Source organism: Pirellulaceae bacterium (assembly GCA_029243025.1).
Lineage (GTDB): Bacteria > Planctomycetota > Planctomycetia > Pirellulales > Pirellulaceae.
Genome location: JAQWSU010000056.1, coordinates 1 through 115343, shown reverse-complemented (window position 1 = coordinate 115343; position 115343 = coordinate 1). Strand labels below are relative to the sequence as shown.

The following is a 115343-nucleotide window of genomic DNA, read 5'->3' as shown; positions in this document are numbered from 1 at the left end:
AAGAGGAAAATCTCAAAAAGGTTGAAGAGACTCTCAAGAAAACGAATGAAGAGTTAACGAAAAAGCAGGAGGCAGCTACCAAGGGCGAAGAGGCAAAGAAGGCTGCTGAAAAAGAACATCAGACCGCGGTCGATCAGCAAACAGAAATGCAAAAAGCGGTCGAAGCTGCGAAAGCCACCGAAGCAGAAGAGGATGACAAGGAAGCGGCTGCGAATCTGGCGAAGTCAACAAAAGCAGTGGAAGAGTCTAAAAAGAAACTCGATGAAGCGACGAAAAATGCCAAGAAAACGGCTGATGAACTTGTGACCGCTCAACGTAGCTTGGAATCTTCAAAGCGATCTTTGGAACGAGCGAAAACAGCTTTGACGAATGCCGGTCAAGCACTGGAACCGTTGAAAATCGCAGTGACTGGATCGGAAGAGTTTGTGAAAACAAAGGAAGCTGAATTCAAGGCAGCTGAAAAGTCCGATCAAGAGTTCCAGTTGCAAGCCAACTGTTTGGTGATGACGGCCGATGGATCACATTTTGCCGTTGGATCGACCGACGGAAGTCTGTTCGTCTGTCAGGCAGATGATGGCAGCCTCCAGCAGCAAATTAAAATGGGTGAAGTGGCACCATTGGCACTCCACTCTGTCGATGCAACAAATCTCTTTTCGATCAATGCGAACGGGGCCAAGCAAGCGTGGAGTTTGCTGCCACGTTGGGAACTCAGTCAGGTCATCGGTTCCCCCGAGGGAGACTCGCCTTTTCAGGATCGTGTTACCGCCTTGGCCTTCAGTCCCGACGGTAACCATCTGGCTGTGGGAGGAGGAGAACCTTCGCGTATTGGTGAACTAAAGATTGTGAGCGTCAAGGATGGGGCGATCGTCAAGGAATTGGTGGATGCCCACAGCGATACTGTTTTCGGTGTCGCGTTTTCACCAGATGGTCAACGCTTGGCTAGCTGCGGAGCTGACCGATTTATGAAAGTATTTGACGTTGAGACCGGGGAGCTTGCAAAAACGTTTGAGGGGCATACACATCACGTTCTCGATGTCGCTTGGCAAGCCGATGGACGGGTGCTGGCGACAGCCGGAGCCGATAAAGTGGTCAAGGTTTGGGATTTCAATAACGGATCGCAAATCAAGACGATCCAAGGCTTTGGTAAAGAAGTGACGGCGCTAGACTTTTCAGGATCGACCAATCGCTTCTTTGCTGCTTGTGGTGATCAATCTCTCTATCGATGTAACACCGAAGGAGCCCGTGACGGAATCGGAAAGGCTCAGGATTTTCTCTATGCGGTGAGCAGTAATCGTACAGGTGATACGGTCGTCTTTGCCGGGCACGACAGCGTGGTGCGGATGGTGGATTCCGACGGTAAAGAACCGATTGAGCACGCTGCTCCCTGATCACTCCCCATGCGCGCTAGATCGCTGCCGCGACTCTGACGCAAGGCCGCGGTCATCAGGACTACCACGATCACGATCACGTACGCTGATCGGCGAACGTTTTCTGGTGCATCCTCTCCAAACGATGCGGTCGCGAGAAAGTGACACAAGACAAACGTCAGCAAGACCGAGGTGCCGAGTGAACTCGTCGCAAATAAATTGTCCCCCAGCAGACGGTTCTGCTGTAGTGGTTCTGTTTTGACGAGTAGCCAAGTGCCAACAATAATTTGAAATAGTGTCGCGGCTAACGCGATGCGGGCGGAACCTTGTCGAATCCGGTTGCGTTCCGAGAGGGTGGTTCCTGCTTGATCAGCATTATTTCCAAGGGTCTGGCACATGACGTAGACTCCCGTTACGGCGATCGATGCGAACAAGAAATGGACGGTCATTGGCAAGACGTCATTGGAATAGGCGATTCGGCGGAATTCACCGGTGCTGATGGAATCCCCAAACCGCGCATGGTTCCGAGCCACGTAGGTCATCGCACCGAACAAAGACGGGAAGTGGTACAGAAGATTGGTCGATGCCAGAATCGCAAGGCTGCGATGAAGGAATACTGATTTTCGATGGACCGCACTCCGATCCCACATGCGGATGTAGATCGCCATGCAGGCTAACGAGAAAAAGATTTCTGCGATCCCCCAGGAGATTTTCCACGTGAATCGAGGCAAGATGCTGACGAATTGGCCGTCGGAAAATCCCCAGGAAAGAAACCCGAGTAGCAAGCCCACGATGATTCCGCTGATTAAGGTGATGATTGAGGCAATCGCCAATCTTCTACCCAAATACAAAGCTGCTCGGTTTTCAACTTGCCGCTCAAGGTAAATGCAGAACAGAGGCGCTGCCGAGGCAATATTCACTAATAGCAAGTGGATTGACAGCAATAAAATGGCTAGTATTTCCAAGATCATTTTCGACTCGTCCTTTTGATCCAATCATAGCACAGTGACTGCCGGTTGCAGATCAGGTGTGTGCTCGGACTGCTAGGTCGCTGATCGAGATTTTGAGTGATCCGTATGTTGGTAAATAACGCTAACGACAGTTTTCGTTACGAGTCTTTACCTGATTCGACAAGCAGGCTATCCTCCAAACATGGATGCTAATTTAATCAAAGTACTTGTGATTGCTGGTGCCGGTGGCCTGATCGGTTCGTTGGTTGGAGGCCTTTTAGCAATTTTTGGTAAGGGTAATACCAACATGCGAGTTGAAAATACCACCGCGATTGGTTTTTTGGTTGGTGCTTCACTCGGTGCCCTGTTGGGGATCTTTGCGACGATGTTGGACCGCGTTTAAGTCGTGGGTGGCGGGACTCTTGGGTTGCAAACATCTCTGCAGCTTTGTTTCGTACTCCAGAACAGGGTTCTTGCGACCATGATGGGATGCCGCGGGCACGCTGCACCGCGACGGGCACTTGTTGCGCATCGCCGACCTCTCTCTTCGCTGCCACCGGGTCGTTGGGTTTGACGTTGGGTTTGACGTTGGGTTCCGATAGCTTTCCAGACTTTCCCACCTCGTCCGATTCTCGGTTTTTGAGTTTTCGCTCGGAAACGACTCTGAGCCGTAAGAACAAAGAGCATCCGAGTACAATTACCGAGTTGCTCTGGTATGATTTGCCCGCTTGAGCCAGGATAGGACGTTGACACAAACATCCGGTTGTGGATTTCGTAAGCGAGTTCAAGGAATGAGTGGTAAATCGAAACGGGATCAGGCGTCGACTGAGTCAGGTTCCAAGCGCAGGTGGCTGCACGAGATTATTTTTGAGGCAGACACACCGTTGGGAAAGTTGTTCGATGAGGCCTTGCTAGTCGCCATTCTGTTCAGTGTTGCCCTGGTGCTGCTCGAAAGCATCAAGCCCGTTCGTGATCGATGGGGTACTCAGCTTGATATCGCGAGTGTGGGTATTACCCTTCTATTTACGATTGAATACATTTTGCGAGTTTCGTGTGTCCGCCGACCCTTGCGATATGTTTATAGTTTTTTTGGCATTGTTGATTTGTTGGCGATCGTGCCTGGCTACTTCGCGCTGTTCGTGCACGGTCCCGAGTATTGGATGGTGCTGAGGTCACTACGTCTATTGCGGGTGTTTCACGTATTTAAGATGGGACCCTACGTTGCAGAAACTAAAGTTCTTGTCGCCGCGATTCTTGAGACTCGGGTGAAAATTATTGTGTTCTTGATGGTCGTCGTTACGATGGTCTTAATCTTGGGAACTGCGATTTACGTTGTCGAAAATCCGGATCCCGACAATCCTGACCCCGGGAATAAGTTTACCAACATCCCGATCAGTGTTTATTGGGCCATTGTGACGGTAACGACGGTCGGCTACGGAGATATGGCACCGCAAACGGTTTTGGGGCAATTCATGGCTGCGTTGGCGATGCTGATTGGTTACAGCATGATCATTGTTCCAGTCGCGATTTTTTCGGTTGAGGTGATCCGAGGCCAGACCCTTAATGTTTCGACGCAGGCCTGTCGCTCCTGCTCTGGAAGCGGGCATGATTACAATGCTCGTTTCTGTAAGTATTGTGGGGAAAGTTTGGCGTGAATGGGCTGAAACTATTCTTGCATTTTCTGGCTTGCGGAAGACTGTAATGGCATTTCAAAACAGGCTATCTCTTCGCCGTTACGAACGTAGAGTCGGTTTCCAATAAGTACTGGATGGTTCCATGTTTTGCTGTTCAAGACTTGGATTTGACTCAGTTCTTCCAGTTGCTCCGGATTGGTCCTGAGCAGCACAAGCTCTCCGCTTTCACTTAATACGAGTAACTGCTCTGCATTGGGCAATAGGAGCACTTGGCCGTGACCGTATCTTCCCTTTTTCCAACGCCGTTCGCCCGTTTTAAGATCGACACAAGCGAAGATGTTCTTATCGAAGCCATAAAGATATCCGTCATGGGCGACGAAGTCGTTGTAGTCAGGCTTTATGTCTCGTGTTGTCCAACGTTCTGAAGCTTGGAAATTGCCCTCATCGTCCTGAATCAAGTCGATACGACGCGTGCCGGTTCCCATGCCCGTGCCAAGTAGCACGCTGCTTTTATCCACTACTAAAGGCTGGAGTACGCGGTAACCCTCATAAGGCCATTCATGTTTCCAGACTACTTCTCCGTCGGTTGGATCATAGGCTGTCAAACCTTCATTACAGAGCATTAGCAGTTGAGTATTCCCACCGACTGACATGAGTTGGGGCGAACTATAGCTGTGGTCACCACTGGGCGCCGACCAACGTTGTTGACCTGATTCAATATCGAATGCGACAATCCCCTGACCGCTTGGTCCGCCGGCATGGACAATCACCAAATCCTCAAAGATCAGCGGAGATGATGAAAAACCCCACGTCGGTGGTTTCGGGCGGATATCGCGAAGATCCGTTTGCCACTCGACAGTGCCGTTCATGGCATCCATTCGGTGAACTATCCCTTCAGCGCCTAACGCATAAACTTTACCTTCATGAAATGTTGGTGTGGCGCGTGGCCCCGGTCCTGCAACGGCTTCCCAGAAACGCGACGGGTATTCCGTGGCCCATATTTCCCGACCGGTTTCGGTATCGTAGCAAACAACGACTTCATTGGTGCCTCGCTGCTCCTGTGTGAATAATTGATTGCCCGCTACGCTGAAGGAGGACCAACCTGGGCCGCATTGCGATCGCCAGCGTTCACGAGGCGGAGTCGATTTCCAGTTTTCTGCCAAGCTGACTTCCGGCTGCACTCCATTACGTTCAGCTCCTCGAAATGATGGCCATGGCGAAATGCTGGTTCCCAGTGCAGGCCCACGGGCATCGGTTGAGATCTTCCTCGATTTGAGACTCGCGAGGAAAAGATCTTCTGACGTAGGAGTCCAACGCCAACTGCGACTTGATCGAAAATCCCCCCAAACGCCATCGTTGCGAACCAGGTCCCAAGTACCAAAGCCGATCAGAGCAGCAAGGATGACCAGTGTCGTTCTGGCTGTAGAAGAAAGTTTTCGGCCGAGAATCATGCTGAGCGTCACCGTTGTCATCCCTCCAGGAACGACGTACATCAGAACTCCGAAGCCCTGCATGGACTTATCGGCGATGGCGATCGCCGTTGCGGCGATTAGGGCCGTTGCTGTGATTCCGACTGCTTTTTCCTTGGCTGTTGCTCGGCTGAATGCGGCCCACCAAACGAGAATCAAAACGGAGCAGATGAGCGGAACGAAAACGCTTGCCATGAAGACGGTCGTATCGACATCCATCATCGATGGCAACGTCCGCACGAACCAGAGGCTCGAAAGGAGTAGCACAGCGGGCCAAATACGTAGTGGGATCGACGTTACTTGATCGGCGAGTTTTGTATTCATGCAAGACGAGTGTACTGAAAATGCGACGAATGAGAAGGTGCAATCGAAAGCCACCGGACAGAGGTTTTCTTCTTCTTCCCGTTGCGTGCAGTCGCGAGACAGATGCCGCACTGAGTCGATTACTCGAGATTCGCGACCAGGAGAATGACCGACCGTGGATGGACGAGATATTCTTCGTCTCGAACGGAGGGTGCTTGTCTTGGGTCACAGAAATCATCGGGCGACGGAAGGAAAGTATCGATCACTCGAGACCAGTTTGTAAATCGATTGGGAGGGGAGGGCAATTGGAAACTAAGGGGTTCCCAGTAGCTATTCAGAATCAAATGAAACCACTCGCGAGAACCTTCGACAGTAAAGGAAAGCGTACGCGACGCCTCGCCCCAATCGGGTTGCCCGAGACGCACTCCGTGCCATTGGATGGTGGTTTTTTGTAAGAGTTCCGCGAGTGATCGTCTTGGTCCTTGTCGCATCGGCAGGCTCAGCCGAAACTGAATCAGGCTTCGGACGAATCGGTGAAGATCGGCATTGGTTTCCAGCAAGCTCCAATCGAACCAATTCAACTCATTGTTGTGGCAATAGGTATTGTTGTTACCATTTTTTGTACGCCCCGCCTCGTCTCCCATCAGCAACATGGGAACTCCCAACGCCAGCAAATTAATCGTGAAGAGATTTTTTACTTGTCGTTGACGTCGTCGAATGATTTCTGGATCGTCAGTTGGTCCTTCGACACCGCAATTCCAGCTGATGTTGTCATTGTGACCGTCTTGATTGTTTTCATGGTTGGCTAAGTTGTGCTTCACGTTGTAGGACACCAGGTCCTGCATGGTGAAGCCGTCGTGGCAGGTGACAAAATTGATGCTTCGCTCGGGTTCCCGCGGTTGGTGAGCATAAATATCGGGGCTAGCAAGGAATCGTGCGGCCAGTTTCCCTGAATATCCGGGATCGCTTTTGACGAAGTGTCGAACGTCGTCGCGGAATTGTCCGTTCCATTCTTTCCAGTGGTCTCCAAAGAAGCTGCCTACTTGATACAGGCCCGCGGCATCCCATGCTTCGGCGATCAATTTCGTTCCACTCAGAATCGGGTCGGTTTCAATGTCCCACAAGATTGGCGGGTTGGCGACCGGCTTTCCTTTGATATTTCGAGAAAGTACGGATGCAAGATCGAAACGGAAACCGTCTACGTGCATCTCGGTGACCCAGTAACGCAAGCTGTCCAGAATTAGACGTCGCACGATCGAATGGTTCGCATTTAACGAATTGCCCGTGCCGCTATAGTTCATGTAGGTGTCACGTGTTTGAGACAGAATGTAGTAGGCGTCGTTTTCAAAACCTCGGAAACAAAAGGTGGGTCCGAATTCATTGCCCTCTGCGGTGTGGTTGTAGACGACGTCCAGGATGACTTCGATTCCGGATCGATGTAGAGCTTTGACCATGTCGCGAAACTCGTTAATCGCGCGTAAAGGATGGTTGGAGCTGCTGTAGCCCGCATGCGGAGCAAAAAATGAAACCGGGTTATAACCCCAGTAGTTGACCAGCCCATCCGGGGCTTCCTGTGGGTCGAATTGAAAGATGGGCAACAGTTCGACAGCCGTTACTCCTAATTGTTGTAGGTAGGGGATCTTTTCGATCAATCCGGCATAAGTACCACGTCGATTGGCTGCCACGCCGGAATTGGGGTGGGCGGTGAAGGCAGCGACATGCATTTCGTAAATCACTGTTTTTGCAAATCGAGTGTTCAGTGGTTGGTCGCCTTCCCAATCATAGGCAGACGGATCCGTAACCACGCTCTTCATGGCGGTCGCCGTGTTTTCTTCGGCCCTCGTGGCCGCTAATCGATCGTAGTTGTCAGGGACTGCAACACCGCGTCCATAGGGGTCGAGAAGCAGTTTTGTGTTGTCGAATCGAAGGCCTTCTTCTGGGGCGAAAGGTCCATCGACTCGATAGGCATAGATTTGTCCTGCCGTAATTCCTGGTACGAAAACGTGCCAATAATGAAATGTCTGGTGATGTCGATTAGGGAGAAGCTGGATGCGACGTGACGGTTTCGCATCATCGGCCTGATCGAAGAATAGCAGTTCAAGTGAGTTGGCATTCTTGGAGTAGACCGAGAAATTGGCGCCCGTGGGATAAACCGTCGCTCCCAGGGGGAAACTGCGACCGGGTAGGAATTCATTGCTCATAGCTGTGGTTAGCGGCAAGGGTCAGGGAATCGTGCTCGAATGGGTCGTGGAGCATCGCGCAACGCTCCCGTGCGAATCTCAAACGACATCTGCCGGACCCGTGGTCCAGAATAACATCCGTAACTTCCGATTGACGATCTATTCAGGAAATTTGCGTCGACGATGCGAGATCGTCGGTCGGTGTTTCAACTTAGAAGCAGATGACATCACGAACCGAATTTCGTGGCGTGCACTGTGAGACATCATTGACAACTCGCCGCTTTTTGCAGCGACGCGTCAAGTCGATGGTACGTTGCAACGACCTCCCGATTCTATCGCCAAGCCGAATGGTTTGATGAGCGAATCAAGTGAGATGGCGATTCGGGTGGATTTCCCAGTCAGGAGGCTGTTGTTTGTCGCAGGCTGGACGGTCAGCAGCGACTAATAACCTTGATTCAAGTTTACACTCACAAATCGTGGAGCTACGCGAGCGATCTCTGCACCCGCCGAATCGTGAATCACTGCAACGACGTTGTAGGTTCCTGGGGCGGCGAAGTCAGCCGGCCATTGAGCCAGCTGCCGAACAAAGTTTCCCTCGGTTTGCATCGTTTCGGTTTCTTCCGCGCTGAATTCTCCCAGCAGCTTTCCCTGCAAATTGAACAATTGGAAGCTTACTTTTCCGATGTCCTGCATGTGATTGGGAGGCATGGCAATGCGAGCTTGGACCTGAGGTTTTTGTGGCTGTGACCAAGCCGTATCAATGCGAATGGGCATCATTACTGCGGCGCAAGTTTTCCAGTCCTCAGCACGGAATTCATCAATCAGTCGGACGCGGGCAAGGTTTCCTGGTTGCTGTACAGAAAGTGGACTGCCGAAGACGAAGCTTCGGTAGGAACGCGGCCCGCCATCGCTGTATGAGAGTTCGGCGTCAATGCCAATGACTTCGCCAGTTTTGGCCGCGAATTTGGGAAAGTTAACCCAGGGGAGCTTGAACTCGACTTCCAGTCCATGTTTCCAAGTTCGAGCCGCGACTTCGATCCCCGTTTTTGGGATTGCATCAAGGTAGCCAGGACGAAGACAAAAACGTGGGTTGAGCTGATCTTGTTTCATGGGAGTCCAGAAGCAATGCACCGAGCCCTTACCCCATTTTTGATTCAAGAACGAATCGTCTCGCCGGGTGTCGAAATACCACTCGACCGCATCGCCCTCCCAGAGTGGGGCAACGGGTGAAAACATCTTTTCATCCAATGTACGGAGGCCCACGTAGAAGGCTTCGTCATCCCAAAGATAAAGAAATTGAGCTGCTCGATTTTTAAAATCGGGATGGAAAAATTCGACAGGAGTGCAGATCGCGTGCTTGAATTCCTTCAAATTGCCGTCGACGGTGATGCTGGATTTGGCTCGAGTGACGACGGCTCGGATTGGGCCTGCGTCGGGCTTTTCTGCCGGTGAAACGGCCGGAAACATCCAGGTTAGACCGATGGCAAACAACATGGCTCGTATCGGTATGGAGGGAATAGCCTGCATTCTTTTTCTCTTTCGTGAGTGCGATCAGACCCGACGCAAGGGTTGTTTAGCACAGTGGGTTGTTTCATGCCGTGCTTGCGGTGATCCGACTTCGATGGAAAATAAGAGAAGTATGATATCAAAAGTAGACGTCCCCGACTGATTTTTCAGCGAAACCTGGCAACTCGTCCTGACAACAGGATCGGTGGCCCGGCCCATTCAATCACCGGTAAGCGAGAGCATCGTTCCCGGGTGGGATTTTGAGAAATGGCGAAAAACGGTTGGGTAAGATTTCGGTAGAGAATCGGTAGGGAACTAGTGGAAATGCAGACCGTCGACCTGATTGCAACTTGTGCCTTTGGATTAGAGGCAATCGTCAAGCGAGAATTAAAACAGCTCGGTTACGATCCCCGGACATTGCATCCCGGTCGTATTCAGTTTTCCGGTGATTTCCAGGCGATCTGCCGCGCCAATTTGTTTTTGAGATGTGCCGAGCGAATTTTGATTTGTCTCGGTCGCTTTGAGGCGAATGACTTTGGAGAGCTGTTTGATCAGACGAATGCCTTACCCTGGCATGAGTGGATATCCAAAGACGGGGCTTTCCCTGTAAACGGCAAGTCAGTTAAGTCACAGCTGTCGAGTGTTCCTGCTTGCCAGAGGATGGTGAAGAAGGCGATTGTAAATAAGCTATTAGCGGCCCACCAACTGTCGACATTGCCAGAAACGGGGCCTACCTATGCCGTGGAAGTTGCGTTACTAGATAACATGGCGACTTTGTCGATTGATACGACGGGCTCTGGTTTACACAAACGTGGATACCGTCCGTCGACTGGGCCTGCCCCGTTACGTGAAACGCTTGCGGCAGCGCTGGTGAATTTAAGTTTCTGGAAGCCGGATCGACCGTTGATTGATCCCTTTTGTGGGACAGGGACGATTCCCATCGAAGCCGCCATGATTGGTCGCCGGATAGCGCCTGGGCTGAAACGTTCTTTTGTGTCGGAATCATGGCCGATGGTAAGTAGTGATGTTTGGAAGGCAGCTCGCGATGAAGCCCAAGATCAGATTCTACCGAAACTTGAGGAACGAATTCTGGGAACTGACGCCAGTTGGCGAGACCTGAAACTGGCTCGTAACCATGCGGCGGCGGCAGGGGTGGAAGACGATATTCACTTCCAGCAGATCAAGTTTGAAGATTTGACCAGTAAACGAAAGTATGGTTGTACGATCTGTAATCCGCCTTACGGACGTCGGCTTGGTGATCGTAAAGAAGTGCTTCCGCTCTATAAGACTTTTCCCCTGGTGCTTCGGCGTTTACCGACTTGGTCGCATTTTGTGCTCACGTCGTTGGTCGATTTCGAACGCGTTATTGGTCAGCAGGCGGATCGTCGTCGAAAACTTTACAATGGTCGCATCGAATGTCAGTACTACCAATTTCATGGTCCGGATCCGACGGGCCATTCGACGGGCCATTCGACGGAAATGGACCAGCCCCAAAAGCCAAAGTCTGCGATCGAGCCTGTTTTCGGTGGCGTCGATCAAACCGCAATGCGGCAGGCAACTGAGTTTCGGAATCGTTTAATGAAACGAGCCCGCCACCTTCGACGTTGGCCAGGTCGAGGGATCACTTGCTATCGTCTTTACGAACGTGATGTTCCAGAGGTTCCATTGGTTGTCGACCGCTATGAGGACAATTTGCATATTGCAGAATTTGCCAGGCCACATGAACGAACGGTTGCCCAGCACGCGGATTGGCTTGATTTGATGGTCAAGACGGCTGCCGAAGTGACCGACGTTGATTTGTCGAATGTCCACATGAAATATCATGATCGTCAACGTGGTCGTTCGCAGTACGAGCGGAGCAGTTCGGAAGGTCGAACACTAGTCGTAAATGAAGGCGGGTTGAAGTTTCGCGTGAATCTTTCTGATTATCTGGACACGGGCCTCTTCTTGGATCATCGGCAGACACGAGAGTTGGTGCGGCAATGCGCGGGAAATTGCCGTTTCCTGAATTTGTTTGGCTATACGGGCAGTTTCACCGCTTACGCGATCGCGGGTGGAGCCAACTCGAGCGTCACCGTTGACTCATCCAATACCTATCTGAAATGGGCAGAAGAAAATCTAAGGTTGAACAATCTGATGGGACCGAAGCAGCGATTTGTACGCTCAGACGCAATTGATTACTTGCGGTGTTTACCTGGCGATAGTCAGTTCGATTTGGCCGTTGTGGATCCTCCCACTTTTTCCAATAGCAAAGATCATCAACAAGATTGGGAAGTGCAACGTGACCATATCTCGCTTCTGCACGAGGTCAAACGCCGCATGTCTCCGCAAGGTGTGATCTTCTTTTCGACTAACTTTCGACGTTTTAAGTTGGCTGATACGGAACTTGCGGATTTCCAGATACGTGAGATTACCAAGCAAACGATTCCACCCGACTTTCGCAATCAACGAATTCATCGCTGTTGGAAAATGACGCTTGTCTCTTAGGCTGTACGACTTGTTGCATCCTAAGCAATGGGGATTTTTAACATGTTGAGCGACGCGCTAGGTTTCCGATGCTGATTTTTGGTAGTCCCAAGCGCCGAAGTAAACGTCTTGGTAAATACAGCGGCTGAGAGATAGGCCGGCCTGTTTCGTTTCGGTTTGCATCCAGCCTTCGCTTTCCGGGAAATCGGACGCGTTTACGTGATCGACCGCCTGACGATTTTGCTCGGGAGTTAATGCGGTCCAATCGGTACGGATGTGATTGCAAAGACGGTGCAAATAGGTGTCTCGATCTTCCTGGTCTTGTCTGAATAGATCGATCCAGAGCAAATGTCCATCCTGACGAAGAACGCGATGGGCGCTGTGAAAGACCTGTCGTTTTTGTTCACTGCTGAGATGGTGGAGTGAATAACTCATCAAGATGATCGAACATGATTCGGTTGCGGCTTCTGATAAGAAAGTATTGATGTCACCACAGGTGAATTGGGTTCGACCGCGCCAAGCTGCTAACTGACTGTCTGCTTTATTTAAGGCGGCTTCTGAAAGGTCGATTCCGTGGTAATGGTGGACCATTTCCGAGGGGAAAATATGTTCCGAGATCCAGCTGTCGCCGCAGCCCAGATCGAGAATGTCGAATGGTTTGGGTAGGTCATTGACGGACTGCTTTAACCGATCCACCAATTCAGCGTGTCGCATGTAGTTGTGTTGAATGATCGCGTCGTAAAGCGACCACTGTTCGAAGACTTGCTTAACTTGATCAAGCGATGGGGTATTCATAGGATCACTTCGTTTTGTAACGACGCTGGATGTTGTGCGCTGGGATCGCGACCGTGTAGTGAGCGCCGTCCGGTTCGACAGACAACTTGATGTAATGGCCTTGGCAATTTTTGCTGTCTTGATGATTGGCGATAAAGTCATCGGGTACGTTGTTCACGACACCGTCGGGGCGCAAGTTCTTATGGACCTGATAAATGGCTTCAATGGAAGGGGTGGCTTTCAAATTTGCAAACACTTCGGGCATACATCCCTTGGTGTGTCCATTATTCATGATAGCCACCCGCGGCTTCAGTGATGAAAGTAGAATTGGATTGTTGCTACTGTCTAATCCGTGGTGGGTGACTTGATAGACATCAACCTCTCCCGGAAGATTGAAGGGATAAACAATTTGTTTTTCCTGGTTCCAGGTGACATCCCCCCCGTCAAAGAATTCAAATGGCCCAAAGCGAACTAGCATGACGATACTGTTGGCATTGTCCGAGCCGTCTCGGTCTTTATCACGATGGAGTTTCTTCATCTTTTCATTGCGGGCGGCGTCGACTTTTGTCGGATCGACGAATGACTTGCGAGCGCCCAAGCACACCATTTCCACTTTCGGTGCGGTCGTCTTGGTAGCGGCTTGCTTCAGGTCGATTGCCTCGCCCGGTTGAATGACATGTCGTTCGTCACAGCGGAAATTGAAATAAGCTTTTCCCGGATTATCCGGCATGCCGGCAAATACGCCGTTGTCATAAACCTTTTTGATGGGCAGCATCGACGAAAGCACTTCAGCTCCGCCGTAATGATCACGATGGTAATGAGTGACGATTAAATGATCGATTGCTTGGAGGCCGGCGATTTTACCCACGACCTTCGAAACTCTTGTGGAATCTCTCAGGCCCGGGTTGCCTGTGTCGATCAATACGCATTCGTCCTGAGGTGTTACGATAAGCGTGGCGGCACCGCCTTCGACATCAACCCAGTAGAGGTCGAGATGACCGTCCGACTTGCCTGCAACCGCAACGGAAACGAAACTGACAGTCAGAACAAGCAAAACAAGGGTGGGGGGAAGCTTTCGCATCTCGTGCCTCCAGTGGAATGGCTTGGGGTGTGCCCCGAGTATACAAGGAGCAAAGGAAAACGCTATGACTGAATCAAGATATCTTGCCGTCAAAGTCGTGATGATGCCTCGAGATACGAATCCCTACGGGACGATCTTTGGTGGCGTGATTATGAGTTACATCGATCAAGCCGGGGCGGTGGGGGCTCGCGACGTAATTCAGAAAAAAGAGTATCCACCTCAGACTCTCGTTACAGTAGCGATGGAAGGTGTCGAATTTCATGAGCCTGTGTTAGTGGGGGATACGGTAAGTTTTTGGACGAAGCTGCGCCGTATCGGACGAACCTCCATCACCATGCACGTCACGGTCGAAACAAAACGTCTGCAGGGTACGCGACTAGTGACACAGGCTGAAGTTACCTATGTGACGATTCAAGGAGAAGGCGAACATCGACGTCCTGTTCCCGTGAAGGGACTGACGTAATTCTACGGATTCCTTTTTCTTCCGTTTTCCGCCTGCCGAAACGCAAGCGTTCCCAGCATGCCCATAAGGACGATGGCGCCGCTGGCAGGCTCTGGGACGATTAATAGATAGGGGCCGTTACCGCGAGATTGCAGGTCGCCGCCTCCAAGAAAGGAGCCATCAATCAGCAGATCGTCAATGACCTGTCGGGGGCCTAAGTCAGGAGGCATGACTTGTCCAAACTCGATTTCCGTGATCCCATCGACGCGCAGACGAAATAGCTTTTCTGGCAACGCAAGATCAAAGGGGGACATGGCCGGCGTGCTACCCGCGGGAATGAATTGAGCACTTAAGGAGTGCAACTCGAGCGTCGTGAAATCGGCTCCTGCTGATCGAGCTCGTAAATATCCGTTGCTCGGGTCGTAAAATAAAGTGGCGCCGATTGCTAGGGGATGGGATGAGACGCTTAAGGTGACGGGAGTCCCCTCGGCGGTTGGAGTCTTCAACCACCCGCACATTGCAATGGCGATCCCGAAGTAACGCAGAAACAAGAAGTCGATTCTAGGATTCAGAAATGCTTGCATGCGACTCAATCCTCAAGCTGCTTTCTGACTTGATGTTTGGCAGGTGCATCACGATCGGTCTAATCCACGATAACCAAGCGTAGGAATGAAGGCAAATAACGTCGGCTTTTTGTGCTCGCGTCAATTCATTTGTACCGCTTGTTCTAGCAACGATGGAACCCCTCGCAGCATTGCAAAAAGGCATTCGTACCTGCGAATCGTCGTTGCAACGGTGTGTTGGATTACTTTCACTGCAGCTTTGGAAAACGGGATTCTCCAGCGATCAGTTGTTCAATGCTGGCAGCTTGTTGCGTGATCTTCGGCACCTTGGCGTCGTCGGTAAGAAAAAACTCGCAATTCGGATATGAGTTTGCTAGAACATTTTCGTCAGATGCTATTTGCCGGTCACGTGAGATTTTAATTCAAGGAAACATCAAATGGATAGCGGACGCCGTTGTGTTTTGCTTTTGTCAATTTTGTGCTGTTGTGGTCAGGCATCCTATGCTGAGGTTTTTGATATCTTTGATTTCGATGAGTCAGAAGAGGGGGCATGGTCCGATATTGACTTGACGACTTTAACGGTCCCTTTAGTTGCTGATGGATCGATCCAGTTGGACGGATCCTCTTCGTCTGCTGAGTATGGATCTTTTGAAGGTCGAACCGTCTCTCCTGGTTCGCCTGATGGAAGCGTTGGAAATGCGTGGATCCTGGGTTATGCCATCAATAAGGATTGGCAAGGTGCAGATGACAGTGAGTTTACTTTTTACTTGGCACACGACACGGACTTCCTCTACGTCGGTGTGGAAGTGAAAGACGACGCCGTTTACAGCGATAACGAAAATGGTCAGTTTTGGAAGGACGACGCGATCGAGATTGTTGTCGATGCGAATAACAGTCGAGCGAATGTCAACACAGACAAGAGGACCGAGTTCTTCAACGATTACGGTGGACACAACTATGTGAATTACGAAGGTCGATTCTCGCGCTGGGATGATGACCTCGAAGAATCTTCACCTGGTTGGGCGAATGAGGTTGATTGGGAATGGGGACCGGATGGCCAGATTTACGGCTTCGGTGAAGAAACGGATACGGGTTGGGCGATGGAAACGAAATTTCACAAAAGCCAATTTGAGGACCCCGACGGGGGCGGTCCTATCGAGATCGGGGATCGAATTGGTTTCAATATTGGTATGGATGACGATGATGGTGAAGACCTCGAGATCCAGTATTGGTGGGCCAATCGAGCTCGACCGCTTGAATTCGACGCATTTGCACTCGAAGACGGCGATACCATTGCGGACTATTCACCGGATGATTACGACTACGTGATCGATGGGGCCGGCCGCTTGGCACATGGTGGAACGGGTGAGATTATTTTCGGCGGGCCCAATGACCCCAAGGAAGTCATCGATGGGATCACGGATCCACAAGCCCGCCTTGACTATATCCACAACGAAATGAATACCTGGGTGGGAGATTCCAACTGCGACGGGGTCTTCAATTCCAGCGATTTTGTTTCCGTATTCACAGCCGGTGAATATGAAGATGCGGTCGTCGGGAATTCCACATGGGTCAGTGGAGATTGGAATGGTGACAAAGAGTTCAATTCTAGTGATTTTGTCTTTGCCTTCACCGATGGCGGATACGAGCAGGGAAAACGACCCGCTGCGGCCGTTCCAGAACCTTCCAGTTCGCTACTCATGCTGTGGGGTGTTGTCGCACTTTTCGCTCGTCGAAAGCTGAATTAGATCTGTTTGATTCGCAGCCTCATTTGCAATCGATAAGAAGCCAGGCGGAATTTTTCCTGGCTCCTTTTTTTTAAAAGCCGCTTTTCGCTTTTCTGTCGATTGTAGGCCAGGTTGGTGCTTGCGTGGCGTGACAGCCTGCCGCAGCGTACGTCGTCGATACGTCGTCGATACGTCGGATAGCTTATCATGTCTCATTCGACTTAATTCCTGCGCACCCGTTGAACTTGGCTGATTGAGGTTGAAGCCGCGAAAAAAAGCTGGCTCGAACAAATACTCTGAATTCTGACGAGTACGGAAGAAAGAGAGCTAACCGCTGAAAAATTCTTTATTCGTGCCGTAAGGCTTCGATGGGATCCATATAGGCCGCTTGGCGTGCGGGATAGACACCGAAGAGGATGCCGACACCGATCGAGATTAGGAAAGCCAGTGCCACGGACCAGGGAGCGATGCGAGGTTCCAGAGACTGCACAATCGGAGGCAGAGCATCTGGGGCAAAAGAATTGGTGATCCATTTGACGGCGTCAAAGATTACGCCACACATCAATCCAAAGAATACGCCGAGGAGTCCACCGACGCTTGTCAGCACAATGGTTTCCGTAAGAAACTGTTGGATGATGTGTTGTCTTTTGGCTCCTAAGGCACGGCGCACGCCGATTTCTCGGGTACGTTCCGTTACCGTGGCCAGCATGATGTTCATGATGCCAATGCCGCCGACGGCGAGGGAGATCCCGGCAATCACAACCAAGAGTACGTTGAACATCGCACGTGTACGCTCGGCTTGTCGCAAGAGTTCTTTGGGAACAATTACCGCATAGTCTTCCTGCTCGTGATATTTCTTCAACAGCGACTCAACAATCCGAGCCGTGACATCGACCTTGCTAATGTCGTTGACGGTGAGCGTGATCTGGCTCAATTCGACGATTTCTCCGGTAAAGCTACCCGGGCGACGTTCCATGATGAAGTCGCCAACTCGGCGGCGAAGCGTCTCGAGCGGAATATAAGCATCCAGATTGTAATCTCGCGATTCGAGGCTGCCGCCAATCGCAGCGGATGCCAAGCGAGCTTTGGTTTGTCCGATTACGACGTACAGATCCTCGCCAACCCAGACGGGTTTACCGATAGGGTCTTGAAACGGGAACAACGCTTTTGCAGTCCCATCGGCCAGCACGATTACATTCTCGCTATTGTCACGACTGCTGAACCACCGCCCCCTCGCTACTGCAAGTTGGTTCAGTTCCAGGTAATCCTTTGAGCAGCCGACCAGTTTGGCATCGGCATTGTGGTCCTTGACGCGGATTTCACGTCTTAACTCTCTCATCGGCACGGAGCGTTGAATGCTGGGAATATTCGTCAGCATGCGATCGTAATCAGCCCGCAATAAGCCATATCGAGTGACGCGATCATTGTCACCGGTCTGGTCGTTCGAATTTGGCTTGACACTTCGAACGATGATATTGGTTGCCCCGAGTTCCTTGATTTGTTGTTGCGCCTGGTGACTGACCCCTTCCCCCATCGCGACCAGCCAGATGACGGTTGTTGTACCAATGAAGATTCCCAGTGCAGCGAGACCTGCTCGCAGTTTTTGCAGCATCAGGCTCTTGGTGCCTAATTTCAGCATTTGATAATAGGAAACCTTCAAACGTCGTCACCTTGCACTTTTCTCAAGCGGTAGATCAAAATGGATCCGGCTCGCTGAATTCTCTACTTCGTTCCAGCGCCCTGGCTTGCTCGTTTGAGACTCGCATCGATTTCGGCTGCATTCACCTCACCGTTGCTATCGGTGTCGATCGACTCAAAATAGGGTTTGGTTTTTTCGTCGAATTCGTCTTTGGTGAGCACACCGTCACCGTTCTTATCACCCATTTTGAGCAGCTCCGCACCTTTTGATAGCTTGGCTTTAGGGGGAGCGGACTTTTTTGCAGCGGCTTTTTTTCCCGTTGGTCGATCAGCCGCTTTCGAATTGGGTGTCGGTGGGGTGTTTTGATCGGAACGGTTCTGATTCGAGGGTTGTAACGCTTTGGTTTGGGCTTCAGTCACAAAGTCAATCGGATTCAGGACGACTCGATCGCCCTCCTGTAAGCCGCTTTCGACAACAATAAATCGTTCATTGCTGTCGCCAAGCTGCAATTTGCGTTCGACAATACCGTTCTGCGTTTCTACCCAACAACTGAACTCTCGATTGTGTTGGATCACGGCAGCGACAGGCACCGTCAAGACGTCCCGATATTCTGCCAGAAAAACTTCCACCGCAACGCTCATGCCGGGCTTCAGTCCATCTTGGTTGTTAAGCTGGATTACGGTGTCGTACTTAACTACATTTCCATTCCACCAGCCCGTTGGTTTTGTGATTGAAGCGATCGAGGCAATTTCTCCAGCGATGGTTCGATCTTGCATACTGATCTGCGACCTCATGCCGATTTTCAATCGATCAACCTTTGACTCGTGGATCCCGACTTTGACTTGCATTTGTTTTAAGTCGGGCATGATCAATAAAATTTGATCTTCACGAACCGTGGCGCCTTCTTCGATATCAGGCTGTTCTTTCCATTCGGCAGCCGATGGGTAGATGACCATCCCATCGGACTCTGCCCGAATCACACAGTTCTTCAATTGGTCTTTGGCTCGCTTAAGTCTGGCCTCTTCGAGTTTGAGCGCCTCCGTGTCTGACGCATATCGTGCTTCCGTGGCTTTCAGCACGCTGCGAAGACCGATCAGCGTCTTTGATTTCGTGTAATTATCAAGCACATCCAATTTTTTGCGTGAAAGTTCAAGATCCTTTCTCGCTGCATTCACGCTAAATGCTTCACCCTGCAGTTGCAGTTGCGAGACCAGGCCTCGGGCGACAGAACGCTTGATTGACTGAAAGGATAATTCTGCACGTTTTAAGTCTTGTTCCTTCGTGTAAATCTCATTTTCAATCGTTTTACGATCCTGCTCGTAAACCCCTTCTAAGTATTCGGTGATGCCGATCTTGGCAACTTCCACATCACTCTCAGTTGTCGTTTTGTTGGCGAGTGAATTTTCGTAGAGGATCTGTTGAGAGCTGATGTTGTCTTCGATGGCCGAAGTGTCCATTCTGACAAGTTCGTCACCCGCTTTGACAAGGGTTCCACTTTCCACCACCGATAAGACAGTGCTTCCGCCTTTGACCTTACATTTGATTTCTTTATTGTTGGAACTCTCCAAAGTTCCATCTTCCGTCACGCTGACGACCAAATCGCCGCGTGTGATCTTGTGGGTTAGCACTTGCTTCGAACTCTTGCGACTTCCTGAATTAAGGGCGATCAGGCCGATGAGAGAGAGCAAAGCCAAGCCGCCTAGGGTCAGAAGAAATTTGGATGGCTTGGAACTGGTTTTTCCTGCTTGTCGACTTGTTTTACGATCGCTCCGATGAAAGGGATGGTCTTCAGCCGCCCGTGTTGTTTCCTTGTCTGGTCGGATCTCAGTCGACATAAACGTTGCTCGCTATCCATTTCATGCCTGGAATCGAAAATTTTCAGATGACCTCATGATTCGACAATTCTAGTCGGATGTCTGGAAATAATCTGTGATGTTTTTACCTGATTTTGTAACGTTTTGTAACACGCGTCGTCCTGGATCGATCTTTGTGTCCCATTTTCGACCGGCGGAGCTTAGGTTCGGCGGCTGGAAAGGTTGTGGTTCGTGGGACCGGTTCACTCGATAATGACGACGTCTCGGTGGTCACGAAGCGCGCGAAGCTGATGGAAAATATCCATGCGGATAGTTCCCGACTTGTCGAATAGCAATCGCGGGGATCGGGGGGGGGGGTTGTGACGGTTGCTTGCCATCGCGAGATGAGTTCATTCATGACGCGATCTCGTTGGCGATTAGGATGCATGTGATCGTATTGTAACGATTCATAGCCGGGGATTTGCTTGAGGGATCGTGATGCGATGTAACGAATCGCGTCGTAATCGTCAAACATGAGGTCAGCGAGGTAAAAGATCATCCAGTTCGATCCGGAAATTGCGCGGGCTTGGTCCCAGCCCATGCTCCAAGCCATCAGGGCCCGCTGTCCGGCGTCGCCCTTTAGAGTCCATAAGACCGAGGCTGCAAGGACTTGCTCTGATTGCTTGAGTGGAGGGATTTCATGCCCGTACCATTTGTTGAGTTGTTCCGCTGCCCACTTTGATGTCTGATCGAGGTGGCATTGATTACAGGCATTGGGACGTCCCGTGGCGAGGCTTGTTGCAATCGAAGGGCTGGTGATTGTATGGCTGCGAACCGCCTTTAACAATCCATAACTCGTGTGTGGCATGTGGCAGTTATAGCAAAGACTGCCACTTGAGTCCGGGAGGTGATGGGTATGGTCAGTTAGCTGGTTGCGGTAATTTTCGTGGCACTGAAAGCAGGCTTCATTTCCATTCATCCCAGTTGCTAATTGATCATTGGCCCAATCTTTCGAAGGGGCAGTGGTGGCCGCATGGAGGTCGTGGCAAGATAAGCAGGTCATCGCTTGATGATCGCTTTTCGCTTTCGAAAAACAGGGGGAGGCCAGTAAGCCGTTGTACTCACGACCGGCTACGCGAATTTCACCGTCTGACCAGAAACTGTCTTCAGCGTGGACTTGTTTCCAGCGTTGTTTATCTTGGATTCCCAGCAAATAATGTCGCGTTGTTGCTAAGTCATCCCCTGGCCGAAAGCGGTGTCCCGTTTGTGACCAATGTCCTCCCGGCTTCATGACCCAGGCTCCATGGCACTGGCCACAGACATCAGCAGATTTGCTGGCGGAAAGTGTTCTGGGGTTCACGATTGAGTCGGTCGATGGGTTGTTTTCAGCTGCAAATTCGTTTTGTTGCCGTGCGTGGACGTGCTGTTGTCCGGGGCCGTGGCACGCTTCGCAGGAAATACCAAACTCGGCAACTTGAGTGTCGATGTTGTTCGGACCTAACAGACGAGGCTGTGAGCCGGTCGCATGGCACTGATTGCAGCCCTTGTTCCAATCCCCCTCGCGAATCGGAAGGCCCGCCTTGCTGGGGCGTAGAAAGGCGGTCTGTTCGGGAACCCAAATGCCCGCCTCAATTAAAAAAACTAACGGTGACATTCCAAGTTCGCGTGTGTTACCGGTCGAGTACCAGTATTTTTGCATGTGATGGCTGCCGGTAGTCATCACGAATTTTCGCTCGAAATGGAGGGTGTCGTCGCTGCCTCGTATCTCCATGCAAAAGTCCTCACCCTGGCGTTCAGGTTTGAACTTCCATCCGTAAAAACTGAGCTGTTGCCCCTCGAAGCGACCTGAGACGGTTTCTGGACTCACGACTTGCGTCATCGTGCGATGGTAGGAAGCTTGCCAAGATGCATGTTCATCAAGATGACATTCGAGGCAGGCATCTGACCCAACGTATCCGGTGTGCACCACTTCAATCGGGCGATTCTTTATGGATGAGATAGGCAGCGGGAGGGCGCTCGGAACTTCCTTGCTGGTCTCGAACGCTGTTGCGATGGGCTTTGGCGCCTGCGGTTCTTCCGATTGGCAACCAAAAACCAACAAGAGCCCGCTGGCGCAAGCGGCCGAAATCCTTGATCTTATTAGCGAACAGGGTCGTGGCACGAAAAGTTTCCCTTCGGCTACCCGTCTGCTGAAAAGCCAAACAACGGGTGATAATAGCCTGTTTGGCCGCAAACAGTTGATTGCGGTCGGTAGTCTAGCATGTTTCACAATCGTCGTTCGTCAAGCAATTGCCTCGCTGAGCGATCGATGTTTCCGTGGAAGCGACCCGCCTTTCGGTTTTTGACGGGGGATTGGCCTTTCAACGGCTTCGCTTCGCCTGGGGCGCTTGTTCCGTGAGTTTCGTCCTCGAATGGAGGCAAGTCGTCCTGGAAAGTCGGGGCAATCACCCATACTTTCGCGTAGGTTGTGGTAGGCAGATTCGTTATATTTGACCAATCCTCTCCGCGATTGACTGTGGTTTCATGACTGTGGTTTCATGAATGGCCGCAATCCATCATTCAGCTTTCTTTCAATCACGTTGACGAAGGTGAAGCATGCCACGCGTCTTGATCTCTACGGAAATTTTGCGTGACCAGACAGGTCCGCACACTGAAATCTTGAGTCAAGCTGGATTTGAGATTGTCTTTCCGAAAAACCATAAGCTCGGTCGAGGCGTCTGTGGATACGAGGAAACTATTGAGGAATTGCACGGTGTCCATGCGGTGCTTGCGGGTGCCGAATACATGACCGCCGAAACGTTTTCAGCGGTTCCAAGCTTGCGTGTGATTGCGCGGACAGGTGTCGGGTACGACCGAATTGATGTCGCTGCTGCCACTCGGCACGATGTCTTACTGACAATCACTCCTACGGCGAATCACGCAGCCGTTGCGGAACATGCTTTTGCGCTGTTGTTCGCAATTTCAAAACGAGTCGTCACGGGGGATCGTGACACGCGGGCGGGGCAATGGCCACGCGAACTGACGCAGCCCATTCGCGGAAAGACGATTGGACTCCTTGGGATGGGCCGAACAGGAAAAAGCATGGCAAATCGAGCCCAAGCATTTGGCATGACGGTGATCGCACACGATCCCTTTGCCTGCGGCGACTATGCCAGGTCCCATAATATTGAATTGGTCGATCTAATCACGTTGGCCGAACGGTGCGATGTGCTGAGTATTCACTGTCCAGATATTGAGGCCACGCGCGGCGTCGTTGATCAAACGCTGTTGAATCGAATGAAGCCGACCGCCATCCTGATCAATACAGCGAGAGGACCGATTGTTAATGAAACCGATCTGATCGATGCGTTGCGGCGGGGCCAGATTCAGGCCGCGGGGTTGGATGTTTACGAGGCTGAGCCTCCCGCGTCCGACAACCCTTTATTTGAGCTTGAAAACGTGGTGCTCACACCGCATTCGGCCGGCGGCGAGCAGCTTGCGATGCGTGATATGGCGATTGAGAGTGCCCAGTGCATCGTTTCGTTATTCGCGGGGCATTGGCCCGAAGGTGCCGTGGTGAATGATCAATTGCGATCTTCTTGGAAGTGGTAACCCGATCGCTGCTACATGTCCCATCGGTCGGCCGCGATGCGATTGAGGGTGGTACGAAACGTGGGCAGTTGGCAAGGAATCTTGCGATGGGAACCACTTTGCGAAAAGCGTTCGCGGTGAATTTCGCCAATAATTCGAGCGCGTCAGCCGAAGTGGGATCGCTCAACTCCTGAGACGAACCGACTCAGCTATCGCATTGTCGAGGCGGATCGAGGAACGAGGCGAGAGACACATTGTTGTCCTGAACCGATTGGTTTCTTTCCGGCGGAAAGGCGACCTCCAGCGAAAAGGAGCCGTCGGCTTCTTGAATTAATTGTACTGGGACACCTGCTTTGCATTGGTCGCTCACATTGGCAATTACAACGCCTTCGAGATGTTCTCCAGTCGATGAGTGTTTTAACTTTGCGATCTTCATTCTCACCACCGATAACTGAAGGTGAACAGGGAGGAGGACTCGTCAAGGAAAGCGGGTCGACAATTTTGTCTCTCTTAATCATGGGATATCGAACACGGTTGAATCGAGCCGACTCGGGGAAATCGTGCGAGAAACGGGCGTTATTTTCCTCATAACTCCACTGATCCAGTCGCGATCTTAGTAGATCACTCAATTCGCGTGCCGAGTACCTAGGCGTCATTCGTGACGGAGCAAATTCTGGAACGTTGAGGATGGGTTCTTATCGGGATCGACTTTCATTTCGTGACGGATCCCAAGACGCTGTTGATGCGAGCGTTGATAGCGATTCGATCAAGCTGTCAGGGTGTCATTAATTGGCGGCTCACGAGGGAGTAGACAGCTTTGTGAAGGGGTGCTGGTGATTCGTGTCAAAAATTTGAATCATGCAGTCTTTGGTGGATCGTTAAAAAATTCGCGCATGATTTGTTGCCGAACGCCCCTTGGTATGGAGGGGGTCGACGGAAATTTTCGCTGTTGGTAAAAAAGTTGTGGAAGATTGAACGTTGTTAGAATCCGTGGCGATTTGTTTGGCTTTATTCATGTTGCGTTGATCTCTTTGCTGATTGGGGAGATGGAATATGCGTTGCTTTATCCAAATAGGAATTTGTTTCTTTGTGAGCCTGATGGTTGCTAGCGAACTCTTGGCAGAGGCTAACTATTGGAACGAGCTGGGGGGTGGTTTTGAGCAAGGCTATGTGGCGAGAAACTATCAGCGTTCTTCATTCTTCCTGGCAGGTGGCGAATATTATGACGACCAAGATAGTTCTCGCTATTACGAGTCTTTGTTTCCGCAGGTGCCCAACTATGTTTTCGATCCGGCAAGCGAAAATATGCGCAGCAATCATTTGTATCCCATTCCGTCTGACATGCAGGGAGCCGATCCGATGCGGTTTCGGATGCAGGATGGAAAGCTGCAAGCCAAAATGACAAGCTTCTACCTTTCGCTCGGCGCTTTCGACGATGGGGTAGCTGGCTACAATTCACAATTTGATTTGCACAAAGATCGGGCGAAGCAATTTGGGGCCGTTAACTATCCGAAAACTGCAGCCGATGGCGGCGCCGGGGGCGTGATTTGGCTAACCCCGATTGGACATTTGAAGGACTACATGAATGCAGGACCGGCCAAAGGTCAATGGGCAACTGATCCAGAGACGCTGACTGAATATGAAGTCGGGGGGACTGCTGAAATACCGGTGAAGAATTTCATCAGCGGAGCAAATCCCTACAATCGTGCGGCATCGGTTGTTGGCATGCTCAATGGACAATTTCAAAATCCGTTGGGTGGTGAAAATGATTTTCTTGGATTTGGACAGTTTTACCGCGTCGCAGATATCTGGGTGAATGTAGACGACATCGCGCGTACGAGTGTGCAGTCAAGCTCGCGGCTAGACCAAATTGTTAAACCGGTCGAGTTTGTAGAAAGTGTTCGCCCACTCGCGCCCGCTCCATCAACCAATCATCCACAGCTTTCAGATCAGCAAATTCAGAATTTTGGATATTGGGGAGATTATCAGGATCGAACGAGTGAAAATCAGGAATCTTGGTTCGACAAAATGACCGTCACTTACTCGCTAAAACCCCAAAATGATGGTGGCATTTTGTCGACTGTACTGCGTAATGGTGCGATTAAGCTTTCTAGAAGAGTCGATCAGAACGAGTTGCAAGAACTGCTTAGCGAACATGGTTTCGAGCCGAATGATGGCGATGGCTGGGAATTCGAAAAGAATCTCTGGTCAAGTGACAATAACTATACCGGCAATCACAGCAAGCTAATTCCCTCGGCGTTCTACCCTTGGTGGTGGGAGAGTAATACCGAGACCGGTGTTTTTCCCTGGACGGGGCATGGTTTTACCTATGATTGGTACTTCGGTTACAGCGATGAAGATTATTCTCGCATGGGGATATCCGACGAATGGGCCGCCAACGCACTCTCTGAGTTCATCATCAAACCCGGTGCTGAATTTACAGTGGTCGAAACGAGGGAACTCGTTCATTATCTGACTGATCATCCAGCGCCTGTTCAACCCACATTGATTCCGGAACCGAATACGTTTTGCTTGGCTCTCTGGGGAATTGCACTGTTGCTGCGAAGGAGAGCTCGACGGACGTCGTAACCCAGCTATTCGCCTGCTGATTTGCGGTTGCCGGAACGAGGTCCTTTTGCCTTCCGTAACAGTTCGTTTTTCTTTGACGGGTGTCTGAATCGGGGTTCAGGTTGAGGAACACAAGGAATGTTTTTGAACGCTTTTCGATCAAGAACAGTGCCCCTCTTGCTTACCATTCTGTTACGGTTTCCTGAGTTCGTGCAATACGGATTTGGGGATCCGACATTGAATCGATAGTTGTCTTTAATCGCTTGATGTATTCGGCTTCGAAATCGCTTCCAGAAACGTTGAACCAACATTGCTAAAGTTGAACAGATGCAGCCCCTGTTCTTCTGCGAATTTGGAGCAGAGATTTACGCCTCGAATGCTGTTTCCCATCGGGTCGAGACGTGGGGAGTAGATGCCCATGCCTAGCTGTCGATTGACCACCGCCATGATTCCTCCGGACACACCGCTCTTAGCAGGTACTCCAACTTTGAGGGCCCACTCGCCGGCGAAATCATACATTCCACAGGTGAACATCACCGTTAAGACATCGCGGACAGCAGATAAATCCAGCACGTCTTTGCCTGTTATCGGGTTGATGCCGATATTTCCCAGGGTGGCTCCCATGATTGCCAGGTCTCGGCACGTGACGCGAATGGCGCATTGTCGAAAGTAGGTTTGAAGCAAGTCCTCAATGTCTTGCTCAACTACGTTGACGCCTCGTAGTAAATAAGCAATCGCCCGATTCCGGTCACCCGTTGCGAGCTCAGATTTGTAGACCCGTTCGTCAACTTCGAGTTGCCTGCCGGCGGCTTTGCTCATGAGGTCCAGGATTCGCTCGAATTTTTCATCCCCTGTCTTGCCCGGTACCATCGAGGTAACGGCGATCGCGCCCGCATTCAACATTGCATTAAACGGACGTTCGCTTCGAAGTAGGTGAGTGCTGTTGAATGCGTCTCCGCTTGGCTCGACGCCGATGCGTTTCAGCACCTTCCTCCCGTCCATTTTCCTCTAAAGCGAGACCGAAAACGAATGGTTTTGAAATTGACTGAATGGTGAACTCTTTTTGGCTGTCTCCGTGCTCTGTGACGCTCCCATCAACGTGAGCGATGGCTGCTCCGAAAAGATTCGGATCGGCTTTCGCGAGTTCTGGAATGTAAGTTGCGATCTCGCCTTCGCGGCAATCTTGAAAGGATAGGAAAAGCCGATCAAGAGAATTTTTCAGCTGGTCTTGGATTGACTGTGGATTGTCTTTCGAATGGTTCATCGATCAGGTCCAGTGTTGTTGCTTCAAATTGCGTCCCAAGCGACAGAGTTGTGTCTGCCTTTTTTTGTAATCCGAGGTTTGAACAACTTCAGGTCAATGATCGTACGCTGGCCATTCAGCGTTTTCCACCGAATTACAAAACGGTTGGGGGGTGGTCGCTGTTAGCTACGAGGATCGGTGTGCCGATTCGGAGGTTTCAGTGAACATAGTACTTGGTCTGTCCTTTGAATACCTCAGGGGGATTGACTTCAGTGACAAAAAGTCAAGGTTGAGACATTAGATCGACGTTTTTTTTCAAGAGGGGCTTGTTCACTGGAGAATTCAAGCAAGACAGCTGTCGCCCAATAAAAACAGACATTTCCCACCGCAGATCGGTGGCAGGAAATGCCTGAGTGGGCGATGAGGGGCTCGAACCCCCGACCCCCTCGGTGTAAACGAGGTGCTCTAGCCAACTGAGCTAATCGCCCGCAAGTCCTTACTTTACAAACGAAGCTTTCTCGGTGTCAATGCGTCGTGGTGGGATCCGATCGGATCCGATTTAGGTCGACTGCAGGTGATAGCCGACACAACCCTGGGAAAAGCGTAATTCGCTTTGCTTTGTCGGAAGTGCTTGGCCAGCCCGATCTGGGCCAAAAACTTGGTTCAGGTGAAAAAAATCGGAGTCGACCCATCTCGGTCGACTCCGACTCGAATACACGCTGGTAAATGCTCCTTCGTTCTGATCGGGAAAGCTTTGTTTTACGCCACAATTGCATGGTCGCATCCAAATCAAGCATTGCTGCCGAATCCGCCCGAGGATCTCAATGCGATTTCGCATGGGTTGGGTAAGATCCGGCCATTTCAAGCGTTTTGTTGGCTCCTCAGGTTGGCGGCCGATGCGACGGAAAAGATCGTTCGCGATTGGCCGACCATCGAAACGATCTTGCTTCGAGCTCTCAAAGACGTCAGAGGACTCCTGGGGTGGGAAGTGAACCAGTAAGGGTTAGCAGAATAGTCGCTGCCGAATGCTGGAGTTCTTGACCCGGCAGGGCAACTTGAGGTTGTCGAGGCAGGTCACCAAATCGACTTATTGATCGTTCTTATTGGGGTGGAACGGAATCGCAGGAACTAAGCTATTGGGTGTCGTCAATGAGTCGGTCAATGGAAAGGGTTGATTGATTGGACTGTTGATTGACAGGAAACTATCGCTCTTGAGATCGTTTGACCGCTTGCTTCAGCGAATGTCGAATTGCACGCGCAGGCCGTGAATTTTAGTAGCCTCATTGGCTCAAAGCTTTCGTGGCTTTGGGGGCTGACCTTGCGATCGGTTGAGTTACGTCGACTGACGAGAATAACTTTTGTCGAATGACAAGTTGGAAGTGTTGATACTTAACCGTGTCATATGCTCACGGGAAGTCAAGCACGGTTCGGTTGGCACATTTCCCCGGGTTTGATTGCAGAACGCATGCGGCCTGGAGGGTGTCGATCTGTTGCAAGTTGGACGCAGCGTGGAGTGCAGTCAACTTGGCGTAGTGGGTGGCAATAGTCACAAATATTCACAGTGGGGTTTCGTGCATCGTGATGCGGTATAGCAACAGGCCAATGTTGAATTCAAGCAACCCTTGTGGATGTTACGTTGGATCCTTGTTTATCGCTGCGTGAATTGCCGCTTCCTGTTTTCCAAGCGGTTGTTTCTGGCAAGTTCGTGGAATTAAAAAGCTCTCTGATCGGAAGAATTTGCCTGGGCTTCCTACCTTCCCGTAGATGAAAACGATCCAAATCTCTAAAAAATGCTTGTTAGCCGTGGGGGCGAGTTGCCACACCTTCTTTGGCAAACTAGCATCAAGGGTAGGAATGTGCTGGTTGCGATTGCCGAATCAGTCCCCGTTGTTGTTCGCTTCGCCGCGGACGCGAGCCAACAGTGTTTCGAGAGGTACCGACCAAAATGAATAAAAAGATTGTCGTAGCGACGTTTTTCGCGTTGAGTTTAGTTTGTGGGATGGGCCTCAATGCACAGGTCGTAACGACTTATTATCCGCCTGTTGCGCCAGAGACGGTGACGACTTACTATGCTCCCAGCACGGTGGCAGCGCCCTCGGAGACGGTGACGACTTACTATGCCCCGAGCACGGTGGCAGCGCCCTCGGAGACGGTGACGACTTACTATGCTCCCAGCACGGTGGCAGCGCCCTCGGAGACGGTGACGACTTACTATGCTCCCAGCACAGTGGCAGCGCCCAGCCCAACCGTCACGTATTATTCTCCAGCGCCTCAGCCGGTGACGACTTATTATGCTCCCCCACCGATTTCGGTTGTTCCGGCGCCGGTAACCACCTATTACGCACCTGCGATTCCGACGACCACCTATTACGCACCGGTTGCTCCAATCGTTGCTCCCACGACTGTTTATCGGGCTCCCGTATTGACCTATAACCCGAATCGCCTTTTGCCGTCTCGCCGATGGGCTTGGTTATCCCCCTGATCAAGGTCAGGGATTTTTCCGAATGTGAGGGGCCGTGTGACGTTGACGGTCCCATTTTTGTGCGCGACAGTTGTTTCCGGCACCGGTGTCTTTGCCGAATCGTCAAGGCTTGCCACGTGCGTTTGATCGAACCAGGTGGTATGGGTCCAACTCTGGCAGGGACTCTCATCTCTTTCGTCGCTTTTGTCCGATCTACCTTGAGCATTGGCTTGTAGGATTCTGGTGGTCAAAGGAGATCTCTGATGGTGAGAACACTGCTTTTTTTCGGTTTGGTCGCACTTTCCAGCACGGCTTACGCCCAGAAAAATGCATCGGTCCAAACGCCTGCATCTGGGGATGCGGTTGTCTCACGAGTCAACCGCCAGGTGAATTCGGTGGAACGCCGCATTGCTCAGGAAGACAAGCGTTTACAGGCTCGAATGGTGCAGATTTCCACGATGCGTCAGACGGCGTTGAAGCGTGAAGATTCACGAGCATTGAAGAATGTCGAACTGCTAGAACAGCAGGCTTACAAAAATTATGAAGTTCGCATGACTCGAATTCTTTCGGAACTCGAGGGTGATCCAACAAAGCCCAAGGCGAAGCGTCGCACCAACACTCGAACTCGCTCCTCGAGTGGCAAATCGCAAAGGAAGACATCGAGACAAGGCTCCGTCTCTCGACGATCTAAGGCGGGTCGAGGCTTCCGTCGCTAACTCTTCTGGGAGGGTTGTCGACGCGAGCAAAGAAGATGCGATTAAAAAAACACGACGCGAGCAATTGGGCCAAGCTCGTGCCGTGTTTTTTTGTCGAGCGAATTCTACCAAGGAGTCATGTAGATCCCATTGCCCCGTAGGCCAATGTCACCGCTTGGAATCCCGATGGAATCGAAATACCTTGCGTTGAAGCCTCCGATGTACTTCGGATAGAGGTAGTTGTAGTGTGAATACTTGTAACTTCCGTAGACCGGAAAGTTTTGACGCTTGACGGGGTGTCGTCTTCCGAAAATCTTTCGTTTCGCTTCACAATTCGGGGTCGTGATCGTAGTGAATGCTAATAGCACGATTAAAAACGACATCTTTCGAAGCAACTTGTTCTTGATCATCGAAAACTCGCTGAACAAAGTGAATGTGAATCGATCCTGATGCATAGGAACATACCATTTGCAATCCGGTTCTGGCTGAGTTTGCGGCTTAAATTGACTTCAATTTATTTTCTGGAAATCGGTCCAGTCGGGACGGACGGGTCGTAGGCACTTCGAGAACGGTGAAAACGGGTTGTCATTCGCCAGGCGACTGTTTCGAGGGTACTCATCGGTTCTGAGGGCGAGTGACGGATCTCTTCGGTCAGGTTGCGACGTGGCCGGTCTTCACGATTCGTGTCGGTTGCGACGTGGCTGGAGGCGTTGATAGTCGGCAGGTGTGTCGATATCTTCCGGACGCTGATGTCGTGGCATGGCGATCTGTTGACGAGTTGAGCGTTTGATGAGTGCATTCAATCCCTCGTTCATGGCCAGTTGACTTACACGACTCGCCAACGTCCAAGGGATCAGAACGGGGTGGCCTGGCTGGCTGTCAAAGGTCGGCACCAGAATTGATTGAGGAAACTTGTCTCGAGCTTTGATCAGCCGTTCGATAACATCAACCTCGAGAGTTGGCATGTCGGCCGGCGCCAACAGCCAACTAGCCGATGAATCGGGCGCGTACCGTTCGACCAAATGGTTTAGGCCATGAATGACCGACTGTTTCATGTCGGCGGGAGCCTTCTTCGGCAGGACGATATCAACGTCATGACAGCGACAAACGGCCTCTAAGGCTTCGTCATCAGCTCGGATTACAATGACGACACGGCAAACCGAACTCGCCTGCCAGATTTCGAGTAGGTGATCGATTACGGTGCGGTTACCCCATGGCAGCAGGAGTTTGGGGGTTCCCATGCGTTGGGAGTGGCCGGCTGCGGGTATGATTGCATACATGAAATCTACCTTGTTTGGCTCCTCACGAAGCCCATCGGCACGATTTATCGCGGATCAATCGGTTAGCGACCGTGAGTGAACGGCTCGTTGAAACCGATCTCTGGCAATTGTATCGCTGGAAGGATCGATGAAACATCCGGGTATTTTCCTGTGGGCTCCACCAAGATCGAGCTGTTTCATCCTTCATTGTAGTGGGCTGATGCTTTAGAATGGGAACACGTTGATATGGTAAGTGTTGCCTTGAACAATCGGAGGAAAATTCATGGGCCGTTCAGCACTTTGCGCGGTATTCGTGTGGAACTTGATGCTCGGTTGGGGACTGACGGGGACGAATTGTTGTCGAGCCGAACCCATTGCGGGACATTATTTGGAAGCTCGTACCTGCCAAGTTTATACGGGACCTTGTTTTGCCAATGGCGAAGTTGGCATGGCGGGGAAGGATGCTGTGATGGCTTGGAGTATCGACTCGGGGGAACTTCATGGGGCGGATCTCGCCGGTTTGAATGTGGCCGTGGTGCTGAAGGCATCTGCAACCTTGGGATTTCACGGTCTTGAAGATGCCGATCAAATTCAATCCATGATTGTCGTCGATAAGGAAGCCACCCCGCAGCAACGAGCTGCTCTTGTGCATTTTGCGAAATCACAAACGGGCAAAGCAGCGGACGGCGTCCAGAGTGTGCTCGACGCGCCCTTCACGCTGCAACTGGATGACTCCGCTCTGACCGCCAAACTCAAGGTCGGGGAGCTCGTGAAGCTACAAACTCGCAAAGCTCGTCCGGACGACTGTATTTGTTCGAATGAATCGGCTTACTACCCACCGTTGGCTAAATTGCAAGGGTTCGTGCCCGGAGTCACGATTGATGGGCAGGTGAAGGCGCGTAGTTTAAAGACCCGTTGGTCGATTCCCGATTCCCGATCTTCTTATCTTGGTACCTTTTTGATTCAGTAGTTTCGAGTTTTCCTGCACGAGTTTTCCTGCACTTTAATCTGAGATTTCGACGAAACGCCCCTGACGTAAGGTTTTTGAAAATGATGCGTATGTTTTTGGTCGTGGTCGTTCTGATGACAGCGGGCGATATGTTGTTTGCCGCCGACTATCGAGTGGAGATAATTAAAGACGAATTGCCGACGGAGGATCTGGCTACCAAAATTGCCGAACAGATTTCACCCGAAGGCCTACGCGTGGTTCGCGGTGAGAAACGCACCGTTTGTGAGATTTGGCCCTTAAAGAACTGGGATGTTGTCCCTGATTTCGAATCGACAAATGAACGGTTGTATCCATTTGAGCCAGGACAACTAATCGGTGTCCTGCGATTTCGGCGGCGTGGTAGCGATTTTCGCGGGCAACAAATCTCACGTGGTGTTTACACGATGCGTTTTGGCATGCAACCGGTCGACGGAAACCACGAAGGCACCTCGCCCACACGCGACTTTTTGTTACTGGTTCGGGCCGAGGATGATGCTTCAGTAAAACCCATGGCGGTCGACAAACTAATGGAATCCAGCGCCAACGCCGCCGATTCTAATCACCCCGCGATGCTTTGTTTGCAACGTTTGAGTGATAAGAAGGAAGTCAAGGCGCCTGGGATGCGTCATGATGCTGATCGTGATTGGTGGATGCTGCGATTTGCGAACAATGCCAAGACGGGAGAAAAACGGCTTTCGCTTCCTATGGAGCTTGTCGTGGAAGGCCATGCAGAAGAATAAATTTTCGCAACCTATTCTGTATATCCTGATCGCCATCATCGAATGCTGTTGGTTAATGCCTAATACAGCCCGATTGACTTGGGCGGAAGATGCCGGGAAGCAAGATCCTCTACCCAAGGGTGGGGCATCAGTTGTGAGAAAAAGTCCGTCTCGGGATTTTCAGCTGCAGTCGGTCCGAGGAAAGGTTGTCTGGTATGGCGAAGCCTTGCGCGAAATGTTGGGGATCAATACAGTAGAAGGGGAAACCGATCGCAGTCTCGCGATTGCCACGGACGACGGCCAGTTGCTGCCGATCATCGAGGATCTGCGGGGGAGGGCATTCCGATCCGATCAGCGATTGCGGCAGATGGACGTCGAATTACGCGTTCGGCGCTATCGGGCAACGCCTGGAATCCAAGTAATCCGCGTCTACGAATGGCGGGAGGGTCAGAAATTTCAGGTCGATTATTGGTGCGATATTTGTGCGATTGTGATGTTTGAAACCGGTCCCTGTGCATGTTGTCAGGACCATAATCGCTTGCGACAACGAAAAGTTGGGCAGGAGTGAGGATCGAGCGGGCTCGGGGACGCTTCACGGCTTCCGATTAGTTGTATCCGGACCAACACTCGATATAATCGTGCTCCGACTCTGTAAATCATTCCGTGCAGGCCACGATCCTTTTTTTGGGGCAATGCCATGGCAAAACCACCGACCGATAACTTCAGCCGCCGCTCCTTTCTGAAGGGCTCCGGTGCAGCAGCAGCTGCGACGGCTCTGACCGCGAATGTTGCCGCCACGGCGAGTGGGCAGGATGCGCCCGCTACCGTGATTAGCGAAAAAGCGACGGTGACGCTTAATGTGAATGGCGAAGATCACGAAATCACCATTGAACCGCGAACGACTCTTTTAGAAGCGTTACGCTATCACCTCGACTTGACGGGCGCAAAGCCTGTCAGTTTAGATGGCAGCAGCGGAGCCAGTACCGTGTTGATTGATGGCAAGCCCGCCATGGCATCGACAACGCTGGCGATCTCCACACGAGGTCGGAAGATCGAAACAGTCGAAAGTATGGTGGATGATGTCGTACCGAAAGCTTTTGTTGACCACGATGCGACCCAATGTGGTTTTTGCACACCCGGATTTGTTGTGGCAGTGCGAGCCTTTTTGAATTCCAATCCCAATGCGACAGAAGAGCAAATCCGCGCTGGATTAAATGGCAATATCTGTCGTTGTGGCACTTACGCGAATATTGTGCAGGCCGCCGTTCAGGTGGTGAAAGGAGGCGGCAATGGCTGAGACAACCTATAACTGGCCAGCGGCGAATAAATCATCGCTAATCGGCAAGCGAATCAAACGTTTGGATGGTCCGGAAAAATCGACCGGTACCGCAAAGTACACCTACGACGTGAATTTGCCCAAGCAATTGATCGTTCAAGCTCTTGGATGTCCTCATGCTCATTGCAAAGTGGTCTCCGTCGATGTTACTGAGGCAATGAAGGTACCGGGTGTTGTCCATGTGCAGCTGATGCGCGCACCAAAACAGGCTGGCGATGATGCAGTCGAAATTCGCACCCAAGGTGAATTGATTGCGGCCGTTGCTGCCGAAACGGAAGGCGCTGCTCGCGAAGGCGTTGAGAAACTTAATGTGAAATATGATTTGCTCGACGTGTTTGTGCTGGATCAAGATGTGGAGGCGGCGGAAGCTGCGGGACGCACTAAGCGTGCGGGCGGTAAAATCGAGTTGGTTTCCGAGCCGGATGACGATGTCGAAGATGAAGAAGCCTTTGAGGACGAAGAACTCCAACGCTTGTTGAATGAGTCGAAATTTGTCGTTGAAGGTTTTTACGGTATCGACGCGATTACCCACTGTTGCTTGGAGCCGCACGGATCCACATTACAGTGGAATGGTGACAAGCTGAATGTCTTCCTTTCAACTCAAAATGTTTCACGGACTGACGACGGATTCGCGGATGCGCTGGAGATTACAGCTGACGACGTCGACGTAACCTGCGAATACATTGGAGGTGGCTTTGGTAGCAAATTTAAGCCTGACTATTGGAGTATTGCTGCTGCTCAAATCTCCAAAGCGACAGGCCGTCCCGTCAAGTTTATGCTCGATCGAGATCAAGAATTGAAAATTGGTGGAAATCGACCTTCCGGTTTCTTGCAAGTTCGTCTCGGAGCTGATGAGAACGGCGTGGTGCAAGTTTGGGATTCGCACCACTGGGGAACGACCGGCTTCAATGGCGGAACCGTGAGCCAAAATCAAATTCCTTACGTCTACCAACCGCCAAACTTTCGGCGTCGAGCGACGGGAATCGAAACCAATAACGAACCGTCGGTGGCCTGGAGAGCTCCCAATCATCCGCAAGCCTGTGCAATCACGCAGACTGCCTACGATGATCTGGCTGCCGTGATGGGCATCAGCAGCCTCGATGTGTTCCTGCGTAACCTGAAAAATATTTCGGTGGACAAGCAGTTGCTGTATTTGGAACAGTTGGAAATCGCTGCCGATCGGATCGGTTGGGACGCGAATTGGCATCCGCATGGCAAAGGTCCGAAAAACGGCGCGGTTGTCGAAGGACTTGGTATCGGTATCCACACCTGGGGCGGTACTGCGAACACTTCCAGTTGTCTGTTGAAAATTCATCCGGATGGCGGTGTGGAGTCGTACTGCGGAACGCAAGATCTGGGGACCGGAACCCGCACGGTCTGTGCCATGGTGTTGGCCGAAACGTTTGGGTTGCCAATCGAGGCAGTTAAAGTCAATATCGGCCACTCGACCTACCCGTTTAGCGGCGCTTCCGGAGGGAGTACGACAGTGGGCGCGGTCAGTGAATCTCACCGCCGCGTGGGGCAGGACGCTTTGCAAAAACTGTTTGAGCTTGTGGCGAAAAAACTGCAGGTTCCTGCCGATCAGCTTCAAGCAGTCGACGGACGGATCGAAGTCGCAGGGTCGAATAAAGGGCTGGCTTGGAAACAGGCTTGTGCTCTGCTCGGTATACAACCGTTGGAAGTGACTGCCAATTATCAACGTGGTACGAAGAGCCCGTTGTCGAATACTGGCGTCGGTGGTGTCCAGATGGCCCATGTGGCCGTTGATACGGAGACTGGGGTCGTCAAGGTGAAACGATTTGTTGCCGTCCAGGATATGGGATTGGTTGTCAATCGGAAAACGGCGGAAAGTCAAATCTACGGTGCGGTGATCATGTCGATTGCAGCGGGTCTGTTCGAGCAACGTATTAATGATCCCAAAACGGGGGCCTTTGTAAACAGCGAACTTTCCGATTATCGCTTACCACGATTGGGTGACATTGGGGAGATCGTTGTCGAGATGTACGAACCGGAAAGCGAACGGCAACGTGGTGTAATCGGCCTCGGTGAACCACCTGCCATTAGCGGCGGTGCTGCGATTTCAAATGCGATCTGCAACGCGACTGGAGTTCGTGTTCCCATCTTGCCCGCAACGCCGCAACGAGTGCTCGAGGCGCTGAAGAAAGCGAGAGTCTAGCCATGAAGAATTTTGAATTTGCTCAGCCGAAAACTGAGGCGGAAGCATTGGAGTTGCTTTCATCGCAGCCAGGGCACACTGAATTATTAGCCGGTGGGACGGATCTGGTCGGATTAATGAAACGCATGGTCGTCACACCGCAGCGTGTGGTTGACATTGGGCGAATTGATTCCATTCGCACCGTTGACCGCGATCCTCTGGGCAATCTCTGGATTGGGACGGGGGTAAACCTGGACGATTTTCTTGGCAGCTCGCTGACCGATCCCTACCCGGCGGTTAAGCATGCAATCCAGGGGATCAATAGCCTGCAGTTGCAAGCGCAGGGGACGCTGGGCGGTGAACTGCTCCGTCGCCCTCAATGCTGGTACTTCCGAGATGGTCATGGTTTGCTGGCCGATGGCGGTAGGACTGTTGTGCAAGGTGATAATCGTTTTCATGCGATTCTCGGGAATCGAGGCGCTGCGAAATTTGTCAATGCCTCACGCTTGGCGCCAGCGCTGATCTCGCTGCAGGCCCAAGTCCGGATTTTGGGCCCTAACCCGGAGGATGAGTCGATCGTTTCATTGGAACGATTGTTTCAAACGCCAGGCAGCGAGACGGAACGAGAGAACAGTTTGTTGCCCAATCAGTTACTGACTCATCTGATTTTGCCACAGGATCAGGGAGAGCTCAGTGCTTCCTATGAAGTTCGGCAGGGCGAAGGTCCGGACGCTCCGCTGGCCGCCGCTGCCGCTACGTTCGCGGTCGCTGCCGGCGTTGTCCAGCATGCTCGTATCGTGATGGGACAAGTGGCCCCGACCCCCTGGATTTCTGCGGAGGCGGAAGCCGTGTTGACCGGCCAACCCGTCAATCAAGAAACTGCCAGGCAGGCTGGCCTGGCCGCTGTAAGGGATGCGATGCCACTGTCGGAAAACGAATACAAAGTTCAACTGGCCCAGGTTGCCGTGCAGCGTGCGATTTTGCGGGCCGCCGGACTCGATACGGGAGGATTTTGACGATGTCTTACCAGCGTTCATTTGATAATCTTGAGATCGTAAAGCTTCCCCCCTGCATGCACCTTCGCAGCAAGGAAATCTATGTCACAGGCGATCCTGATCCGATTGACCCCACCGAAGCGGGTGGTCACCGGTACAACTGCTGGTGCAACAAAACACAGCATGTTATCGGGCCCGACGAAGAAGTTGTGGTTCGCCAGGCGTGCACGGAAGGACGAGGTTGTTTCGTCGCTCGACCCTAGCAAGTTATTTCGCACATGGTCGTGGAACTTAGCGGTGAAGCGACTGGGTTTGCTCGTCGTCGTGCCTTTTCTGTTCCACGGATTGGTGACAACCTGCGCCGCTCAAAACCCAGCCCGGCCGAAGGCGGCGCCAGGCAGAACGCTGGGAGGCAAGCAACTATGGACGGACCATTTGGTCTTCCAGGGGTGGCGTATTCAGCGTTACGTGATCACCGGGCATCATCGCTTACTCGACGAACAAAATCGTCGGCAAGCTTGGGGGAGTTTCGAGCACTGCCGGAAAGAATTTGATCGTCTTCGCGGCTCGCTGCCGATTGCCAAGCTAAAACCTCGCGTTGTGATCACCTTGCACGGGCTGGGACGCTCCCGCCAATCCATGAAAGGACTGGGTGAATTCCTCAAAGCCAATGACGATGTTGACGTGGTAAATGTTTCCTATGCGAGCACTCGCGATGGGATTGCCGCCCACGCCAAAGCATTGAAGGATGTCATCTCGGGGCTCGATGAAGTGAAACAAGTGGACTTCGTCGGGCATAGCCTTGGGAATCTGGTGATTCGTCGCTATCTTCACGATCAATTGCAGGCGCGATCGCCTCATGTGGGGCCTCGAGTCGGGCGGATTGTCATGTTGGCTCCGCCCAATGGAGGTGCCCAAATGGCAGAACGTATGCAAAACATCGGTCTGTTTCATTTCTTGGTTGGCACCAGCGGATCTGAACTTGCTCGTGAATGGAATCTCGTGCAGCAAACGCTTGCCACGCCGAAACAGGAATTTGGAGTTATTGCGGGTGACGTCAACAAACCCCAGGATGGCAATCCATTGATCGATGGGCCCGATGATTTGGTCGTGAGTGTCGCAGAGACCAAATTGATGGGGGCTCGCGATTTTCTCGTTGTTCTCGCCATGCACACCTTCATCATGGATCAAAAGCCGGTTCGTGAGGCCGTGCTGATGTTTCTGCGCAACGGCTATTTTGTTTCGGAACAAAAACGTCGGCCTATCTAATCGTTGCTGGCCAGGAACTCTTATGCTGACGTCACACGCTATCGAAATTCGTGTTCGGTATAACGAAACTGATCCCATGGGATTCGTTCATCATGCGAATTATTTTACCTACTTCGAATTAGGACGCACCGAATTGTTGCGGGCTTCAGGAGGAAGTTACCGCCGCATGGAAGAGGAAGGATTGTTGGTCGTTGTGGTCAAGGCACTTTGTAAGTATCAACGCCCCGCGCGGTACGACGATGTTTTGAAGATTGAAACGCACGTCAAACGAGTTACAGCGGCCAAAATCGAACATGAATATTTGATTTTTCGGGATGATGAACCTTTGGCTCAGGCTCAGATCACGCTTGCGGTCGTGAATCGTGAGGGCGCCGTTCAGCGCATCCCTGAATGGATGAGCTTGTCCGAGTGAAGAGGTGGGGGAGAATTCCCGGCCGGCAGACTAGACTGAATTGCCCGCCAGCCAGCCCGTACTGAAGGCCGCCTGGAAATTGTAGCCACCAATCGGTCCGTCCAAGTCCAAGATTTCACCAGCCAAATATAGTCCAGCGACCAATTTGCTCTGCATGTCACGCGAATCAACTTCATCGCGAGACACGCCGCCTGCGGTGACCTCCGCCTTCTTGAATCCCAGCGTGCCGGCGATATCGATTGTTGTTGCCTTTATCGCACGGATTAACCGACCGCGTTCTTGTCGAGACAGTTCGGCCGCACGGCGTTCGCTGGGAATCGTTGCTGAGATGATGAGTTGTTCAATCAATCGTTTCGGCAGCGAGAGGGTTGAGAGTGTTGGGTGAACAAGGCGACCACCATCGTGGCGACATAAACGCTCTAACTCTTGTTCTGTTTCCTTTGCTGACAAGCGGGGCAGGAAGTCGCAGTTCAAAATGAGGTCCTTACGGTTGTCGGCGCGCGTGATTACGCGGCTGATATCCAAGACGACCGGACCGGATAACCCAAAATGGGTTAGCACCATTGAGCCACGCCGCTGGGCGATCGGTTTTTGCTTTCCATCGGAAGAAGGCTGCCCAATTGTGAGGCTTACGTCTTCAATCGTTACGCCGCGTAGCTCGTGAATCCAGCTTGAATCGGTCGTGATTGGGACGAGCGCGGGACGAGGTGGTACGATTGCATGGCCCATGGATTTTGCCCAAGCATAGCCGTCACCGGCCGTTCCACACTCCGGGTATGACTGTCCGCCAACTGTTAGAATTAATTTCTGGCAGTGAAACTGGCCCGCCGCGGAGCTGATTTCGAAGCCATCTTCCGTCGGGTTGAAGCTGCTGACCGCTGAATTTAAATCAAGTTGAGCTCCGGATCGGTGGAGTCGTTGTAGGAGTGCGTCGCGAACATCGACCGCCCGATCGCTGACTGGGAAAATCTTTCCGGTTGACTCGACTTTGGTGGCAACTCCTTCGGATTCAAACAGATCGACCAGATCGTCCGGACTCAAAGCAGCCAAGGCTGAATGGAGGAAATTACCTTGCTCGCCAAAGGCAGTCACGATTCCGCGTCGGTCGGTTGACTGGGTGATATTGCAACGAGTCCCCCCAGACATCAAGATTTTCACACCCGCTTTGCTGTTTTTTTCGAGCAGCCGGACTTGTTTGTCGCGTTCAGCCGCTGCGATTGCAGCCAGCAAGCCGGCGGCGCCTCCGCCAATCACGATGACTTCCGAGTAGGTGGGTGCGAATCGAGTGGCGGATGGCATGGCGGAGGGGACGGTTTCTAAGTTGCCGGCGTCTAAGTTGCCAGCGGGGATCTAGTCGAAAAAAACGATCGGTAGCGAACGGCTTCTGTTATTTGAATCGTTATTGGCGTGGCTTGACAGCAGGGGAAACCCGCCTCATGATGCCAAAATCCGAACAACCAGCAAACTGGAAACCCATTTGATGAAACGTCCTCTACTACTCTTCGATGTCATGGGAACCCTGGTTACCGAACCGTTTTTAGAGGCCATGCCCCGTTTTTTTCAGATGTCTTTGGAGCAACTTCGAGCTGAGGTGGATCCGACCGCTTGGATTGAGTTTGAGAAAGGTCGGATCGATGAACAACAATTCTGTGATCAGTTTTTCCGCGATGGACGCTCTGTCGATCCGCAGAAACTACGGCAATGTTTGCATGATGCTTATGATTGGCTTGACGGAATGCAGGCGTTGATGGTTGAGTTGCATGGGTTAGGTTTCCAGATACATGCTTTGTCGAATTATCCTATCTGGTTCGAAATAATCGAAGACAAACTCAAGCTCTCCCGGTATCTCGATTGGACGTTTGTCTCCTGCAAGACGGGATTTCGTAAGCCGGATCCAGAGTCCTATCGGGTGGTTGAACGCGAGTTGCAGATTCCCATGAACGAATGCTTTTTTGTCGATGATCGTCTCGGAAATGTCGAAGCGGCCCGAGCAGTTGGGATGGACAGCGTGTTGATTGACGATCACCACGGGGTTCGGGAGGAGCTCGTTCGTCGTTCAATCATCATTGCTTGATCCGCTAATCGGCCGTGTGCGACTCAAGATCGCTGAGGTCAACAAATTCTAGGGTTGATATGTGTGTGGCCTCGAGTACCACGGGAGGCGCCACGCCGGCTGCGAGGGCTTCCTTCCAGCGTTGGACACACAGGCACCAGCGATCCCCCGTTTTGAGTCCGGGAAAGGCCGCCATCGGATTGGGCGTGATCAGGTCATTGCCTTGATCGGCTGAAAATTTGAGGAATTCGTCCGTCATTTTTGCACAGACCAAGTGCAACCCCAGGTCGCCGGGGCCCGTGTTACAGCAACCATCGCGATAAAAACCTGTCATCGGTGAGGTGCAACAGACTTCGAGAGGTCGGCCGAAAATATTTGTCGCTTGGCTCATGCGTGGTTCCTCGTCTGCCTCAAATTTCTTCCGGGGGAGTCGTCGATGATAACAGTGTAGCCGGATCGAAGGCGCATGGGAATTCGGGTAAGTCGCTATCGGGTTTGCACCCGCGACCGCATGCGATTGGTGAATTCTTTCATGGCCAGCCGAGCACTCGTTGTTCTTGAGCGATCCATTCTGTGCTTGACGCAAATCCAGTTTGGAAGTTTAAAGGAGAGACACCAACCGATGTGTTGTTAGATGGCATGTCCAAACCGAGGAGACACCGATGGCAAATATGGTTTCGTCCACTCAAGGCTATCAGTTTCGATCGCAGTCGAACCGGCCAGTGAGTGAAATGGATTTACTCGAGGCCTCTTTGTTGTTTGCTGAATTAGCAAAAGTTTCCTATTTTGAGCGAGGCGATGTCGAGTGTATGGTCCAAGATATTGGTATCACTCAGGTTGAGTTTTACGATCGAGACGGAGCCCAGGCGTATTGCTTGGAGAATGAATCTGATCTGATCGTGGTTTGTCGGGGTACGGAGCCCGACGAAGTCAACGATGTGAAGGCCGATGTGAATGTGCTGACCGTTGCGGCTGAAACGGTGGGACGTGTCCATCGAGGCTTCAAATCCGAGGCGGATGATATCTGGCCGCAAATTGAGCAAGCGATCGCCGGTAAGCAAAAGCCCTTGTGGTTCGCGGGACATTCTTTGGGCGGTGCGATGGCGACAATTTGTGCAGGACGTTGTTTTCTGTCCGATGTTTCTTCGATGCCACGCGGTCTTTACACCTTTGGAAGCCCGCGGGTCGGGGACCGACGTTATATCAATTATTGCGATATCAAGCATTATCGCTGGGTCAACAACAATGACATCGTCCCTCGCCTTCCGCCCGCTTGGTTTGGCTATCGGCATGCTGCTGAGGAGCTTTACATCAACACGGCCGGAAAGCTCGCTAATCTGAAAGGAATCAGGCGAACGTTTGATCGTTTGCGAGGGCTCGCTCATTCATCGTTGCGATTCCGTGTGGATTATCTAAGCGATCATCCCATCGATCGCTACATCGAGCAGATTGCTGGGATGTAAGCCGATTCGCGGTTGGATCGGCGATCTCTGGCGATCAGGCTGGAACTCTGGCTAAAGCGATGCGAGTTGTGGTTTAGCGGCAGCGACCGAATGAAAGCAAGCGACGCTTGAAAATGCTCGCTCTTGGTCTGGAGTGACTGCGAACGGTCGATTCGCGAATGAACACGTTACGAAACTCGATCTGGCTATTGTGGTCGGTTAGCATGATTCGCCCCCATTTGTTTTTCCCGAATCCATCGACATCGGCAAATTTGCTCTTGGCAATTCGTGCATTCCATTCGGCCGATCCAACGCATGCTCGCGTGACCAATTGGCCATTGAGCCAATGTTCGATCCGATTACCGCATACCACGATCCGACCTTGGTTGAATTGTCCATAGGGGTGCAGATTGCCTGAGAATTGCGGATCGTAAACGTCGTAGAGCGAAGCCGTTTTCTGCTTCGGATTGAGCGTTGGAAACGCTTCATCGTCGAGCATTTGATATTCGCAGCCCAAAATTCGTCCGTCGAATTTCTTGACGCGATATTTGATCCCGCTGTTGCCAGCTTGGGAACTCTTCCACTCGAAGACGAGCTCGAAATTGCCGAAATCTCGATCGGTGATAATGTTGCCGCCACGACCGCTTGACGGGTCGAGCCGAACGGTGCCCTGGGAATTCTGCCAGCCGGATTTGACTGGTTTACCGTCCTGCGTTGTCCAACCGGCTAAAGTGTTTCCTGGGAAGAGTGGAGTCCAGTGCTGGGCGTTGGCGTGGTTCGCCAAGCAACAAGCGATAAATGCGTTGAGTAGCAGCATGCGTTTCATAGATGACCAAAACGGTAGGAGGGAGGGCTGGGTGAATTCGATCCCGCTACTGTAATCGGCAGAATTAGAAGGTTCCAGTCGCAACGGGCAGAGGAATCACGCAAGCGCTAACCCCTCTTGGCAGAATTACCGCACCCGAATGCGGGAAGCCGGCTGGAGACCGTTGGGGGGTGGTGAGCTGGTTGCCCTTACCACCCCAACAAAAACAAGTACAATGTATCGGTCTTCCGCCCTTCTTAGAGGGGCCTGCCGGTGCCAGTCGAAATAGAATCGACCTGATTTGAGTGCTCAGCTTCGTTGTCATCTGACATGGGCGGGCCGTAGCGGCAGTGAAAAAAACGACCTCCACGGACCGAAGATGATCAAGATAAGTAAGGGATTGGACCTCCCAATCGAAGGGGCTCCGAGTCAAAAAATTGACTCCGGACGACCATCCGGCCGCGTTGCGCTTGTTGCCGATGACTATCGAGGGCTGAAGCCACGACTGCTCGTTCGGGTGGGAGATCGGGTCAAGTTAGGCCAGCCAGTTTTTCAAGATAAAAATGTAGAAGGTGTGCAGTTCACTGCTCCCGGCTCCGGCCGAGTGTTGGAGCTTAATCGCGGAGCAAAACGCCACTTTCAGTCGTTGGTCATTGAGCTAGACGGTGATAAAGAGATCGAATTTGCCTCTTACGCCGACCGTGGCATGACGCAGTTGGGCCAAGACGAAGTACGCGCCAACCTTGTCGAATCGGGCTTGTGGACCGCTTTTCGAACCCGGCCCTTCAGTGCCGTACCATCGCCGAATGCCGTGCCCCATTCTATTTTTGTCTCTGCCATGGATACCAATCCGCTCGCTCCCGATGCGAGCGTAATCATTGCCGAGCGAGAGGGCGATTTTCAACGCGGTTTGCAGGTTATCTCCGTGCTGACGGAGGGTAAGACGTTTGTCTGTCTGGGTGAGAAGTCGGAAGTTCCGGATCCAAAAACAAGTCGGGTTCAAATTGAACGTTTTTCTGGGCCACATCCCGCGGGACTGGTCGGAACTCATATCCATTTCCTGGATCCGGTCAGCCTGGGCAAGACGGTTTGGTCGATCGGCTATCAGGACGTGATTGCGATCGGACAACTTTTTGTTACCGGCAGTCTTGCAGTGGATCGAGTAATTTCCTTAGCCGGGCCTGCTGCCCGCGAGCCCCGCTTGATCCGAACTCGATTGGGCGCATGCGTCCCGGAACTTGTCGTGGATGAATTGAAGTCAGAGTCGGTGCGTTTGATATCGGGATCGGTGTTGTCCGGTCGCGAAGCTGCTGGTCCTCAACAATATCTTGGTCGATTTCACCAACAAATCAGCGTCTTGGCGGAGGGTCGTCCCAGAGTACTGTTTGAGTGGATGCTCCCCGGTTCAGGGCGGTTCTCGGTGAAGAATGTCTACGCTTCGGCCGCGCGACGGGGGGAACGAAAGTTTTCGTTTACGACGTCACAGGAAGGAAGTCCTCGTTCGATGGTACCCGTTGGTGCCTATGAAAAAGTTGTTCCGCTCGACGTATTGCCGACCTATTTGTTGCGTTCCTTGATCATTGGGGATCTGGAGCAGGCGGCCGCGTTAGGCTGTCTGGAGTTGGATGAAGAGGATTTGGCTTTGTGTTCCTTCGTATGTCCGGGGAAATATGACTACGGTCCGATGCTACGAAAGTGTCTCAGCCAGATCGAGAAGGAGGGGTAGGGACACGTGAAACCGCTGCGAAAGCTACTGGATCGAGTTGCTCCCTTGTTCGAAGAGGGAGGAAAAGCTAGTCGGCTTTATCCGCTCTACGAGGCGCTCGATACATTTTTGTACTCACCCGACGATCGCACTTCAGGGTCGCCTCATGTTCGCGACGCGATGGATTTGAAGCGAATCATGTCGATTGTGGTGATTGCCCTGTTGCCGTGCACGCTCATGGCCTTTTTTAACACGGGTTATCAAGCAAATTTAGTGATGGATGCGGAAGGGCTGACCTCGGTGGCCGGATGGCGAGGACAGCTGCTTGCCCAACTGGGAGTCGGTTACGATTCGAACAGCCTCATCGACAATATATTGCACGGTGCGGTTTTCTTTTTACCGGTTTACCTTGTCACGATGACGGTGGGCGGGCTCTGGGAAGTTCTTTTTGCCTGCGTTCGGAAGCATGAAGTCAATGAAGGGTTCCTGGTAACGGGTTTGCTGTTCCCGTTGACTCTTCCACCTACGGTGCCCCTTTGGCAGGTGGCGATTGGTGTGAGTTTTGGTGTCGTGATTGGAAAAGAAGTTTTTGGCGGAACGGGTCGAAACATTTTAAATCCAGCACTCACCGCTCGGGCGTTCCTTTTCTTCGCTTATCCGGCGAATCTTTCGGGAGACGCGGTTTGGACCGCCGTCGACGGTTACACCGGTGCGACTTCGTTAGGAGCGCTGGCAACGGCCCCCGTCAGCACGGGGATGGAAGCGATTACGGAAGGGATTCATGTCACTTGGTGGAACGCGTTCTTGGGTCTGATTCCTGGGTCGATGGGCGAAACTTCCACGCTGGCGTGTCTGTTTGGTGCCGCCGTTCTGATTGCGACGGGGATTGGTTCCTGGCGGATCATGGCTGGGATGTTAGTCTCTGCCATGGGATTCTCCACACTGTTGTGGTTGGTGGGAAGTAATACGAATCCGATGTTTCAAATGCCCCCATGGTGGCATTTTGTTGTCGGAGGCTATGCGTTCGGTTTGGTCTTCATGGCGACCGATCCGGTATCCTCGGCGATGACCGATACGGGGCGTTGGTTTTACGGGGCTCTCATCGGCGTCTTGAGCATCTTGATTCGAGTGATCAATCCTGCCTATCCCGAGGGCGTCATGTTGGCGATTTTATTTGGCAACGTGATGGCACCCTTGATCGATTATTTTGTTATCCAAGCAAATGTGAAACGAAGGGTGGCCCGCAATGTCGCGTGATTCCGTTGGTCACACATTGATCGTCGCGACGGTGCTCTGCATCGCCTGTTCGTTGCTCGTTTCGGCAGCGTCTGTCGGCTTGCATCCTCGACAGGTGATGAACAAAGAGCGTGATCGTCAAAAGACGATTTTGGAGCTGACCGGGTTATATCAAGAGGACGTTCCGATCGAGGAAGCGGTCAAGGCAATTGAGACTCGTGTCGTCAATCTGGATACAGGAGAATATGTGCCAGAGGACCAGATCGACCCTCAGAAGTTTGATCAACGGCGAGCTGCGGGTGACCCGGCGAAAAGCATTGCGATACCCGTTGCTGAAGATGTCACGGGGATTGGTCGACGAGAGAATGATTCGATTGTTTACCTTGTCAATCAAGATGGAAAGCTAGACCAAATCGTCTTGCCGATTCGGGGCAAGGGACTGTGGTCAACGATGTACGGCTATTTGGCGTTGGACAGCGATGCGGAAACGGTGCGTGGCATTACGTTCTACGAACATGGTGAAACACCCGGACTAGGCGGTGAAATTGAAAACGTCCAGTGGCAAGATTCATGGGTTGGAAAGCATGTTTACGACGGAAATGGTGATTTGTCGCTCAAAGTCATCAAGGGAATGGTTGATATGAAGCGCCCGGATGCTGAGTATCGGATTGATGGTATTTCGGGAGCCACCATCACCGCGAATGGTGTGACGAACATGATTCACTATTGGCTCGGCCCGCAGGGCTTTGAAAAATATTTGGACCGGCTACGTGCGGAAGGAGTGGCTCAATAATGGCTGCCACGAAACCAGTTGATGTGCTGATGGATCCGGTTGTGAACAACAATCCGATCGCATTGCAGATGTTGGGGATTTGTTCGGCACTCGCGGTCACGTCGCGGATGGATACTGCTTTGACCATGAGTATCTGCGTGATCGTTGTCGTGACAGGTTCGAATGTGGTTGTGAGTATGATCCGCAGTCAGATTCCGAGCAGCATTCGAATTATTGTTCAGATGACGGTAATTGCATCTTTAGTGATTCTTGTGAGTCAAATTCTTCAGGCCTTTGCCTACGGACTGTCGCAGCAGATGACGGTCTTTGTCGGGCTGATCATCACAAATTGTATCGTGATGGGTCGTGCCGAAGGATTTGCAATGAAGAACGATGTGAAAATGAGTTTCATGGATGGCCTGGGAAATGGGCTCGGCTACAGCGCAATTCTGTTGGTCGTGGCGAGCATTCGAGAAATCACGGGAAGCGGGAATTTTTTCGGTATCGAAATTTTGAAACGAGTCTCAGACGGTGGTTGGTACCAACCGAATGGATTGATGTTGTTGCCGCCCAGCGCGTTCTTCTTGATTGGGCTCATTATTTGGGGTTTGCGGACTTGGCGTCCGGACCAGGTCGAACAGGAGTAGGACGGTGGAAAGTCTTTTAAGTCTCTTTATGAAGTCAGTCTTTGTTGAGAATTTGGCGCTGGCCTTTTTTCTCGGCATGTGTACCTTCTTGGCCGTTTCCAAAAATGTAAAAACGGCGATCGGTTTGGGTGCCGCCGTCATCCTGATTCAAACGATCACGGTGCCTGCAAATAATTTGATTTTTGGATATCTATTACAGGAAGGCGCGTTGTCATGGGCCGGGTACCCGGATGTTGATTTGACGTTCGTCGGCTTGATTTGCTACATCGGGGTGATTGCGGCCGTGGTGCAGATTCTAGAAATGGCACTTGATCGGTTTTCTCCTTCGCTCTACCACACGCTGGGAATCTTTTTGCCGCTCTTGACAGTGAACTGCGCGATTCTTGGTGGGACCCTGTTCATGGTCCAGCGAGATTACACGTTTACCGAGAGCGTGGTTTACGGTTTTGGCTCCGGATTCGGTTGGGCACTAGCGATTGCGTCGCTGGCCGGAATTCGGGAGAGAATGAAATACAGTAATGTGCCTGATGGGTTGCGTGGTTTGGGGATCACCTTTATCACGGTTGGTCTAATGGCTTTAGCGTTTATGGCGTTTTCGGGAATCAAACTATGAGCGCCGTCTGGCTCGGTGTTGTCGTTTTTACGAGTGTCGTACTGATGCTCGTCGTTGTCATCCTCGTTGCTCGCTCGATTCTCGTGCCTAGCGGCGATGTGCAGATTGTTGTCAACGGTCAAAAGGAACTCAGTGTTCCCGTTGGTGGCAAACTATTGGGATGTCTTGCGGATAATGGCGTCTTTGTTTCGTCCGCCTGCGGTGGGGGTGGCACTTGTGCGCAATGTAAGGTTGTCGTGGCGGAGGGCGGTGGCGAGATTTTGCCAACCGAAAAGTCTCACATCAACAATCGGGACGCACGGGAGGGTGTTCGATTATCGTGTCAGGTCGCTGTCAAGCACGATATGAAAGTTGAAGTTCCACCGGAAGTGTTTGAGACGAAGAAGTGGCAATGTAAGGTTCGATCTAATCGTAACGTCGCCACCTTTATCAAAGAACTTGTGTTGGAATTGCCCGAGGGGGAGCAGGTTGATTTCAAGTCGGGTGGCTTTATCCAGATCGAAGCACCACCTCACGAAGTTCGATATGCCAACTTCGAAGTAGAGGATGAGTACCGATCTGATTGGGATAAATTCAACATGTGGCGTTTCGTCTCCACCGTTGACGAACCTGTCGTGCGTGCCTATTCCATGGCCAACTATCCGGGGGAAAAAGGTGTGATCATGTTGAATGTTCGCATTGCTTCTCCACCACCCCGCGCTCCGGAAGGTACGCCACCAGGGAAAATGTCCTCTTATACCTTTGACCTTAAGCCGGGTGATGAAGTCACCATTTCAGGCCCTTACGGTGAGTTCTTCATCAAAGATACCAAAGCCGAAATGGTCTACATCGGTGGCGGTGCTGGGATGGCGCCCTTGCGAAGCCATATCTTTGATTTGTTTCGAGGTGGGGAAACGGATCGTAAGGTTTCGTATTGGTATGGCGGTCGGAGTTTGACGGAGTTGTTTTACACGGATGATTTTCGAGAAATCGAACGAGAATTCGATAACTTCAAATACAACATCGCGCTGTCGGAACCTCTGCCCGAGGATAACTGGGATGGTTACGTCGGATTTATCCATCAGGTTCTCCTAGAACAGTACCTGAAAGATCATCCCGCGCCTGAGGATATCGAGTATTACATGTGCGGACCTCCAATGATGATTTCCGCTGTGAAGAAGATGCTCGAAGATCTAGGGGTTGAGCCTGAGAGTATTGCGTTTGATGATTTCGGTGGCTAAGCGAGACAGCATGTATGGCTGGGCAGACTTGAGAAACTGGTTCTCCAACTTGAAAGCTCCCGTCATTTTGGGGCTGTTTGTGATCTGTAGCGGATGCGGCGAATCCGTACGGACCTCACCCGTGCTACACGGGCCTACCATGGGGACGACTTACACCATCAAGCTATCGGGTCTACCGAGCGGGTTGGTGTTAACACAGGTGCGCGCTGAAGTCGAAGCGCAGCTCGAACAAATCAATGATTGGATGTCGACGTATCGCGTGGATTCTGAAATTTCACGTTTTAATCGTGCGCAAAAGGGTGAGTGGATCGACGTTTCCGAGCCGACAACTCAAGTTGTGAAAATGGCTCTAGCTCTTCATCGGCTTACGGAAGGGGCCTTTGATCCAACAGTGACCCCTTGGGTTGAGCTCTGGAATTTTGGCCCGGATCCACGTCGACGGCGTACACCGACTCAGGCCGAAATTGACGCGGCAGGGCAGTGGGTCGGAGCCGAACAAATCGCGGTTCGTGCCGATCCTCCGGCCCTTCGAAAGCGGGCAGTGGGCCTGAAACTCGACCTTTCAGGCATCGCCAAGGGATTTGCCGTGGATTGTTTGGCCGAGATACTGGATCGACACGGTGTGAAAGGCTATATGATAGAGATAGGTGGAGAAATTCGAACCCGTGGCTTGAATGCCAAACAGCGCCCTTGGTCGATTGGGATAGAAGCTCCGCAGGATGATCATCGCATGATAGCTTTGGTTCTTCGCCTGCGAGACAGTTGTCTGGCTACCTCGGGTGATTATCGCAATTTCTTTGTCGAGGACGGAAAACGTTACTCGCACCTAATCGATCCGCGTACGGGTCGACCGGTCGAGCATCAATTGGCGTCGGTAACGGTGCTTGACCGTTCGTGTGCTCGAGCGGATGCGTTGGCGACGGCCATGATGATCATGGGTGCGGACCTGGCAAGTGAATTTGCCGAGTCGCAAAACTTGGCCGCAATGTTTCTCGTGCGCACGGATGATGGATTCGTGCAACGAATGACAAGCCGATTTGAAAAAGAGACGGAAACTAAAGTAGACCGATGAAAATCTTCTTGTTCAGTTTTGTTTTGTTTCTGATTTCCATCGTTGGCATGATGATCGGAGTCATTATGCGCCGTCGTCCTTTGCAGCCTTGCAGTCGGTATGCAACAGGCGATGCAAAGATTGATGGTGTCTCCTGTGACCTTTGCACGCGTTTCTCTCGCGAATGTGATCGTGAGAGCGAAACGGTTTCCCAAGCCGATGGAGAAGTGACATGACGGGTCCACGAGTCGCTCGCGACATTATGAAATCAAAGATCTTCACACTCAGTCAGGACATGGATCTGCATGATGCGGCCAAATTTTTGATGCGGCACAAGATATCGGGTGCGCCGGTTGTCGATGAGCACGCAACGTTGGAAGGGATTCTCACCGAGAAGGATCTCATGACGGCCTTAATTGACGCAGTCTATGAAAATTTGCCCTCGACAAAAGTTCGCTCCTACATGAATGTCAAACCATTGACCGTTGCGGAAGATATGGGCATCCTCTCGATTGTGCAAATTTTTCAGACAAAACCGTTTCGACGCCTTCCGGTCGTGACTGAAGGTAAGCTTGTTGGGCAAATAAGCAGACGGGATGTGCTCGAAAGTGTCGTTCGCTTGATTGAGCCGACCCAGGATCACACCGCTGCAATGCTCTATTTGAGTGCGTTACGCGACGCGGATGAATCTCCGTTTCAGTAGGTCAAGAGTCTTTCATCTTATTGCTCCACGGGATATCTAACGCTTGACATGGCCGAGTCAGAGAAATGTTTTGTTTGAGCAAGCGTGTTGCTGTTAAGCAAGCAAAAGGAGATGCGTCATCTTTTCCGCCTATCTGCAAGCTTTTAAGAATCACGATTTGTTACATCAACGAGTGTTGTTCGTTCTCAACGCACTGCCGACCGAAGTACAGCGTGATTTTCTGGACGATCAACGTTTTCGAGTTGAATTGGACAACTACGAACCCGGCAAAGGTTGGAGTCTGCTCGTACCTTCGCCAGGGCCTGGTGAGCACGTAACCCGTTGTGTTGTCTTGAGGCAGAACCTGAATGATTGCTCTGAGCCTTTCGCGTTGTACGTGATCGCTCATGAGTTCGCGCATGCCTACCTACGGAACGGAGGTTGGGGGACTATCTCTGATGTAGAGCAAGCGGCCGATGCACTCGCCGCGAGTTGGGGATTTGATCGACCGGCTGCTTACGGTTGATCGAGTCCGTCTTTGCCGGCTCACTACACGTCAAATCTAAAGAATGCATTGTGAATCGACGCTTGGTGACCAAAATCACTTGCTAAGTTGCCAGGGTTGTAGGACACTGAGTTGCTGTCATTTAAAAACTGGCCAGCTGTTATTTCAGAACAGCTTTCTCAACATATCTAAGCAAGTCATGTCAAATACCGTTCACTACGTACTGTTAAGTTTCCTCTTGGGTGTTTGTGTAACGGCAGTCCATGCCGATGGGGTGAAGGATAATCATCCCGATCAGGTCCGGCCTGTGCCGCCGATGGGCGTCGCGGTTGAGGCCAAAGACCGTCACCGGTTGGCCGAGGAGCTTTCCAAGCTGGAGCACGCCATTGAAAAGTTGCAAACGCTCCCGAACGCGCCTTTAGAGTTATTGCCCGATGTGGAGATCTTTGCACGAGCCGTTCAGCAAGGACTGCGGCATCGTGAGTTTTTTTCGAAAACCGATGTGGAAAATGCAATGCGAGTCGTTCGTGAGGGACAGCAACGGGCCGAAGCGTTGTTGGCGGGTAAGGCTCCTTGGACAAAAAAGACGGGCTTAGTTGTTCGAGGTTATCGATCAAGAATCGATCAAACGGTACAGCCTTATGGTCTTGTGATTCCCAAATCATATCGCGAAGCTGGAAACGATCGGTATCGCTTGGATTTGTGGTTTCACGGTCGAGGTGAACGGTCAAGCGAATCCGTGTTCATTGCAGAGCGGATGTCGAAGATCGGACGCTGTCAACCGGAAAATACAATCGTGCTTCATCCGTATGGCCGTTATTGCAATGCGTTTAAATTTGCCGGCGAAGTGGACGTGCTCGAATCTTTGGCACATGCAAAACAGCAATACCGTGTAGATGACAATCGTGTTGCCGTTCGCGGTTTTTCTATGGGAGGGGCCGGCTGTTGGCAGATGGCAGTCCACTATCCTGACATGTTTTTTGCCGCCAATCCGGGGGCCGGCTTTTCGGAAACCCCGGAGTTTCTCAAGTCGTTTCAGCAAGAGACGCTGCGGCCGACTTGGTACGAAAAAAAATTGTGGCAAATGTATGATTGCACCGGGTATGCAACGAATTTGTTTCAATTGCCGACCATTGCCTACAGTGGTGAATTCGATATCCAAAAACAGGCCGCCGATATCATGGAACAGGCATTAGCCGATGAAGGCTTGCGCCTGACTCATGTCATTGGCCCCGCAACCAAGCATTCCATTCATCCGGATTCGATGCAAATCATCGAAAGTAAGCTTGCCCAGATCGCTGAACGGGGCCGCCCTCAGCTTCCTCAGGAAATTCGATTTACCACCTACACGCTCAAGTACAATCGCAATTTCTGGTTGACGTTGACCTCCCTGGCCGAACACTGGGAGCCAGCAAGGGTGACAGGGCGTATTTTGCCGGCTGAGAATCGAATTGCGTTGGAGATGGATAACGTTACGGGGTGCCAACTGCGAATTCCTGCCGGCCACAGTCCTTTCGCTGCGGATCGTCCAGTGACCATTGTACTGGAGACGACCGGATCTTCTTCAGCAGAACAGGTCACTCGACAAACCCTGCTGACCGACCGCCCTGGGAGTGATCAATCCTGGGAATGTGATCTCCGTTGGGATGGCGTTCAGTGGCAGCAAGGTTCGTTGGAAAACTCTGGTTTGCGAAAGCGTCACGGATTGCAAGGGCCGATCGACGATGCCTTCATGGATTCGTTTGTGATCGTTCGACCGACAGGGAAATCCTACTCAGACGCGTTGGCGAATTGGTCAGAATCCGAAATGAATCGGCTCGTGAAGGAGTGGCGACGACATTTTCGGGGCGATGCGGTCGTCAAGCGAGATGATGAGATTACCGCTGCAGATATCGAATCGAGTCATCTGATTTTGTTTGGTGATCCCCAAAGTAATTTGATTTTACAATCCCTGATTGATCGGTTGCCTGTTACATGGACTGCCAAGCAGTTAACGCTGGACGGAAAGAGTTATGATGCCACGACGCACGCGCCTGTGTTGATCTATCCAAATCCGAAGAATCCTCACAAGTACATCGTACTCAATAGCGGTTTTACCTATCGCGACTATGCGTATTTGAATAATGCGAGGCAGGTGCCAAAGCTACCCGACTGGGCGGTGGTCGATTTCAAAACCTCTGCAAATTCGCTGTGGCCGGGGGAAATCGTCGAGGCGAACTTCTTTGATGAAGATTGGCGGTTTAAATAGCATCGTTCGTTCAAGTTCATGCGATGGATCGTCGTGCTTTGATATGGGTTGAACATCTTTCCCCACTGCGTCATGATTGGCCAGGTAGCCGAGTTGCGGTTGATTGCCGCCGTGATTCACGTTGAAATGCTTGTTGGAAAGAGTGGAATGGTTGCGGTTTGTCGTTTCGAACGGAATTTTTTGTCGCTTCTATTGGCAGCTCTTACCGGGTTCTGTGGAGGATGTGAGCCACGAGCTGAAACGACGGCCGCACTGCGTTTGGCTGTTACGACAAGTACCAGAGACTCCGGCCTATTGGATGTTTTGATCCCGCAATTTGAAAAAGCAAATTCAGTCCGGGTGGATGTTGTGGCCGTCGGTACGGGAGCTGCATTGAAACTTGGTGAAACGGGTGATGCAGATGTTGTGTTGGTGCATGCCCGCGAAGCGGAAGATGCATTTATGCGAGCTGGGCATGGTAGTCGATACGAAGAAGTGATGTACAACACCTTTGAGTTGTTGGGGCCGAAGCACGATCCTAGCGAAATCGGCTCACTCGATCCTGTTCAGGCCTTGAAGGCGATTGCCAGCGGTGCACATCCATTTGTATCTCGAGGAGATCGAAGCGGTACGCATCAGCGAGAGCTTCAGCTCTGGAAGCATTCGGGAGAAGTACCGTCTTGGTTAGATTACATCGAGACTGGCCGAGGGATGGGAGCGACGCTCGTGATGGCGGATCAATTAAACGCCTATGTATTGAGTGACCGGGGCACCTATTTGCGGTTCAAGTCGAAGCTTGCATTGGTGCCCTTAATCAAGTCGTCCGAGTTGCTGAAGAATCCGTATGGAATCATGGTTGTTAACCCTGAAAAACATGTGGGTACCAACAGTAAGGTGGCTCATCGATTTGTTGACTTTATGATTTCACGCGATGTTCAAGAGCAGATTCTTGAATATCGGGTTGCTGGAGAGTCGCTTTTTTATCCGTTAAGACTTTCCCCTCGAACAAAGAGTCTTTGATGGACTTAATTTGGAACGGAAGTCGTGAAGCGTTTCGATTGCTGATCCATTTGGATTCCGCGGTTTTGGATGCCGCATTCCGGAGTCTCTGGATTTCGGTATTTGCGGTCAGTGTGGCAACGTTTATCGGGGTACCTCTCGGAATCGGTTTGGCTCGTGTGAACTTCCCGTGTAAACGGTTGTTGGTCGTAGGATGTCGGTCATGCATGGCGTTTCCGACCGTTTTTGTCGGGCTTGTCTGTTTTGCTCTTTTCTCTCGTCGGGGACCTTTGGGACCTTTGGAACTCCTGTACACACCTTGGGTGATTGTCTGGGGGGAGTTTCTACTTGCTCTGCCGATGATTGTTTCGATTACACACGGTGCAATCAAATCATTGGATCCCCGGGTTAGCGAAACTGCTTGGACCCTTGGAGCGAATAGATTCCGTCGCTGGGGAACCTACGTTTCTGAAGCACGCGTGGGAGTAGTTTTGGCTGTGTTAACTGCCTTTTCGAGATGTGTTACCGAATTAGGCATTGCAATGATGGTGGGCGGCAATATCAAAGACCGAACTCGCACTTTGGCTACAGCAACCGCGTTGGAAACCGGAAAGGGAGAATTTGGACGTGGGATGGCGATGAGCCTCATCTTATTAACGATTGCAATGGGAGTCACCTTTTTCATTGTTCTGCTCAGTCGTGAGGAGGACTGAGATATCTGAGCTTGCCTGAATTCTTACGTCTTAAATTTCAAACTGACCTTTTCCAACGGTCTCAGCCTCTCATGATTACCATCAAGCAACTGCGAGTGCAGAAAGAGGGTCGTACAATTTGTGCGATACCAGATCTGTTCGTTCGAACGGGTGAGCGAGTCGCCATTCGCGGTGCTAACGGTTCCGGTAAGTCGACTTTGCTTCGTCTTTTGGCTGGACTCGAAGATGACTATCGGGGCGAATGTTCGCTTGATGCTGCTTGGCGAGAGCGAGTGTATGTGCAGCAGGATCCATTGTTGTTTCGCGGTACCGTTGCCTCCAATCTGTTGTATGGCTTGAAAGCACGAGGCGTCAGCCAACCGGAATGTGAACAGCGAAAGCAGCATTGGCTTGATCGATTGGCTTTAAGCGATCTTGCGAATCGTCCTGTCAGCGGACTCTCTGGGGGTGAGAAAAAACGCGTCGCGATCGCTCGTGGTCTCATCGTTCAGCCTCGGTTGGCTTTGCTAGACGAACCCTTCGCCGACTTGGATGAGACAGCTGTCGCCGCAGTGGCGACTGTGTTGGAAGAAATGTCGGAATGCACAATCTTAATTGCATCGCCGACACAACTCCCCGTCGGGTGTACGACACGAGAAATCCACTTGGAAAGTCAAGCACGAAGCTAACTCATTCACCGGTCAAATTGCGATAGGACCCATCTTGGCGACTCTCCGCCGTTAGCCAAAGTTTTTTTGGGTGGGAATCTGTTTTCTTAACAAGAAAACGATTTCCGATGCGAATGGTTTGTTGAGGATGCTTGGAGTCGGCGAAAGATCGGCTCGGTAGATTCTGGTCGTTCAGATGCCTGATTAAGTGACAAGATAAGCCGCTATTTGGGCAACTCGCCTGCTGTTTCTCCTGCAGGATTAACGCGAACGATTCCTCGTTAAGAGTAAGTGATGCTTGCTCTTGATTCCCGCTGCAAAGCGGAGCGAATATCGAAGTGAACGCCGCGCGGAAAGCTGTCTTGTATTCCGTGTTCTGGAGCCAGTTAGGGGGAAACTTTATGTTGAATCGTTCAGCGTCAACGAGTGACAGAGACCACCCAGCACCGCAGCACTTTTCCCGCGAATGTTACGAATTGATCGATGCCGTTAAAGAGTCTCGGCTGGACGCTTGGGAGCAGTTGGTGCGTCGTTACAGTCCACTGATTCGATATTGGTGTCATCAAATGAATGTTGCTCGTGATGACGTACCGGATCTGCAACAGGATATTTTTCGGGCGGTCGCCAATGGAATTAGTCGTTTTCACTTCAATCAAAAGGGAGACAGTTTTGCGGTTGGTTGCGCACGATAACCCAGAATAAAGTTCGCGATTACTTTCGACGAAAATCGCGTCGTGTGAATGCGGTTGGGGGGGCAACGCATCAACAAGTACTCAGCCAAATTCCGTGTCGGCAGTTGACTACAATGGTAAGTGCGGAACAGCAAGATGAACGAAGCACTCAATGTAATCCAGATTTGACTGCGATGATCGAACGCGTGAAGTTAGAGTTCGAGCCTCGTAGTTGGCTTGCCTTTTATCGCACGGCCATTGACGGTCAGCAGGCCAATGTGATTGCAGAGGAGTTAGGAATGACTCATGCGGCTGTTCGTAAAGCAAAGTCACGGGTGCTTCGTCGCCTGCGAGAGGTTTTGACCCTGTAGTCGTCGGAGAAGAGTTTGCTGATTTTTCGTGATGGTCACACGTAAAGCTGGATTTTCTTGAATTATCTTAAGCACTCCATGAAAGACTTTTTATCGATGCAATCCTTCGGTTAGCCCACCGCATGGCTTACAGCTGATCTTGTGACTTTGTTTTCCCTCTGATGGTGCTCTAGCAAAAAAGAGGTTGATGAGCACTCACAATTTGGTTTTTGTGATCGTTGAGGAAAACGGTAATCTGGTAGGGTGCTGGAATTGCAGTACGAAGAAGGCCGTTCGTTTGTTAACTTATTCGAAAGCTTAGGGGAATTGGCAGTACGATCATGGCCGGTTAACCTGCGTTGAAGCCTCTTTTTGATGAACATCCCAGGCAGCGATAAAGTAGATGGCAAACGATTTGGCGAACATGCGGCGAATTCAGAGAAGACAAAAGGTTTGGTTGTTAGTGTTTTCGATGCTTTCTTTTGCTTTGTCGTATGCGACGGCGATCGTCTTGGCACGTGGATTGGGAGCAGATGGCTATGACAATTACGCCGTGGCTGTATCGTTTGCAGCCATTCTGGCCACGTTGGCAGAAATGGGCACTGGAAAGTATGCGTTAAGGATCATGCCGGCATATAGCGAACGTCACGACTGGTCCGCAGCTCGCGGCTATCTTCGTTTTAGTATGCGTTGGACTTTGATCGCGAGCCTTTCGTTGGCAATAATCGGAGCCGTTTGGGAATATTCAAGGGACGGAGTTTTTGGGAATTATGCCTTGGGCGTTGTTTTGCTGTTTCTGCCGGCGATGGCTTGGGTCGGTGCAGGAAGCGAATTTGTCACTGCGAATCAAGCGGCCATTCGATCCGGTTTTGTAACTCGTTTGCTTGTTCCGGGGGTTACACTCTTACTTGCCCTGCTGTGGATCGAATCTCGCTTCACACTGACGGCAACTTCCGGCGGTATTTGCTACGGCTTGGGGTGGTTGGCAGGCGTCATCGCGGTTTACTGTCTTGTTTTACGTACAACGCGGAAAGAGATACTGAACGCGACCCCTGTGTTCAAAAATAGTGAGTGGCTCAAGAGTATTTGGCCTTTCTTATATTTTGCTCTGTTGATTAGCGTGCTGGCGAAGATCGGGGTGATCATACTCGAGGTCGTTGCTCAGAATGAAGCGATTGTTTCCATCTATTCTGTTGCTGCGGAAACCGGCATGTTCATTGGGATCGTAGCTAAATCGACTGACAAGCTGTATCTGTCGAATGTCTCCACGTTGCTCGAGCGTCGAGATCTGGATGGATTAAAGCATTTAGCGCGAGTCCGATGGCTGTGGATCGGGTCGATCACCTTGTTGTTTCTGAGTGCAACCTTCTTTTTTGGCAAGCAAATACTCGCCATGTTTGGTGAGGAATTTGTGGAAGGATATGCTGCATTGTGTGTCGTCGCGGTCTCCTCGAGTGTGTGGACGATGAATTCACTCACCCCCGCCTTCCTTAAATATCTTCATCGGCAAAAACTGGTTGTGATTACGACCACGTTGACTGTATTGATCCACGTCTTATTTTGTGTGCCACTAGGTTATTGGTTTGGTGCAACTGGGGCCGCGGTCTCTTACGCGATTCCTGTGATCGGGATGTACTTGATGATGGCTGTCTTGGCGAGACAGGAACTGACGCGAATCAGTGCAGACTGAGCATGATGCTCAACGGCGATTCGGGCTTTCTGCAGATCGAACGAAGCCTGAGTGATTCCGTGTACCGACCTGATGCAGTTGGTAGCCGGTGCGAAAAACGGCCGATGGTAGCTGTTTATTGATTGGGATTGGTGAGCTGCTCGTTGACGCCACGCGAGTCCACAATCGTCTGGGCCCGGGAGCGCCAATCTGAGGGGAATTTCCAAGTTGGCTGGAAGTTTTTGATTTCGACTGCATTGATTGCAAATTCTTCCGGTGCATAATTCTCGACCGGAATTTGTGCCGGATCTGCGCCTGCTAGGACACGGCCGGCTATCAAACCGCTGGCATGCCCCACTGTTTCGTAGTCAGCTCCTAAGCAAAAGAGGGCGCCTCGTTCGATGTCGGCAGGCATGCTCGTGAAGACCGGTACGTCCCCGTCGCGGGCGTTCGCAATGAGGGTGTCCAAGGCAGCTGAAACGGTGCTGTCTCCACCGACCCAGAATGCTTGCACGTCGCGAGCCATTAATGCCTTCGTCCCATCGAGCACTGCGGTTGAGGATTCGACGGTCGATTCGAGTGATTCAATCCCTAATTTCTTGCAGACTTCCCTCGCTTTTATCGTGGAGGCTTCGGAGTTGGGTTCAGCGGGGTTCCAGACCACGCCGACTCGATTTAACTTTGGGTTTGCCTGTAAGGCTGCCCTGAGAACAGCCTCAATGGGTTGGAGTGTACCAATACCTGTCATATAGGGCGGATGCTTTGATGGGGCTTCGCGATCAATACCGATGCCGGCGCCCCAGGGATCTGTGGTAAGGGTGAATATGTGGTGCATTTGCGTGTCTTGATTGGATCCAGCAACCGCCTGAAGCACTGGTGTTGAAAGCGTGATCACCCTATCGAAAGTACCTGAGGTCGCTTCTTTTGCGATGAGGATGGCGGTCGGTCGATCACCTTCTGCGTTGTAAAATTGGAGGTTAAGGTTTTCACCATCAACGAAACCGGCTTCCTGCAATCCAGCCAGAGTGCCCGCTTGACCTTCCTCCAACGTCGGGCTGGATATGTAGTTGACGACAGCAGGTAATCGGCTCAATGCCTCGCAACGTCGAACGCGTCTAGCGGGACGACTGCGACGGGCACCGATCATTCAGGGAACTTAGATAGCGATGGTGTTGCCTGCTCGCGAGCACCTACGCTTTCTTGGCGAGGTAACCTGGGCGTTACTCGGCTTTCGAGAAATCAGGAAACGCCACTCATGGGGTTGTGACCAATCGCACAGGCCATCCCTACGCTCGATGTTTTTGCACGAATGTTTAAAAGTAAACATGCAAGGGGATGGCCGGCGGTCGAAGCGTGCGTGAGAGTTGGCCAGTTGGGGGCCGGCGTTGTATTGCTTAATAGCTATTGCCAGGGTGGATGATGTTAAGCCGGGTTTGCGATTGAGTTAAGGATTCTTTGCATTTCGTACCCTGACTGGATATGATCTTAGCCTGAAATGGTCGTAGTCGTTGTCTTCAGCAAGCTAGAAACCTTGAGGAGCGTTTATTGATGAATCGATCCACACTGGTGCTTGTCCATGCTCTTGTTACCACTTTGTTTGTCGGTCTGGCCGGACATATCCATGCGTCATATGTCTTGCCGTCCGGCTTAAGCCCCGGTGACCAATACCGGTTGGTCTTTGTGACGTCGGGGGCGAGGGATGCGTCATCGGCGAATATTGAAGATTACAACGACTTCGTTAAATCTTATGGCGATCAAGCAGTCGTTTCTAATTGGAAGGCAATTGTGTCGACCGCCACGGTGGATGCGAGGGATAACACCTCTTCAAACCCGACTACGGACGGCGTAGGCGTCCCAATTTACAATCTAATGGGTGAGTTGGTCGCGGACGACTACTCGGATTTATGGGGAGGAGAACTCAAGTTACCAATTAAATACAATGAGGAGGGAACGGAGCTATTCAGCTGGGTATGGACCGGGACTTCCAGTGATGGGACAGCGTTAAGTGACGGCGTTGGTAGCCCGAGCACTACTAGTTCTCGGGGATCATCGTTGGGAGACGCTGCTTGGTCCTTAAAGAACAACAACAACCCTCTTTCCGTCCTCGACAGCTTCTATGGGATGAGCACTGTGCAGACGGTAGAGCCAGAAGCCGTCCCCGAGCCGGCTCGGTGATCACTTGGACGTTGCTAGGTATCGTCGGATACATCGGTACGTTGTGGAATCGTCGCCGCAAAGCTGGCTGATTTGTTCGTTGCCAAACAACGGACGACTTCCAAGCATCGTCCCAAACCTGATCGTCCTTTGACATTCCGGTTACCGGGATTTCTCCGTAACAAGTTCGGGGGGATAGATCTTCGCACCCCGCTCCTCGGCCAATCCAGGCGGGGTGATGACTCGGCAAATCATCGTTTCGCCTGAACGTCTCCTTTCCATTGGTTACCTCGTTTCGTTGTGGGGTTGTTTTGAAGGGGAATATTCGATGAGTCCGCTGAATCGATCGCTGCAGCAAAGGCGCACAAAGCTAGCGCCAAAAATTTGTAAACCGCTAACCATTCAGCTTCTGCGGCCATTCTCGCTCTTTGCTATATCGCATACCCTTTTCCGTCAAACTCATTGGCTTACCCTCCCGCTCTCGTTGGACTAGCCCGGTTTCGAGTAGCCCAGGAAGGTTGTTTATTATCGTCGGGCGAGAAGGTGTCTTCACGTCATTCGCTATCGCATTAAGAGTCATCTCTTTCGGCTTGTCACCGGTAGAGTGAAACCAAAGATTCTTAATTATTTGTTCACCATGCTCTGTGATAGCAGCGTCTGGTTCAGAGCCTGCTTCGATGCAATCAATCACTTGCTCTGCTAAGACGCTTTGCACCCAGACTCGATCTTCGGCGGTTAGCTGGAAGGCCCCACTACCGCAACAGTGATAACAAGAGCCACTCGGTTGCCACTGATCGCGGCGTTCCAAGAGTCCAGTCATTGTGTCCAGTAGGCCGTCTGCCCATTCGATGGCTTGGACTGTCTGCCCTGAAAGGAGTTTTGGATCAACGGTCTCACATACGGGCTGCCAGTAACCGCTTTTCGAATCCATCCCTACCCTGACCAAGCGTCTCTCCGTCTCGCCTGCTTGAGGCTTGCTGGATCGACTGAAGATCGAATTTGAAAAGCTTCCTGGATAACCGGTTTTATACATCAACTGCTGAGTCGTTTCATCGCACCACACGACAGCTTTAAACCTCTTGGCCGTTCTTGCCCCAAGGTTGTCGAATCCAACAAAATCCGGCGAAAAGAACATCTTGAATGACTTAGGGTCTTCGCCGTCGCCGTCGCCGAAGATCGCTACCGGTCCGGTGCGGGGATTTTGACGCAAGGCGTGCGCGTATCCCTCCAATTGAAGCATTTGGACGAAGCTAGGCGGTGTGGTGGGTTGAGCTTCAAGGAGAGTTTCAAGACCTTCTTCGTGAAAGTCCAAGGGGTCGATTTCGTCAACATGCCATCCGTCTTTATCCGGCCAGCACATGGGACACTTGGCATGACTCCAGTCCCAATGATTCAGCAATACCCGAGTTTTTTCCTTGTCGGACAAATGATCTTTCGCATACCGAATGACTGTCGTCATATCCGCTGCGAGACCAGCTAATGCGCTTTCCCCCGAAAGCTCTGATAAGCCACTGCCGCAGATTGCGGTTGATAATGAGACTCTCACCGAATGCCCTTGATCGTCTGGTGCATCAAGGCGAAACGCTGGCCCCAGATTGGCTCGCTGATGTAGAAGTTCACCGCGATACAAAAGTCGCTTGGCGGCGAGGTAAACCTGTGCGTCAATTGCTGTCTTAAGGTCGTCTTTCACAGTAGGCCTCCAAGCAGCCAGATGTGGACGTGATCTGTGATAGCGGTAAGTCGTTCGACTTCGGTAGCTTTGGTATCGCGTCGAGCGTTTTGGTCTTTTCAGTCGGTGGCCAAATGGGGGAGGCCGGCCAGCAGCCGATCGTTGCGATCTCGATAATCGCGCATCGTCTCCTAGTATCGCTCAGATTCTTCTTGGGCGGTTTTCCATTTCGGTCCGAAGCAGATAGTCCGCCGGTTGATCTTCATCGTGTCGCTTCCCTCCCGATCTTTTTCGACTAATAACCCGTTTTCTACCATGTGAGAGGGAAGTCGGGGTACGGTTTTGCGGGCTTCCATGACTTGGTAGAATTGCGTCTTGCCATCTGTGATCCTTCCTTGTTCAAAGACGCAACTGGCAGCCCTGCTAGGTAATGACTGGTAGGGCACTTTTATGACACTCGGTGTACTTTCGGGACCATGGCAACCGCCCGAAGCAACGTCAATCCGACTGTATCCCGGGAAATAAAGCAAAAGCGCCCATAGCTCAGCTGGATAGAGCAACGGACTTCTAATCCGTAGGTCGCAGGTTCGAATCCTGCTGGGCGTGCTTCCTCTGGTCACCGCTAGACCACGCACCGCGAGTTGACTCTCAACCGTGGTCACAAAGCATTTTTGAAAGCCGCGTTATAACGTGTTTTATGGCAGCGACTTACGTCGACGGCTGGTTGAGTAAGACTCTCTGGGTTGGTCGCCACATTCGATCACGGGCCGCTGACTGCCGTCAAAGTTCGAACTCCGGCACCCCTGCTCTCAGACTCTCTCCTGTTTTAGGCTGCGTAAGTTAGCGATGTCGCTATTCGGTAGTGCGACTGTGATTCGAACCATCGCGAACGGCGATGACCTGCGAGCAAGAATCCTGCGCGATGATCGTAATCGCACAATATGGTGCCGCGGTCAAAGGACCGAAGCGACTTGGCTACCAGCCGAAATCTGGTCGGTCGATGCAACCGCCGCGGCTTTGGGTTCCGCGCAACTTGCGTCGGTCTTGCAGCAGTCATCTTGCCTATTGCCCGGAGAGAATTTCGAGAACGTCGAGAATTCGTGATGAGTGATCGGGCTGCGCGGGCTTTCAATACGTGGCGTCTATCGTTTCGGCGTCTCGCATCTCGCGTGCCCATTAGTGTCGATTTTGTACTCAATGCGTACAATCACCAAGAGATTTTCCAAAAGCCCTTCAACGAAAAGACACGCTATGCGTTTCAGTCTAAAAACGTTTCTGTCCGTTGTTTCCAAGGCGACGGGTATTGATTACCCCCGCGTTTCAAATCTGCGTTTCAGTCTAAAAACGTTTCTGTCCGTTGTTTCACTCGCAGCTTTGGCTATGTTCGTATGGGTGCGGTACCTCAACGTCGAGGAACATTCGATTAGAGCTGCGGTGTACCTGCACAACTGGGAAATGCTGAACACGGACCCAGATCGCCTTGCGGAGATGATGCAATTTCAACTGCCGCCAGAGGAGCGAAAGAGTGCAGCGCAGATGGGGGTGTTTTTCGCTGATCTTGGTGGTGGGGTCGGAATCAAACCCGCATTTCATAGTTTTTGGTTCAAGACGAAGGCAACGTATTGGAATCGCGAGGAGAAAATGGAACTCTTGCATCGCAAGATGACGGCATTCTTGGAAAGCAGCCCAGAATTGGAGGTAGAACGGGTCGAGGTTGAAGAGTACTCATTGGAGTACTCCTCGGAAAACCAGACCCGTGAGCGAGTGTACTGGCGTAGAACGTTCGACACTTATCCGCCTGAAAACTCCTCGTAGATGACGTGTTATCGGCGGTAGCATCGACATTCAATCACAGAGGGACTGATGCGTGTTTGCGTAACGACTAGCTGAAAACGGTTGGACCAACCGACTGGATTTACTCCGGCGGCCGCCGTCGGTCTCAGACACCGCCGACACTTGCGTGAATCGACGTCATGGCGACAAATCCGCCAATTTGTTCCCCCACCTGCTTTGCTGCACACTCCAATCCATCACCCGAACGATCCGCCGCACCTCGATCTCCGTGATTGGGTCCGACCCCGACTCGACGCGAGGCAAGAACAGAATCGTCTCCTGAATGTTGGGAGCCAAATTGACCAGCCACATAATGTGCGTCATGCGGGCCGTTGTGACCTGAGCGTAGTGGGCAAGCTCCGACTGATTCTTAATCACGCCGTTACGAATCAGCTGTTCGCACTGCATCGCCAACGCCATGACACGGGACACACGCGGGATCCGGCCGGTGGGTCGCTCGGCGGGAACGTCTTCGCTCATGACCTTGCGACCGTGACTTTGCCGGTTCATTTGGAACTGGCGTTTGATGGTGATAGCGCCGTTCATTGCGTCGCACGTGATTGCGAAGTGGGATGTCTGATTTCGTGACGCATTCGTTTTTGAACACCGAAAGCAACCCCTTCGTCGTCAGCTCCTGTCGCCAAACATCTTGCGTCAAACTTTCGAAATAGAGCCGCTTCGAAGAGGGTAGTTTTCGGTGTTCTTTGTTGGGTCAACAAGCCAGCGCGACACTGCTTTCATAGGCTTTAAAAAACAACGCAGTGAAAGCCATTTAGGGCAACGCCTTACGGCAGCAGTACGTCTCAAACGACTCTCTATTTTGCCCGTTTTCGCCGCTCCTGCGCTGCCAATCGGCGTCTAATTCCGAACTCCGTCGCCTTCACGCTCAGACTCTCGTCTCATTTTAGCTGTATCAGTTAGCCTGATCGCTTCTCGGTGGGTCGGGTGAGATCGGGCGTTAGAAGAGGCAAGGTCACTCACAATGCCTCTTATTTGCCTTCTTCTGACCTAGTCAGGTTGAATTTACTTTTTCTGAGGAATCAGTTTGATAAATGGAGAATTGCGCGGCTATTATGTGACTTGAAAGTAATAGGTCAACCAATAAGTGGCTTGAAAGTAAAGTCAACCAACCAGACGGTTACAACACCCATGTCAATCAAATCTTTGCCTCTCCGCTCAAACATGCCATGGCGACAACTTGCCGAAGATCGCTCTATGTTACTCAATCTTGACAGCGGAGAGTACTACGAGCTTCGAGGTGCGGCGCCGTACATCTGGATTCATCTCGATGGCAAGATGTCCCTGGAGGAAATTGCCCAAAAATTGGTCAGCGTTTATGGAATCGATGAGAGCCGAGCTCGAAACGACTTGAACGCACTGATTAACGATTTGAATAGCAACAGTCTGTTGGCCAATTCGGCAAACGGTCCGGGCGCAGATGATCTGTCAGACGGAAAAAACATTGCAACGAGAGAAATGCCCTATGAGACACCTACGGTCAGTAACAAAGGCAATCTCAAGTACCTTGGTCAACTGGATTGAATGCATGACATCCGTTCCGGATATATGTTGATTCCACACGGCCTAAACGAACTTTTAAAATGTCGATTACCAGTTAGGATGACGCACTCCGAGTTCCCGGCAATGGCGTCGATACATATAAAGACTTCCTTTCTAGTAAGTGACCGCCACGCTGTTTGGGGATCTTCATGACGCAACGCGGATTAGAAATGGATGCTGATCAGCTCCCATCCCGGGCCGTGTTGTTCTATCGCGTCATGGCTGTTCCGGTGGCAGTCCTTGTAATCCTGACTTTATCTTTCATGATAAGCCGGGAGCCTTGGCGAGGTGTGGGGGTATTTCGTTATTGGGCCCTGGGCATTGCTCCCGCTATTATTCTGGGTGGCATCTGTTTTCTAATACCGCTCCGCTTAGAGTCGGCAGAAAGATGGTATCGAGCCCGTCCTGTTTTTTTCGCTTTGCTGGCTGCCACACTGCTCGCGACTGCCTGCTATTGGGCGTACCGATTTCCTTCTGGAAGACGGCAGCTCATGGCGATTGTTCTAATCGTCATTTGCTCACTTGAATGGGCAAGTCTTTTATTTCGATTGCGCAAGTTGCTTCTGAGCGCGGCAATGTTTGCGTTGCTGTTCAGCCTTGTGGTGTTGTTTGAAGCGATTGATGCGAAAGCTCGCCCAGTGATCTGGGGTGCATCGTCAACCATGTCGAGAACCTTCCCGCGAGTTAGTCCCTTTATCGGTCCAGGGGGGCGTCTCAATCCCGGTCTCGACAATTGGATGATTCGGAGTGCTGCGGAGAATCCACATCGGGTTTGGATCCACACCAACAGCAAGGGCTTCAGAAATGAAGCTGAATTCAAGATTCCCCTAACGCAATCCATGTTTTCCATCCTTAGTCTTGGCGACTCCTTCAGCAACGGTTTTGGCATCGACCAAACTCAGTTCTACGGTTCACGACTGCAATCGATATTGCGACGTTCTTTTGACCCCAGCACTTTTGTCATGAATGCTGAAGTATCGGACCCTTGTTATGGGCTACACTTTCTCGAAGCTCATGGCATTGCATATCGCCCGAAGTTAATCATCTACAACCTATCCGGAAATGATGCCGTACAATCGCTTTGGGGCTGCGGTCCCAACGGAGTATTCCGACTCGATCCCGCAGGTAACCTGCAGCTAAGAGAAGATCGAAACTTAAGCCACGGGCACCGCCATGAGTATTGGGACGAATACGTCTATCCAGTCCAGGGAAATGTCAGTAAAGAAAACTCGCTCACCGCAGGCTACATGACAAATGAAATCTTGCAGAGCATTTTGCAGCTAAGACTTATCGATCGGCTAGGCGATGCCTTTATCACGCGCAATCAAGAGATTGTCTCTTCACAACGTGCTGGGGAGTTGACTGCGTCGTCTGCGATGAGACTCGAAGGGGATGATGGTCATAAGCGTCTTTTTGACGGATTTCCAAATCTTGGAATGGCGTATCGCAAAGAATTACCACCCAAAAAGGCCGCTCTGGCGATGCTTTTTGGACTGCTCGAGTCAATGGAACACAAAGCGTCAAGCATCGGCGCGGACTTCCTTGTTGTCTATTTTCCGCAACGGCATCAGGTTCAAAAACAGGATTGGGAAATGATGCGGCAGAGGTGGAACCTCGATCTGGATGATTTTGACCTGGACTACGAAGCCAAAACAATCGGGCGATTCTGTTCAAAGCATGGCATATCCTTTGTCGACCTAACCGGTTCTTTCAAGCAAGCAGCAGAAAATGACAACATTTTTCTCCCATTTGACGGGCATCCTAATGAGATAGGGCACGAACAGGCAGCCCGGAAGGTGGCTGCATGGATCCAGATCGCTATCAAAACGGTTTTCTCTCACCCAATAGGCCATCGACAAATCGTCGTAAGAAGCAAATGAACCAAGTCAATCAATCCTGTGGCCTTCTTTTCTGCTTTAACGAAGAAGAAATCATTGGAGACACCATCGCGTTCTACCTATCGCAGGGGATTGACCTGGTCGTCTTCGACAATGAATCCACTGATGACAGCTCCCGGATTATCGACTCTTTTCGGCAGAATGGGAGCCGATATCCCGGGCAGATCAGGGATGTCCTCAGCATTTCGACCGAAGGATACGAATGGTGCAAGATACTGCAGTTTGCCTGTGCCTACATGCATAAGGAACTCTCTGACTACGACTGGATCTTGCTGATTGATGCGGACGGTTTCTATCATTCTCCGGTGCGTGGGCTCACCCTGCTCGAGTTTCTCAACGAGGCAGGGCGTCACGGCTTTAACATGATCGACGGTGCGTTATACGCCTTTTATCCGACTCTCAATGATGATAATTCCATCAAAAATCATCGGGAACGTTTGCGTTACTGCCAACCCTTTCCCAATCAACCGCCAGTCCAGCAGCGGATTTTTCGATATCAGCCGGACATCGACTTTTATAGTGACTGCGCGCATCGTCTTTACGGAAGCAAATTGCGAGAATGCCCGCTCAAGTTTATCTACGAACACTATATTTGGTTGTCTTTCGAACATGGGGTGACAAAAGTCTTCACCAACCGTCGCGCACGCTATGTAGATCTTCCGGGTGGTGGTCGGTATTTTTCTCACCATCTCCACCTGCTCCCCATCCAAAAAGATTTCGTTCGCGATCCCAATAATTTGTGGCTCTATGATCTAAACAGACTGCAGATTTCACGTCGATCGTTTAGCATTCGAATGGCATTAAAACCGCTCTTCGAGTTTATCTTCGCCCAACGTCGGCGGATGTTCTTCTACACCAAAAACTTTTGGGACAGTTTGGCGTATCGGTCTCGGATCGTACGATTCGATCCCCGGCGTGCGTTGCGCCGAAAGCTGCGGGGTTTCTTTGGGGCCAGCACGAAAAAAAAACCGCCAACTCCGAACCTGCCCCTTTTTCAGCCGGTAAACGAAGAAACGGTTGCTGCTCAACCGATCGTTCTGCATCGTGTTCCGACTCGCTACCATTTCCTGATGACAAATTTCTGCAATGTCCGCTGCAACTTCTGTAATCAGGATTTCAACCCTGCGAGCAAAGACCAAATGAGGCTCGCATCATTTGAGAAAATCCTGTCGCACATCCCATCAGTGACACCCTGCTATTTCAGCTTCAGCGGCGGCGGAGATCCGTTGCTGTGCCAGGATCTGATCGAAATCATTCACCACGTAGAAAAGAACCGCCCCGAGATTCGCACTTCGCTGACGACGAACGGGTTTCTGCTGAAACGCCACGCAGCGGATCTGGCCAGAACCAGCCTGGACGAACTTTGGCTCGCCGTGCACGGCGCAACGACCGAGACCAATAACCGGATTCTGCAAACATGGGCAAGCGAAGATGTGTTCGGAGCGTTACCAATCCTCGAGCGAGAGTTGGTTCGCGTTGGAAATACCTCGATGAACAAGGTTTTTTACATGGTCGTTTCACAAGACAACATCGAAGAACTGCCGGCCCTGATAAGCCGGGCGAATGAGTTTGGAGTTGGACGAGTTTATGCTGCGTTATGCCGCTACTATCCCTGGGATCAGTACCGTAGTCAAAACGGCCAGCGACCGAAGCAGGAAGAATCTCTTTACTACGACCAACAAAGGTACAACCGAGTTATTGAGCGAGCACACACCCTCGCCAAATCTGTCGGAGTTGAATTTGGGCACGACCCAATGTTTGGCCAGAAAAAAAAGAGTCGCTCATGCCGGGAGCCTTGGGAACGCGTCCTTGTCGACTTCGATGGCACTGTTTACCCTTGCCTGGGAGGCGAAGTATGGTTCCGAAACAAAGTCCAAAGTGGAGCGATCAACTTCGGAAACCTCATCAATGAACACATCCTCAACGTGGTGAATAGTGAAGGCTATATTCGCGCCCGAAGAAGTTGCAGCGCATTCTCCGGAGAGAACGTTCTCAAAGAATGTCAGGACTGCCACCAGACGCTGGATCTGGTTGGACCGGATGTCAAGCATGCTCACATGCTCAAAATGCCACAAATCACAGAACCGGTGTCACAAATCACAAACCGGGTGTCACAGGAATGATAGGAAAATGGTTGAGCGGGCCACCGCCGCGTGGGAGTCTTCATCGCGGCAACTGGGGTTTCCACCCAGGTTAACGTTACGATCACGGGTAGTGGTACTGATCTTATGCAGTCACTCATTAGGCGCGCCGTTGCATCGCGGCATTAACCAGTTTTTGAAACGTGGGATACCAATCAGGATGACGCGCACTGGAGCTCCAGGGATGTCGTCGGTACGCATAGAGTACCTCTCCTTCGAGTAACTCCAGCCGGCTCACCTCCGCCAGCTTCAAAGTCAAACTGACACTGTCGAGAATCGGGATATCCTCATCATACCCACCTACCTGCATGACGATGTCTCGGCGCATCATTGACCCGGCGTGGTTGGCCACGAACTCTACGAAGTCCCAACTTTCGCTATGTTGTTTCCCACGTAACCAGGGCGGACGAAGGAGCCGGTCCCCACCATCGGCCTCCAGCATCAGGAAAGACGCATAGGCCATCCCAGTTTCCGGATGACTATCCAGATAAGCTCGCAATCGGCTAAGATTACCAGGTAACATCAGGTCATCTGCATCGCATGGGGTCAGATATCTGCCTCGGGCAAGCCGGTTAAGTTGGTTTCTGGTTGCCCCAGCCCCAAGGTGCACCTTGTTTGCAAAGATACGGACCCTGGGAGAGCTTTCGTAGCTCTTAGCGATGCTCAGCGTCTGGTCCTCGGATAGATCGTCCCCAACCAGCAACTCGAACTTGTCGCAGTCTTGTGCCAAAATGCTTTCAATCTGTTCACCGATGAAACGCTCGGCATTATAGGCCGGCATGACCACCGAGACTTCAACATCTGTCATGAATGAGATCCTTTTTTGACTTGGCCGGTGGAGACTTCCGGGAGACCCAGCACGCTATGACAGGCATAGGACATCTTTATCGTAAACCGCTGGAAGGGCTTTCGACGCTTCCATGGTTGGCTCAACTGCTCGCCGACGATGTGGATGCCGCAGTCCATGGTCTCAATTGTGGTACGCCAACGGCAGAACAGCTGGCACAGTTTGCTGCAACACATCATCTGGGCCCACTGCTGTGGCCCCGGACAGATTCCATCGCGGTCCGTGACAGCTTGCCTGAGACACTTCGCAATCAATGGCAACAAGCCTATGTCCGACAGTGGCTGGCCAATAGCAACCTCGCGCGTGATCTTCATCGACTGCATCAGGCATTTACCCGTACTGGAAAGAACGTCATTCTACTCAAAGGACCCCACCTGGCTACAAGCTATTATGGCGATTTAGCACAACGGAAGTTTGAAGACATTGATCTTCTGGTTCCCTCCGGGTCTGCCAAGTCTTACCTTCGATGGTTGAAAAATGACCTGAAGCTTTTGAGTCCGATGCTCCTTTATTCACTTCGCTCGCATCTTACCCACGCACAGGTTTTGAGTGGGGAGGGCTTGATCGTGGATTTGCATTGGGCACTTCGTTGTCATCCTTCTTATGCCATTGATGAACCCCGGATCTGGCAGACTCGGCAAGCATTCACCCTGCCTGAACTAGGTGACAGAATTGACGTCCTGGACGATGAATACACCCTTGTTCTTACATTGCTCGAAATCTTTGATGACTTGTCCCGTCTTGAACTTACCGTCAAGGATCTTATTGACGCCTTTCTGATCCTGCGTGTCGTCGATCATTCCATGGACTGGCAGGGATTCTTCGCCAGGAGAAAAACAGAACACCTTTATCGAATCACAATCGACGTCCTCATGCTGATCCTGAAATTGTTCGATGCCCACAACCTACTCCCGACTCTTGTCTCAAACCTTAAAACACAAGCGCCGAAAGAGTGCCAGGGGCTGGAAATGGTTTTGCGACCCGGGAATCGCTGGCACGCACTCTGGTCTTATCGCCTGTCATTGTATGAAATGTCTCGATGGGTCACGGTTCCTTATCTCTTGTTCAGTGGGCCGATTCGCGTCGTGTTGTAGTTCTTGCGAGAATATCATTGGGTGCTAGGGGGGGCCAGGTACTGGTTGGTATCATCGCTTGGCACGGCGTTCGATGGCTGCCTCAATCAGGAGATGGCTGTTCTCGGACCACGAGGGTGCTCGCGATTGGCTACCGGCGTTAATACGCCAGATGTAATAAACGAATCCCTTGAGATAGTGGATCCGTGTAATCTCTGCCAGTTTCAGAAACAGGCCCCAGTCATCTGGTACGGAGCCAACTGCATAACCTCCAACCTGCCTTACTAAGTCTCTACGCATCATGCTGCCGCCATGGTTTACAGCATTCTCAAAGAGATCCCATACTTGTTTGGCGTCAACTCCAATGATGGAGGGCGGATTTTGAAGAGTATTTTCTTCTGTTTCAAGCCGAAGTAAATCCCCATAGACAACGCCAAATTCATGGTTGTCATCGAGGAATTGACTCAAATTCTGCAAGGCCCCGGGAAGCAGCAAGTCGTCAGCGTCGCATGGCAGGAAATACTCCCCACGGGCCATTTCAAGTATGCGATTGCGAGTAACTCCCGATCCCTGGTTTGAAGCATGATCGACAAGATGTACACGTGGATGCCCGGTGTAGCAAGCAAGCTTGTCGCCCGTGCCATCAGATGACCCATCGTCTATGATGATGAGTTCGAACGCATCAAAGTCCTGTGCAAGCACACTCTCTATTGCATCTTCGATGTAGTTGGCCGCATTGTAAGCTGGCATTGCGACTGTGACTTTAATGTTACTCATGCTTGCTCACCACGTCTTGTCGGTCAGAGATATCTGAAATGCGTCGATACCACATTTCGAACATAAAAAGTGTCCAGAGGCGGTGACCGTGAAGTTGTTCGAACCGATCATGCTGGTCCAGCATGGTTTGAATAGCAGCAGTGTTAAAGAGTCCGCGCTGCCGTGTCTGCGAATCGCTTAAGACATCGTAGACCATGTCTCGGAAGCGTCCGTCCTGCCAAATCCAAATGTCGATAGGGATGGCAAATCCCTGCTTGGGTCGATCAAGTACCACATCCGGTACGACACCTCTGAGGATGGTTTTCATCAGGTATTTCTGCACGTTCTCTCGAATCTTCATGGATAGGTTCATCCCGGCAACCAACCCCGCGAACGGCGCGTTCAGATACGGAACTCGCACTTCAAGGGAAGAAACCATCGGCAGGCGATCCATTTTTACCAGCATGTCGGAGGGCAGATAGCTGCCGAGGTCAAAGGCCAATCTTTTGTCGATGGGACTTTTTGCAAATATGGCTCCCCATTGCCGGGCAGGGGCAAGGTTTCCGTTTTGTTTGTACGCGAGAAGTTGACGATGACTGCTTTGGCAAAGTTCAGCAAGAGTCTCCCGCGAAAAAATGTTTCGCCGAGGGTCATCTAACGGATCGTCATTCTGCTCAGCAGTTAAAGTTCCTTTCAAAGGAAGATGCCAGGCGTTTCCCGCGAAAAGTTCGTCCAGACCTTCTCCGGACAGCACAGCTTTGACATCTTGAGCTGCCCGCTCCGCAAGCACAAAGGTCGGCAACGCCGACGAATCTGCAAAGGGTTCGTCCAGGCAATCGATGATGCGAGCTGTAACATCAACGGCCTGGTTTCTGGAAAGACGGATTTCGCAATGCCGGCTTTTGAATGTCTGGCTGACCAGCTGACTGTACGGACTTTCGTCAAAGGATTTTTCCTCGAATCCCAAGGAATAGGTCCGTAGAGGACCATCAACAATTTGACTGGCCGTGGCCACCAGAGCACTTGAATCGACACCGCCACTCAGGAAACAGCCAACTTCGGTATCGCCACGCAGGCTCATACTAACGGTCTCCTTGAGTGCAGCACGCAGTTGGTCAGCAAGTTCTTCCTGCTGCATGGTCCTGCCACGACCGATCTCCAGCTCGAAGTAGCGATGGGTCTCAACTCCCTCTCTCGTCCGACGTACGAAGTGCCCAGCAGGAACCTTGTGCACTGATCGGATGATACAGTGAGGCTCGGGAACCGTCAGGCTACGAAGGTAGCCGTCCACTGCCACGGGGTTGATGGATCGATCAATCGACTTGTCGCACAGCAGGGCTCCGAGCTCAGAAGCGAATAGAAATGTCCCCATGGAACCACGGGTGTAGTGCAGTGGTTTGATACCAAAGGGGTCACGAACCAAATAGAGGGTTTCGTTCAGAACATCCCAGAGGGCGAAGGCGAACATTCCGACTATTCTTTCAAACGCAGCCTCGCCGATCTCCTCGAAGAGGTGCAGGATAACCTCAGCATCACCTGCCGTCTGAAATTGGTGGCCAAGATTTTCTAACTCCCGACGTAATTCGAGGTGGTTGTAGATCTCATTGTTGCCTACAAGCCACAGGCTTCCATCTTCGTTGCTAACGGGTTGACCGGGCCCGGAGGGATCTACCAGGGCCAGGCGGCGGTGCCCCATTCCGATACAGCGTTCGAAATGGAAACCTTTGCCGTCAGGCCCTCGACGCCGAAGATGGGCAGTCATACGTTTGACGAGGGCTCGATCGACCGGGCTCCCATCAAATCGCAGCTGCCCGACTATACCGCACATTTTGAATTCCCGGGATCGACAGTCTTCAGGTCTTTCAAGCAGCGTTGGTAAAGTGTTTGATAATGGGTTGCGCAGAGATCAAGGTCATAGTCGTGACGGATTTTCTGGTTTGCCTTGATTGCGATCTTGCGGGCGAGCGCTGGTTCCTGGAGCAGATTCAGGATCGCATTTGCCAGTTCCTCAGGCGCACGCATTGTGATCAGCAACCCATTGGTGTTGGAATCGATCATTTCTTTGTTTCCACCTGAATCTGCAGCGATCACCGGTGTGCCGCAAGCCATCGATTCAAGTATCGCGTTGCTGGAACTTTCATCAATGGAGGGCATCACCGAGACGGTTGCACGCGATAACTCAGCGAATGCATCCTTTGTCCTTCGCATGATAACTACACCTTCCAGCCCTAGAGATTTGATCAGTTTTCGCAGATCTTTACGGTAGGCGACCATGGATGTTTCACCAAAAGTGGAGCCGTAAAGCGCGAAGCGTGCTTGCGGGAATCGTGTGATTACCAGTGCTGCTGCACGAATCAGGTCTTCATGGCGTTTCTGCGGGTCAAAATGGGCCAGCATGCATATTCGAGGAGGGCTCCATGAACGGTTTTTCGACGCTTCCATCACGTGATTTTCTCGGTGGTTTGCCACTCCATTCCGAATGATGACGGGCTCAGGTCCTGACAAGCCAGCAAATGGTTCTGCCACGAACTGTGAATTACAGACGATAGCCACAGACTGTGCTGCCACGACCTCCAAGTGCATTCGTCTGTCATCTGAGTTCATCCGTCGTAGCGCAACATCCGGATGTCCACCTACCCTCCAAATATGCGGGAGACCCACGTGCCCTGCGGCAATGGCGGCCAGGGGAGTAAACATATTTGTTTGAACAATATCGATTCGATGCGACAGCAGCGACTCGGAGAGGGTTTCAAAACCATGTCGAAAAGAACGGAAATTAAGGATTTGTGTTTCGATTCCGCAGGTTGTGAATTCGTCAACAACTTCACCTTTTCTTGCAAAGATGCCGACAATCTGCACGTTCCTCGGGGTAAGCTTTTTGGCCAGGCGTAACAGGAAATATTCCATGCCTCCAAGTCGTAAGGGATGGATGTACCAGCCGATGCGGATAGGTCGATCTAGAGTGCCAGGGTCCATCGGTGACTTTCTCAGAGCAATGTCCCGAAAGTTTCAACAAGCTGTTTCGGATCACGGCCGAGCCGAACCCGATAAGTCTTGGTCGTCAGAGATAAGTTTGAAAGTAACTCAAAGAGCACATTGAGCGCTCGTTCGTCTTTGATCAAGGCAGGCAACCCCCGGGCCGGAACCAGCTGCATTAGTTGTTGAAGACAGTCGAAAGGCTCGATCGCTTCCACCTCCGTATTGGGTGTTTCACCTACCTGTGGAAAAACCAGTGCCCGCGTTACAGATTCCTGGATACATTGCCCGGGTGAGGTCTTGTCCATGGTCAGAACGCGTTTGGCGGTGCCGCCACGATCACGGATCGGTAAGTCCCGGGTGAAACTCAATTCGGCAAATCTCTCAGCCGTATTATCGAGCAGGAAAAGCTCCTTGGTGTTTGACAGCGCAACAATCTCATCATTTACCTGCCGCAGGTAGATGTCATTGTCACCAAGAAAATCGTAACCCGCACGTGCGAGCAATAGCGAGGTGGTACTTTTCCCTGATTGACTGGGCCCCATGAGCAATAATCCGCGGCCTTCCCGGGCCACGGCTGCACAATGAACATTGACCAGCCCCAGCCGTAGCAGGATATTGTTCAACGTTGGCAGAATCATATTGTCCAGGGTCGTTTCGTCATCCTCGACATAGCTCTGAACATGGATTTGCCAGGGTCGGGCGTACAGATAGCCCGTCAGCAGGCGGGAGCTGCTGCCGTGAAAAAAAAAATGCTCGTTGCTGAAGTGCTGTACTTGGGTCAAAGGACACGGTGGGGGATGTATGAGCACGTTAACGACAACGTCAGGATCCCCCGAACAAGGTGAACTCAGTAGAGGTTTCCAGCACGACTCTCTCTCTGTCAGGGCGTCGAGGATAGACGGTCGCTGACATCGGAGTTCAAGAAGTTGACCGAAGAGGTTATAGAAAACGGATTTTCGTGCAGTCACGTTAATGAGCTTTGGGCTGCAGTATTAGTGGGATTTTTTTTCGTAGTCGGCGAATCAATGTATTGACGACTTTGTTTAGGATTGCGTTCCATGCCAATCGCTCTGGAGATTCTCCCTCCAGGCGATTCATCATAATCCGGTGGGCCTGCTTTGTCACTTCAAAAGTGCCGGCATTAGGTCGCAAGGCAATAATTCGCGTCAATTCTCCGCCATGGAAATGCAGACCAGCATGGTGGTCCAAACCGAATCCGGCTTGCAGTCCATCGGCAAGGCCGGTCTTGTAGGCTTCTCTTCGTCGCTCGGAGCGATCGTAATGGACACAAATACTATGAGGAAGAAAGCCCAGACCCGGCTGGGCGACGATCGTCTCGTCCTCCTCGACAAAGGAAAAGAGTGAAGCACTCATGGCGTGGGCAAACCAACAGGACGCACCAGCACTCGTGCCCGTTAAGACGACGCCGTTGAGCCAGGCTTCGTGCAACGCCGATCTCATGCTGTTTTGTTGCAATTGATGCATAAGAAATCCCGTGTTCCCTCCCTCAACATGAATCAGATCAAAATGCTGTGAAAGAAGACCGGGACGATGCCACTCTTGACCTTTGCCAAGTTTGAGTTGTTGCGTCACGGCACCCATGCGGCGGTACAGCCGATGGAGCCTGGCCAGAACACGTTGGTCATCTCCCGAAGCGCAAGTGAGTAAGGCGATTCGAGGGCGACTGACTTTGGTTGCGTGAAGAACATAGCGAAATATTCTTGGGTCAACCCAGGGATCTGCAGCCCCACAGCCACCAAAGGCAATGATCTGTGGTATGGGTTCAACGGCCGGTTTTTTCATTGCTCGCTAATGCCATCCATTCGTGGGGCAGCCATTCTAGCCGCCGGCATTTATACTCATTTTCGTTGTTGATATCGGACTTTGCGAGCGTAAAAAACCGCCTATCCCCAAAAAAACATGTTTTTTGATGAAGGGAGTAGAACGCGCGAGGTCAAAAAACTGGCCGACATTCAAACATCGCTGTAAACGAGATTTTCACGTCTGGTGAGCGCCTTCTATCCGCCGAGTGACCTTGCCCCCCGGTGCTGAGTCCACGTGCTGCGTTTGTTTTCGGCGTGTTGGACGCTTCAAAAGAGAGAATGGGTCATGGCAAGAGGCGTTATCGAACCAAGGAAATCAGTTTACCGCCGCCACTGCTTAACTCAATTTATCACCCGAGCAATCCTTCGCATCTCGATTTCCTTGAAGATGTCCGGACCTGACTCGATCGGCGGCAGAAACAGAATTGCCTCTTGCAGGTTGGGAGCCAAGTTGATCAGCCACATGATGTGTGTCATGCAGGCCGTGGTGAATCGGGTTGAACGCTCCGAAGTGGCATGTCTAATCTTCGAATCCGATTCGTTTTTTGGACACCAAAAGCAACACTCGCGACACAACTCTTGGCGAATAAACACGCGACGTCAAAATATCGGAAGAGAATCGGTTCGAAGAGGGTTGCTTTCGGCGTGTTTTGTTTGGTTGACAAGCCAGCACGGAGCTGGCCAAAAAGTGAGGCAAAACCGCGGTACCGCAGCGGGGCCCACACGGGTCTATCGAGATCGGGCGGACGGGAACGAGTGAAAGACGGACCAAGCTAAGCAGCTCGCTTTTCGGTGTGCGTGCAAGGAACTTCTCTGTTCGGTATCGATCCTTAATTTAGTGACCTAACTCTAGGCTAATATCTATCTCTTCTTCCCTGTGTTTACACATTGAGGTTACTAGCGGGGCGGTGAAGAGGTTCGCGAACTTCCTGTAAGAAAGAGTCCCACCTCGTCGGTACCACCTTGCCAATATTCGAATGGGTAGCCTCAATCGAAACAAACCAAGAACTCCCCCTTCCTTAGAAACTAATAATCCAAGTGCGTTAGAGACGTTTCATTGCAATCGTCCATCACCATAAGCAAGAGGTCGATGCTGTAGGCAGCCAACCAGGAAGATTATTGGAACAAATTCTTCAATCCGATGAGAAAGCGAGGAGGTCTGACCCTGGAAGACGCACTAGAACGCAATTTCCTGCGTCATACAGTTAAACCCTCTGGTATCAGGTCTTTAAGTTGAACGCCTTGGGGAGCGAATAGACGCCTTGAGGCGTTTGTCTCTTTTAATGCGTCTGTAGGTGGGCAACTTAATATTCATTAAATGGAATGACTTGTCGATTTTGAAATTGAAAGAGTATCCTACCCTTTGATTAAGGAGAAATTGAAAATGGGATTTAAAACCAAGGTGTTAATCTGGTTCATTGCGATTAAGCAACAGTAGTTCTGTAAATCGCGGAGCGATTTACGAGTCGGTTTCGATGGTTAAGTAACATTTGGCGGTTTGCCATTCTTCGTCGACTTCGGCGAGTACGGCGCTGACGAGTCGGAGCAGGGACGGTTCGTTGGGAAAGAGCGTGGCGACGCGTGTGCGTCGGTGGATTTCTTTGTTGAGTCGTTCGAGCATGTTGGTCGTTCGTAGTCGGCGGCGATGGGCGGTCGGTCGCTCCAGCACGGTCAGTCCCTCGGGGACGTTCGCTTCCATCCAGTCGGCCAGCTTCGGCGCGGACGAACGATATCTTTCCACCGCAAGCTTGAGAAGCCGCTGGGCTTCGCTCGCATTGGGCGCGTTGAAGACGCCGCGCAAGTCGGCGGCGGCGCCGGTTCGCATGTCGACTTTGGGAACGTATGCGGCGGCGTTCTGCTGGAGATGGAACTGACAACGCTGCCACGGCACGCCGGGAAAGACCGCCTGGCGGGCTGCCTTGAGACCTTCGTGGGCGTCGCTCGTGATCAACTCGACGCCATGCAATCCGCGTTCGACCAACGAGCTGAGAAATGCTCGCCAATGGACCTCCGCCTCGGAGAGTTTGGCGCTGACGCCCAGCACGGTCCGTTTTCCATTGGGCAACACGCCGACGGCGACCAATACGGCGCAATCGACGACGCTGCCGCCGTGGCGGACCTTTTCATAACGGGCGTCGATAATCAGATAAGGAAGTTTGCCCAACGGCCGCGTGCGCCACGACTGGAGTTCTTCATCGAGCAGCGCCGCGGCCCGGCTGACCTGGCTGCTCGAGACCTCCAACCCGCAGAGTTGTTGCGTGATCTCGGTCACTTTGCGCGTGGAGACGCCCTGGACGTACATCTCGGCAACCGCCAACTTGAGAGCCCGTTCGCTGCGAACGCCCCGCTCGAGCGATTTCGGATAGAACTCGACGCCGCGGGTCTGCGGCACTTGCAACTCGAGCTGGCCGACGCGCGTGTTGAGCGTCTTGGGTTTGAAGCCGTTGGCGTAGCCGCGTCGCTCGCTCGTCCGCTCGTACGGCTCTGCTCGAAGCGCTTCGCTCCGCTCGATCAACATCGCCTCGTTGACGAGGATCTGCAGGGCGTTGGCCATGCCGTCGAAGCCTTGTTCCTCGAGGACTTGGACCATCAGCTCAAACGGGTTAGATTCGACCTGGCGGGTCATGCGTGGGTCTCCTTTCGCTTGCGTGGTAACAAACGATCTAGGAAACCGACCGTGGCCCGCCCTTGCAAGCGGCCCAACCCGGCTTCGCCTTTTTCGCTACGCAAAAAAGGCGAAGCCGGGTTCTATCCCAATGCTATTTACAGAAACTACGGTACGCTAACTTCATTGCTGTATTGCTTTGCGTTCTTTGGGTGAAATATTGTATGAGTGCAAGTAATAATGGTTTGTTGTTTTGTTCTTTCGTCATTCTTTTTCTGCTGTATCGGTTTGTGAAAAGAGCAAGAAATCTTGAAGATAAGGGCTGAGAATGATCCCGTGGACAACCGCGGCCCCAGGCGGGTGCTGAGAATCTACTTCTAACAAAATGAAAAATTACAGGCCCAAGCCACTTTGAGGCGAATGAATATAAAAAAATACCACCGCTCCTCCATTGGACAGCGTGGGAAATTCTTATCGGCTTGCTTTTGCTGTTGTTGATACTCGGCATCAAGATGATCCTCAGGTAACCAACACTGTTTGCCAGCCGAGCGCCAATGGCGCAGCGAATTTAGCTAATTGACGGAGAGTAGCCGTGGTCGATAGATAGCTGCGGTCTGTGCTGATTTGCGTGTGGAAAATCAAACAGGTTCACGGGTCGAGTTTTTTCGCTGAATTGCGTGTTCCGAGTTCCGTGACTCAAGCCGCCTCAATACGTAAACAATCTCGTTAATCCTGAAGCCGACGCTCTGATATAACCTCAAGATCGGAACGTTGTTCGATGAGACCTTCGTCCGGTAGTGCGCGAATCCTTTGGCCGCGAAGTGGTGCGGCGGCCGGACCGCCATCGCAAGCCCGGCACCCCGTTTTTGGAATTGCGGAAATATCCCGCCCAAGAGCGCGTTGATGGTTTGGCCGTCTTCCTGAAACATCATAAATCCCGCATGCCGCGAAGGTTCGGCGGCGGTCATGATCCACTGTAAAGAATCGGCCTGTCTGGCCGCCATATCTGCAATCCAGTGATTGTATCGCCGATTCGCAAGGTCCAGGCCCAACTCTGGATCGAGCGCAATGCGATCAGTTGTAAAAAGACCACGATTCACGAATTTCTGCAGGCGTCCAACTTCATTGGAGCTCACTGGAGATAAGACGTAATTTCGTAGGATCTTATCATGCAAAGGGCACTGAGCTGGAAGCGACGATAATTCAAGGCTGATCGAGAATTGCGATTCCAAGAAACGAAATCCGTTCGCCTCTAAAGCGTGCACAAGAGCTAGGTTTCCGTTGGGCACCTTGACGGTCGCAAGTTCGAATCCAAGGCTGGAACGCTGGATTTCTTCGAGCGACGCCGAATCAGAAAGGACTTCGATCTCCACGGCATCTAAGCCAAGATTCCTTTTTTCCCAAGGCGCGGGGAAAGTTTGAATTGCCGGTGTATCGTTCATGATAGGGTGGGCCTTCGCGGAAATAACGATCGGAGCTCGTGGGCAACTATCGATGCCGTCCGTCTGCCCGAGCCAACTGATCCAATAGCTCTTTTGAGTATATAAATCTTTGGGATATATGAAAGAGATTGGCGAATTTAAAGTAAAAGCGGCGACGGAACGTTAAACATCAATAAAATTTTTTGTCGTCAGCCTTCGTTGTGTACTCGTGCCATCGCGGAAATTGCAGGTAATACAATCGAGTTCCCTCGGTGGGACGATGTCAGCACGAAGAATGCATTAGCTCTCAGTAATGATTTCGATGCGGCGCTGTTAACTTCCAGGAGTCACGGTGGATCGACTTTACTTTGCGGTGGCGAGTACTTGCCTCCTTTCTTGCACTGCCTGAACGGGCGACGGACCTTTTGTCGTTAGGCATGACTCTTGCATGATCAATTCGTGGTGAAAGCGAGTGAGATTCGAACTGACTCGTGAATGGCAGCCGTCCGACACGCGTGCTTCCAGTCTTAGGCCCTGACTCAACGGGAGTCAGAAACAGAATGAATTCTTGATCTCAAGAGCAAGGTTGATGCGACAAATGATTTGTAACCGGTGTGCAATCGGTGTGAGGTCCTCATTGGGACGTAGTTAGAGAGAGCAGGCTGGTTTTCGATCACGTCATCGAGGATCAGTGGTTCCCATTCAATCGCCAACGCCATCACCCGGGACACGCGTGGGGTCCGACCCGTCACATGGTGATTGACCGTGCGGCCTGTCTAATTTGTTCCCAGTCGGGCCGGAGGATCGGCGGATCCGATCAAGAAGCGGAAAGTTTTTTTCTGGCTCTCCTCAATTGGCGCGATGAATACTCGAAAACTTGTTCCGCCGCTTCCCTCAATAGGCGGGAGAATATTCACGAACAAACGGCCATCATCTAGCCCGAGAAATGCTTGGGCTTCGCCGAGATAACGAGGATTTATCATTGAGTTGCTTCCAATGACTCCAACCATGCCAATCACCTTATCGTCGACCCTCAATATATATTCGGTACGTCCCCATTGTTCCTTAGTGTTGACTAAGAACTTACTGCCCGCCCCAACCAATCCCTGTTCTTTCTATGGCGCCCAATTTACTGTCCCACAGCTCAAGTCGAGCACCTCAGTGAGTGGGATCGCTATTTTCTTATCGAAGTCTAAGACCGGTTGATTGAACGCCTTAGTGACCCCTGTGACGTCATAATTAAGCGCCAGCGCCATGATGCCATTTTACTCCAATAATTCAGGTGACATTTGTAGAGTGGCACCACCATTTTTCGGATTTAAAACCTGTTCCTCTGACTCGGTTGAAAGAGGAGCCACGGTATTACCAACCGTTGCAGTACCCGTGGGAATGTTCAAATGGTGGAATCGTTGGCTGTGATACTTTCGGAACTCGTTGGCTGAGATAACGCCGTCCATATTGGTGTCAGCGGGTGGAATAAGAGCCGACATCGAATATTCGAGCGAGCTCAACTGACGGTCACTGTTTCTGTCCAGTTTGTCGAATGTTTTGTCCAGGGATGCCTGAAACTCATCGCGAGTGATTTTTCCCTCCCCTGTGATTTGAAGTTTGGATTTGTGCGACGCATGTATCGTGCCACGCGAAACCGCAACGGGATTTTCCCTGTCTTCCTGACCGGCACAGAATCGGCAATGGGCAAGAAGTAAGAAGAAGGCGATGGTAAGTCGCATCGTTAGCTCCGAAGCCTAGTTGGGTTGAAATCGAGTGGCCAAAACCCCGTACCTAACGCAGCAGGCCAGCAGATGATCGCGCTTCGCATTGCAAAGCGGATTCGCCTAGGGCAATCTTCGCTTAGCGCACTGGCCGGACAAAAATTAATTATCAGTCGGTCAGCCAGCTAGTATACGGCAAACAACGTGACTCATTCACGGAATCACACGTTCCACCCGACCCTGTGGTCTCTCTGAGTTCAATCAAGAGTTTGTTCTAGTTCATGTTCAACGTCATGAAAGAGGCGAATCACGATCGAAATATCCCGTCGGTTGGCTCGCATGGGCTTTCGCTCATTTTCAACTCCCTAAGTGGTCCCTTTCTTTTTTGATCGCGTCGGTTCCCAGGTGCGTTGCCTAAACTGAGTCGGTGCGTTACCAAGCACCGTTAAGGGGCAGTCAGATTTTTTAGGAGGATGAACGGTTGCAATGTGCCCATTGAAGATCACGTGTCATCGGGATAGGAATACCATCTCGTCATGACTGTCAAGGACTCGGGAGAGACCGTTGTCATGGGATTCCACCTTGGTGAGCGGTTCTTGATCGACGGAGAGGTTGACGCCATGCAGGTCTGTCACTTAACGGGTAGGATAATGAGTGTCGCGTTTACGTCAACCGGAGATCCAGCCGATAGGGAATAGCGGATATGAAATCATCAGCGGTTTCACCGATCACTGATCAGCATCGTCAACAGTTTATTGACGAGGGCTACTTCATTCTAGAGAGGGTGGTTCCCGAGGAACATTTGCAGATTCTTCGTGATGCGTGTGATTATTTGATCGATCTAATGCATCAGGAAATGGACCGATTGGGAACGGACCACATCCATATCAGCCATCGCGGCAAGCGATATCACATTGCGAAATGCTATGATCAGGCACCACGATTGTCGGAATACGTATTCAGCGACTTAATGGCTGCGGTTTGCAGGGCGACGATCGGAGAGACGGCCTATCTTTTCTATGATCAATACGTCGTCAAAGCGGCGGAACAAGGCATCAAGTTCTCGTGGCACCAGGATGGGGGATATCTTGGCTTTCCGCACACTCCCTACGTGACCGTTTGGGCTGCGGTTGATGACATGACCATTGAGAATGGAACCGCTTATGTGATGCCTTATTCACGAATTGGTATACGATCGCTGGTCGAACATCTTCGTGATCAGAAAACGGGGGACAAAGTCGGTTACTTTGGTAGCGAGCCAGGGCTGCCTGCGATCGTTCCCGCCGGCAGCCTTGTCGTCTTCAGTTCGTTGACGTTTCACCGCAGCGGAGCGAACACAACCGACCGGATGCGACGAGCCTATGTGACGCAATACTCGCCGCAGCCGATCGTTCGACCGGAAGACAATCAACCCATGCATCTTGTTGTTCCGTTTCTGAAGTGAGTGCGATCCATAAATCTCAATCGTCGATGATTTGGGACTGCTTTCGCCGCGCAGTCATTAGTCGGCAAAGTCAGATAACCACCAACGAAAACAGTGAGGGTTCACGCCGGTTGAGTTAGGCCAAGTAGACGGAGATATCCTTTTCTCTCTACAGCCAGCGGGCTGAGGCGTTTTGCACAAGGATTTTGACGCGAAGAACAGCGTCCCCTTTTGCTGTTGCTGCTGGTCGTGGCTGTCGACGAAACGGAATTCTCGTAGCATGGGGAGCCACGAAATCGGCGATTGTTCTGTCAAACATTTCAAGCCACTGTTGGGAAGTTGTGATCGCAGCGTAGTGCGATTTGAGATAGAAGAGTGCAGATTTTTGGCTCGAATTGCCGCACCATCTTTTTAAAAACATACGTATTACAGCTGGAAGTGGGATGGCGAACGAAACCAGAGCTCCATGAGCTGTTTTTGGCGAGATTGCTCGCCAAAAAATCGCAACTTCAGTTCGAACGGTACGATGATCTAAGGTAAAATATCCGGTTGCATCATGGAGTTGATAGGAGGATCGATGAGAAAAGTCTTAGCTCTAGCAGCGTTGTTTTTCCTGCTTGCTGTAATAATGCCTGCGTTTGGCGATCATCCGAAGACCGCTATTCGTAACGAAATTATTACAGCGAAGGTGTATTTGCCGAATGCGACGACCGGTTATTACCGAGGGACTCGGTTTGATTGGTCGGGTGTCATCTATAGCTTGCAGCATGATGGTCACGAATACTTTGGGGAATGGCAGCAGTCTGACGATCCTTATCTCCATGACCGCATTACAGGGCCGGTCGATTCTTTTGATGTTAATACAGAAATTGAAGACGATGAGATTTTTCTGCGAATTGGAGTTGGTGTATGCGCCAAACGAACGGATCAATCAGTGATCAAACATCCGTTTCGTATTGTCAATTCTGGCAGCTGGAAGATAAGACAAGGTGCGAATTGGATTGAGTTCATCCATCAGCTGAACGACGAAGCAACTGGGCATGCCTACCGCTATGTGAAACGAATGACGTTGACACCTAATAAGGCGGAACTGGTCATTGATCATGCTTTGGAAAACTTAGGGAAGCACACGATCGAGACGAGTGTTTACAACCACAATTTTTTTGTCATGGATGGCCAGCCGACAGGCCCTGATTTTGTCGTTCGATTTCCGTTTCACCCAGTTGCCGACCGTGATTTGAATGGATTGGCCGAATTGCATGGCAAGGAGTTATCTTATGTTCGCGAAATAGAACTGGGACGTCAGATATTTACGTTGTTGACAGGTTTCGGCTCGGGGCTCGATGACAGTGCATTTTCAATTGAGAATCGAAAGATCGCAGCAGGTGTACGCTCCCGATGGGATCGACCGATCGAAAAAATGCAATATTGGTCGCCGCGTACGACATTATGCCCAGAACCCTTTCTAAAGCTGAATGTCGAACCAGGGCATTCCGATCGCTGGTCCAACCAATACACCTTTTATTCGCTTGACTGATGAATATTTTTCGACGAATTCACCCTTTGGCGATGTCAGCGTTCTGCCTGATGGCTTGTTGTGGCAACGTTGTTGCCGAGCGACTCGGTTGGACGACCTCACGGATTCATGGTTCTCCTGATCCGCCGTCTCGATATCAAACCGAGATTGCCTTTCCAAATCTACAGTTTGACGAACCCGTCGCAATGACCTTCGTGCCGGGTTCGAATCGGATGGTCGTGGTCCAGCGTTTTGGCAAGATTTACACTTTTGAAAATGACCCTAGCGTGGAGAAAGCTGAGTTGTTTTTTGATTTGCCGCAAGCGCTCGGTGTTGATCGGGCCGAGGCCTTTGGGATCGCGTTTCATCCGAAATTTGTTGAGAACGGTCGGCTTTTCATTCATCACAATCGGGGTGACCAAAAACTTCCGACCCGTGTATCGTCCTTTCTTCGGAGGGACCAAAATCAATGGCAGGTCGACCCGACGAGTGAGAAATTGCTGATTGCTTGGCCCGGAGGCCACAATGGCGGCTGTGTGAAGTTCGGCCAAGACGGTTATCTCTATATCTCCAATGGCGATCGGGGAGGATTGCACGATTCTTACCAGGTGGGGCAAACCGTTAACAACCTGCAGGCCTCTATTTTGCGGATTGATATAGATGTGGCTGATGGCGAACTTCCCTATCGAATTCCCGCTGATAATCCGTTCGTCGAAATCGAAACGGCTCGGCATGAGGTTTGGGCTTATGGGCTTCGCAATGCCTGGAAATTTAGCTTCGACCGCAAGACAGGTGACCTTTGGGCCGCTGACGTTGGCGAGGATTTATGGGAATCAGTGCACAAAATCGAGCGAGGTGGGAATTATGGCTGGAGTGTCGAAGAAGGAGGGCGACCGTTTCGGCCGGCGCGTCAACGGGGCCCGACGCCGATCCAGAAGCCAGTTGTCGCTCATGATCATTCCGAAGCTCGCTCGATTACAGGAGGTTTTGTCTATCGGGGTCAACAAAATACCGAGCTCATCGGGCACTACATCTATGGTGACTACGACACCGGAATTATCTGGGGACTTGGTTACGATGGAAAGAATGTGACGTTTCATGAAGAGTTGAGTGATACGAACCTGCGTTTAGTCGGATTTGCAGAAGATCACGAGGGCGAACTTTTCTTGATTGATCACATCGGGGGTTACATTCACAAACTTGTAGTGAACGAACGGCCGGATGTATCCGCGGTTTTTCCGCGTCAATTGAGCGAAACGGGCCTTTTTGCATCGACTGCTGAATTGATTCCGGAGACCGGAGTCATTCCGTACAGCGTGATTGCTCCCCAGTGGTGTGACGGCGCCACAAAGCAACGTTACATGGCATTGCCGAATGCGGGGCAGATTGAGTTTGAAGCGGTGCGGTTTCCGTTCCGTGGTGGTCGGGATGGCTGGAAATTTCCCGATGGAACGGTGTTAGTAGAAACGCATTTTCTGGCGATGGAGCAAGACAATCCGCTCAGTCAGCGACGAATGGAAACGCGTATTCTCCATCATGAGCGGTTGCCGGGGTCAGAAAATGTTGGTGATCAATTGTGGCGGGGTTACACCTACGTTTGGAATGATGACCAAACCGATGCGGATCTGTTAGTTGATACGCGTGGATTCGATAGGCAATTTACCATTCGCGATCCCGCGTGGCCTGAGGGGGAACGAAAGCAGACGTGGCATTTTCCCGGACGCACCGAGTGTTCGTCTTGTCACACCATGGCCGCAAAGTACGTGTTAGGCTGTCAGACAATGCAGACGAATCATACTCGTGAATATGCAGGAGAGACCAGTAATCAGCTTGATTATTTTCAGCAGTTGGGCCTTTTTGCTGAGCCACTGCCAAAGCCAGTTGCAGAAATGCCCAGTTTGGTTGACTATCGTGACGACAGTCAGAAGCTGGCAAAGCGCGCTCGTTCGTATCTCCATGCGAATTGTTCGCACTGCCATCGTAACGGTGGTGGTGGTAACTCAGATTTTTTCGCACTCGCCTCATTGAAGTTTGACCAATTGAAAATGCTAAACGCGTCGCCAAGACACGGATCGTTTCATGTTCCCGCTGCCAAGATTGTTCTTGCTGGCAATCCGTTTAAGTCAATGGTCTACTATCGCATGAGCAGCTTGGGGAGCGGACGCATGCCTCGATTGGGTTCGACTGTCGTGGATGATGCTGGTGTGGATTTAATTTATGAATGGATCAAGAGTATCGAACCAACGATCGATCCTGATACGGGCTTGGAAACGACCGTCGGTGCGCTCCATTTGGTTCGATTAATCGAACGTGGAGACTTGTCAGGCGATTCGGCTCAGCGGATCATCGAACAGGCCGTCACCAAAGAACCGCATATCCGCGACTTGTTTGAGCGGTTTCTACCTGAATCGAAGCGAAGTAAACGGCTCGGCAGTTCCATCGATCCGCCAGCGATTTTGCAGCTTAATGGCGACGCATCACACGGTCAGCGAATGTTCTTTGAGCAATCAGGTGTTCAATGCAAAAGTTGTCATCGTATTGGTGGCCGTGGAATGGCTGTCGGGCCAGACCTCGACCAGATCGGGAAGAAATACAATCGATCCCAGTTATTGGAGAGTATTCTGGAGCCTTCGAAAAAAATTGATGCGGAGTATTTGCAGTATCAATGCATTACAAATGATGGAAAGAGCTACACGGGTGTGCTTTCCGAAAAGACCGATGAGTTCGTCATACTTCAAGATGGAAAAGCCCAATCGCATAAGATCGAGCGAGCGAATATCGAAGAACTTGTTTCCTTGAGTACGTCATTAATGCCGGAATTGCTTGTGCGCGATATGACCGCGCAGCAGGTTGCTGACCTTGTCGCGTATTTGGGATCTCTGAGGAATGATACATCTTTGCCGAGCGATCGTTCGAGTGAAAATTGATCATGCGCGTTCTTCGAACTTTTATTGGTGGTGACTGTGGTGATCACCTGAGCAAGCAGGCAGTCGGATTTCGAGTTGATTTGGAGAATAATGTCGCCTCGCATTTGGCGGAACGTCAACGATTAAAACCTTGGCCCGCTCCGGGTAAGAGTGGAATGTAAACTATGCTGTATCGAATCACTTCAACCGTTTTTTCATTGTGCTGTGTCCTCAGTAACGCGCAGGCCGGTGAGATTGAATTTAATCGTGATGTGCGCCCGATACTCTCGGATAAATGTTATCAATGCCATGGTCCGGATGGTGAGAGTCGGGAAGCTGATCTGCGGTTGGATCGACGCGAGGACGCCAGTCGTGTGATCTCGGCAGGAAAGCCTGATACGAGCGAGTTGTACCATCGAATTGTTGCAACGGATCTCGACGAACGGATGCCGCCACGCGACTCACCGAAGCAACTTACTGCAGACGAGATTGCCATACTTCGTCAGTGGATTGCCGAAGGAGCAGAATTCGCCGACCACTGGTCGTTCCAAGCAATTTCGCAGCCGGAGCCACCGCTGGTGTCTCACGCTGGATGGGTGCAGAATGATATTGATCGCTTTATTCTTCACCGACTTGAGCAGGAAGGATTACAGCCGTCGCCAAAGACTGATCCGCGAACTTTGTTGCGACGACTGACGCTTGACCTGACCGGCGTACCGCCGACGCCTTTGGAGTATGAAACATTTCTTGAACGGCCTGATCTTGGAAAAACGATTGAACGCTTAATGGACTCTCCTCGTTATGGAGAACATATGGCGTGGCGCTGGCTTGATGCGGCCCGCTATGCGGACAGCGACGGCTACGAGAGTGATCCTTTACGTAATATGTGGCCATGGCGGGATTGGGTGGTAGATGCATTTAATCGACATATGCCTTATGACGAATTCATTATCGAACAGCTTGCCGGCGACCAGCTTGAAAATCCGTCGCTGCGACAGGTGCTTGCAACGGGCTTTAACCGCAATCATCGGTTGAACAACGAGGGTGGGATTGATCCGGAAGAGTGGCTTGTTGAGTATGTTTGCGATCGGGCGGAAACGACGGCTACCGTTTTCATGGGACTTACCTGGCAGTGTGTGCGGTGTCATGACCACAAGTACGATCCCATTACCACGAAGGAGTACTATCAGCTTTTTGATTTCTTTCATCAACTGCCTGAGATTGGTAACGGAGGCGGCGCGAATAATGCCCCGCCGATGATCGAAGTATCGGATCTGCCTCATCTGGAAGAGTTCTCCGAATTTGTTGCTTTGTTAGACCCGCTAAGACAGGAACTCGTTACACACTCGAAGAGTGAGCAATTCAAGACCGCTCACGCAGAGTGGCTTGAGTCTCTGCCGCAGTCGACAGCCGACCGTGAAAAACTACCGGGAGAGCTGGGCAAAAAAGAGGTGGCGCAATGGGATGCGAAGCTCAAAACGCAAGCCCGGGAACATTTTTTGCGGAATGTCTATCAACCGGCAACCAAGCTGCGGACGGCAATGCGCCCGTTGGAAGAACGAGAGGCACGATTGAAAGCGACCGGGTCAAAAGTCATGGTGATGGGAGATGGCCCGAATCGTCGAAAGTCGTTTGTTCTGCATCGAGGGACTTTCGATCAACCACGTGAAGAAGTAAGTGCGAATACACCAGCCTGTTTACCTCCCATGAAGGAAACGCTGCCCAAAAATCGGCTGGGACTGGCGAAATGGCTTGTCGATCCGGAACATCCGCTCACGGCGCGCGTCGCCGTCAATCGGACTTGGGAGCGTTTCTTTGGTACCGGTATCGTGAAGACATCGGAAGATTTTGGGGCACAAGGTGAGGCCCCGTCACATCCTCAGTTACTCGATTATCTCGCTAATCGTTTCATCGAATCCGGATGGGATTTGCAGGCGTTACAGAAACTCATCCTGATGAGCGCGACCTACCAGCAGAGTTCACATATGGTGCCTGATCTATTAGTAAGAGATCCGGCTAACCGTCTGTTAGCGCGGGGACCACGTTACCGTCTACCGGCTGCTGTGATCCGTGATCAGGCGTTGGCGGCGAGCGGTCTTCTGGTGGAAAAGATAGGGGGCAATCCGGTGAAGCCTTATCAACCGGCTGGGCTATGGAAGGAAATCATTAAAGGTCAAGTGGTTTATCAACGGGATACGGGCGACAAACTTTATCGCCGCAGCCTTTATACTTTGTGGCGGCGTGCCGTGAAGCCACCCCTGATGAGTCTGCTCGATGCCAACGGTCGCGATACTTGTGCTGTCGACTTGAAACGGACGAATACTCCGCTGCAGGCGCTGTTGCTGCTTAATGATGAAACGTTTGTGGAACATGCTCGTGGGTTGGCCACTCGTATGCTCCAGTTGAATGCCGAGGCCGATGCGCAGCGAATCCGTCACGGTTTGTTGTTGGTCCTCGGACGCCATGCTCGAGAAAGTGAAGTGGAGATTCTGAGCGAAGAACTCAATGCGCAACGGAAATATTTCAAATCTAATCCCGATGCCGCCAAGACTTTCTTGACCGTGGGAGATTTGGCCGTTGATCCAGGTCTCGACCCTGTCGAACTTGCTGCCATGACAAATGTTGCTCGCGTATTGTTGAATCTCGATGAGACATTGACCAGAGAGTGACCGACAAAGAAGAAAGTACAAATCGGACGATAAAAATGAACGAACCACGTCGTGACTTTCTAATGCGATCTACACTCGGTCTTGGTACGGCTGCACTCGGCGCACTTCTGCCTGACAATGGTATTGCTGCCATTCCGGGGATTCGCTCGATTGCACCTCGGGCCAAACGAGTCGTCTATCTGTTTCAATCCGGCGGTCCTTCGCATCTCGACCTCTATGATTACAAACCGTTGTTGCAGGAACGTTTTGGTGAAGATTTACCAGAGAGCGTTCGAGGTGGACAGCGTCTTACAGGCTTCACGAAAAATCAAAAATCGCTGCCGATCACTCCGACCAAATTCCGATTTCAGCAGTGCGGTGAGAGCGGATCCTGGGTGAACACGGAACTGCTGCCGCACATTGGGTCGGTCGCCGATGATATCTGTTTCATACCGTCGATCCATACCGAGGCCATTAACCATGATCCGGCCCGGACATTTCTGCAGACGGGGCACCAATTGGCGGGGCGGCCCAGCATGGGAGCTTGGTTGTCATATGGGCTGGGCAGTGAGGCTCAAGAATTGCCCGCATTCATGGTGCTGAACTCTTTTGGAAGCTGTAAACGTACGCCTCAGCCGGTTTCCGGGCGACTTTGGGGCAGCGGATTCTTACCATCACAGTATCAGGGGGTGAAACTGCAATCTGTTGGCGATCCGGTTCTCTACGTATCGAATCCCACCGGCATCAGTCGGGAATCACAACGTGCGTCCCTCGATTCTTTGAGCCGTTTGAATCAAATCAAAGTTGAACAGGCCGGTGACCCCGAGATCGAGGCTCGCATCCGACAATATGAGATGGCCTTTCGGATGCAGGCCAGTGTGCCGGAGCTGATGAACACTGCCGATGAATCGGAAGCAACCTTTCAACTCTACGGCGAAGATGCAAAGACGCGAGGAACCTACGCAGCGAATTGCCTGATTGCCCGCCGCATGGTCGAACGTGGTGTACGATTCATTCAGCTCTATCACGTTGGTTGGGATCATCATCAAAATATTCCACGTGATTTGCCACTGATGTGTGGCGATGTCGATAAGGCATCGGCTGCGCTATTAATCGATTTGAAACAACGCGGGTTGCTTGAGGATACGTTGGTTATCTGGGGTGGTGAGTTTGGTCGGACAACGTTTAGTCAGGGGGAATTTACTCGTGAGGTTTATGGCCGAGATCATCACGGTCGTGTTTTTACGATGTGGATGGCCGGCGGTGGAGTTAAACCTGGTATTACTTATGGTTCTAGTGACGACTTCGGATACAGTGTCGCCGAGAACGGAGTACATGTGCATGACCTGCAGGCCACGATTCTGCATCTATTAGGCATTGATCACACTCGGCTGACCTATCGATTCCAGGGCCGCGACTTCCGACTCACCGATGTCCACGGTGATGTTGTCGAAGACGTTATTGCGTGAATGGCGTAATAACCTCGCGTTTCATTATGAGTCGATAAAACAGGAATGCGAACCTTTTGGACTATGTTTGAGCTGGAAATCGCTTTGCTTCACCGATGTTCGGTTTGCTTTTGAGTGGAAAGCTGCCTCGGAATCGGTGGAAAATGGAAGCCGATTGGGAATGGATCGTTGAACCCGATGGCAGTATGAAGCCGCCGTTTTCCTGTCGGGGGTAATTTAAAGTGGTTGATCGCTTTTTTTCAAGGCGTTGTTCACCTGATGACTGAGAAGCGTCAACTGAGAAGCGTCAATAATCCGAGTCTGTAAGTTCTTGGTGGTTGGGGATCGCGGGCCTTGTCACGTCAACTGCCATCTGTCCTTTCACATGAATTCGAGGGGTCGCGATTTGCGTTCATGGCGGTTGCCACGGTTGCGTCGACTCTGCAATGGTGGGCGTGCTCGGCCGAGATTCCCCGCAGCAAATCAGCAGAACTCTGCTCAAGCACGGAGATTGGAACGAACCGGCTTGCCTACTTTTAAAATGAAGCTTTGTCAAAATGCAACCAGCTACAAGTACGTCATTAATCCATCACCAATTTGCGTTGGTGTTACTTAACGGCGTTCGCTACGCAGACCTGTTCGCCAACCGCTGGTGGTCGTGAGTCGATCAAAGAATCGTCAATGAATTGCTGCTCTCGACGATGTTTATCGTCGAGTCACCGATGGGATGATCTTCGCCGGTTGCGTTTAGGGTGAAGACCGCGTCTAATTTTCGATAAGAAGTTTCTGCGAATAGATCCTATGAGGCGATAAAAAGGAGCGACGATGAATCAGCGTACCGTCCAATTGATTTGGGTGCTTTTACTATTTGTGAGCATTCCAGACTCGAGTGTCAGCGGCGCCGAGCGTTGGAGTACCGAGAAAGTAAATGCCTGGTATGCAAAGCAACCCTGGTTTGTCGGCTGTAATTTCTCGCCGAGTACCGCGATCAATCAATTGGAAATGTGGCAGGCTGATTCGTTCGATCCGGAGGCGATGGAACGAGAGCTTAGTTGGGCCGGGGGACTCGGTTTCAACTGTGTTCGTGTCTATCTTCATGATCTGCTGTGGAAGCAAGACTCAGCAGGATTTATCCAGCGAATTGATCGTTTTCTGGAAATTGCCAATAAGCATGAGATTCAAGTGATGTTTGTATTGTTGGATGGAGTATGGGATCCGCAGCCGAAATTGGGCAAGCAACCGGTTCCGCGCCCGCATGTGCACAATTCTGGTTGGGTGCAGTCACCCGGTGCGGACTTGTTGGGGGATGCAAAGCGACATGATGAATTACGCCCCTACATTTACGGTGTGATTCGGGCATTTCGAGAAGATCGTCGCGTGATTGCTTGGGATCTATTTAATGAACCAGACAATGCAAATACGAACGCATACGGCGAACAAGGGGCAAAGACTGAACTTGAAAATAAGGCTGAAATGGCAACTCAATTATTGAGCAAAGTGTTTGTTTGGGCACGTGAGGCGGATCCCAGTCAGCCATTGACTGCGGCTGTATGGTTAGGGCCTTGGCCAAAACACGGAGAGATGTCTGAGATCGATCGATTGATGATTGACCAGTCAGATCTGATCAGTTTCCACAATTATGGCGACCTTTCCCACGTGGAACCTCGTGTCAAACAATTACGACGCTATAATCGCCCGATTTTCTGCACCGAGTATATGGCGAGACCGACTGGGAGTCGGTTTGATCCGCTGCTCGGCTATTTTAAGGATCAGAAAATTGCGGCATTTAATTGGGGATTTGTCGCCGGTAAAACCCAAACGAATTATCCCTGGGATTCATGGCAGAAACGCTACACGGCTGAGCCCAAGGTTTGGTTTCACGAAATCTTACGCGCTGATGGATCCCCCTATGATCCAGCTGAAGTCCGCTACATAAAAAAGGTGACGGGCGCCAAATAGCCCATCCCCTTTTCTTTCGATTTCAGCATGGAAGGGGAACCGAATTTGCCCTTCCTAGCGAATTGGTGAGTAGTCGGTTGGCGTCATGAAGATTGATTCGACCTTGGTCACGATCGATCCTCCCGCATTTTCTTTGGATTCGGCCCAGACGCGTTGCCATTCTGGGTCGGACATAAATGCCTTCCACGAGGCTTCTCTGGCCTCTTGATTGGGGTAAGCCAAGATGTAGATCAACGTGTTTGGCTTGTCTTTTGGGGTCCAGTAACCGATGAGATGCATGCCGTGCTTGACGAAGAGGTAATTCGTGTGGTCACGAAAACGGCTGTGTAAGTTCGGTAGCTTACCATCTGCTGTTGTGTAGATTCGTTGCTCGAATACTTGCGGGCTTTTGGCCGCAGCTGTTGCTTTTGAATCGTCGTCGGCTTGAGCTCCCTGATTGCCCAAGGTGCAGATTGCACACACCGACAAAAAATAAGCCAGTTGCTTCGTTGTCTGAGAATTTACCATTGATCCGTTCTCCTAACTTCAGAGGTTCGATTGGGTTTCGCTGATTGTGGTTAACAAGTTGGATAGGTGCAGCGATCTTGTGAAATGCATTCTCATCGTGAGCAACTTGGTTGTGTCGTATCAAACGATGATGAACTGCTTTAAAACGCCAACGGGGAACTCCAGCATGGCAGGTGTTGCCAAGATTACTGACGCTCTCGAGCACAAGCGTAACGTCTTGGCCGGATGATTGCGAGTAGACTGTTTGCCCAAACGCCGTCCGCGCAGTTTGGCATGTCGCGGCGGTCGTCAGGTGTCGGTTTGAGAAGGCAGCCGCTTAAGGTTGCACCGTGACGCTCAGATCAGGTGGGGTCGCATAATCTGCCCAAATTCGTTCGTTTCTTGCTGTTACCTTTGCCCCATCGTAAACATGGAATCGATATTTTGAGCGAAACCTTTGTTGAGGACCGATTTCGAACTGGCCGACCACCAAGGGGGCGAAACAGAAGTAGGGTTTTTTGGGATGCAGTCGCACGGGCTGAGGAAAACGAAAGTTGTCAGGATGGTCAAGCGATGTCATACCCGCTGATGAATCGCCAAAATCCACCCATTGGGGACGCGTATGGTTTCCACGGATTCGATCAAAACCATTGCTCGTGATCATTTCAAAGTCGGGGTTAGGAGCCAGCCATTCCCGCCGACCGCGTACCCCTAATCCGCCGTAATGATAGGGGCCAATTACCAAGGGAGTGGTCGCGGTGCAAACCTGGTCCGATTGCAAGTCGAACAGGAATCCGTCCGAAATATTGAAAACTCGGATCGTCCATGTTTCGCTGAGAATCTCGATCGGTTGTTCCGGTTGACGAACATCAAGAAAACGTTGCTTAATGGTTGCTTCGCCATACACAGAGCCATCAATGGTCGAATCCAATCGTTCAAATTCGATTCGACCAACACCCTGTTGTAGTTCCCAGAAATTGATGTCCTTGCCATTGAATAGACTTTTGGTCCAAGCAAAAAAAATGCCTCTCTGATGCGGATGGTCCGGCGCAAAATCGTCTGTGATTGTTTTTCCATTGGGAGTGTATACCGGGTGGATGTATGCGTTGCGTGATTGAATCTCTTCGAGCCCATCCGGTGCTTGATTGACCGCCATGTTGTATTGGAGTACCGTGCGATTGCCGACCGAAATTTGCAGATGACCATCTTTCTGCGAACATTGGACGGCGGTGGTTTGATTCTTGTTGGGAGCAGTAACGGACGCACGGAGTACATATTCTCGCTGATGGTTTGCCTTCAAGGGGCGTTTTAGGATCCAAGTGGCGACAGGAGCCCTTGTTGAGATTTGTACAGGAATCGTCTGGTTGGTTTCGGCGTCGATTAGCTGAAATGTCGAAAGGTTGGGAGCAAAGTCCGGTAGCCTGACGGAGACTGGCGTATCGTGACGATCGTACTTACCAGCTGATAAATTAAGTGTCCATGATTCGGCGTAAGATACTTGCGAAGTCAAGACAACTATCAAGGTCATTGCGAGACGAGACATGTCGTTACGATCCTGGCGAGAAGTTTCTTTTTAACTTGTTGTATTGTAATCCTAGCGACTAGCTGCCGCGACTAATGATCGTTGAAATTCTTGCTCGGTATGGGCTGTCAAAGACGCCTCTTTCGATTGGATCTTGTAAACCAAGGTCGAGAATCCAATCCTATCGATGGGACGAAGGCTTTGGAAACAGGAAAAGGAGTCCGTGGGATCCAGTAATCGATGGATGCTGACCAAATACCAGCCCGTTCGAAGCTGAGTCGCACGGTTCCAATGGAATTGGCGGTGCGCCGCGAATTCATCACTGACGAAAGCTCGATAAAGTGGGCGACAAGTGGGGTGGTCCTTTGCCCACCGTTCCGCGTGAAGAACATCTTCTCCCCAATCGATATTGGCATCGAGTAGGAAGCGATGGCCGCCTAAAGGTCCCCCAGCCAAAAGATTGAAATAGGAATGCTGAAAGGGCCAGCACAGCAGACTGCCGATTACGAAACTTATAAGGGCAAAAGATACAATGTATCTCAAACGTGTATTTGTTTTCGTCCAAACTGCCGTTTGACTGACCCAGATATAACAAAATGGAAAGCATGGGAAAGCGTAACGTAAGTGTCGAGAGAAACCTGTTTGCGAGCTGATTAGCACGGCCATAGCAGCGAAAGGTAACAACATGGCTAACAAACTCGAACGAGTTGAGGGCACCGTGAGATGTGGTGTTTTTATCAAGCGAGCCGGAGCAGGGTACCAAGCTGACACGATCGTAAGAATCCAAAAGCCAATGGGCATCTTTACCAGAGCGGCAAAGGCATAGTAATACCACCATCCGCCATCCTTCCATTGGCCGCAGAGAAAAGATCGTTTGCCTCGCTCAAATTCGAATTGTTGGAGGTCAATCCCCTCAACAAAAGCTTGAGGTAAAGGGATCGGCAGAGAGGTCAAAGATGTTTTGTGAAATGATTTGATCGAATTGACGTAGCTTCGGAATATCTCCGAGTGAAAATCGAACTCGTTCAAGAAAGAAAATGTGTCTTGAAAACCATATCCCGCGTTAAGTACGAGGAGGCCTGTCAAAGATGCATACACGCTTTGGATTAACATTCGACTGGCATGATTGCGACCGGTCTGCATAAGACATAGATGGCCTACCACCATGATCGGTAGGAGTCCGAAGAGTATGATCCAAGTTGTTTTTGCAAGAAACGCGAATCCCAGCAATATGCCAACAATTGTTGCGTTCAACACGGTTGGTCGGTTAAACCATGCGGAAATGTTGAAACACGCGAGCACGCCGATCGCAGCCGCTGGGACATCGGGACAAAGGGTAGCTCCCCAGGAACAGATATTGGGAGAAAAAGACCACAGTAACATGGCTGCCAGCCCGGACGACACACCATAGTTGTGTCTTGACCACAGATAACACGTTACACTTCCCAGGCAGACCAACGGAATGCACATCAATCGGGCAACCAACAGGTCAAATCGTATTTGTTGAGGGTTTCTGTATTGCAACAAGAGCCGTGCAAGCTGCCATTCGGGACGCTTACTCTTGGTAGTGGCAGGAGAGTGCCAGGGAATACTCGGACGGGATAGAGCTAACGGAATCGAACACCAGAGGCGGATCAGGGGCGGATTAACTTTATAGGCATGGAACTTTCCGGTTTGCCAGTGATAGAGTCCTGAGGCGAGGTGGGCCAGTTCATCGCAGTTCGGACTCGCTTGCCATGCGTTAGAGCTGAGGATGGCGGACTGGCCGATCAAAATCATCAGGCAAAGATAGGGCACTCGGATTTGAAAACGACGCAAGTTGAAGTTCTGTCGCACGGGGGAGCTGGTAGCAAGAATCCGTCGAGACGCGCCTTCGGATCGTCGTGACTGGCAAGCAGGGACAGCGTCACGATTTGTTCGCGTGGCGATTGGCGTCGTTTGGTCTTGGGCAAGAAAAACTCTTGGGTTACCCAGCACGATGGTGAGTTCCACATGGTCACGATGAGAAGAGAACTTGAGGCTGTAAGAAATTGGCAAAGAGAAAAGGATTTTCAGAATTCGTTCCCGACATGCAACGAGATGGGTATCATCCTGACCGACCCTGACTTGCGGGAACTGGAGGGCAGGTTACCTTGACGATTTTTGAATTCCCATCGGAAAGTCGCAGCGTAAGTTCCTCTGCCGTGAGGTGGGGCGGATGTCGCGGAAGACGAAAGTCAATGCGTGTTGCCGCCTGTCCGATTTTTTGGGCCTGAAAATCTAACTTGCAGCCTTCGAACTCAACTGCTTCAATGGTCACGCCCGCTTTGATCACGCTACCCGTTATGATGCACCAAGCACGCCATTCTGCGGCGTGAGGCTGGAGCGTGATGAGTGGCGGTGACACCTGAAGCTTGTGGGGGGATAGCCAGAAGACAGGGACCCGATTGGTATAGCTGGTTGGGTCCGAACCCGATTTACGCGCTGGATTTACTGCAAGATGAAGCTCGCCACTTTGTGCTTGACCAGAATCCATCGCCGGACATCGGATCGTGAAACGGTAACCGGTTTCTGTCACCTCTGAATCTCTGAGCTCAATTCCTGTGGAGTTGTTACTGATCCGTAAAGAATTCCAATCTAACGCTAAATCCGATCTGCAGATCACTTGTTTGCTCACGCCATGAGCGACCTCTTCACGATTGAAGGTAAGCTCAGCTGGCGTGCAAATAAGAGCAGAGTGAATGTTCGCTCGGATGGAAAATCTGTGGTCCAACGCTTCGGAGTCATGGGACTTCCAACTTGTTAATACTGTCTCAGAAATTCTGCCTCGCTTCGTGTCGGTCCCCACTTCAACTAATATCGGAGTCTCTTCACCTACTGCTAGAACCTGTCGAATCAATTGAACCTTTAAACAACCACAGCTTTCTTGAATATCCGATTCGGCATCAATCTTAATGGGGCTGGACAACGGATTTCGAAACAGAAAACGATGGGTAATCGATTCGCCCGCCATCACATCGCCCGCATCGTGGATTGTCACGCGATTGTTTGGTAGTGAATCATCCTGTTGCTGGACAACCGGGTTCGGTTCTCCGTCACATCCCCAAAAAACTATCAAAAAAAGAACGACGCACGATAACCAACGTTTTTCCGTTGGCGTATCTGGCGATTTGAATGAAATGCCCAATCGGTTGATGCGAATGAAGAGTTGCTGGGTGGCTGGACTCACGATTCTTGTTCCTTACTGAGTTGCACATACAGTATGCCTTTGTGTCAACACGCCAGTTATTGAACTGTGCAATTCATCAGTCGAAATTCAGACGAGAAATCGGACATGGCGCGACTAATAAGATGTAGGGTGTCGCCTGACTAACTGGCATGTATGGCCGGTAGTCGTTCTTGATGTGGTGTGGGGAAGAAGGAAATTCAGGAGCTCAGAAGACTGAGACTGCTTCCCTCTGGTGTGAATGTTTGTACTGAATTGTTGGCGAGCGACGGCCAAGCCCTTTGCTGAAATCTTGCACAATAGCTGAGTTCGGAGATACAGACTCGGTGCGCCGATTGCCCAGAACTGAATTGTAATCGCATAGAGCCAGACAACAGCCAAGGTTGAATAGTCTTTGCCACAAGGCGATGGCATTTCCCTTTATTTCAAGGATCGCATAAGCCGACACTCTTATGTTCACGATTGTGTCTGACCAATGTGGGTTTGGTTGAGTGACCAATATTTTGACATTTCACACACCGTTTTCTACGGAAATTCGAGAGGCAAGAACATGTCATCTCAACGCTTTCGGTGAGGGCAGTTGCAACTGGCTGTTCTTTCCTTTTTTGTTGGTACCCTCCAGCGTGACAGGTCAGGTTGCAAACGGCTTGCCAACTTCTATGTGGAAGCAGCCCCCTTTGCATGAAACGGGCGGAGAGCTTTCTGCGAAGCCAAATTCTACTCCAGGATCCGTCACCAAGAATTCATGGGCGGTGGCGCCATGTGCGTGTTCGATTGAGAAATGTTGTTGCAGTGAAAAAGAACGAGCTGCGATTCAGAGGGCCGTTGCGAGCGTGTATAAGCCACTTTTCTATAACAATAATTTTAGCTACATCTGCGATTCCTGTTATCACGTGTGGTGGCCTGGCGACCGTTTCAAGCAACGATGCCTCGGTGATTGCGCCATGTTAGACATTGGCGGGCAATATCGGGCTTGGCAAATGTTGGAGCAGAACTTTCGAGGGCTCGGCTTGACGGGCAGCGATGAGAGTTTTTTGTTGCAACCCCTGCGTCTCTTTACCAACGTGAAGTTGACGAGCGGTATCCGTTTTTACGTTGAATATCTAGACGCCGTCAGTGAATTTGGGAAATACAATCCGCGTCCCATTGAAGAGAGCCGTTCCGACATCCAAACCTTTTTCGTCGATGCCTTACTTGTGAATATTGATTCCGGCTTGGCCAGGGGGCGGTTGGGTCGTTAAGAGCTGTTATATGGCGCTCAGAGAATTGTGTCTCCGCTTGTTTGGGCCAACACACGTCGTACTTTCGAGGGCGGAAAGCTGATGTGGCAGAGCGACAACTGGCATGTCGACGGGTTTTGGACTCGTCCGCTACGAAGATTCATCAGTAAGTTGGACACGCCCAGTCAAGATCAGCAATTTTACGGTATGTGGGGTACCTATCGGGGGTTTGAAAAAGACTTTTTGGATGTCTATTGGTTAGCCTCTGACAACGACGAACAGTCGTTTCGTTGCGATCTTATTTGGATTCTAAATCTGCGAGTGAATGGGGCCGGTTGTTCGGAATGCCTTCTGAGGCAGCGTTCTTCTGAGGCAGCGGCCTGTTTTCGGAGCCGTTCACAGCAATCCGTTGCTTGCCAACCAGTGGGCGACGAAGTGTGCCTTTCCCAAGGAAAGATCGAGTGGATTGGATTGGGTTGTCGGGAGGCGACACGAAAAGATGATTTGTAATTGTGACGGTGCGAACCTGATGTTTGGCAAGGATGGATTGCTGATCAATCCGTTGATGATTTGGTAGGGGGCAGCTGATTTCGACGATGCCGAAAACGGGCCGCAAATAGGCCGAGAGAGATTGCCGCAATGACTAAATTAATCCCATCAAGGATTCGATCGAGTCCCGGAGGAACGCCAAAAATGATGGCCTTTTGAGACCAAACCTGGTTGAGACTTTTGAGGCTGACTTGTTGGGTTTTCAATACCGATGGATCCCAGACGAGAGCGGTTGCACCTGCTTGATCGACGGATTCCAAAACGACACAGTGTCGGTTGTTGTTGACTAAAAGAATACAGGGTAACGGTAGCTTCTTGACGGTCTGGACTTCTGAATTAATTGCCCAGCCATTGAGACCGTGGACTCGACAAAGATCGATGATTTCCCGCACAGAGACCCCTGCCGATCCGGAGCTAGGATCGTAATCAAACACTGCGGTCGGATCGATCGCTATCCCTCGCAAGACGCCGATGCGAATCGTTGAAAGAGGGCCACACATCTGACGAAGGTGTTGGTGGGCAGCGATTTTCTTAAAAACCTCTTCGAGCGAGTGGCAACGCGGATCTGCATGTCCGTGCGCATGAGCGGTTGACAGAAGGAGCATTGCAACTGGGAGCCAAGGGATCAGGATGAGTCGCATTGTTGTCGGGTCCAGAGGAAAATAAGGAAAGTGACCAGCAAAAGGTTGATGGCAAAGACAAGAAATCGAAACGACAGAGCGGATGTTTGATTTGGATCCTGTTGAATGAGCTTGTGTATGCCTTCAAGGTCGCTCTGTTCTTCGAGGTGAAAAACTGAATGCGCTGAGCCAGGACGCGAGTCGCGCACTCTGGCATTGCCTGGAACCTGGAGATCGAATTCGTCTTTTGGGAGATCGGTGTTGACGAAGTCAATCTGCTCGATGGAGAAGGTTGTCGACGTGCGGTGGTGCGGATGAAAGCTAATGCATCGAGCGACTTGGGGGAAAAATAGACTATCGCCTATTTCGACGAAGTCGTTTGCCTCATAACGTCGTAGCAACTTTCCTTCAGCGGATACGTAGTCCATTCTAGGAATCGCATACCCGAACGCGGGGGCCGTAAAGATCCGTAGGAATCCAGCGAAGGACTTGTCGACTTGCCCGGGCACGATCACAAATGCAGAGCCGAGTTGCGAGTACTGAACCGGCCACTCGAGCATCGTTGTCGGAATACCAAGGATACGTTGGTCCGTCAAGATTACGGCTTGGTGACGATTCTGATCGATAAAGTCTAACTGTTTGTCGTACCAGAATGTTCCTACCCGAGCAGCTGCGCAAGCGTAGTTGCTCCCGATTGCAGCGCCGAGCGATTGTGCTGGCGTGAGGTGTAACGCCCGATATATTTTCCCGGACGGGGTGGTCGTTTCATAGAATCGAAACGTCGCATCACGGGTATTCATCAAAATGGCTGGGCTGTTTGGATATCGCAGAGCCCAGTCGTTTCCAGCCTGAGAAAAACGATATTGGTTTTGCGTTTCCTCATTCTGGCTTTTCGTGGTGAGAGTGAAGTCAACACGAACGCTGTAAATCGACCGCGCACGGGCTATTAGGGCGTCGATCGTGCTGTCCGAGCTGATCGTTGCGGAAGACGCAGACTGGCACACAGCCGAGGCTGCGCCGAGCAAGACGAATTGAAGGCTACGGTGGCGCACGTGTGTTATCTCCTAGTCACAATGGCTGTATTTGACGCCGCACGGAGTTGAAAGTTCTAAATCGCAAACCAGAACATCTACGGTGGGACTGTTACTTTCCGTGTAGTCCCTTTTAAGAATTTCGCATTGCCATTGTTCGTCCGGGCAACCCACGGTGGTGCGATTACCTGTGGGGCGACAGCGATTTTGGGCCACCCGACGAATGTCGACTTCACAAGTGTGTTCAGGATTTGTTTTGGTGCAGGTTGCCGACGAGCAACGAACAACTGTCCAGTCACGACTCGTACATCGAATCGCGGGCCCAAGAATTGGAGCGCAGCCCGATTGTTCAAAATTACGAGGTTCACAGCCCCAACGGCGACCAGGTTGACAGCAACTTCCCTGGACCGAACCCACTTTCAGTTCCATTTGTGCGGGGTTGCACGGAGAGAATGGTAGGCAGATGAGTCGTTGGTGAAGGCTGGTTAGACTTGCGAGTGTCACGGTGGCCAAAGTAAGCACGATAATCATGTGGAGCGCCTTTCGGATTCAAAGGAGAAGAAGGTGCTAGGAAAGGGACGGATGAGTTACAGTGGGATTCAAAGCTTCGTTCAAAAATTGGACGGGATTCCGGAGGTCAAAAAACGACGTTCCTTGGCGAGTTGCTGCATTTCCACCATTAAATAATCGAAATGTAGACTGATCTCTTGCAGGTAACGCCGACAGGCGCGACTTTCACCCGTGTCGGCGGCAAAACCTGCCCGTTCGCAGAGTTGTTCGAGTAAACCGGTCAGAGTATTGACGTGATTTTTTCCTTCATCAATCAGGTCAGAAAAATCGCGCGAAGGCAGATGCTGTGGCGGGCGGAGTGGCATGGAGATCGGCGGTGAACTCGAGGAAGCAGAGAGATTGTTTCGGCTGTTCGACTCGCAGGCCATGGATGACTGCTCGATTCGGCATTGTTTTGCCAGTCGCAACATTCCCGCGGAGGAGAGTTCCTTGCCCGCGGTCTGTGTTTGTTGCACGTAAGCACGAAATTTCGACTCGGGAACCGATGCCGATTGCTGCCAACGGGCCGATTGATTCTTATCAATGCCGAGATCTTTCAGGCGGATGGTCTCGCGCCCCGTTTTCCGATCACCGCCACGCAGTTTCATCTCAGCAAGAGATTTGCCCAATTTTCGCTCAGCCTGAATCTTGAGCTCCGTGGCACGGTTTTGAAGCTTAAGACCCAAGTCGCGTTGTTGCGCATCAACTCGCAGTTGTTCTGCCGTATCTCGGATTTGCTTGATCTCAGGAATGGTCTTGCAACTTGTCAATTGGTGGCTGACCTGTTGGATTCGGTTTGAAATGTTTCCGTGATCGTCCTGAATGAATGTTCCATGCATGCCGGATAATCCTCCATGACAATAAAGCCAAAATCTGCTTGTCTATTCCATAAGTCGAAAACCAAGCGTTCAACCGGACACTCGGGTTGGGGGAATAGAGAGAAAAGTTGCTCGAAAGCGGAAGCAGGAGTGTCTTGATGAGTGTTTGACGATTTCCAAGGTCGGTCGATATCGTGTCTCGCTTTGACCAATCTGGCAGGTTGGAAGACAGACAGTAGAAAGGCGAATTTTGATGCGAATTCGGAAAAAAGGTGCACGAAATGATCTCGGACAAACCATCTTGGATTTGCTTGCTGTCGTGGCGATTTTGGCGCTGCTATTGCAGTTGTTGTTGCCTGCGCTCCAGGCGGTCAGAGAATCTGCCCGTCGAACTCAATGTTCGACCAATCTTCGACAAATTGGACTGGCAATGAATGCGCATCAAGCAGTGAAAGGGTATTTCCCTTCAGGCGGTTGGCATTTTGATTGGATCGGCGAACCAGAACGGGGTACGGATTCACGTCAGCCCGGCAGTTGGGCCTTCAACTTGTTGGACTATTTGCATGAAAGTGATTTGCGACGGCAAGGTGCTCGCTTGCAAGGAATCGAACGCTGGAAGGCGCTGGCAAAGCGTTGTTCGCGGCCGTTGACGGTTTTCCATTGTCCCACTCGTCGGGCTGTTTGTGCTTACCCCTATCGCGCCAATCAGAGGCCACTGACCCTTGGGGGACGGGTCTCGAAACCGTTCACATTGGCAGCAAAAACCGATTACGCGGCCAATGCAGGGGATGGACCGACTGTCGAATTCGATTGGAAGTGGAGCGGCCCCCAATCACTTGCTCAAGGCGATCGGGCGACGTTTGTTTGGCCTGATACGCGACGTTACACGGGGGTCGTCTTTGGACGTAGTCGTGTTCGGCCTCGCGACCTTCTTGACGGAATGTCAAAGACCTATCTGATTGCAGAGAAATATGTTGACTCCAATCAATATTTGAGTGGGAAGGATTGGGGAGACAATGAGACGTTGTACGCCGGATTCAACAACGACAATTGCCGCTCGACTGCGGCCATTCCGGTTCGCGATGCTCACGGTCAAGACTGCAAAAATCGATTTGGCAGTGCACATCCTTATGTATGGCAGGTTGTACTTTGCGACGGATCGGTGCAGGCAAAAGATTTTGAAGTCGACGCGGAAGTGCATCGACGGTTTGGAAATCGTATGGATGTTCGGCAAGCGTTCCCTGTTATTTCTTCACTGCACCTTCCATGACATGGCGGAGTTGATGAAATGACTTCGGCAGGACGTCTGTCGTGAAAAGAAATTTCCCCTCCCTGAAGGTGGATGAAAATAAAGGTGGATGAAAATGGTGTCCAAAGCGATGATTGTTTGTCTCGCCGCCATGTTGGGAACTACGCCAAAATCAGAAGTGATCGAGAAATTTCACGTCCAACATTGCCTTGTTGGGGGTGAGTCGGTTCGTTTTCGGCTTTTTAGGCCAAAGGCTAAACAGCTCATGCCGTTAATCGTCTGGCTCCACGGTTATGGCGAGGCTGGCTGCAACAATAAAGACCAGCTTGCTTGGCTAGAGCTGATTGTTCAGGATCACCTGCCGGCGTACATTTTGGCGCTGCAAAGACCGCAGGCTGAACCCCGTTGGTTGACGACGTCAGGCAATTCGGACCCTTTGGAATGCCTGATGGCAATCATCGAAGATGCCGTGGAACGTTTTGCTATTGATCATGATCGTGTTTATCTCTGCGGGATTTCTGCTGGCGCGAGTGGGTGTTGGGAGTTGGCACGGCGCCATCCGGGGCGTTTCGCCGCAATGCTTCCATTGGCGACCACGATGGTGGGGGATGATGCCCGAACGCTAGTCCGGACCCCTGTCTGGGCATTTCAGTCGAGCGCAGATGGTGCCGACTCCGTGAAGTCAGTCGCCCAAATGATCAGAAATATCAACGCGGAAGGGGGCCGGGCCCATCTGACTTTAATCCATTCTGATCGCCACGATTGTTGGACGGTCGCTTTGGGTCGGTATCAAGCGCTCGACTGGTTGCTGAGGCAGACACGCGATTGGGATTTGGATCCGCTGCCGGGAGGAAAAGTTGCTCCTAACCTGTCACCGATATTGGCTAGCCTGATCCTCGGCCTTTTGTGTTGGCTTGGCTGGCGCCGTGCAATCCGAAACTGACCCGCTAAATAGTTCGGTCCAGATCCTAGGTTGAAAACTTGTGACACGCAAAGATATCAGTAACACTTGTCTCGAATTCGGAGGGCTAACGAGAAATTTAACCGATGGTTTGATTCGATTAGCCGCTAGATTCCTGGCTGATTGAAGCGATTCTGCTGCTTCCTGAAGATCTGCGAGGCAGGTAACCGACCAAGGGTGTGGAGCGGGAATACACACCTTTTGGTCTTGGATTTTCTAGCTCAGAAAGCATATTTGATATTCACTTTCAGCTCGCTCGATGTTCCTCGCTTTTGGCTCCAATCTCTGCTGCATTCGCTATTCTGGCCGTCTGCCACGTGATGTGATCTTTCGGCTCTAGGTTGCTGGGTCCAGTTCCCATAATCGCTCTGCGTGGCGATCGCTTCCGGGGCTCATTTCCTGCCCCATGTTTTTCGCATGTCTGTTCGTGCATTCTTGAAAGGTCGGTACTGTCTGGGATTGATAGATTCCGATGGACCAGAGTTTATCTGGCAATATTTCGGTGATGTCTTCAAATACGGGAGCCACTCGCTGCGATTCTTTTAGACGACGAACTCCATCCAAAATTTGGCAGGGGGAAATGGATGCATAGGGCAGATCTTCATAAATGAAGACGCGAACGGCTGGGTTGGTAGAACGCCACGCCGCGATGAGTTCTATGATCGCGACGTGCAGTGACACGTGATTCGCATGGCCCCCAACACCCATGGGGGCATAGATGCGACCAGGCTTCTCTTTGTGGAACAGTCGATCAGCTAGATCTCGATAGAGATCCAGTTCATGGGCTGTGGGCGGGCGAAATGGTTCGACCCCGTCGACTCGAATGTCGGCATCGTCGAGTCCTCCATCGACTTTACGGGCTCCCACCATGTTGCAAAAAAGTTCTTCCTCTTGGTGACGCAAACGCGTGACCGCTCCTTTATTTCCACGAAGAATGGAATCCGAGTAGCGATATGTCGATGTGAAGCTACTTATGACGAGTTCTACGTTGTTGGAGCGTTGGAGCAGCACGCCCCCCACGGATAAGGCGGCATCGTCGAGGCGGGGAGCGAGCACCAGCCATTTCTCTTTTGGATCTGACGGCAACGGAGGAGCGGGGGGCCCGATGGTGAACAGACCATCGGTCAGCATAGCGGTCAATGTGGTGCCTATTTCGCCGCCCTGGTCGAATAGGGTTCGCAGTGGCCTCTGATTACGAGCGGCTTGGAGAAGGCGTTGGTGGGGCCTGGTGAGTTTGATGGACAGTTCCGGCTTGAGGAGCGAGGTGAGCGTTTGATTTTTTGTCTGCACATGTGGCAGGAGGTGTAAGAGCCGATTTGGGGATGTGTGATCGAGGCGAGCGCTGATGTCTAACACGGGATTTGGATTCGGGTTTTGCCTTAGTCGGTAAGACACCGATAGCTGGTGATGCCTACACAATATCGCACTTTGTAGCCTTTCGCATGGATGATAATCAAATAAATATCGTCGTTTCTTTTTTCGGGTTCCGCATCTTCAACATGGACGTGGTGTTGGCGAAGAGCAAAATGCTTCCGGCAGCCAGACCCCCAATATGCTGGTTGTATGCCCCCGTTGATATATTCGACGTTAATTTAATCCGGCGACTCTGGCATCAATGAAGGTTGAACCGCAACTGGATTCCCTTTGGCACTGAATCGAATATGACCGTCGAACCTATCTGTCCGCTCTTTTGCAAGCCCTGCGTATCCGAATAAGTTTTGGAACATCGTTTCTGCTGCAAGTCAAAGTGGGTTTTGGCAAAGTAGGCGCCATTACATGCCTGATAACCCATCAATGCGACACCTTGTTTGATGAAACGATTGGTTATGCAGCGGTGTTGAGTGTGCAACTTTTAGGAAGTGAGCCGAACTCAGGTGCTCTCAAGAAACGCTGCTTCAAGGAACGAAGTTTTTCCGCTGATGCCACATTGTTTGCGTGCTTGTTAGACAAGCGGGGCGGGCGCGGGGGCAAGGTGTGTACGACCCTGGGATGTAGGCGATAATTGATTTCCATACAACCGAAGGCAAAAGCGTTTTGTCGGTCGCGGAGGTTGGTTAGCTCGATGGTTCCCGATGCTTCTGAGCCGCTGACAGCCTAGGTGGTTCGGTGGCCTTTTGATTTGAAAAAGTCGCCGGTGGGGTCGACACGTTCGCGATAAGCATCACGATAAGGGCCCTGACGTCCGGACCTGCTGGATAGTACGCTGTAATTCAGATCGGCTGTACCCAATCTCGCTTGCAGCTTTGGAAATAGTGTTTAGTTCGAAACGCTTGATCTTTCCATCCGCAAGTGCCAAGCGAATCAGATTTCGTAAGTGTTTGTCCGTGTAGGTTGGCTCGGTTGGATCTTCGTCACCACTCTTGGCCTTGGCCACCATCTCAGCAATCTTTTCGCGGTCCCAACCATGCTGTTTGGCCCACTTGGTGAGATACTTCCGCTCATCGATATGCACTTCCTTATCGGCAAAGCAAACACGTAGCAACTCAATGAATTCCAGTTCTTCCAGCTCGGTGGAGCTCAGTGTGTGTCCGAAATCTGTGTCGAGGGCTTGTTTGAAATTCGTTTGTGATTGGGTTGCTCGTTTGCGTGCTAACCAGAAGACAAGACAGCATCCTGCAACGGTAAAGCCAAGCGTGAGAGGATGGTGGATCAAATAACTGGAAGAGATCGCGATGATGCTCAAAAGACCGCCGAGGATGAAGCTTATCGCCATCGTTCCCCATTGTGCAATCGCGCCAATCACCGGCACGTGATACAAAAACCCGGTGGCGGCACTAAACATGATCATGAATCCAACGCTGATGCCTAAAAAACCGCCTCCGCGGACGATCCATCGCAGACGCGTTAGGTGCGCTTGCATCGTCTTCAAGGCAACAGGTCGCTCACCCGCCACAATGAAATGAAGGATGCCTGTGTCTTGGATTAGACTATCAACTAAGCCACTTTTCACCTCTGCTTGATACGCGACACCACGACCATCTTTGTATTCACCAAAATAGGTTGCGGTCGGGGGGACTCGAAGACCTCGGTAGCTAATCCGTTCGTCGCCGAGCTTTCGGGGACGATTTTTCGCGAGATACAGATACTCGTCACGTTTTTTCAAGCCGTCCTTTTCACCCGTATCGGTCAGTTTCAGACTGGAAAGGGAGATCGTCTCTTGGGGGTCAACAAATTCAATCCACTTCTCGTTGATTTGGATTTTTCCAACGTTGTAGGATTTTGGGCGGAACTGTTTTGATGAGAGACGCTGTTGAATATCGTTGTTTCGAGAGTTGCGATCAAGCCGCGTCATCCACTTGAGGTTCCACGTCACGTGTCCATCGCTGTCTTCGTCTCGGTCCCAAGCATAAATTTCTGCCGAGCGGTTTACGCTTAGGTAGCCGATGAGTGATTCCACATACTCACCAGAAATTTTCAGGTCGGTTTCCATCGAACCGGTGTAGGAGATAAGTTTGTTGTTGAAACTGGGGGCAGGAACATTCATGGGGGTGGTGTTTCGTGCGGCGCGTGCGTAGTCGAAACGCCCCTCATTTTTCCAGAGTGCCAGCACGCCCACAACAATGATCACAGGGCCAATCACGACACCCGAATACCTGTTTTTTGATCGCGTCAAATTCAGACTCCTTGTAAAACAGGTTGTTCATTCAGTCGAAGCACGTATTTTCGCCAGCCCTTCACTGTTCAAGGATTTTTACAGCTGGATTCTAACGATCGGTTGAAGACAAATACAAGCCGAGAGGCTGGGGAGATCTTTGAGTGAAGATCTGTTTTGGATGGATGATTTGTATTTCGATGACGAGTACGGGTGCTGAAGTAATGAGATTGGAGTCAGTGTCCGTGAGCATTCACGTTGATCTAGATGGTGACTTTGTAAGTGGTTTTGTTAATGGCTGTTTTGTTTAGTTTTTTTTGGGTAAATCTTTCGAGATTCACTGCTTTTGCAGACGGGAATTGCCGGTCGTAAGCTAAGATTAGAGCGGTTTTTTGGGCCGTTTTAGGTTCGGAAATGTCGAACGAAACCCCTCGTCCGTTCGTTTGTCGCACTGCCGACATTTTTGTCGGCCTCAGGTACAGAAAGGGCAGGTATTTGGAACCAGCTCGAGCCTGAGTTGAATTCGAAAATGTCGTGCGATTGGCTTTAGAAGACAGATCGTTTTTCACGGGTAACATGAGTGATTTGAGAAGACAGCCAAGGGATCCTTTGGAAGAAGGCCCAAGTTCGCACCCGCTTACGCCATTACAGGAGGCGATGCTATTCCATGGTCTGAAAGATGGTGACCATAGTTATCTCCAGATAATGGTTTGCGATTTTGAGGAGCCGATCGATTCCGTTGCGTTTTTCGATAGCTGGAAAGAGCTTGTAGAACGACACGATGTCTTGCGGACGAGTTTTGCACACGATTCCTCAGGTATGCCGGTTCAAGTTGTACACGGTCAGATTTCTATTCCTTGGGAGGAGCAGGATTGGCGTCATTGGTCAGGAGAGAAACAGCAAAGTCGTTTTTCAGCGTTTCTCCGTGACGAACGAAAGCGTGGGTTTGATCTAGCGACGCCTCCTCCTTTACGTCTGTCCTTACTTCGTTTTGAGGACGAGCACTATCGTTTAGTTTGGACCTCTCATCATGCGTTATTCGATGGTCGTTCGCGGTTGATTTTATTGCGTGATCTATTTCGCCTCTACGATGGGCGTGGTAGACGCGGCGGTTCAACGCATGTGGCAGATTCTTTGGCGATACCTTCTTTGCAGGATCTTTCTCGTTGGTTGCAAAGTAGGCGGACATCTGCTGACGAGAGTTTTTGGAAAGCAACCTTTTCAGGCTGTGAGTTTCCATGCGAAATCGACCTGGGGAGCGGTAGAAGTAAAACCGAGAATGAACTTTTTTGTAAGGTTTCAAATCGGTTGTCATCGACGTTGAGTAGTCGATTACGCTCGCTCGCGAAGGACAATCATTTGACCCTTAACACATTGCTCCAAGGTGCCTGGGCAATCCTGTTGCGGCATTATACGCAACAAGAAGTTGTTGTTTTTGGGGCAACGTCTGCCGGCCGTTATGGTGCACCTCCGGAGTTGGCTAATGCCGTTGGTCTTTTGATTAGCACGATCCCGGTGACCGTTAAGGTGGATCTTCAGAATCATCTGTTGGAATGGTTGAGCGAGATACGCAATAAGTGGGTTGAATTACGCGATCACGGAATGGATTCTCTTACAGATATCCGATCGTATTTTGGAGTTTCTCCGGATACGCAATTGTTCGATAGCCTTGTTGTCTTCGAGAAATATGAATTGACCAGTCATGTGCAATCTTGGGGCAGCGATTGGAAGCGGCGAAGATTCGAGCTTCACGGACAAACGAATTACGGACTGACGGTCAGTGGCTTTGACGACGCCGAGATCCTACTGAAGGTCGAAGGCGATCCAAAACGCTATGACCATGTGGCGATACAGCGTTTGGCAAACCAAGTTCAGCATCTGTTGACCCAGTTCAGCAATAACCCCCATCGAACTCTTGCTGAGATTCCTTTACTGGAAGAGGTTGAGCAACAGCGGTTGATCGTCGACTGGAATGATACTTCAACCGATTATCCTTGTGACAAAACCGTTCATGAGTTGTTCGAATTCCAAGCGGAATTGAGACCGGATGCAGTCGCCGTGGTGTTCCAAGATCAATCGTTGACCTATCGGGAACTGAATCAGCGAGCGAATCAACTGGCCTGGCATCTGAAAAGTCTGGGAGTAGAAAAGGGCGATCTCGTTGGCTTTTCCATTGAACGCCGTTTTGAAATGGTCATTGGCCTATTGGGTATTCTTAAGGCTGGCGCCACCTATCTGCCGTTGGGGGGCGACTATCCGGATGATCGCTTGCACTACATGTTGCGGGATGGTGAAGCGGATGTCTTGGTGACTTGGGGAGATGGCGGCCGTCGTTTGGCTGAAGAAGTCAAGCATGTGGTTGATTTGGAGACGGATTCATTTCAAGGTCAATCCACGTTAAATCCTAAGGTTGAGGTGACCGCTGACGATCTTGCCTACGTGATGTATACCTCAGGCACGACTGGAAAACCTAAAGGGGTGATGATTCGGCATCGGTCGATCGCTCGCCTCGTGTTTGGCGTCGATTACGCAGAATTTGGTGTTGGCGAAACTGTCCTGCAAGCCGCGACGATTTCTTTTGATGCCTCAACCTTTGAATTGTGGGCAGCACTCTTACACGGAGGGAGGTTAGTGCTCGCGCCTGCAGGGCCACCTGACTTGGAGCAGTTACCTCAGCTGATTGCTCGCCATCAGGTCAGTACGATCTGGTTGACCACCGCTCTATTTAATCAGGTGATAGAGACTCAGCCAGAAGCGTTGCAGGGGGTTAGTCAGATTCTGACCGGCGGTGAGGCACTATCTGTTCACCATGTTCGTTTGGCCCTTTCCCGTTTGTCTCCGGAGCAGACTCTCGTCAATGGTTATGGACCGACGGAATGTACGACGTTTGCTTGTTGTTATACGATTCCCCATGATTTAGCAGAGACCGCTCGTTCGGTTCCGATCGGGCGACCGATTGGGAACACACAGGCGTATGTACTTGATCGAGATTTACGACCGGTTCCGATCGGTGCACAAGGTGAGTTGTACCTCGGGGGAGACGGGTTGGCGAAAGGTTATTGGAATCGGCCAGAATTGACGGCCGAAAAATTTGTCGAAAACCCCTTCGGAAAAACAGTTTCTGACCGCCTCTATCGAACGGGTGATCAGGTTCGCTGGTTGAATGACGGAAACCTGGAATTCCTCGGTCGCTTGGATGCTCAGATCAAATTGCGGGGGCATCGGATTGAGCTAGAAGAGATTGCAGCGACGATGCGAGACCAGCCGAATGTCGTCGATGCTGTTGTGGATCTGAGAGAAGATCGAATCGGAGATCCGTGGCTCGTTGCCTACTATGTTGCTGCCGATATCCATGAAACGACTGAGTTAGAACTTCGGCGGGAAATTGAGCAGTTACTGCCTCGATACATGCTGCCTGCTGTTTATGTGCCGTTGCCATCACTGCCACTGACAACCAATGGTAAGGTTGATCGTCGCGGCTTGCCTGCACCGGATAATTCGCGTTTGTTGGCAGAGTCTGGATTTGTGAAACCCAGCACATCGACCGAACGACGAATGGCTGAGATTTGGTGCGAAGTACTGGGCATTGAAGAGGTCGG

94 protein-coding genes, 2 tRNA genes and 1 pseudogene (1 of these 97 running past the window's edge) are annotated in these 115343 nt (G+C 51.3%); 57 read left to right on the top strand and 40 right to left on the bottom strand.

Annotated elements, in window-relative coordinates; translation table 11 throughout:
* A protein-coding gene (locus tag P8N76_27910) for a hypothetical protein (GenBank protein ID MDG2385527.1) crosses the window boundary here: on the top strand, positions 1–1388 show its final stretch. It extends 1495 nt beyond the left edge of the window; 1388 of the gene's 2883 nt are visible here — the last part of the coding sequence; its start codon lies off the left edge, out of view; it ends in the stop codon at positions 1386–1388.
* Here the strand turns inward: P8N76_27910 and P8N76_27905 are convergent.
* A complete protein-coding gene (locus P8N76_27905) occupies positions 1274–2338 on the bottom strand; it encodes a hypothetical protein (GenBank protein ID MDG2385526.1) in 1065 nt (354 codons plus the stop codon). The two genes, P8N76_27910 and P8N76_27905, sit on opposite strands and share 115 nt — an antisense overlap.
* Positions 2339–2519: 181 nt before the next feature.
* On the opposite strand from P8N76_27905, the gene P8N76_27900 reads away from it, so the two are divergent.
* Both P8N76_27900 and P8N76_27895 read left to right on the top strand, forming a co-directional pair.
* Positions 2520–2720, top strand: a complete 201-nt coding sequence (locus tag P8N76_27900) for a hypothetical protein (protein MDG2385525.1) — start codon at positions 2520–2522, stop codon at positions 2718–2720.
* Positions 2721–3108: 388 nt separating this feature from the next.
* Positions 3109–3972, top strand: a complete 864-nt coding sequence (locus P8N76_27895; GenBank protein ID MDG2385524.1) for an ion transporter — start codon at positions 3109–3111, stop codon at positions 3970–3972.
* Between the two features lie 11 nt (positions 3973–3983).
* On the opposite strand, the gene P8N76_27890 is transcribed toward P8N76_27895, so the two are convergent.
* The 3 genes from P8N76_27890 to P8N76_27880 form a co-directional block, all read right to left on the bottom strand.
* Positions 3984–5744 (bottom strand): PQQ-like beta-propeller repeat protein, encoded by a 1761-nt coding sequence (locus P8N76_27890; protein MDG2385523.1) that lies wholly within the window; start codon positions 5742–5744, stop codon positions 3984–3986.
* Between the two features lie 119 nt (positions 5745–5863).
* Positions 5864–7924 carry a glycogen debranching protein GlgX gene (gene glgX / locus P8N76_27885; protein MDG2385522.1) on the bottom strand — a complete coding sequence of 687 codons (2061 nt, stop codon included), beginning with the start codon at positions 7922–7924 and terminating at the stop codon, positions 5864–5866.
* Positions 7925–8344: 420 nt separating this feature from the next.
* Positions 8345–9430 carry a sugar-binding protein gene (locus P8N76_27880; GenBank protein ID MDG2385521.1) on the bottom strand — a complete coding sequence of 362 codons (1086 nt, stop codon included), beginning with the start codon at positions 9428–9430 and terminating at the stop codon, positions 8345–8347.
* Between the two features lie 303 nt (positions 9431–9733).
* Between P8N76_27880 and rlmKL the strand changes: the two genes are divergently transcribed.
* Entirely contained in the window at positions 9734–11896 is a 2163-nt protein-coding gene (gene rlmKL / locus P8N76_27875) for a bifunctional 23S rRNA (guanine(2069)-N(7))-methyltransferase RlmK/23S rRNA (guanine(2445)-N(2))-methyltransferase RlmL (protein ID MDG2385520.1), read from the top strand.
* A gap of 57 nt (positions 11897–11953) precedes the next feature.
* Here the strand turns inward: rlmKL and P8N76_27870 are convergent, their stop codons facing one another.
* Both P8N76_27870 and P8N76_27865 read right to left on the bottom strand, forming a co-directional pair.
* Complete coding sequence (locus P8N76_27870; GenBank protein MDG2385519.1) at positions 11954–12670, bottom strand: class I SAM-dependent methyltransferase; 717 nt, start codon at positions 12668–12670, stop codon at positions 11954–11956.
* 4 nt (positions 12671–12674) lie between these two features.
* Positions 12675–13730, bottom strand: coding sequence for an MBL fold metallo-hydrolase (locus tag P8N76_27865; GenBank protein MDG2385518.1), 1056 nt, complete (start codon positions 13728–13730; stop codon positions 12675–12677).
* A gap of 64 nt (positions 13731–13794) precedes the next feature.
* Between P8N76_27865 and P8N76_27860 the strand changes: the two genes are divergently transcribed.
* Positions 13795–14193 carry a hotdog domain-containing protein gene (locus tag P8N76_27860; protein ID MDG2385517.1) on the top strand — a complete coding sequence of 133 codons (399 nt, stop codon included), beginning with the start codon at positions 13795–13797 and terminating at the stop codon, positions 14191–14193.
* 2 nt (positions 14194–14195) lie between these two features.
* On the opposite strand, the gene P8N76_27855 is transcribed toward P8N76_27860, so the two are convergent.
* Positions 14196–14756, bottom strand: coding sequence for a hypothetical protein (locus P8N76_27855; protein MDG2385516.1), 561 nt, complete (start codon positions 14754–14756; stop codon positions 14196–14198).
* Positions 14757–15172: 416 nt separating this feature from the next.
* Between P8N76_27855 and P8N76_27850 the strand changes: the two genes are divergently transcribed.
* Complete coding sequence (locus tag P8N76_27850; protein ID MDG2385515.1) at positions 15173–16483, top strand: sugar-binding protein; 1311 nt, start codon at positions 15173–15175, stop codon at positions 16481–16483.
* 325 nt (positions 16484–16808) lie between these two features.
* On the opposite strand, the gene P8N76_27845 is transcribed toward P8N76_27850, so the two are convergent.
* The 3 genes from P8N76_27845 to P8N76_27835 form a co-directional block, all read right to left on the bottom strand.
* Entirely contained in the window at positions 16809–18122 is a 1314-nt protein-coding gene (locus tag P8N76_27845; GenBank protein MDG2385514.1) for an ABC transporter permease, read from the bottom strand.
* 62 nt (positions 18123–18184) lie between these two features.
* Positions 18185–19936, bottom strand: coding sequence for a hypothetical protein (locus tag P8N76_27840; protein MDG2385513.1), 1752 nt, complete (start codon positions 19934–19936; stop codon positions 18185–18187).
* Between the two features lie 103 nt (positions 19937–20039).
* Complete coding sequence (locus P8N76_27835) at positions 20040–21773, bottom strand: cytochrome c3 family protein (protein ID MDG2385512.1); 1734 nt, start codon at positions 21771–21773, stop codon at positions 20040–20042.
* A gap of 716 nt (positions 21774–22489) precedes the next feature.
* Between P8N76_27835 and P8N76_27830 the strand changes: the two genes are divergently transcribed.
* Positions 22490–23485 carry a phosphoglycerate dehydrogenase gene (locus tag P8N76_27830; protein MDG2385511.1) on the top strand — a complete coding sequence of 332 codons (996 nt, stop codon included), beginning with the start codon at positions 22490–22492 and terminating at the stop codon, positions 23483–23485.
* 184 nt (positions 23486–23669) lie between these two features.
* Here the strand turns inward: P8N76_27830 and P8N76_27825 are convergent, their stop codons facing one another.
* Entirely contained in the window at positions 23670–23900 is a 231-nt protein-coding gene (locus P8N76_27825; GenBank protein ID MDG2385510.1) for a hypothetical protein, read from the bottom strand.
* Positions 23901–24517: 617 nt separating this feature from the next.
* Between P8N76_27825 and P8N76_27820 the strand changes: the two genes are divergently transcribed.
* Positions 24518–26053: a hypothetical protein gene (locus P8N76_27820; GenBank protein MDG2385509.1), complete on the top strand. Its 1536-nt coding sequence runs from the start codon at positions 24518–24520 to the stop codon at positions 26051–26053.
* Between the two features lie 234 nt (positions 26054–26287).
* Here P8N76_27820 and glsA read toward each other — a convergent pair whose 3' ends face one another.
* Positions 26288–27019, bottom strand: coding sequence for a glutaminase A (gene glsA, locus P8N76_27815; protein MDG2385508.1), 732 nt, complete (start codon positions 27017–27019; stop codon positions 26288–26290).
* Between the two features lie 670 nt (positions 27020–27689).
* A tRNA-Val gene (locus P8N76_27810) sits at positions 27690–27763 on the bottom strand.
* Between the two features lie 1457 nt (positions 27764–29220).
* Here P8N76_27810 and P8N76_27805 point away from each other — a divergent pair.
* Both P8N76_27805 and P8N76_27800 read left to right on the top strand, forming a co-directional pair.
* Entirely contained in the window at positions 29221–29757 is a 537-nt protein-coding gene (locus P8N76_27805; GenBank protein MDG2385507.1) for a hypothetical protein, read from the top strand.
* Positions 29758–29999: 242 nt separating this feature from the next.
* The gene (locus tag P8N76_27800; GenBank protein ID MDG2385506.1) at positions 30000–30452 is read left to right on the top strand and encodes a hypothetical protein; all 453 of its coding nucleotides are present in this window, start codon (positions 30000–30002) and stop codon (positions 30450–30452) included.
* A 104-nt stretch (positions 30453–30556) separates the two neighbouring features.
* Here the strand turns inward: P8N76_27800 and P8N76_27795 are convergent, their stop codons facing one another.
* A complete protein-coding gene (locus P8N76_27795) occupies positions 30557–30841 on the bottom strand; it encodes a hypothetical protein (GenBank protein ID MDG2385505.1) in 285 nt (94 codons plus the stop codon).
* A 264-nt stretch (positions 30842–31105) separates the two neighbouring features.
* Positions 31106–31711 carry a nucleotidyltransferase family protein gene (locus P8N76_27790; protein MDG2385504.1) on the bottom strand — a complete coding sequence of 202 codons (606 nt, stop codon included), beginning with the start codon at positions 31709–31711 and terminating at the stop codon, positions 31106–31108.
* Positions 31712–31973: 262 nt separating this feature from the next.
* Between P8N76_27790 and P8N76_27785 the strand changes: the two genes are divergently transcribed.
* The 9 genes from P8N76_27785 (at position 31974) to P8N76_27745 (ending at position 39564) form a co-directional block, all read left to right on the top strand.
* A complete protein-coding gene (locus P8N76_27785; protein ID MDG2385503.1) occupies positions 31974–32660 on the top strand; it encodes a DUF1326 domain-containing protein in 687 nt (228 codons plus the stop codon).
* Between the two features lie 80 nt (positions 32661–32740).
* Complete coding sequence (locus P8N76_27780) at positions 32741–33418, top strand: hypothetical protein (GenBank protein ID MDG2385502.1); 678 nt, start codon at positions 32741–32743, stop codon at positions 33416–33418.
* Complete coding sequence (locus P8N76_27775) at positions 33405–33965, top strand: hypothetical protein (protein MDG2385501.1); 561 nt, start codon at positions 33405–33407, stop codon at positions 33963–33965. The genes P8N76_27780 and P8N76_27775 overlap by 14 nt, the downstream gene beginning before the upstream one ends.
* A 129-nt stretch (positions 33966–34094) precedes the next feature.
* Positions 34095–34694 (top strand): (2Fe-2S)-binding protein, encoded by a 600-nt coding sequence (locus P8N76_27770; GenBank protein ID MDG2385500.1) that lies wholly within the window; start codon positions 34095–34097, stop codon positions 34692–34694.
* Positions 34687–36909 carry a xanthine dehydrogenase family protein molybdopterin-binding subunit gene (locus P8N76_27765; protein ID MDG2385499.1) on the top strand — a complete coding sequence of 741 codons (2223 nt, stop codon included), beginning with the start codon at positions 34687–34689 and terminating at the stop codon, positions 36907–36909. The genes P8N76_27770 and P8N76_27765 overlap by 8 nt, the downstream gene beginning before the upstream one ends.
* A gap of 2 nt (positions 36910–36911) precedes the next feature.
* Entirely contained in the window at positions 36912–37904 is a 993-nt protein-coding gene (locus P8N76_27760; protein MDG2385498.1) for an FAD binding domain-containing protein, read from the top strand.
* Positions 37905–37906: 2 nt separating this feature from the next.
* The gene (locus P8N76_27755; GenBank protein ID MDG2385497.1) at positions 37907–38146 is read left to right on the top strand and encodes a hypothetical protein; all 240 of its coding nucleotides are present in this window, start codon (positions 37907–37909) and stop codon (positions 38144–38146) included.
* Positions 38147–38180: 34 nt separating this feature from the next.
* Positions 38181–39152 (top strand): alpha/beta hydrolase, encoded by a 972-nt coding sequence (locus tag P8N76_27750; protein ID MDG2385496.1) that lies wholly within the window; start codon positions 38181–38183, stop codon positions 39150–39152.
* A gap of 22 nt (positions 39153–39174) precedes the next feature.
* On the top strand, positions 39175–39564 hold the full coding sequence (locus tag P8N76_27745) for a thioesterase family protein (protein ID MDG2385495.1): 390 nt from the start codon (positions 39175–39177) through the stop codon (positions 39562–39564).
* 30 nt (positions 39565–39594) lie between these two features.
* Here the strand turns inward: P8N76_27745 and P8N76_27740 are convergent, their stop codons facing one another.
* A complete protein-coding gene (locus tag P8N76_27740) occupies positions 39595–40863 on the bottom strand; it encodes an NAD(P)/FAD-dependent oxidoreductase (protein MDG2385494.1) in 1269 nt (422 codons plus the stop codon).
* Positions 40864–41044: 181 nt separating this feature from the next.
* On the opposite strand from P8N76_27740, the gene P8N76_27735 reads away from it, so the two are divergent.
* Positions 41045–41638 carry an HAD family phosphatase gene (locus tag P8N76_27735; protein MDG2385493.1) on the top strand — a complete coding sequence of 198 codons (594 nt, stop codon included), beginning with the start codon at positions 41045–41047 and terminating at the stop codon, positions 41636–41638.
* A gap of 4 nt (positions 41639–41642) precedes the next feature.
* On the opposite strand, the gene P8N76_27730 is transcribed toward P8N76_27735, so the two are convergent.
* The gene (locus P8N76_27730) at positions 41643–42008 is read right to left on the bottom strand and encodes a DUF2237 domain-containing protein (protein ID MDG2385492.1); all 366 of its coding nucleotides are present in this window, start codon (positions 42006–42008) and stop codon (positions 41643–41645) included.
* Positions 42009–42279: 271 nt separating this feature from the next.
* On the opposite strand from P8N76_27730, the gene P8N76_27725 reads away from it, so the two are divergent.
* Positions 42280–43080: a lipase family protein gene (locus P8N76_27725; GenBank protein ID MDG2385491.1), complete on the top strand. Its 801-nt coding sequence runs from the start codon at positions 42280–42282 to the stop codon at positions 43078–43080.
* A gap of 73 nt (positions 43081–43153) precedes the next feature.
* Here the strand turns inward: P8N76_27725 and P8N76_27720 are convergent, their stop codons facing one another.
* Positions 43154–43885, bottom strand: coding sequence for a DUF1080 domain-containing protein (locus P8N76_27720; GenBank protein ID MDG2385490.1), 732 nt, complete (start codon positions 43883–43885; stop codon positions 43154–43156).
* Positions 43886–44243: 358 nt separating this feature from the next.
* Between P8N76_27720 and P8N76_27715 the strand changes: the two genes are divergently transcribed.
* The 17 genes from P8N76_27715 (at position 44244) to P8N76_27635 (ending at position 59592) form a co-directional block, all read left to right on the top strand.
* Positions 44244–45590: a Na(+)-translocating NADH-quinone reductase subunit A gene (locus P8N76_27715; protein ID MDG2385489.1), complete on the top strand. Its 1347-nt coding sequence runs from the start codon at positions 44244–44246 to the stop codon at positions 45588–45590.
* 6 nt (positions 45591–45596) lie between these two features.
* Positions 45597–46826 carry an NADH:ubiquinone reductase (Na(+)-transporting) subunit B gene (locus P8N76_27710; protein ID MDG2385488.1) on the top strand — a complete coding sequence of 410 codons (1230 nt, stop codon included), beginning with the start codon at positions 45597–45599 and terminating at the stop codon, positions 46824–46826.
* On the top strand, positions 46816–47598 hold the full coding sequence (locus P8N76_27705; protein MDG2385487.1) for a Na(+)-translocating NADH-quinone reductase subunit C: 783 nt from the start codon (positions 46816–46818) through the stop codon (positions 47596–47598). The genes P8N76_27710 and P8N76_27705 overlap by 11 nt, the downstream gene beginning before the upstream one ends.
* The gene (locus P8N76_27700; GenBank protein MDG2385486.1) at positions 47598–48224 is read left to right on the top strand and encodes an NADH:ubiquinone reductase (Na(+)-transporting) subunit D; all 627 of its coding nucleotides are present in this window, start codon (positions 47598–47600) and stop codon (positions 48222–48224) included. Before P8N76_27705 ends, P8N76_27700 begins: the two co-directional genes overlap by 1 nt.
* A 4-nt stretch (positions 48225–48228) precedes the next feature.
* Complete coding sequence (gene nqrE / locus P8N76_27695) at positions 48229–48837, top strand: NADH:ubiquinone reductase (Na(+)-transporting) subunit E (GenBank protein MDG2385485.1); 609 nt, start codon at positions 48229–48231, stop codon at positions 48835–48837.
* Entirely contained in the window at positions 48834–50057 is a 1224-nt protein-coding gene (gene nqrF, locus P8N76_27690) for an NADH:ubiquinone reductase (Na(+)-transporting) subunit F (GenBank protein ID MDG2385484.1), read from the top strand. The genes nqrE and nqrF overlap by 4 nt, the downstream gene beginning before the upstream one ends.
* Positions 50041–51129, top strand: coding sequence for an FAD:protein FMN transferase (locus P8N76_27685; protein MDG2385483.1), 1089 nt, complete (start codon positions 50041–50043; stop codon positions 51127–51129). The genes nqrF and P8N76_27685 overlap by 17 nt, the downstream gene beginning before the upstream one ends.
* Positions 51126–51344, top strand: coding sequence for a hypothetical protein (locus P8N76_27680; GenBank protein MDG2385482.1), 219 nt, complete (start codon positions 51126–51128; stop codon positions 51342–51344). Before P8N76_27685 ends, P8N76_27680 begins: the two co-directional genes overlap by 4 nt.
* The gene (locus P8N76_27675) at positions 51341–51811 is read left to right on the top strand and encodes a CBS domain-containing protein (GenBank protein ID MDG2385481.1); all 471 of its coding nucleotides are present in this window, start codon (positions 51341–51343) and stop codon (positions 51809–51811) included. The genes P8N76_27680 and P8N76_27675 overlap by 4 nt, the downstream gene beginning before the upstream one ends.
* Before the next feature lie 157 nt (positions 51812–51968).
* Positions 51969–52316: a hypothetical protein gene (locus tag P8N76_27670; GenBank protein ID MDG2385480.1), complete on the top strand. Its 348-nt coding sequence runs from the start codon at positions 51969–51971 to the stop codon at positions 52314–52316.
* A gap of 178 nt (positions 52317–52494) precedes the next feature.
* The gene (locus P8N76_27665) at positions 52495–54543 is read left to right on the top strand and encodes a prolyl oligopeptidase family serine peptidase (GenBank protein MDG2385479.1); all 2049 of its coding nucleotides are present in this window, start codon (positions 52495–52497) and stop codon (positions 54541–54543) included.
* Positions 54544–54591: 48 nt separating this feature from the next.
* Entirely contained in the window at positions 54592–55542 is a 951-nt protein-coding gene (locus P8N76_27660; GenBank protein ID MDG2385478.1) for a substrate-binding domain-containing protein, read from the top strand.
* Positions 55542–56234, top strand: a complete 693-nt coding sequence (locus P8N76_27655) for an ABC transporter permease (protein ID MDG2385477.1) — start codon at positions 55542–55544, stop codon at positions 56232–56234. The genes P8N76_27660 and P8N76_27655 overlap by 1 nt, the downstream gene beginning before the upstream one ends.
* 71 nt (positions 56235–56305) lie before the next feature.
* A complete protein-coding gene (locus tag P8N76_27650; protein ID MDG2385476.1) occupies positions 56306–56902 on the top strand; it encodes an ABC transporter ATP-binding protein in 597 nt (198 codons plus the stop codon).
* 380 nt (positions 56903–57282) lie between these two features.
* A complete protein-coding gene (locus P8N76_27645) occupies positions 57283–57573 on the top strand; it encodes a hypothetical protein (protein ID MDG2385475.1) in 291 nt (96 codons plus the stop codon).
* Positions 57574–57677: 104 nt separating this feature from the next.
* Complete coding sequence (locus P8N76_27640) at positions 57678–57923, top strand: hypothetical protein (GenBank protein ID MDG2385474.1); 246 nt, start codon at positions 57678–57680, stop codon at positions 57921–57923.
* A 382-nt stretch (positions 57924–58305) separates the two neighbouring features.
* The gene (locus P8N76_27635; protein MDG2385473.1) at positions 58306–59592 is read left to right on the top strand and encodes an oligosaccharide flippase family protein; all 1287 of its coding nucleotides are present in this window, start codon (positions 58306–58308) and stop codon (positions 59590–59592) included.
* 115 nt (positions 59593–59707) lie between these two features.
* Here P8N76_27635 and P8N76_27630 read toward each other — a convergent pair whose 3' ends face one another.
* Entirely contained in the window at positions 59708–60664 is a 957-nt protein-coding gene (locus P8N76_27630) for an ABC transporter substrate-binding protein (protein ID MDG2385472.1), read from the bottom strand.
* A 455-nt stretch (positions 60665–61119) separates the two neighbouring features.
* On the opposite strand from P8N76_27630, the gene P8N76_27625 reads away from it, so the two are divergent.
* On the top strand, positions 61120–61746 hold the full coding sequence (locus tag P8N76_27625) for a hypothetical protein (protein ID MDG2385471.1): 627 nt from the start codon (positions 61120–61122) through the stop codon (positions 61744–61746).
* Positions 61747–62119: 373 nt separating this feature from the next.
* On the opposite strand, the gene P8N76_27620 is transcribed toward P8N76_27625, so the two are convergent.
* Together P8N76_27620 and P8N76_27615 are read right to left on the bottom strand one after the other, a co-directional pair.
* A complete protein-coding gene (locus P8N76_27620; protein MDG2385470.1) occupies positions 62120–63415 on the bottom strand; it encodes a hypothetical protein in 1296 nt (431 codons plus the stop codon).
* 170 nt (positions 63416–63585) lie between these two features.
* Positions 63586–63954, bottom strand: a complete 369-nt coding sequence (locus tag P8N76_27615) for a hypothetical protein (protein ID MDG2385469.1) — start codon at positions 63952–63954, stop codon at positions 63586–63588.
* Here P8N76_27615 and P8N76_27610 point away from each other — a divergent pair.
* Positions 63927–64000 (top strand) — tRNA-Arg (locus tag P8N76_27610). The two genes, P8N76_27615 and P8N76_27610, sit on opposite strands and share 28 nt — an antisense overlap.
* 501 nt (positions 64001–64501) lie before the next feature.
* Positions 64502–65209 (top strand): hypothetical protein, encoded by a 708-nt coding sequence (locus tag P8N76_27605; GenBank protein MDG2385468.1) that lies wholly within the window; start codon positions 64502–64504, stop codon positions 65207–65209.
* 156 nt (positions 65210–65365) lie between these two features.
* On the opposite strand, the gene P8N76_27600 is transcribed toward P8N76_27605, so the two are convergent.
* Positions 65366–65773, bottom strand: coding sequence for a hypothetical protein (locus P8N76_27600; protein ID MDG2385467.1), 408 nt, complete (start codon positions 65771–65773; stop codon positions 65366–65368).
* Positions 65774–66376: 603 nt separating this feature from the next.
* On the opposite strand from P8N76_27600, the gene P8N76_27595 reads away from it, so the two are divergent.
* The 3 genes from P8N76_27595 (at position 66377) to P8N76_27585 (ending at position 70808) form a co-directional block, all read left to right on the top strand.
* Positions 66377–66769: a PqqD family protein gene (locus tag P8N76_27595; protein ID MDG2385466.1), complete on the top strand. Its 393-nt coding sequence runs from the start codon at positions 66377–66379 to the stop codon at positions 66767–66769.
* 167 nt (positions 66770–66936) lie between these two features.
* A complete protein-coding gene (locus P8N76_27590; GenBank protein ID MDG2385465.1) occupies positions 66937–68667 on the top strand; it encodes a hypothetical protein in 1731 nt (576 codons plus the stop codon).
* On the top strand, positions 68592–70808 hold the full coding sequence (locus P8N76_27585) for a radical SAM protein (GenBank protein MDG2385464.1): 2217 nt from the start codon (positions 68592–68594) through the stop codon (positions 70806–70808). The genes P8N76_27590 and P8N76_27585 overlap by 76 nt, the downstream gene beginning before the upstream one ends.
* Positions 70809–70926: 118 nt before the next feature.
* Here P8N76_27585 and P8N76_27580 read toward each other — a convergent pair whose 3' ends face one another.
* Entirely contained in the window at positions 70927–71634 is a 708-nt protein-coding gene (locus P8N76_27580; GenBank protein ID MDG2385463.1) for a glycosyltransferase family A protein, read from the bottom strand.
* Positions 71635–71690: 56 nt separating this feature from the next.
* On the opposite strand from P8N76_27580, the gene P8N76_27575 reads away from it, so the two are divergent.
* A complete protein-coding gene (locus P8N76_27575) occupies positions 71691–72767 on the top strand; it encodes a nucleotidyltransferase family protein (GenBank protein ID MDG2385462.1) in 1077 nt (358 codons plus the stop codon).
* Positions 72768–72818: 51 nt separating this feature from the next.
* Here P8N76_27575 and P8N76_27570 read toward each other — a convergent pair whose 3' ends face one another.
* The 8 genes from P8N76_27570 to P8N76_27535 all read right to left on the bottom strand — a co-directional run bounded on the left by P8N76_27570 (position 72819) and on the right by P8N76_27535 (position 84060).
* Positions 72819–73523 (bottom strand): glycosyltransferase family A protein, encoded by a 705-nt coding sequence (locus tag P8N76_27570; protein MDG2385461.1) that lies wholly within the window; start codon positions 73521–73523, stop codon positions 72819–72821.
* The gene (gene asnB / locus P8N76_27565; GenBank protein ID MDG2385460.1) at positions 73516–75330 is read right to left on the bottom strand and encodes an asparagine synthase (glutamine-hydrolyzing); all 1815 of its coding nucleotides are present in this window, start codon (positions 75328–75330) and stop codon (positions 73516–73518) included. The genes P8N76_27570 and asnB overlap by 8 nt, the downstream gene beginning before the upstream one ends.
* Complete coding sequence (locus P8N76_27560) at positions 75318–76478, bottom strand: glycosyltransferase family 4 protein (protein MDG2385459.1); 1161 nt, start codon at positions 76476–76478, stop codon at positions 75318–75320. The genes asnB and P8N76_27560 overlap by 13 nt, the downstream gene beginning before the upstream one ends.
* Before the next feature lie 11 nt (positions 76479–76489).
* On the bottom strand, positions 76490–77263 hold the full coding sequence (locus tag P8N76_27555; GenBank protein ID MDG2385458.1) for a hypothetical protein: 774 nt from the start codon (positions 77261–77263) through the stop codon (positions 76490–76492).
* Positions 77264–77450: 187 nt separating this feature from the next.
* Positions 77451–78284, bottom strand: coding sequence for a Type 1 glutamine amidotransferase-like domain-containing protein (locus P8N76_27550; GenBank protein MDG2385457.1), 834 nt, complete (start codon positions 78282–78284; stop codon positions 77451–77453).
* A 1479-nt stretch (positions 78285–79763) separates the two neighbouring features.
* Entirely contained in the window at positions 79764–80930 is a 1167-nt protein-coding gene (locus P8N76_27545) for an IS256 family transposase (protein ID MDG2385456.1), read from the bottom strand.
* Between the two features lie 617 nt (positions 80931–81547).
* Positions 81548–82351: a hypothetical protein gene (locus P8N76_27540; GenBank protein MDG2385455.1), complete on the bottom strand. Its 804-nt coding sequence runs from the start codon at positions 82349–82351 to the stop codon at positions 81548–81550.
* A 1244-nt stretch (positions 82352–83595) separates the two neighbouring features.
* Positions 83596–84060 carry a hypothetical protein gene (locus P8N76_27535; protein ID MDG2385454.1) on the bottom strand — a complete coding sequence of 155 codons (465 nt, stop codon included), beginning with the start codon at positions 84058–84060 and terminating at the stop codon, positions 83596–83598.
* A gap of 518 nt (positions 84061–84578) precedes the next feature.
* Between P8N76_27535 and P8N76_27530 the strand changes: the two genes are divergently transcribed.
* From P8N76_27530 to P8N76_27495, 8 genes are all read left to right on the top strand, one after another.
* Positions 84579–84740 (top strand): hypothetical protein, encoded by a 162-nt coding sequence (locus tag P8N76_27530; GenBank protein MDG2385453.1) that lies wholly within the window; start codon positions 84579–84581, stop codon positions 84738–84740.
* Between the two features lie 5 nt (positions 84741–84745).
* Positions 84746–85486, top strand: coding sequence for a phytanoyl-CoA dioxygenase family protein (locus P8N76_27525; GenBank protein ID MDG2385452.1), 741 nt, complete (start codon positions 84746–84748; stop codon positions 85484–85486).
* A gap of 556 nt (positions 85487–86042) precedes the next feature.
* On the top strand, positions 86043–87002 hold the full coding sequence (locus P8N76_27520; protein ID MDG2385451.1) for a hypothetical protein: 960 nt from the start codon (positions 86043–86045) through the stop codon (positions 87000–87002).
* The gene (locus tag P8N76_27515; protein MDG2385450.1) at positions 87002–89908 is read left to right on the top strand and encodes a PQQ-dependent sugar dehydrogenase; all 2907 of its coding nucleotides are present in this window, start codon (positions 87002–87004) and stop codon (positions 89906–89908) included. Before P8N76_27520 ends, P8N76_27515 begins: the two co-directional genes overlap by 1 nt.
* A 2-nt stretch (positions 89909–89910) precedes the next feature.
* Positions 89911–90069 carry a hypothetical protein gene (locus tag P8N76_27510; GenBank protein MDG2385449.1) on the top strand — a complete coding sequence of 53 codons (159 nt, stop codon included), beginning with the start codon at positions 89911–89913 and terminating at the stop codon, positions 90067–90069.
* A 3-nt stretch (positions 90070–90072) separates the two neighbouring features.
* Positions 90073–92556 (top strand): PSD1 and planctomycete cytochrome C domain-containing protein, encoded by a 2484-nt coding sequence (locus P8N76_27505; GenBank protein ID MDG2385448.1) that lies wholly within the window; start codon positions 90073–90075, stop codon positions 92554–92556.
* A gap of 35 nt (positions 92557–92591) precedes the next feature.
* Positions 92592–94004, top strand: a complete 1413-nt coding sequence (locus P8N76_27500) for a DUF1501 domain-containing protein (GenBank protein MDG2385447.1) — start codon at positions 92592–92594, stop codon at positions 94002–94004.
* Positions 94005–94808: 804 nt separating this feature from the next.
* Complete coding sequence (locus P8N76_27495; protein MDG2385446.1) at positions 94809–95942, top strand: hypothetical protein; 1134 nt, start codon at positions 94809–94811, stop codon at positions 95940–95942.
* A gap of 54 nt (positions 95943–95996) precedes the next feature.
* Here the strand turns inward: P8N76_27495 and P8N76_27490 are convergent, their stop codons facing one another.
* The 4 genes from P8N76_27490 to P8N76_27475 form a co-directional block, all read right to left on the bottom strand.
* Complete coding sequence (locus tag P8N76_27490; protein MDG2385445.1) at positions 95997–96449, bottom strand: NIPSNAP family protein; 453 nt, start codon at positions 96447–96449, stop codon at positions 95997–95999.
* 316 nt (positions 96450–96765) lie between these two features.
* Entirely contained in the window at positions 96766–97971 is a 1206-nt protein-coding gene (locus P8N76_27485; GenBank protein ID MDG2385444.1) for a PmoA family protein, read from the bottom strand.
* Between the two features lie 51 nt (positions 97972–98022).
* On the bottom strand, positions 98023–99927 hold the full coding sequence (locus tag P8N76_27480; protein ID MDG2385443.1) for a glycosyltransferase family 39 protein: 1905 nt from the start codon (positions 99925–99927) through the stop codon (positions 98023–98025).
* 109 nt (positions 99928–100036) lie between these two features.
* The gene (locus P8N76_27475; protein ID MDG2385442.1) at positions 100037–101158 is read right to left on the bottom strand and encodes a DUF1573 domain-containing protein; all 1122 of its coding nucleotides are present in this window, start codon (positions 101156–101158) and stop codon (positions 100037–100039) included.
* Positions 101159–102099: 941 nt separating this feature from the next.
* On the opposite strand from P8N76_27475, the pseudogene P8N76_27470 reads away from it, so the two are divergent.
* A pseudogene (locus P8N76_27470) lies at positions 102100–102885 on the top strand (alginate export family protein).
* A gap of 44 nt (positions 102886–102929) precedes the next feature.
* On the opposite strand, the gene P8N76_27465 reads toward P8N76_27470, so the two are convergent.
* The 3 genes from P8N76_27465 to P8N76_27455 form a co-directional block, all read right to left on the bottom strand.
* Positions 102930–103529, bottom strand: a complete 600-nt coding sequence (locus P8N76_27465; GenBank protein MDG2385441.1) for a cysteine peptidase family C39 domain-containing protein — start codon at positions 103527–103529, stop codon at positions 102930–102932.
* A gap of 20 nt (positions 103530–103549) precedes the next feature.
* Positions 103550–104596 (bottom strand): hypothetical protein, encoded by a 1047-nt coding sequence (locus P8N76_27460; protein MDG2385440.1) that lies wholly within the window; start codon positions 104594–104596, stop codon positions 103550–103552.
* Between the two features lie 590 nt (positions 104597–105186).
* Complete coding sequence (locus P8N76_27455) at positions 105187–105963, bottom strand: hypothetical protein (GenBank protein MDG2385439.1); 777 nt, start codon at positions 105961–105963, stop codon at positions 105187–105189.
* Between the two features lie 232 nt (positions 105964–106195).
* On the opposite strand from P8N76_27455, the gene P8N76_27450 reads away from it, so the two are divergent.
* Positions 106196–107212, top strand: coding sequence for a DUF1559 domain-containing protein (locus tag P8N76_27450; GenBank protein MDG2385438.1), 1017 nt, complete (start codon positions 106196–106198; stop codon positions 107210–107212).
* A gap of 244 nt (positions 107213–107456) precedes the next feature.
* Entirely contained in the window at positions 107457–108134 is a 678-nt protein-coding gene (locus tag P8N76_27445; protein ID MDG2385437.1) for a hypothetical protein, read from the top strand.
* Positions 108135–108488: 354 nt separating this feature from the next.
* Here the strand turns inward: P8N76_27445 and P8N76_27440 are convergent, their stop codons facing one another.
* Positions 108489–109508, bottom strand: a complete 1020-nt coding sequence (locus tag P8N76_27440; protein MDG2385436.1) for a PIG-L family deacetylase — start codon at positions 109506–109508, stop codon at positions 108489–108491.
* Positions 109509–110313: 805 nt separating this feature from the next.
* Positions 110314–111765, bottom strand: coding sequence for a TMEM43 family protein (locus P8N76_27435; GenBank protein ID MDG2385435.1), 1452 nt, complete (start codon positions 111763–111765; stop codon positions 110314–110316).
* 513 nt (positions 111766–112278) lie between these two features.
* On the opposite strand from P8N76_27435, the gene P8N76_27430 reads away from it, so the two are divergent.
* The coding region (locus tag P8N76_27430) for an amino acid adenylation domain-containing protein (GenBank protein ID MDG2385434.1) at positions 112279–115343 on the top strand (3065 nt) is incomplete at its 3' end.

Excerpts from the sequence above, each read along its gene's own strand:
- P8N76_27550 (MDG2385457.1), bottom strand. The coding sequence starts at position 78,284 with ATGAAAAAACCGGCCGTTGAACCCATACCACAGATCATTGCCTTTGGT.
- P8N76_27890 (MDG2385523.1), bottom strand. The coding sequence starts at position 5,744 with ATGAATACAAAACTCGCCGATCAAGTAACGTCGATCCCACTACGTATT.
- P8N76_27770 (MDG2385500.1), top strand. The coding sequence starts at position 34,095 with ATGGCAAAACCACCGACCGATAACTTCAGCCGCCGCTCCTTTCTGAAG.
- P8N76_27625 (MDG2385471.1), top strand. The coding sequence starts at position 61,120 with ATGAATCGATCCACACTGGTGCTTGTCCATGCTCTTGTTACCACTTTG.
- glgX (MDG2385522.1), bottom strand. The coding sequence starts at position 7,924 with ATGAGCAATGAATTCCTACCCGGTCGCAGTTTCCCCCTGGGAGCGACG.
- P8N76_27715 (MDG2385489.1), top strand. The coding sequence starts at position 44,244 with ATGATCAAGATAAGTAAGGGATTGGACCTCCCAATCGAAGGGGCTCCG.
- P8N76_27445 (MDG2385437.1), top strand. The coding sequence starts at position 107,457 with ATGCCGTTAATCGTCTGGCTCCACGGTTATGGCGAGGCTGGCTGCAAC.
- P8N76_27775 (MDG2385501.1), top strand. The coding sequence starts at position 33,405 with ATGCAGAAGAATAAATTTTCGCAACCTATTCTGTATATCCTGATCGCC.
- P8N76_27540 (MDG2385455.1), bottom strand. The coding sequence starts at position 82,351 with ATGAACGATACACCGGCAATTCAAACTTTCCCCGCGCCTTGGGAAAAA.
- P8N76_27530 (MDG2385453.1), top strand. The coding sequence starts at position 84,579 with ATGACTGTCAAGGACTCGGGAGAGACCGTTGTCATGGGATTCCACCTT.
- P8N76_27635 (MDG2385473.1), top strand. The coding sequence starts at position 58,306 with ATGGCAAACGATTTGGCGAACATGCGGCGAATTCAGAGAAGACAAAAG.
- P8N76_27450 (MDG2385438.1), top strand. The coding sequence starts at position 106,196 with ATGCGAATTCGGAAAAAAGGTGCACGAAATGATCTCGGACAAACCATC.
- P8N76_27720 (MDG2385490.1), bottom strand. The coding sequence starts at position 43,885 with ATGAAACGCATGCTGCTACTCAACGCATTTATCGCTTGTTGCTTGGCG.
- rlmKL (MDG2385520.1), top strand. The coding sequence starts at position 9,734 with ATGCAGACCGTCGACCTGATTGCAACTTGTGCCTTTGGATTAGAGGCA.
- P8N76_27860 (MDG2385517.1), top strand. The coding sequence starts at position 13,795 with ATGACTGAATCAAGATATCTTGCCGTCAAAGTCGTGATGATGCCTCGA.
- P8N76_27680 (MDG2385482.1), top strand. The coding sequence starts at position 51,126 with ATGAAAATCTTCTTGTTCAGTTTTGTTTTGTTTCTGATTTCCATCGTT.
- P8N76_27495 (MDG2385446.1), top strand. The coding sequence starts at position 94,809 with ATGAATCAGCGTACCGTCCAATTGATTTGGGTGCTTTTACTATTTGTG.
- P8N76_27705 (MDG2385487.1), top strand. The coding sequence starts at position 46,816 with ATGTCGCGTGATTCCGTTGGTCACACATTGATCGTCGCGACGGTGCTC.
- P8N76_27730 (MDG2385492.1), bottom strand. The coding sequence starts at position 42,008 with ATGAGCCAAGCGACAAATATTTTCGGCCGACCTCTCGAAGTCTGTTGC.
- P8N76_27765 (MDG2385499.1), top strand. The coding sequence starts at position 34,687 with ATGGCTGAGACAACCTATAACTGGCCAGCGGCGAATAAATCATCGCTA.
- P8N76_27510 (MDG2385449.1), top strand. The coding sequence starts at position 89,911 with ATGCGCGTTCTTCGAACTTTTATTGGTGGTGACTGTGGTGATCACCTG.
- P8N76_27820 (MDG2385509.1), top strand. The coding sequence starts at position 24,518 with ATGCGTTGCTTTATCCAAATAGGAATTTGTTTCTTTGTGAGCCTGATG.
- P8N76_27595 (MDG2385466.1), top strand. The coding sequence starts at position 66,377 with ATGTCAATCAAATCTTTGCCTCTCCGCTCAAACATGCCATGGCGACAA.
- P8N76_27700 (MDG2385486.1), top strand. The coding sequence starts at position 47,598 with ATGGCTGCCACGAAACCAGTTGATGTGCTGATGGATCCGGTTGTGAAC.
- P8N76_27600 (MDG2385467.1), bottom strand. The coding sequence starts at position 65,773 with ATGAACGGCGCTATCACCATCAAACGCCAGTTCCAAATGAACCGGCAA.
- P8N76_27675 (MDG2385481.1), top strand. The coding sequence starts at position 51,341 with ATGACGGGTCCACGAGTCGCTCGCGACATTATGAAATCAAAGATCTTC.
- P8N76_27515 (MDG2385450.1), top strand. The coding sequence starts at position 87,002 with ATGAATATTTTTCGACGAATTCACCCTTTGGCGATGTCAGCGTTCTGC.
- P8N76_27575 (MDG2385462.1), top strand. The coding sequence starts at position 71,691 with ATGACAGGCATAGGACATCTTTATCGTAAACCGCTGGAAGGGCTTTCG.
- P8N76_27580 (MDG2385463.1), bottom strand. The coding sequence starts at position 71,634 with ATGACAGATGTTGAAGTCTCGGTGGTCATGCCGGCCTATAATGCCGAG.
- P8N76_27870 (MDG2385519.1), bottom strand. The coding sequence starts at position 12,670 with ATGAATACCCCATCGCTTGATCAAGTTAAGCAAGTCTTCGAACAGTGG.
- P8N76_27655 (MDG2385477.1), top strand. The coding sequence starts at position 55,542 with ATGGACTTAATTTGGAACGGAAGTCGTGAAGCGTTTCGATTGCTGATC.
- P8N76_27585 (MDG2385464.1), top strand. The coding sequence starts at position 68,592 with ATGGATCCAGATCGCTATCAAAACGGTTTTCTCTCACCCAATAGGCCA.
- P8N76_27785 (MDG2385503.1), top strand. The coding sequence starts at position 31,974 with ATGGGCCGTTCAGCACTTTGCGCGGTATTCGTGTGGAACTTGATGCTC.
- P8N76_27855 (MDG2385516.1), bottom strand. The coding sequence starts at position 14,756 with ATGCAAGCATTTCTGAATCCTAGAATCGACTTCTTGTTTCTGCGTTAC.
- P8N76_27455 (MDG2385439.1), bottom strand. The coding sequence starts at position 105,963 with ATGCATGGAACATTCATTCAGGACGATCACGGAAACATTTCAAACCGA.
- P8N76_27795 (MDG2385505.1), bottom strand. The coding sequence starts at position 30,841 with ATGATCAAGAACAAGTTGCTTCGAAAGATGTCGTTTTTAATCGTGCTA.
- P8N76_27760 (MDG2385498.1), top strand. The coding sequence starts at position 36,912 with ATGAAGAATTTTGAATTTGCTCAGCCGAAAACTGAGGCGGAAGCATTG.
- P8N76_27685 (MDG2385483.1), top strand. The coding sequence starts at position 50,041 with ATGATTTCGGTGGCTAAGCGAGACAGCATGTATGGCTGGGCAGACTTG.
- P8N76_27650 (MDG2385476.1), top strand. The coding sequence starts at position 56,306 with ATGATTACCATCAAGCAACTGCGAGTGCAGAAAGAGGGTCGTACAATT.
- P8N76_27865 (MDG2385518.1), bottom strand. The coding sequence starts at position 13,730 with ATGCGAAAGCTTCCCCCCACCCTTGTTTTGCTTGTTCTGACTGTCAGT.
- P8N76_27590 (MDG2385465.1), top strand. The coding sequence starts at position 66,937 with ATGACGCAACGCGGATTAGAAATGGATGCTGATCAGCTCCCATCCCGG.
- P8N76_27880 (MDG2385521.1), bottom strand. The coding sequence starts at position 9,430 with ATGCAGGCTATTCCCTCCATACCGATACGAGCCATGTTGTTTGCCATC.
- P8N76_27825 (MDG2385510.1), bottom strand. The coding sequence starts at position 23,900 with ATGAAGATCGCAAAGTTAAAACACTCATCGACTGGAGAACATCTCGAA.
- P8N76_27850 (MDG2385515.1), top strand. The coding sequence starts at position 15,173 with ATGGATAGCGGACGCCGTTGTGTTTTGCTTTTGTCAATTTTGTGCTGT.
- P8N76_27485 (MDG2385444.1), bottom strand. The coding sequence starts at position 97,971 with ATGTCTCGTCTCGCAATGACCTTGATAGTTGTCTTGACTTCGCAAGTA.
- P8N76_27665 (MDG2385479.1), top strand. The coding sequence starts at position 52,495 with ATGTCAAATACCGTTCACTACGTACTGTTAAGTTTCCTCTTGGGTGTT.
- P8N76_27800 (MDG2385506.1), top strand. The coding sequence starts at position 30,000 with ATGGTGAGAACACTGCTTTTTTTCGGTTTGGTCGCACTTTCCAGCACG.
- P8N76_27645 (MDG2385475.1), top strand. The coding sequence starts at position 57,283 with ATGTTGAATCGTTCAGCGTCAACGAGTGACAGAGACCACCCAGCACCG.
- P8N76_27805 (MDG2385507.1), top strand. The coding sequence starts at position 29,221 with ATGAATAAAAAGATTGTCGTAGCGACGTTTTTCGCGTTGAGTTTAGTT.
- P8N76_27780 (MDG2385502.1), top strand. The coding sequence starts at position 32,741 with ATGATGCGTATGTTTTTGGTCGTGGTCGTTCTGATGACAGCGGGCGAT.
- P8N76_27545 (MDG2385456.1), bottom strand. The coding sequence starts at position 80,930 with ATGACCCGCCAGGTCGAATCTAACCCGTTTGAGCTGATGGTCCAAGTC.
- P8N76_27535 (MDG2385454.1), bottom strand. The coding sequence starts at position 84,060 with ATGCGACTTACCATCGCCTTCTTCTTACTTCTTGCCCATTGCCGATTC.
- P8N76_27560 (MDG2385459.1), bottom strand. The coding sequence starts at position 76,478 with ATGGACCCTGGCACTCTAGATCGACCTATCCGCATCGGCTGGTACATC.
- P8N76_27735 (MDG2385493.1), top strand. The coding sequence starts at position 41,045 with ATGAAACGTCCTCTACTACTCTTCGATGTCATGGGAACCCTGGTTACC.
- P8N76_27520 (MDG2385451.1), top strand. The coding sequence starts at position 86,043 with ATGAGAAAAGTCTTAGCTCTAGCAGCGTTGTTTTTCCTGCTTGCTGTA.
- P8N76_27745 (MDG2385495.1), top strand. The coding sequence starts at position 39,175 with ATGCTGACGTCACACGCTATCGAAATTCGTGTTCGGTATAACGAAACT.
- asnB (MDG2385460.1), bottom strand. The coding sequence starts at position 75,330 with ATGTGCGGTATAGTCGGGCAGCTGCGATTTGATGGGAGCCCGGTCGAT.
- P8N76_27725 (MDG2385491.1), top strand. The coding sequence starts at position 42,280 with ATGGCAAATATGGTTTCGTCCACTCAAGGCTATCAGTTTCGATCGCAG.
- P8N76_27525 (MDG2385452.1), top strand. The coding sequence starts at position 84,746 with ATGAAATCATCAGCGGTTTCACCGATCACTGATCAGCATCGTCAACAG.
- P8N76_27900 (MDG2385525.1), top strand. The coding sequence starts at position 2,520 with ATGGATGCTAATTTAATCAAAGTACTTGTGATTGCTGGTGCCGGTGGC.
- P8N76_27895 (MDG2385524.1), top strand. The coding sequence starts at position 3,109 with ATGAGTGGTAAATCGAAACGGGATCAGGCGTCGACTGAGTCAGGTTCC.
- P8N76_27905 (MDG2385526.1), bottom strand. The coding sequence starts at position 2,338 with ATGATCTTGGAAATACTAGCCATTTTATTGCTGTCAATCCACTTGCTA.
- P8N76_27790 (MDG2385504.1), bottom strand. The coding sequence starts at position 31,711 with ATGTATGCAATCATACCCGCAGCCGGCCACTCCCAACGCATGGGAACC.
- P8N76_27755 (MDG2385497.1), top strand. The coding sequence starts at position 37,907 with ATGTCTTACCAGCGTTCATTTGATAATCTTGAGATCGTAAAGCTTCCC.
- P8N76_27740 (MDG2385494.1), bottom strand. The coding sequence starts at position 40,863 with ATGCCATCCGCCACTCGATTCGCACCCACCTACTCGGAAGTCATCGTG.
- P8N76_27465 (MDG2385441.1), bottom strand. The coding sequence starts at position 103,529 with ATGCTCCTTCTGTCAACCGCTCATGCGCACGGACATGCAGATCCGCGT.
- P8N76_27830 (MDG2385511.1), top strand. The coding sequence starts at position 22,490 with ATGCCACGCGTCTTGATCTCTACGGAAATTTTGCGTGACCAGACAGGT.
- P8N76_27835 (MDG2385512.1), bottom strand. The coding sequence starts at position 21,773 with ATGACGCAAGTCGTGAGTCCAGAAACCGTCTCAGGTCGCTTCGAGGGG.
- P8N76_27490 (MDG2385445.1), bottom strand. The coding sequence starts at position 96,449 with ATGGTAAATTCTCAGACAACGAAGCAACTGGCTTATTTTTTGTCGGTG.
- P8N76_27505 (MDG2385448.1), top strand. The coding sequence starts at position 90,073 with ATGCTGTATCGAATCACTTCAACCGTTTTTTCATTGTGCTGTGTCCTC.
- P8N76_27570 (MDG2385461.1), bottom strand. The coding sequence starts at position 73,523 with ATGAGTAACATTAAAGTCACAGTCGCAATGCCAGCTTACAATGCGGCC.
- P8N76_27500 (MDG2385447.1), top strand. The coding sequence starts at position 92,592 with ATGAACGAACCACGTCGTGACTTTCTAATGCGATCTACACTCGGTCTT.
- nqrF (MDG2385484.1), top strand. The coding sequence starts at position 48,834 with ATGAGCGCCGTCTGGCTCGGTGTTGTCGTTTTTACGAGTGTCGTACTG.
- P8N76_27840 (MDG2385513.1), bottom strand. The coding sequence starts at position 19,936 with ATGTCGACTGAGATCCGACCAGACAAGGAAACAACACGGGCGGCTGAA.